Here is a 112,906-nt window from a genome sequence, read left to right as displayed (position 1 = left end):
GGCAAGGAACCGAACCGCTTTCGCCCGTTATCGTTCGCGCCGCCGGCGACATGGAACGATGCCGGCGAAATCGCCTATTCGCCGGCCGAGATGGCGATGCCTTGCCTGATGCCACAGGATGCGGCCCGCTTCGGCGCGACATGGCAATGCGGTGCCGGCACCGTCTGCACGCCGTTGACCACCGCGTCCGGCGTGCGCACCAAGCTGGCGCAATGCCTGTTGCCCAAGGACAGCGAAGACATGTTTTCCGGCCACCCTTGTTTAACGGGATCCATCGCCAGCAACCCGGCACAGCCTTTCAATGACCGGTATACCATCACCGGTCAGTTCGCGGCGTTCGCGCCAGGCATTTCGCGCGTCGCCTACACCTGCCGACCGCCGAAGATCGGTGTGCCGGCGGGTATCGCCTATCGCGGCTGCGACGACCGGGATCGCAGCTTTGCCGCCTTCAAGACGGGCAAGCCGATGCCGAACGAGATTTGCGGGCTGGTTGGCGGCAAGAAATTCGACACCTGCGTGGCGACCAATAATTTCGACCAGTGCCTGGGCGGCGCCGTCAATCGCGGCAATCGTCCTGCCTGCTCGGCCGACCATTTCTGCCGCGAGGATTACATGTGCCAGTCGCTGCCGCCCGACATTCCCGGTATCGGCAAGGTGAAAGGCATCGGCTTCTGCTCGCCGACTTATTTTATCTTCCAGATGCGCATCGACAATCACGCCACGCCATGGTCGGGCGCTGTCCGCGCGACGAGGGGGGCCGGGTTCGGAGCGGCGGAAGCGGAATAGCCTGCGCCGACTGGGCATTAGCCGCTATAGTTTCAGGTGGATAGCTATCGATCGAGATAGTCGGCGATCTTCGATGTCCATTCGCCGTCGAAATGGCGGACATGTTCGGCGACGATCTCATCGCTCAGCAGGCTCGACAAGGCGGAAACCAGAACTGGTTCTATCTCTGGAGCCGAGCTAAATCCAAGAGCAGTCAAACGTTCGGACCAGGGCGGATGATCCGCGCTTTCGTTATCTGGCGCGTCCCAGGCCTTTTGCGCATATTCTTGCAGGATGGGAAGCCTCGACAGGTGACTGGCGGCCGCCAGAACTCTTTCAAGTGGTGGACGAGGCGGTACCATGGTGCCAAGCAGTTCACGTTTAAGCGGAATATACACTTGGTCATCGAAGAATGCACTGGCAGCACCGATCAGCAGCATGGCGCGCGCCGTTTCATATGCATCGCCGGACATCGCTGCATGACGATCTGCGTAAATTTCCGCCCGCCGCGAACAGCGAGCGGATAGCAATCGAGGAACCAGAACCACAGGAGTATTGGGCAAAACAGCGGCATGGCGAAGAGCAGGATGGCAAACCTGCCGAAACGCGCTCCTACATAGAGGACCAGGCGCGACATCAACCCCTCACAGCGGAATGTTGTCGTGCTTCTTCCAGGGGTTTTGCATATCCTTGTTGCGCAGCATCCTGAGCGCGCGGGCGATGCGGCGGCGGGTCGAATGCGGCATGATCACCTCGTCGACATAGCCACGCTCGGCGGCAACGAAGGGGGACAGGAAGCGATCCTCGTAAGCTTTTGTATGTGCCGCGATCTTTTCCGCGTCGCCGATGTCCTTGCGGTAGATGATCTCGACCGCGCCCCTGGCGCCCATCACCGCGATCTGCGCCGTCGGCCAGGCATAGTTCATGTCGCCGCGCAGATGCTTCGAGGCCATCACATCATAGGCGCCGCCATAGGCCTTTCTGGTGATGACGGTGATCTTTGGCACGGTCGCTTCGGCATAGGCGAACAGAAGCTTGGCGCCGTGCTTGATCAACCCACCATATTCCTGCGCGGTGCCGGGCAGGAAGCCCGGCACGTCGACGAAGGTGACGATCGGGATCGAGAAGCAGTCGCAGAATCGCACGAAACGAGCCGCCTTGCGGCTGGCATCCGAATCGAGCACGCCGGCCAGCACCATCGGCTGGTTGGCGACGAAGCCGACGGTGCGGCCCTCGATACGGCCGAAGCCGGTGACGATGTTTTTCGCAAAATTCTGCTGGATCTCGAAGAAGTCACCCTCGTCGGCAACTTTAAGGATCAACTCTTTGATGTCGTAGGGTTTGTTGGCATTGTCGGGGATCAGCCTGTCGAGCGACAGATCGTGTTCGGTGACCGACTGGTAGCATTCGATCTCGGGAATTTCCGCCGTGTTGGAAGCCGGCAGCAGATCGACCAGCCGGCGCATCTGCAGCAGCGCCTCGACGTCATTGTCGTAGGCTCCGTCGGCGATCGAGGACTTCGTCGTGTGGATAGAAGCGCCGCCGAGGCTTTCGGCGGTGACCGTCTCGTTGGTGACGGTCTTCACCACATCCGGCCCGGTGACGAACATGTAGGAGGTTTCGCGAACCATGAAGATGAAGTCAGTCATCGCCGGCGAATAGACATCGCCGCCGGCGCAGGGGCCCATGATCAGTGAAATCTGCGGGATGACGCCAGAGGCCAGTACATTGCGCTGGAAGATCTCGGCATAGCCGCCGAGGGCTGCCACGCCTTCCTGGATGCGGGCGCCGCCGGCGTCGTAGAGGCCGATGATCGGCGCGCGGTTGCGCAGCGCCATCTCCTGCACCTTGACCACCTTTTCGGCATGCGCCTCGGACAGCGAGCCGCCGAACACGGTGAAATCCTTGGCGAAAAGATAGACCGGGCGACCGTTGACGGTGCCCCAGCCGGTAACGACGCCGTCGCCGGCGATCTTGGTTTTCTCCATGCCGAAATCGGTCGAGCGGTGCTCGACATACATGTCGAACTCCTCGAACGAGCCCTCGTCGAGAAAGACGTCTATGCGTTCGCGGGCGGTCAGCTTGCCCTTCTTGTGCTGGGCGTCGATGCGGGCCTGGCCGCCGCCCATGCGGGCGATCTCGCGGCGGCGCTCGAGTTCCTTCAGCACGTCCTTCATGACCGGTCCCCGAAACAGAAAGCTGGATTGTGGTAATCATGCCTGGGGGAGAGCGCAAGCGCCGCTTCCTCATGGCTTTTGTTGCGCTGCAACATCGGACCCCTTGCATTCCGAAGCGAACTGGGCCATATGCGGCCGTATAGGCGCTTGGGCCGGGATAATCCGGCCTTCTCGACGAATGAGACTGGTTGCGTCTGTTTTCCCTCTTCCCGACAGATCGGCAAGGTGGCGAAAAAGCCCCGTGGCATGAAGCCTGCGGGCACGACAGCGCAGCCGTGTGGACGATGACGTCCGCCCGCCTTGTCGTTTCATGACAATTTTCGACGGCAGGTTGCGCCCTGCCGCCATCGATGTTTGCGGCCAGAAGCCGCATGAAAGAAGAATATTTTGACCAATGAGAACATTTTGATCGGTAAGGACACTGGGGAACTGAACGGTTTCGCCGCACTTGGAATTACCGGCGCACTGCTCAAGGCCACCAATGCCGCCGGCTTTACCGATCCGAAGCCGATCCAGGCCCAGGCGATCCCGCCGCAGCTCGAAGGCCGCGACATTTTCGGCATCGCCCAGACCGGCTCGGGCAAGACGGCGGCGTTCGCGCTGCCGATCCTGTCGAAGATCATCGCACTTGGCACCAAGCGCCGGCCGAAGACGGCCCGCGCGCTGATCCTGGCGCCGACACGTGAACTCGCGGTGCAGATCGAGGAGATGATCAAGCTGCTCGCCAAGGGCGCGCATGTATCGACCGCGCTCGTGCTGGGCGGCGTCTCGCGCTTCAGCCAGGTGAAGAAGGTTGCGCCCGGCGTCGACATCCTGATCGCAACGCCCGGTCGGCTGACCGACCTTGTGCGTGAAGGCGACCTGATGCTTGCCGACACCAAATGGCTGGTGCTCGACGAAGGCGACCGCATGCTCGACATGGGCTTCATCAACGACGTGAAGCGCATCGCCAAGGCGACGGCGCCGGACCGTCAGACGGTGCTGTTCTCGGCGACTATGCCGGCCGAGATCGCCGAACTGGCGAAAGGCCTGCTGAAGAACCCGATCCGCGTCGAAGTCGCTCCTCACAGCACCGCGGCAGCCGAGATCGTGCAGGGTGTCGTCTTTGCCCGCACCAAGCAGAAGCGCCAGGTGCTGGCCAACATGCTTGCCGATGAGGCGATGAAGTCCGTCATCATCTTCTCGCGCACCAAGCATGGCGCCGACAGGGTGACCAAGGATCTCGAGCGCGACGGCTTCAAGGCCGCCGTCATCCACGGCAACAAGTCGCAGAATGCCCGTCAGAAGGCACTCAACGATTTCCGTGAGGGTTCGGTGCGCATTCTCGTGGCGACCGACATTGCGGCACGCGGCATCGACGTGCCCGGCATCAGCCATGTGGTGAATTTCGACCTGCCGGACGAGGCGGAGAGCTATGTCCACCGCATCGGCCGCACCGGCCGCAACGGCATGGACGGCATCGCCATCACACTCTGCGACCCGTCTGAAAACAGCAAGCTGCGTCAGGTCGAGCGCATCATCCGCACCAAGCTGCCGATCGTTGCCGACCATCTCGGCAGCCCCGATCCGCAGCGCAATCCCGCCGAGAAGAACGAGCGCAGCTTCGAACCGGCCAATGATCGCAACGACCGCAATGGCCGTCGCGACGGCAGGCGGCCCGGCGGCGCAAACAATGGCTTCGGCAAGAAGCGGTTCGGCGACAAGCCGGCCTTTGCGGGCGAGCGCAAGCCGGAAGGCGCCAAGCCCTTCAAGGGCAATAACAAGCGCCGCTTCGGCGGCAAGCGGCCAGCAGCGCGGGCCGCATAATCTGACCGTGTTGCGGTCGGCCAAGCCTGGCTTGGTCACACACGATTGAAGAGGGCGACCGGAGCGATGCTTCGGTCGCCCTCTTGCTTGGGGGCCTTTGGTTCACTTTACCACCGCCTCGATCCACACGACGATCCGCTGCGCGAGGAAAGCCGTGGTCGATGGCGACAGCGCGTCGCCGGCAATGACGTGGTTGTCCGGGTCGCCGGTATCGTCGGCCGGCATCAATTCATGTGCGGCGCCCCAGCGACCCGCAAGTACGATCGCTCGCCCATCACCGATCCTACTCGACTGGCGGCTTGCGGTCGAAATTCAGCGGCCGCGCATTCCAGCGGGTGACCGTGCTGATCACCCATCGGCAGAACGGCCTCGGCAGCATCCTGAGCAGCTTCAGCGTCCAACTCAGGCGGCGTGGGAAAGTGACTTCGAAGCCGCCGTATTCGATGCCTTGCGCGATGCGGCGCGAGGCCAGATTGACCGGCATCAAGCCCGGCATCGGCAGGAAGTTCTTTTCGGTCAGCCGCGTGTCGACAAAGCCCGGATTAATCACCTGGATGCGGACGTTCATCTTGTCGAAATCGTATTTCAGCGACTCGGCCAGGATATTGACCGCCGCCTTGGTGCCGCCATAGGCGGCGGTGGTGGGCCAGCCGAAATAGGCGGTAACCGAACCGATCAGCACGACATGGCCGCGCGAGCGCACGCGCATGCGTTCGATGACTGGCAGCAGGCCGTTGATGATGCCGAAATAATTGACTTCGAAAGACCGACGGAAATTGCGCGCCACAAGATCCTCGCCCGGCGTTGCGATATAGCTTCCAGCGTTGAACACTGCCAACACGATCGGACCGAGATCTTTCTCGATCGCTGCAACCGTCTTCGCCATGCGTTTTTCGTCGGTCACGTCGCAAGGACAGGCTGCGACACGGCCCGCCATCTGCGCCGTTTCGACGATGAGCGTATCGATCGGATGGTCATCTGGCGCAGTCACCGCGACGACATAGCCCCGAGCGGCAAGATCCTTGGCCAGCGAACGGCCGATACCGCTGCTGCCGCCCGTAATCCAGGCGACGCCATGCTTCGGATTGGCCCGATAGAGTGTCATGTTGCGCCCCGCCGGCTCTTCTTAGCCTGTGCTCTACCGGTGAAGAAATCGAATGAAAAGAGTGCTTTTCGGTACATGGTTGAAATGAATACCGGTCGGGCGCTCCTGGCTGCAGGAATTGCAGTGTGCGAAATGCGACTGGACCAGGCAAATTCTTGCCTTGAAACCGAAGCTTCGGGTTTCTAGGGTTTCGCCGCACCCACAAAGGAATCTCCATGCCCCGTTCTGTGATCGACGTGATCGGCAACACGCCCCTGATCCGCCTCAACAAGGCCTCGGAAGCAACCGGCTGCGAGATCCTGGGCAAGGCCGAATTCATGAATCCCGGGCAGTCGGTAAAGGACCGCGCCGGCCTGTTTATCATCCGCGATGCGGAGCAGCGCGGGCTGCTGCGGCCCGGCGGCGTCATCGTCGAGGGGACGGCCGGAAATACCGGCATCGGATTGACACTGGTTGCCAAGGCGCTCGGCTACCGCACGGTGATCGTCATTCCCGACACCCAGAGCCAGGAGAAGAAGGATACAATCAAACTGCTCGGCGCCGAGCTGATCGAAGTGCCCGCCGTGCCTTACAAGAACCCGAACAACTACGTGAAGCTGTCGGGCCGGCTGGCCGAGCAGATGGCGAAGAGTGAGCCGAACGGCGCGATCTGGGCCAACCAGTTCGACAATGTCGCCAACCGTGACGGCCATATCCGCACCACGGCCGAAGAAATCTGGAACCAGACCGACGGCAAGGTGGATGGTTTCGTGTCGGCGGTCGGTTCCGGCGGCACTCTGGCAGGCGTCGGTTTCGGGCTGAAGGCCAAAAACAACCAGGTCAAGATCGCGCTGGCCGATCCGCTGGGGGCAGCGCTCTATTCCTTCTACACCAGCGGCGAGCTGAAATCCGAGGGCAGTTCGATCACCGAAGGCATCGGGCAGGGGCGGATCACCGCCAACCTCCAAGGCTTTACACCCGATTTTGCCTTCCAGATCCCCGACGAGGACGCGCTGCCGATCGTATTCGACCTGATCCAGGAGGAGGGGCTTTGCGTTGGCGGTTCGACGGGCATCAACATTGCCGGCGCCATTCGCCTGGCGCGCGAGCTAGGCCCCGGCCACACCATCGTGACCATGCTTTGCGACTACGGCACGCGCTACCAGTCGAAGCTGTTCAATCCTGAATTCCTGCGCGAAAAGAAGCTGCCGGTGCCGGGATGGATGGAGCAACAGAGCACGATTTCGGTACCGTTCGAAAGGGTTGCGTGATGGCGCACAAGACCGAAGCGCTGTTTCGTGACGACGCCTATCTGGGGACGGCCGACGCCACCGTCGTCGCAGTCAATGATCGCGGCGGCATCATTCTGGACCGGACGGTGTTTTACGCCACATCGGGCGGGCAGCCGGGCGACACCGGCAGCCTCGAACGCGCCGACGGCACCGGCATAGCGATTGCCGCTACGATCACCGGCGAAACCAAGGACGAGATCATCCATGTGCCGGCGCCGGAGCAGGCAGTTCCAAAGGTGGGCGAGCGCATGAGGCTCGCCATCGACTGGCCGCGGCGGCAGTTGCTGATGCGCATGCATTCTGCCTGCCACCTGCTTACCGTCGTCTGTCCGTTCCCGATCACCGGCGCCGCGGTTTCCGAGGACGACAGCCGTATCGATTTCGACATCCCGGACGCCGGCTTTACCAAGGAAGACGTGACGGCCAGACTGATGGAGCTGGTGCGAGCCGACCACCCGATCTTCACCCGGCTCATTTCCGACGAGGAACTGGCATCCAATCCGGGCTTGGTGAAATCCAAGAATGTGCGGCCCCCGGCCGGCACGGGAAGGATCCGATTGGTCTGCATCGGCGAGAACGCTTCGATCGACAGCCAGCCTTGCGGCGGCACCCATGTAAAGAGCACCAGCGAAATCGGCGAGATCCATATCGGCAAGATCGAGAAGAAGGGCCGCGAGAACCGGCGCTTCCGCATTCGCTTTGGTCCTATGCCGCCAGCCTGATATAGGACTGCGACGGGCGGGACAGGAGAGAAAAGATGGCCGACGACAGTCCTTTCACCATCGATGCCGATTGGTTACAGAAGCGGCTCGGCGAACCCGGCCTGACGATTGTCGACGCGTCCTGGTACCTGCCGGCGCAAAAGCGTGACGCGCGCGCCGAGTACGACGTAGCGCATATTCCAGGCGCCCGCTTCCTCGACCAGGATGCGGTTTCGGACCCCGACGCGGCTCTGCCGCACACGCTGCCGTCGCCGCAGCATTTCGCGCAATATGTCGGCGCGATGGGTATTTCGGCCGATGACACGATTGTTGTCTATGACGGGCCAGGGTTCTTTTCTGCACCGCGCGCCTGGTGGTTGTTTCGCGTCATGGGCGTGTTCCAGGTCTATATACTCGACGGCGGCTTCGATCGTTGGAAAGCCGCCGGACGGCCGGTGACGGCGGAGCCGACGAAGATCGCGCCTTGCGTGTTTTATGCCAACTTCGATGCCGCCCGCGTCGCCAGCCTTGCCGACATGCGCCGGATCGTCGAGACGGGGGAGAGCCAGATCGCCGACGCGCGCTCGCCTGGCCGTTTTGCCGGCACCGAGCCGGAGCCGCGCCCCGGCATCCGCTCCGGCCATATGCCGGGCGCGCACAACGTGCCGTTTTCGGCGCTTTCGGAAAACGGCGAATTGTTGCCGAAGGACAGGCTGCGCAAAGTGATCGAAGGAGCCGGCATCGACCTGTCGAAGCCGGTCGTCACCTCCTGCGGGTCGGGCGTCACCGCGGCAGCCGTCACGCTAGCTTTGGAGACGCTTGGCCATGCCGACAACAGGCTTTATGACGGTTCATGGACCGAATGGGGCGGGCTTTCCGACACGCCTGTCGTGACGGGCAAGGACTGACGGTGATGGAAGACGGATCGCTGGAAGACATCGATGTCACCGTGACGTTTCTCGAAATGCATGTGCCGCCTGCCTATTCGCCGCCGCTGCCGTACAACCGCCAGATCGCGCTGCTCAAGACCAAAGACATTCCCCTGCATTTCTACCGCTATTTGATGGATCGGGTCGGCCGCAAATGGCACTGGGTCAATGTGTTGAGGCTGAGCGACGAGGAGCTTGCGGCGGGCATCCACCGCGAGGACCGCGACATCAGGGTGCTTTATCTGGATGGTGCGCCGGCGGGCTTCTTCGACCTCAAGCCGCATTTGCCGGAGGAAGTGGAACTCGCTTATTTCGGAATGATGGAGCACGCGACCGGGCAAGGCATCGGCCGCTGGTTCCTCGGTGCGGCAATCGCCGCGGCATGGTCGCACGGGCCAAGGCGGATAACCGTGCAGACCTGCACCCTCGATCACCCAGCAGCACTGCCGCTCTATCAAAAACTCGGCTTTACGCCAGTGGCGCAAAAAAAGGAGGTCGTACATCCGATGTCTTTTGCCGAGCGCGCGGCCAGCGTCATGCGGCCCTGATTTTCAGGCCCGTTCATCCGAGCTTCAGCTTGTCTTTGCAACGTCCCAGAGTCTCTGGATCAACACTCAAAGGTGAGCCCGACTTGAATGAGCTTGGCTCTTTCCATATCGCTATCGTCTAAAAACCGATGGGTGATGGAGGATCGCACGATGGCAATACGCGTGGTAATGGCCGGCGCGACCGGCTGGGTCGGCAAAGCGCTGGTTCCGGCGATCGGGGCGCAAGGCGACATGGCGCTGGCCGGGGCTGTATCACGCAGCGGCGCGGGGCAGGATTCCGGTCTGCTGGTTGGTATGCCGGCTAATGGTATTGCCGTTTCGGCCTCGCTGGCCGAGGCGCTGGAGGCGCCGTCGGACGTGCTGGTCGACTTCACCAAGCCGCATGTCGTGAAAGACCATGTGCTGCTCGCCATCGACAACGGGCGGCACACGGTGATCGGCACGTCGGGACTGGGAGCTGCCGACTATGCCGAGATCGACGCCGCGGCGCGCGCCAATGGCGTCGGCGTTGTTGCCGCTGGCAACTTTTCCATCACCGCCACGCTGATGAAGCGGTTTGCACTTATGGCGGCAAAATACGTGCCGGACGTCGAGGTCATCGATTATGCTAGTGCAAAGAAGCCCGACGCGCCCTCCGGAACCGCACGAGAGCTTGCTGAAGCGCTGGCCGACATCCGCAAGGCCTCAACGGCAAAGCCGGTCTCCGAGGTCTCCGGCGTGCCGGCCACACGCGGCGGTGCGGTCGGCGCAGGCGAGGGGGTGCAAGTGCACGCGCTTCGCCTGCCGTCCTACATCCTGTCCTGCGAGGCGCTGTTCGGTCTGCCAGACGAGCGGCTGACCATACGCCACGACGCCGGCTCGTCCGCGGCGCCTTACGTGGCGGGCACGCTGCTCGCCATCAGACGGGTACAGCAGATCAAAGGTCTGGTTCGTGGTCTCGAGGCGCTGATGGATTGATCCATTTCGGCAGGAATCGGGTGGGAAGCTCTGCCTTGCGAGCATAATTTCCGGTCGACGACACCGGAGATTTTGCCATGACGCTAAAATTCAAAGCCTTGCCAACCAATGCTGTCCGGGCACTTCAGCGCGGCGGGCCGGATGCTTATGGCTTGAAGCCAGAGCGGCAACTTTCGGATGGCGACGGCGTGCCTTGCCGTCATTGCTTGAAAAATATTGCTGTGGGAGAAGCCTATCTTGTTTTGGCCTATCGGCCTTTTCCGGAGCTGCAGCCTTATGCCGAAACGGGGCCGATCTTTCTGCATGCGAAAGAATGCGAACGCGCCGCCGAGGGGAAAATGCTTCCCGAAATGCTCGAAAGCAGCGATTACATTGTGCGCGGTTATGGCAAGGACGACCGCATCGTTTACGGCAGCGGCGGCGTCATTCCGACCGACGCAATTGCCGCACGGGCAGAGACGTTGTTCGAACGCGACGACATCGCTTACGTCCACATCCGCTCGGCGCGCAACAATTGCTATCAGTGCCGGATCGACCGCGCGTAACCGGACAGGCTGCACCGGCTTGGGGCTGTCGTACTCCCGTCGCATACAAGCGGTAGAAACACACTGTCGATCGATTTGCCGACCGCGGATGAACCGGCGGGAATTTTCGACAACCGAGGAAGCGGGGCTTTGGCTCCGCTTTTTTGTTGTCCGGTTATTCCGCGCGCCCGACACTTTTCAGTTTTTCGACATAAGAAAAAACCCGTCGGACGAATCCGACGGGCACTGGAGAGGCAGATTCGGACAGCTCAGGCGGCGAGAACGGCCTTCGGCTCGACCAGGTCGTAACCGAGCGCTTCGGCCACTGCGCGATTCGTGATCTTGCCCTTGTGGACGTTCAGCCCGTTGCGCAGATGGTGGTCGTCTACCAGCGCCTTGAGGCCCTTGTCGGCGAGCTGCAGGCCATAATGCAGCGTCGCATTATTGAGCGCGTGGGCCGAGGTGACCGGCACCGCACCCGGCATGTTGGCGACGCAATAGTGGATGACGCCATCGACCTCATAGGTCGGCTCGGCATGGGTGGTGGCGTGCGAGGTCTCGAAGCAGCCGCCCTGGTCGATGGCGACGTCGACCAGCACGGCGCCTTTCTTCATGCCCGACAGCATTTCGCGCGTCACCAGCTTGGGCGCTGCTGCCCCCGGGATCAGCACGGCGCCGACGACGATGTCAGCCGAAAAACATTCTTCCTCCAGCGCCTCGACGGTCGAGTAGCGGGTGTGGACGCGGCCGCCAAAGATGTCGTCGAGCTGACGCAGGCGCGGGATCGAGCGGTCAATGATGGTGACGTCGGCGCCAAGGCCGGCGGCCATCCGTGCAGCATGCAGGCCGACGACGCCGCCGCCGAGCACAGTGACCTTGCCGGGGAGCACGCCGGGCACGCCGCCAAGTAGCACGCCGCGGCCACCATTGGCCTTTTGCAGCGCCGTTGCGCCCGCCTGGATCGACAGGCGGCCGGCGACTTCCGACATCGGTGCTAGCAGCGGCAGACCGCCGCGCTCGTCGGTGACCGTCTCGTAGGCTATCGCGGTCACGCCGGAGGCCAGCAGGCCCTTGGTCTGCTCCGGATCCGGGGCAAGATGCAGATAGGTATAGAGGATCTGGCCGTCGCGGAGCTGAACCCATTCGTTGGGCTGCGGCTCCTTGACCTTCACGATCATGTCAGACTTGGCAAAAACGTCGGCGGCCGTTTTGGCAATCGTGGCGCCGGCGGCGCGATACGCGTTGTCATCGGCGCCGATGCCGGCGCCGGCGCCGGTCTCGATCAGCACTTCATGGCCATGCGCGACATATTCACGGACCGAACCCGGTGTCAGGCCGACGCGGTATTCATGGTTCTTGATTTCCCGGGGGCAACCGACGCGCATCTTTTTCTCCTGATCCGGCCCTTTGGGGCTCGTTCCCTGTCTAGAGATAGTGAACCACGAATCGTTCGGTAAGTGTTTGCGAATGCGCTTGCCAGAGAGGCCACTGTTCGATAATCGTTGCGCAAAACATTAGAATTATCGCAGGAACCCGCAAAAATGCCGCTCGACAGGATTGATATCGCCATTCTCGAGACGCTGCAGAAAGACGGGCGGATACCCAACGCAGCGCTCGCCGAGAAGGTTGGCCTGTCGCAGTCGGCCTGTTCGCGGCGGCTGGACAATCTGGAGAAATCCGGAACCATCCGCGGCTATCACGCACGGCTGTCCAACGCTGCACTTGGGCACCAGATGACGGCGATCGTACATATATCGCTGTCCGGGCAATTCGAGAAGACGTTGTCGGATTTCGAGGCAGCGATAAAGCGCTGCCCGAACGTCCTGTCCTGCCATTTGATGTCGGGCGAATATGACTACATCCTGCGCATCGCGGCAAAGGATCTCGTCGACTACGAACGCATCCACAAGGAGTGGCTGTCGGCAATGCCGCATGTGACGAAGATCAATTCGTCTTTTGCCTTGCGCGAAATCGTCGATCGCACGGCCGTGGGAATGAAGCCTGAACTCGCCTAGGCCCCGAACTCGCCTAGGTGTTGACTGCCTCGGTCACCACACGGTCCATCCGAATGTCGTGCGGCTGCGGGTAGATGGTGACGATGCGCTGCAGTTCGTAGCCGACGCCGATGACCAGCGGTTTGAAGGGCATCGCGGCAAGCGTGCGATCGAAGAAGCCGCCGCCATAACCCAGGCGAAACTGCCCGGGATCGATGCCGACGATCGGCGAAATGACGATGTCGGGCAACACCGGATCACCCTCGGCCGGTATCGGGATATTCCAGACGCCCTTCTCCAGCCGGTCTCCGTGGGTATAGGCGCGAAAGACAAGCGGCCGGTCTTTCTCGACGACGACGGGCAACGCCGTGCGCCCGCCCCGCGCGTTAACGGTTTCCATCCACGGGCGCAGGTCCGGCTCGCCGCGAAACGGCCAGTAGAGGCTGACCATGCGGCCGGCGATGTCGCCGATCACCGCGTCGAGCCCTTCGGCAATGCGCTGCGACATAGCTGCGCGCGTGTCGGCCGAAACGGCAAGGCGGGATACGATCAACCGCTCGCGCTCGGCCTTGCGCCAGCGCCTTACGTCGGTCCAGTCGGATAGCGGCGCTTGGAACTCCGGATCAAGCTCGTGCATAAAACAAGGCGGCGAGGCGTACTGCGCTGAGTCTTCATCTTCATTCCTAGCCATGCTTCACCTGCAATATACTGTTCCGACCAAGTCGTATCCGGGACGTAAGCTATATCCGGGAATGAGTCTGCAGCATGCGTATTCACGACATCAAGAGACGAGTCCCAGGCAGTTGCAGCGCAGGCATTGCTGCACTGCACAAGGATACTTACATCAGCCTTGGCGAGAGGGATGAGTGAGATGAACATAGCCAACCATCACGTCGTCGTCGTAGGCGCCGGTTTCGGCGGCCTCGAATTCACCCGCGCACTTGCCGGCGCGCCGGTGCGCATCACCATGATCGATAGGCGCAATCATCACCTCTTTCAGCCGCTGCTCTACCAGGTGGCGACGACGGCCCTGGCCACCTCCGAAGTGGCTTGGCCGATCCGCCATCTCCTGCGCAGGCGCAAGGACGTGACGACGCTGCTTGCCACTGTGACTGGCATCGACCGCACCGGCAAGCGGGTGCTGCTGCAGGACGGCGGCACGGTCGCTTACGACACGCTGGTGCTGGCCACCGGCGCGCGGCACGCCTATTTCGGCCATGACGAATGGGAGCCATTCGCCCCGGGCCTGAAGACGCTGGAGGACGCCACGACCATTCGACGGCGTATTCTTTTGGCTTTCGAGCAGGCCGAGCGGGAAACCGATCCCGCCCAGCGCCAGGCATTGCTGACGCTGGCGATCGTCGGCGGCGGGCCGACCGGCGTGGAATTGGCCGGCACCATTGCCGAACTGGCGCACGACACGCTGCGCGGCGAGTTCCGCAACATCGACACGCGGCAGACGCGTGTGGTGCTGATTGAGGCCGGCGACCGCGTTCTTGCCAATTTCGCGCCGGAACTCTCTGATTATGCAATGAAGGCGCTCGAACGGCTCGGCGTGACCGTCGAACTCGGCCGCGCGGTTACGCGCTGCGATGCTGAGGGTGTCGTCTTCGGCGACAGGCATTTGCCGGCCAGGACAATTCTGTGGGCGGCGGGCGTAGCCGCTTCGCCAGCCGCCGAATGGCTCGGCGCGGCAGCGGACCGCGCGGGCAGAGTGCTTGTCGAGCCCGACCTCACTGTACCGGGAAACCCGGAGATTTTCGTCATCGGTGACGCAGCGCACGTCCTGCGGCCGGATGGCCGGCTGGTGCCGGGCGTCGCGCCCGCCGCCAAGCAGCAGGGACGGCACGTCGCCACGGCGATCAAGGCAAGGCTTGCCGGTGACGCGACACCGCGTCCTTTCAGCTACAGGCATGACGGCGATTTGGCGACGATAGGCAAGCGCGCCGCCGCGATCGATTTCGGCTGGATCAAGCTCACCGGCCGGCTTGCCTGGTGGCTATGGGGCTTTGCGCATATTTACTTCCTGATCGGCCTTCGTAACCGGCTTGCGGTTTCCCTGAGTTGGCTATGGATATACTTCACCGGTCAGCGCAGCGCGCGGCTGATCACGCAGGGCGACGACGATAAGGGCTGATTGTTCGCTGCCGGACATTCATCGGCGCGTCACCTCCTCTTGATGGAATCGGCTTCTGGACTCGGCTGGATTTCGGCGCGAAGCTTTGCTTCGGGCAGGACTTGTCACGTCGTGGAAGAAAGAGAAAACGAATGTCCCAATTGCGCCACCTCGTCTCACGCCGCGATTTCCTCGCCGGCGTTGCCGCCAGCGGAGCGCTGATCATGCTGCACCCGTTCTCCGCCCGGGCTCAAGCCAATCAGGCGCATCTGAGGATTATGGAGACGACCGACATCCACGTGAATGTGCTGCCTTACGACTACTACGCCGACAAAGCTAACGACACGATGGGGCTGTCGCGAACGGCATCGTTGATTGAAGCTGTGCGCAAGGAAGCCACCAACGCGATGCTGATCGACAATGGCGACCTTCTGCAGGGCAATCCGATGGGCGACTATATTGCCTACGAGAGGGGGATGAAGGACGGCGACCTGCATCCGGTCATGAAGGGCATGAACGTGCTCGGCTATGAATGTTCGACGCTCGGCAACCACGAATTCAACTATGGCCTGTCGTTCATGGACAAGGTGCTGGCCGGCGCCAATTTTCCGTTCGTCTGCGCCAACCTGATCCGCGGCACCGAACTCGCCGCGAACCCGCGCGACGACAAGCTCTATCTCAAGCCCTATGTCATCCTCGACAAGAAGATCAGGGACGGGTCGGGGGCCGAGCAGCCGATCAGGATCGGCATCATCGGCTTCGTGCCGCCGCAGATCATGGTCTGGGACCTGAAAAATCTCGAGGGCAGTGTCAAGACGCGCGACATCGTCGAGGCGGCCAAGGCGTGGGTGCCGCAAATGAAGGAAGAAGGCGCCGACATCGTCATTGCGCTCTCCCATTCCGGCATCTATGTGAAGCAAAGCGACATGATGGAGAATGCCTCCTTCTTCGTTGCCGGTGTCGAAGGTATCGATGCGGTGTTCACCGGCCACCAGCATCTGGTCTTCCCCGGCAAGAAGGACTTTCAGTCACTGGACGCCGTCGATACGGCGAAAGGCACGTTGCAAGGCAAGCCCGCCGTCATGGCCGGCTTCTGGGGCTCGCACATGGGGCTGATCGATCTGTTGCTGGAGCGCGACGGATCGACGTGGAAAATCGTTTCGACGACCTCTGAGGCCAGGCCGATCTTTGAGCGGGTCGACAAGACGAACAAGCCGACCGTCGCGGACGACCACCGCATCGTCGACGCGCTCAAACAGGACCACGAGGCGACGCTTGCCTATGTGCGCCGGCCGGTCGGCAAAACCTCGGCGCCGCTCTATTCCTATTTTGCGCTGGTCGCCGACGATCCATCGGTGCAGATCGTCAGCCAGGCGCAGACCTGGTACTTGAAGGACATCCTGAAGAACACAGAGTGGAAGGATATGCCGCTGTTGTCGGCGGCGGCACCGTTCAAGGCGGGCGGGCGCAACGGCGCCGACTATTACACCGACGTGCCGGTGGGCGATATCGCCATCAAGAACGTCGCCGACCTCTACCTCTATCCAAACACGGTGCGCGCCGTCGAAATCACCGGGGCAGAGGTGAAGGAATGGCTGGAAATGTCGGCCGGCATCTTCAACCGGATCGAACCGGGCAAAGCAAACCAGGCGCTCATCAACACCGACTTCCCGTCTTATAATTTCGACGTGATCGACGGCGTCACCTACCGGATCGACCTGTCGCAGCCACCGAAATATGATTCGAAGGGCGGGCTGGTGAATGCTGGCTCGACCCGCATCATTGACTTGATGTTCGACGGCAAACCAATTGGTCCCAAGCGGAAATTCGTCGTCGCCACCAACAACTACCGAGCCGGCGGCGGCGGCAATTTCCCGGAGATCAATGCCTCGAAGATCATCTACGAAGCGCCCGACACCAACCGCGACGTGATCGTGCGCTATATCGTCAGCGAAGGCACCATCAACCCGTCGGCGGATGCCAACTGGTCGTTTGCGCCACTACCGGGAACCAGCGTCGTGTTCGAGACCGGCGCCAAGGCGAGAGAGTTTATTGCGCAGGTGAAGTCGCTGACGATCGAGCCGGCGGGCGAGGGCGAAGCGGGGTTTTCCAAGTACCGCATCACGCTTTGAGGCAAGGATTTGAGCGTCGGCTCGAAACTGTCTCAGCGTTAAGATACTGTCCCGATACGGCCAATCCGTTTGAGACAGGGGGCCTCTTCAAGCAGGTGGTGCGAAACGCCGCTTGACGGCGGCATGACCAGATCCAGCGCGTCCGTCGAAATCCCACCGGAATAATCGTGTGGCAGTTGGTCGATCGAGGCGGGAAGCGGTCGTCGAAGCCGAGCGGGGTTATCTTTCCAAGGCGCCCTGCAGCGGTAGAGCCATTCTGGCCAGCAAGCATCGCAGCGGACAGACCAAAGGCCGTTAAAATTCGGGGAGGGTCCCAGCAGGGCCGGAATCACTATGGTTGCAAGCATCCATATGCGCTAGTTTTAGCCATGCGTTATGTCATCATCATCACGACCGTCACCTTTTTCCTGATCTGGGACGGCATTTACAACCAAGGCCGCTACCTCGACAGGACCATCAGGGAGGTGACCCGCGTCGTGCACTATGTAACCAGCATGGTGTAGTTTCTCTTCCTCGCCACGGTTCGCCGACGCGACATCCTGCCGATTGACGGCACGCTCCCGCTGACACAAAAGAACGCCGGTCCAACGGTCCAGGAGGCTGGGTTGATCCGGCATATCGTTTTCTTCAGCGCGCGGCGTAAAGCGGACGTCGAGGCAGTGCGTACGGGTCTGCTGGCGCTCGGCGAGATACCCCACTCGCGCCATTTCGAGGTGATGCTCAACACCAAGGTCGACCCGCTCTCGGATGAAATCGATGTGGTCGTCTATGCCGAGTTCGAGGACGAGGCAGCGCTCGCCGCCTACAAGGCGCATCCGCTCTATGCAGAGACCACCAGCCGGGTAAAACCGCTGCGCGAATTGCGTTATTCGGCCGATATCGTGGCAAGTTGACGACCCGCCGTCTCCTACGCGCTGATGTGGTCTTTCCGCTGAGGCGTCGGCCAAGCCCTTGAACGATTTTAAGGAATGAGGCACACCGCGCGGGACATGACCGAGAACACCTCCGCAAGCCCTCATCCGCTCGATCACCTGGTGTTGCCGACCGCGAGCCTCGATGTTGCGCGGGCGCGCTTGACCTTGCTCGGCTTTACCGTTGCGCCGACGGGTATCCATCCCTTCGGAACGGAAAACTGCTGTGTCTTTCTCACCGACGGCACCTATCTCGAGCCGCTCGCGGTCGCTGACCGGCAGGCCGCGGCAACGGCGATCGCGAACCGCAATGTCTTTGTCGTGCGTGATCGCACGTATCGCGAAGAAAACGGCGATGAAGGATTTTCTGCCGTGGCGCTGGGCACCGAAAGCGCCGCCGCGGACCACGCGCGCTACATGGAAGCCGGTCTGTCGGCGGGAGACGCGCTAAGCTTTTCGCGCGCCTTCACCGATGCGACGGGAAAGAGCGACACCGCATCGTTCAAACTGGCCTTCGCGGCTACAGGCAAGGCAACGGACGCTTTTCTCTTCGCCTGCGAGCGGATCAATGCGCCGAACGTCGACCGCACTGCGTTGCAGGCCCACGCTAATGGCGCAACCGGCATTGTCGAAATCGTGGCAGCCAGTGGCGAACCCTTCGAACAACGCAATGTGATTTCGATCGCGGCTGGGATCAAGGCGCAGGGCGGCGGCACTGTCTATGAGCTGCCGAATGCCGTCGTGACCGTTCTGGATCCTGCAGCCTATTCGGCACGCTTCGGCATTCCTGCCGGCGCGCCATCTGAACTCCGCTTTGCTGGGATCGTCTTTTCGGTTAGGCACGGCGACACCGTCGCCAAGCTGCTTGCAGCCAATTCCGTCGAACACCACATGCGCGGCGGTGATATCATCGTGCCGCCGGCGCCAGGGCAGGGCGCAGCCTTCATTTTCCGGGAGATCGCATGAACAATCTCAATCCTCTGATGCCAAATTCTTCCGTTGCGATCGGCAAGGTCATTTTCGGCAACAGCGCGCCCCTGTCGCTGATCGCCGGTCCATGCCAGCTGGAATCGCGGCAGCACGCGTTCGACATGGCCGGTGCACTGAAGGAATTGACGGAACGGCTCGGAATCGGGCTCGTCTACAAGACCAGCTACGACAAGGCCAATCGCACATCGCTTGGCGGCACGCGCGGTGCGGGACTTGAAGCGGCAATGCCGATCTTCGACGACTTGCGCAACAATTTTTCGCTGCCGATCCTGACTGACGTCCACACTGAGGAACAATGCGCGATCGTCGCTCCGCATGCCGATATCCTGCAGATTCCTGCCTTCCTCAGCCGCCAGACCGATTTGCTGATCGCTGCGGCAAGAACCGGCAAGGTGGTGAATGTGAAGAAGGGGCAATTCCTCGCGCCGTGGGACATGAAGAACGTCGTCGCCAAAATCATCGGCTCCGGCAACGCCAATGTCTTGGTCACCGAGCGCGGCGCATCCTTTGGTTACAACACCCTGGTGTCCGACATGCGGGCGCTGCCGATCATGGCCGAGATCGGCGCGCCGGTGATTTTCGATGCCACCCATTCCGTGCAGCAGCCGGGTGGGCAGGGCGGTTCGTCCGGAGGCGACCGGCGCTTTGTCGAGACGCTGGCGCGCGCGGCCGTCGCGGTTGGCGTCGCCGGCGTCTTCATCGAGACGCACCAGGACCCCGACAACGCGCCTTCCGACGGTCCCAACATGGTGCCGCTAAAGGATCTTCCCGCATTGCTTGAACGGCTGATGGCGTTCGATCGCATTGCCAAAAGCGTGGGTTGAACCAGCAGTTGCGCCACAGCAGCGCCGCCAGGAAAACTTTGAAGAATTTCGAACCCGCCTGGAACCTTAGTCCGCGGCCCTCATTGTCAAAATCTAATGTCAACGACGACGAGGAGCACACCATGACGACCCAGACGGGACACACCGAAGCCATCGCCGCTTCGCGGGTTATCGGCACATCGGTCTACAATACGGAAGGCACTCATATCGGCGACATCGAGGATGTCATGCTCGACAAACTGTCGAACGGAATCATGTTTGCCGTGATCGGTTTTGGCGGATTTCTCGGCATCGGCGAGAAATACCACGCCATTCCGTGGGCGAGCCTTGACTATGATGAGAACAAGGGCGGCTATGTCGTGCCGTTCACCAAAGACCAGCTGATGGCCGCTCCTTCCTATTCGATCAACGAGCTGACCGGCGCCGACGGCGAGGCCGCGCGTGACGCCTCATACAACTACTACAAGGTCGAGCCTTACTGGCACTGACCTTACTGGCACTGACTAAGTCTCCTGGAATCAAAAAGGCCCCCGGGAAATCGGGGGCCTTCGATGTGGCGGGATGCTACTGCGCAATCTGCACGGCCGGCAAAGGCGACGATCCCTGCGGGGGTTGCTGATTGTCGCACGACGTCAGGAACGCAGCCGCGATCAGGAACAAACTCACAATACCGCTCAACTGGGACATGGCGAAACTCCTCCTGTTTCGCCCCGCGCGACAACAGCCATAAACCAGAAACCGGCATGCCGCGTATGACAAATGATGACAGCGCTTCGTGCTTCGTGAATCCCGTAGCGCACGGGCAATATTTGCAAGTGCCCCGATTGCGTTTTGCGGCGCTTTGGCTAAGAGGTGCGCGACGCTTCAATCGATCAATCGGGGACATCGCAATGACGGCCATCATCGACATTGTCGGGCGTGAAATCCTGGACAGCCGCGGAAATCCGACCGTCGAGGTCGACGTCGTGCTCGAAGACGGCTCGATGGGTCGCGCCGCGGTGCCGTCCGGCGCCTCGACCGGCGCGCATGAGGCGGTCGAACTGCGCGATGGCGGCCCCCGCTATCTCGGCAAGGGCGTGCTCACGGCGGTCGAGGCGGTGAACGGCGAGCTGTTCGAGGCGATCGGCGGCATGGAGGCAGAGAATCAGATCCATATCGACCAGACCATGATCGAGCTCGATGGTACGCCCAACAAGAGCCGGCTCGGCGCCAATGCCATCCTCGGCGTGTCGCTGGCTGTGGCCAAGGCCGCGGCCGAAGCGGCCGACCTGCCGCTCTATCGTTATGTCGGCGGCACCAAGGCCCATGTGCTGCCGGTGCCTATGATGAACATCATCAATGGCGGCGCGCATGCCGACAACCCGATCGATTTCCAGGAATTCATGATCCTGCCGATCGGCGCGCCGACGCTGCGCGACGGCGTGCGCTGGGGCTCGGAGATCTTTCATACGCTGCGAAAGAAGCTGAAGGACGCCGGCCATAACACCAATGTCGGCGACGAGGGCGGCTTTGCCCCCAACCTGAAGAGCGCGCCGGCCGCGCTCGACTTCATCATGGAATCGATCGAGCAGGCTGGCTTCAAGCCCGGCGAGGAGGTTGCGCTAGGCCTCGACTGCGCGGCGACCGAATTCTTCAAGGATGGCAACTACGTCTATGAAGGCGAGAGGAAAACCCGCGACCCGAAGGCGCAGGCCAAATATCTAGCCAAACTCGCTGCCGACTACCCGATCATCACCATTGAGGACGGCCTGGCCGAGGATGACTGGGACGGTTGGAAAATACTGACTGATCTCATCGGCAAGCAAACGCAGCTGGTTGGCGACGATCTGTTCGTCACCAACACGGCGCGGCTGCGCGACGGCATCCGCATGGGTGTCGCCAATTCGATCCTGGTCAAGGTCAACCAGATCGGCTCGCTTACCGAAACGCTCGACGCCGTCGAGACCGCGCACAAGGCCGGCTATACCGCGGTGATGTCGCACCGCTCGGGCGAGACCGAGGATTCGACCATCGCCGACCTCGCCGTTGCCACCAATTGCGGGCAGATCAAGACGGGCTCGCTGTCGCGCTCGGATCGCATGGCCAAGTACAACCAGCTTATCCGCATTGAGGAGGAGCTCGGCAAGCAGGCGCGATATGCCGGCAAGTCGATCGTGAAAAGCTGATTTCGAGAGAAAATCCGTGGCGACGAGGGCGGGGACATTCCCGCCCTTTTTTGCTTCCAGGCTCTGAATCCAACAGGCTGTAACCGTCCATTAAGCACAATCGGGCGACAAAGGCGGCGTAGAGGATTCGGACCATGTGGACACGCCAGCACAAGCAAAGAAACACCGGCCGGCTGATCATCCCCTCGCTCTGCGTGGTGTTCCTGACTTATTTCGGTTTCCATGCCTATCATGGCGAGTTCGGCATCTATTCCAAGTATCAGCTCGAAGCTGAGACTGCCGAATTGCAGGGCAGGCTCGATGCCGTCAGGGCGCGCCGGATCGATCTCGAGCGCCGCGTTCAGCTGATGCATGAGGGCACGCTGGAGAAGGACATGCTGGACGAGCAGGCGCGCAAGGCGCTTAATCTGTCCCACGCCGACGAGATCACCATCATGCTGCCGGTCGCAAGATAACCTGATCTCAGTTAATCAGCGATATTTGCAATGATTTTAATTGCTTAGATGCATGACAGCCATGCGTTTTCGGCATGGCGAAAGCCTTCCCTGCATGTTAGCCTGCCTCAAATCGGTGGGAGAACTGATCTCCCTCGCTGTCCGCCAAGAGACGCCAACAGGGAGTGATGCATGGCCACCGCCACCAGAAAAGCGCCTGCCAAATCCAAATCAGACGGCAAGATGCCGGGCCTTTCCACCCCGAAGCCTGTTGAATTCACCAAAGACCAGGAGCTTGCCGCCTACCGGCACATGCTGCTCATCCGCCGCTTCGAGGAAAAGGCCGGCCAGCTTTACGGAATGGGCTTCATCGGCGGTTTCTGCCACCTCTACATCGGCCAGGAAGCGGTCGTTACCGGCATGAAGATGGCGCTGATCGACGGCGACCAGATGATCACCGCCTATCGCGACCATGGTCATATGCTGGCCATGGAGTTGTCACCGCGCGGCGTCATGGCCGAACTGACCGGGCGCCGTAGCGGCCTGTCGAGAGGCAAGGGCGGCTCCATGCACATGTTCTCCAAGGAGAAGCATTTTTACGGCGGCCACGGCATCGTCGGCGCGCAAGTGTCGCTCGGCACCGGCATTGCCTTCGCCAACCGCTATCGCGGCAACAACAATGTGACGCTGACCTATTTCGGCGATGGCGCGGCGAACCAGGGCCAGGTCTACGAAAGCTTCAACATGGCCTCGCTGTGGAAGCTTCCGGTGATCTACATCATCGAGAACAACCGCTACGCCATGGGCACCTCGGTCTCGCGCTCGTCGGCCGAGACGGATTTCTCGCACCGCGGCGCGTCCTTCAAGATTCCAGGCATCCAGGTCGACGGCATGGATGTGCGCGCTGTAAAGGCAGCCGGCGACCTCGCCGCCGAATGGTGCCGCGCCGGCAACGGGCCGCTCATTCTCGAAATGCAGACCTATCGTTACCGCGGCCATTCGATGTCGGATCCGGCAAAATACCGCTCCAAGGAAGAAGTGCAGAAAATGCGCTCCGAACGTGACCCGATCGAGCAGGTCAAAGCGCGGCTGCTCGACAAGAAATGGGCAAGCGAGGACGAGCTCAAGGCCATCGACAAGGAAGTCCGCGACGTTGTCGCCGACGCCGCAGAATTTGCCCAGAACGACGCGGAGCCGGATCCGTCCGAGCTCTGGACCGACATCGTACTTTAACGAGAGGGCAAGGACATGCCGATCGAAATTCTCATGCCCGCCCTCTCGCCGACCATGGAAGAGGGTAATGTTTCCAAGTGGTTGAAGAAAGAGGGCGACAAGGTCGCGGCGGGTGACGCCATTGCCGAGATTGAGACCGACAAGGCAACGATGGAAGTCGAAGCCGTGGACGACGGCACGCTTGCCAAGATCGTGGTTCCTGCCGGCACCGAAGGTGTCAAGGTCAACACGCTGATCGCTGTGCTGGCCGTCGATGGCGAAGACATCGACGAGGCAGGCGAAGGTATCGGCGAGGAGGCTGTTGAGGCGCAAGCAGCAGCGCCCGCTGCCGCTCCGGCCCCCGCGGCTGCTGCGGCCAAGAGCGAAGCGGCAGCACCTGTTGCCGCTGCGCCCAGGTTGGAAATTGCCGCCGATCCGGACATCCCGGCCGGCACCGAAATGGTCTCGACCACAGTGCGTGAAGCCTTGCGCGACGCAATGGCGGAGGAAATGCGCCGCGACGGCGACGTCTTCGTCATGGGCGAGGAAGTCGCCGAGTACCAGGGCGCCTACAAGATCACACAGGGCCTGTTGCAGGAATTCGGTCCGAGACGCGTGGTCGACACGCCGATCACCGAGCACGGCTTTGCCGGCGTTGGTGTTGGCGCGGCGATGGCCGGCCTGAAGCCGATCGTCGAATTCATGACCTTCAACTTCGCCATGCAGGCGATCGACCAGATCATCAATTCAGCCGCCAAGACGCTCTACATGTCCGGCGGCCAGATGGGCGCCCCGATCGTCTTTCGCGGCCCGAACGGCGCTGCTGCCCGCGTCGCCGCGCAGCATTCGCAGTGCTATGCCGCCTGGTACAGCCATATTCCTGGATTGAAGGTGGTGATGCCTTATACCGCCGCCGACGCCAAGGGTCTGCTCAAGGCGGCGATCCGCGACCCGAACCCGGTCATCTTCCTCGAGAACGAAATCCTCTACGGCCACTCCTTCGACGTGCCGAAGATGGACGATTTCGTGCTGCCGATCGGCAAGGCGCGCATTCACAAATCCGGCAAGGACGTGACCATCGTCTCGTTCGGCATCGGCATGACCTACGCGCTCAAGGCGGAGGCGGAGTTGCGCGGCATGGGCATCGATGCCGAGATCATCGACTTGCGCACCATCCGCCCGCTCGACTTCGACACCATCGTCGCCTCGGTCAAAAAGACCAATCGCCTCGTGGTGGTCGAGGAAGGCTTTCCGCAGAACTCGGTCGGCGACCATATCGCCAATCAGGTCTCGCAGCGCGCCTTCGATTTCCTCGATGCACCGGTCATTACAATTGCCGGCAAGGACGTGCCGATGCCCTATGCGGCGAACCTCGAAAAGCTGGCGCTGCCCAATGTCGGCGAGGTCGTCGAGGCGGTCAAAGCCGTCACGTATCGCTGAGCAGGGCGGGAGGACAAAATGCCGATCAACATCACCATGCCGGCGCTGTCGCCCACAATGGAAGAGGGCAATCTTTCCAAGTGGCTGGTCAAGGAAGGCGATAAAGTTTCGCCCGGCGACGTGATTGCCGAGATCGAGACCGACAAGGCGACGATGGAAGTCGAAGCCGTCGACGAGGGCACGGTCGCCAAGCTGGTGGTTCCGGCCGGCACAGAAGGCGTCAAGGTCAATGCGCTGATCGCGGTGCTGGCTGCCGAGGGCGAGGATGCTGCTTCTGCCGCCAAAAGCGGTGATGGCGCTGCGCCGGCCAAGGCTGAGGCTCCGAAAGCGGAAGCCCCCAAAGCTGAAACATCAAAGCCCGAAGCGTCGAAGCAGGAGCCTGCCGCACCTGCGCCTAAGGCGGAAGCGGTGCCGGTCGCCAACGGCCACGCAAGCGGTGAGCGCATCTTCGCCTCGCCGCTGGCCCGGCGCATTGCCAGGGAAGCCGGCGTCGATGTCGCGGCGCTGACAGGCTCCGGCCCCCGCGGCCGCGTAGTAAAGGCCGATGTCGATGCCGCAATTTCCAGTGGCGGCGCCAAGGCGGCACCAGCAGCAAAAGCGGCGCCCGCCGGCGCTCCGGCACCTGCGGCCGCAGCACCCAAGGCGATGTCGGACGAGCAGGTGCTCAAACTGTTTGCCGAAGGCTCCTACGAGCTGATCCCGCACGACAATATGCGCAAGACCATTGCGAGGCGGCTGGTCGAAGCCAAGACCACCATCCCGCATTTCTATCTGACGCTCGACTGCGAGCTCGACGCACTTCTGGCCCTGCGCACGCAGATCAATGCGGCCGCGCCGGTGAAGAAGACCGAGAAGGGCGAAACGCCGGCCTACAAGCTGTCGGTCAACGACATGGTCATCAAGGCTCTTGCCATGGCGCTGATGGCGGTTCCGGATGCCAATGCGTCGTGGACAGAAAACGCCATGATCAAACACAAGCACGCCGATGTCGGCGTTGCCGTATCGATCCCCGGCGGCCTGATCACCCCGATCATCCGGCGTGCTGACGAAAAGACGATGTCCGTCATCTCCAACGAGATGAAGGATCTTGCCGGCCGCGCCCGCAGCCGCAAGCTGAAGCCGGAAGAATATCAGGGCGGCACCACGGCGGTGTCCAATCTCGGCATGTTCGGCATCAAGGATTTTTCTGCCGTCATCAACCCGCCGCATGCGACGATCCTTGCGGTCGGCGCCGGCGAGCAACGCGCAGTGGTCAAGAACGGCGAGATCAAGATCGCCACAATCATGTCGGTGACGCTGTCGACCGATCACCGCGCCGTCGACGGTGCGCTCGGCGCCGAGCTGCTCGTCGCCTTCAAGCGTATGATCGAAAATCCAATGGGCATGCTGGTTTAAGAGAAGGGAAACAGGGCGGTGCGGAAATTCTTCACCAGCCTTTTTGCCTTCTTTCTTTCCGGTTTGGCCGGCGGATTGGTGGTGCAGTGGCTCGCCGTCGCCACCAAGGCCGACGTGGAGTACATCCTTGTATTCATGATCTCGGCTCTCGTCACCATCTTCGCGACGCTCGCATTCTTCATCGCACAATTCATGTCGGACCCACGACGGGCAACAAAACTGACCGCGACCATAGGGGTAGCATCTTTTGTGCTCGTTGGAGTTTCCCTGATCGGCTGGACTTTCTCCCAGCCGCCGGGCAAGCGCGAGTGGTCGGGCGATCTTCCTATCGTCGCCGGTCTCGTCCTGCCAGGCATCGCTACGGTGCTGGTCCAGTGGCTTTTCGTGCGCTGGCGATTGGCGCGCTCGCAACCAGGTTTCGGCGGGGCAGGCACATGAAGACGGTCCTCTGCTACGGCGATTCGCTTACCTGGGGCTATGACGCGGCAAACCTCGGCCGGCATCCGCTGGAAGATCGCTGGCCGAGCGTGCTGCAGGCGGCATTGGGCAGCGGCGTCGAGGTCATCGCCGAAGGCCTGAATGGCCGAACCACCGCCTTTGACGATCACTTGGCCGGAGCGGACCGCAATGGCGCAAGGCTGTTGCCAACAATCCTGACGACGCATGCGCCGATCGACTTGATCGTCATCATGCTCGGCGCCAACGATATGAAGCCGTGGATTCACGGTAATCCGGTCGCGGCCAAACAAGGTATGCAACGCCTGATCGATATCGTGCGCGGTCATGATTACCCGTTCGATTGGCCGGCGCCGCAGATCCTGATCGTCGCGCCGCCCGTAGTCAGCCGCACGGAAAACGCCGAGTTCAAGGAAATGTTCGCCGGCGGCGATGACGCGTCAAAGCGGCTGGCGCCGCAATATTCCGCCCTTGCCGACGAGGCCGGCTGCGGCTTCTTCGATGCCGGCACGGTGGCCAAAACCACGCCGCTCGACGGCGTCCACCTGGACGCGGAAAACACGCGGAACGTCGGGCAAGCGCTGGCGCCGCTCGTGCGCCTCATGTTGGAATTGTGAAGGAGAAAGCCGTGGCTGAGAACTACGACGTCATCATCATCGGCTCCGGCCCCGGCGGCTATGTCACTGCAGTGCGTTCGGCCCAGCTTGGCTTCAAGACGGCGATCGTCGAGCGCGAGCACTTGGGCGGCATCTGCCTCAACTGGGGCTGCATTCCGACCAAAGCGCTGCTGCGCTCCGCCGAGATCATGCACTATTCGGATCATCTGAAGGACTACGGCCTGAAGATCGATGGCAAGGTCGGCGTCGACACAGCCGCCGTCGTCGATCGCTCGCGAAAGGTCTCGCTGCGGCTCAACGGCGGCGTCGGCTTCCTGATGAAGAAGAACAAGGTCGACGTCATCTGGGGCGAAGCCAAGCTGACCAAACCTGGCGAGATCGTCGTGTCGAAATCGTCGAAGAAGCCGATGGAGCCGCAGCCGCCGGCGCCCAAGGGCGTCAAGGGCGAGGGCACCTATAGCGCCAAGCACATCATCCTGGCGACCGGCGCCAGGCCGCGCGCGCTGCCCGGCATCGAGCCTGACGGCAAGTTGATCTGGACCTATTTCGAGGCGATGGTGCCGAAAGAGATGCCGAAATCGCTGCTGGTGATGGGCTCGGGCGCCATCGGCATCGAGTTCGCCTCGTTCTACCGCACCATGGGCGCCGAGGTGACGGTGGTCGAACTGCTGCCGGCTGTGATGCCGGTCGAGGACGCCGAGGTCTCGAAATTCGCGCAGAAGCAGTTCGAGAAGCAGGGCATGAAGATCATCTTAGAAGCCAAGGTGACCAAGGTCGAGAAGGGCACTAACTCGGTCACCGCGCATGTCGAGATGAAGGACGGCAAGGTCGAGAAGATCACCGCCGACCGCATGATCTCGGCCGTCGGCGTACAGGGCAACATCGAGAATCTCGGCCTCGAGGCGCTCGGCGTGAAGACCGAACGCGGCTGCGTCGTCGTCGACGGCTACGGCAAGACCAACGTGCCCGGCATCTATGCCATCGGCGATGTCGCCGGACCGCCGATGCTCGCCCACAAGGCCGAGCATGAGGGCGTGGTGTGCGTGGAAAAGATCGCCAATTTCCCCGGCGTGCATGCCATTGACAAGCTGAAGATCCCGGGCTGCACCTATTGCAATCCGCAAGTCGCCTCGGTCGGACTGACGGAAGCCAAAGCGAACGCCGATGGCAAGGACATCCGCGTCGGCCGCTTCCAGTTCGCCGCAAACGGCAAGGCGATTGCGCTCGGCGAGGACCAAGGCTTCGTCAAGACCATTTTCGACAAGAAGACCGGCCAGTTGCTGGGTGCCCACATGGTCGGCGCAGAAGTAACCGAACTGATCCAGGGCTTCGTCGTGGCGATGAATCTGGAGACCACCGAGGAAGAGCTGATGCACACGATCTTCCCGCACCCGACGCTGTCGGAGATGATGAAGGAGAGTGTACTCGACGCCTATGGCCGCGCACTGAATGCATGATAAATTAGTTGGGCGAGTCTCACACGGAAGACACAAAGGAACTCGACGGCAGAGCAATTCGTTTCGCAGGCATCATCCATCATACAAGGAGAGGGCATATGGAAATGAACGGCGTGGGCTGGGTTGCAGCCATCATCATCGGCGGCCTGGCGGGATGGCTCGCCGAGATGGTCATGAAGAGCAATACCGGCATCCTCATGAACATCGTTCTCGGCATTGTCGGCGCAATCGTGTTGAATGCCATCTTGCAGGCCCTGAACATCGGCATCTTCGGCGTCGGCTGGATCGCCTATCTGATCACCGGCTTCATCGGTGCCTGCATTCTGATTGCGGTCGGACGACTGGTACGCCGCTAACCTCTGTCGGCACTTGCTATGCGAAAAAGGCCACCGCGGCATGCGTGATCGCGGCCTTTTTCTTTTCGCCGAAAAGTCCTAGATGACGTGGGTAGAGCGAGCGCTGGACAAGCGCTTGCCAATGAGCCGGGTTTCACATGGTCACCGTCCTCGACACGATTGCCAATGCGCCGCGCCTGCGGCATCCCGAAAAGGCGCACAAGCCGGATCAGGACGTACTGCGCAAGCCTGACTGGATCCGCGTCAAGGCGCCGATGTCGAAAGGCTATGCCGAGACGCGCGAAATCGTGAAGTCTCACAAACTGGTGACGGTTTGCGAAGAGGCGGGCTGCCCCAATATCGGCGAGTGCTGGGAGAAGAAGCACGCCACCTTCATGATCATGGGCGACATCTGCACGCGGGCCTGCGCCTTTTGCAATGTCGCCACCGGCATCCCGACCGCACTCGATCCCGACGAGCCGGCGCGTGTCGCGCATGCGGTCAAGCAAATGGGCTTGAGCCATGTCGTCATCACCTCCGTCGATCGCGACGATCTCGCCGATGGCGGGGCCCAGCATTTTGCCGATGTCATCCGTGCGATCAGGGCAGCAACCCCGTCGACGACAATCGAAATCCTGACGCCCGATTTCCTGCGCAAGGACGGTGCACTGGAGATCGTCGTGGCGGCCAAGCCGGACGTTTTCAACCATAATCTCGAGACCGTTCCGTCGAACTATCTGACTGTTCGGCCGGGTGCGCGCTATTTCCACTCGATCAGGCTCTTGCAGCGGGTCAAGGAACTCGATCCCTCGATCTTCACCAAGTCCGGTATCATGGTCGGCCTTGGCGAGGAGCGGAACGAAATCCTGCAGCTGATGGACGATTTGCGTTCGGCCAATGTCGACTTCATGACCATCGGCCAATATCTGCAGCCGTCGAAGAAGCACCATCCGGTGATCCGCTTCGTCACGCCGGAGGAATTCAAGTCCTTTGAGACGATCGGCAGGACCAAGGGCTTCCTGCTGGTAGCGTCGAGCCCGCTGACGCGCTCGTCGCACCATGCCGGGGACGACTTTGCTAGGTTGCGCGCGGCGCGCGAAGCGTTTCTCAGGAAGTCCGCCTAACACACTGGTTTCATGCCACAATTCGAAGCCCATAGCCGCGTTGCGCATACGCCGGAACAGATGTTCGCTCTGGTTGCCGATATCGAATCCTATCCGCAATTCCTGCCGCTTTGCGAGGCACTTACGGTTCGTTCGCGCAAGGAACGCAACGGACGCACCCTGCTCATCGCGGACATGAGCATCGGCTACAAGGCGATCCGCGAGACTTTCACCACGCAGGTGCTGCTGAAGCCTGACGAGAACGCCATCGACGTCAAATATATCGACGGCCCGTTCAAATATCTCAGCAATGTCTGGCGCTTCGACCCGGCGGACGGCGGCGGTTGCAACGTCTGCTTCTTTATCGACTACGAGTTCAAGAGCCGCATTCTGGGTGCGCTCATGGGAACCATGTTCGACCGCGCCTTCCGCATGTTCTCCGAGGCGTTCGAGAAACGTGCCGAAATCATCTACGGCGCGCCATCGGCAGCCTGATCCGCGGCGAGCGCGCGTAAACCCAGTTCAAGCGCACGTCGGACCGTCTCCCGGCGGATGAAATCACGGCCCTTGTCGGCGAACAGCTGGCATTCGCTGACTACCGGCCGGCCAGCCACGGCAACGCCGAACCAGACCAGGCCGACAGGTTTTTCCGCAGAGCCGCCGTCCGGACCGGCGATGCCAGTCACCGCTAGGGCGAGCCCGGCCGGCGAATGCGCCAAGGCTCCGGCCGCCATCTCCACCGCAGTCTCGCGCGAGACCGCGCCGTGCGCCTCGAGTGTAGCGGCCGAGACGCCGAGCATCTCGGTCTTGGCCTGGTTGGAATAGGTGATGAAGCCGCGATCGACCACCGCGGAAGAGCCGGCGATGTCGGTCAGCGCGGCGATGATCATGCCGCCGGTGCAGCTCTCCGCCGTCGCCAGCATCATGCCGCGCTGCTGGCAGGCCTGAAGCAGGGCATCTGCGAGATCGCTATTGCTCACTCGGGGACATCCCCTGGAAACACAACGCTGGCGGTCGCGATGGCCGCTATGCCTTCCTCACGGCCGATGAAACCGAGCTTCTCATTGGTTGTCGCCTTGATCGAGATGCGATCGAGCGAAATTCGCAGCATTGCCGAAAGCGCTTCGGTCATGGCCTCGCGATGTGGGCCGACGCGCGGCGCCTCGCAGATCAGGGTGATGTCGGCGTTGGCAATGCGCCCGCCGCCCTCGCGCACCAGCTTCACCGCGTGTTCGACGAAGATGCGTGAAGCGGCCCCTTTCCACTGCGGGTCGGAGGGCGGGAAATGCGTGCCGATGTCACCGGCGCCGCAGGTGGCCAGCAGCGCGTCGGTCAAGGCGTGGAGACCGACATCGGCATCCGAATGGCCGGACAATTTCTTGCCGTGCGGAATAGCTACACCGCACAGGGTGACATGGTCGCCGGGCTCGAAGGCATGGACGTCATAGCCATTGCCGGTTCGGATGTCCGGAAAACGTGCCCCCCCGGAAAGCCGCTGATCCGCCATCGCAATATCCCTTGCCCAGGTCAGTTTGACATTGTCCGGCGAGCCGGGAACGATCTTCACCGGAATATGCGCCCATTCGGCGATTGCCGCATCGTCCGTGAAATCCGCTTTGCCCAGATGATGAGCCTTTTCGTGCGCAGCCAGGATCGGCCAGAACGGAAAGCCTTGCGGTGTCTGTGCGGCATGAAGCCCGGCCCTGGACACGGTTTCGCCGATCATGCCTTCGGCCGTTTCGCGCTTGAGCGTATCGGCAACGGGCAAGGCAGGCAGTGCTCCCTGGCGCTCGCCAATGGCGGCGATCGTGCGGTCTATCAGTTCCGCGTCGACAAACGGCCGAGCCGCATCATGGATCAGCACCCGGCCCGGCGCATGGCTTCTTAACGCCAGCAGTCCAAGCCGGACGGACTCCTGCCGTGACGTACCGCCGGTCACTGCGACGACACGGTCGGCGTTCGCACCCGCCGCACGGCGAAAAAGCGCGCCGTCGTCGGCATGGATAGCAACGACGACAGGTCCAATCTTCGGATGCATCAGAAAGGCGCCGAGCGTGCGTGCGATAACGGCGCCGCCGCCAATTTGCTGGTACTGCTTCGGCCCCTTGGCCTGTCCGGCGCGCGCGCCGCGGCCGGCGGCAACGATGACCACCGCGACCTTGTCGTCCGCAGCTTGCTTTTCGCTCACATCTCTCATGCCGAGACGCTTAGCGCATGATCCCGAAAAGTGGTATCGCTTTTGGAAGACCCAGGATTGATGCGGTGCGGCGATCCGTATTTTTCCCAAATGCGCCTTAATATCACGACATTGCGCGTTGCACATTGCCGTCGTTCTGGCTAGAGAATGTGCAGCAACCGAAGGTGCTTGGTTTTTGTGCATGCCTGATGTGACCAAATTGGCTTCGCCGCTGGATGTGGGTGGCGTGAGAATCCACAACCGCGTGTTTCTCGCGCCGATGTCGGGCATCACCGACGAACCGTTCCGGCAGCGCGCCCATGCGCATGGCGCCGGGCTGGTTGTTTCGGAAATGGTGGCGAGCGGGGAGCTTGCAAAGGGCAGGGCTGGCTCGGGCCTGCGCATCCGTCATTCCGGGCTGCCTGTCCACATGGTCCAGCTTGCCGGCCGTGAGGCGGTGCACATGGCCGAGGGCGCGCGAATCGCAGCCGGCGAAGGCGCCGACATCATCGACATCAATATGGGCTGTCCGGCCAAGAAGGTGACGGGCGGCTATGCCGGTTCGGCACTGATGCGAGACCTCGACCACGCGCTGTCGCTGATCGAAGCGGTACTCGGCGCGGTCGACGTGCCGGTCACGGTCAAGATGCGGCTCGGCTGGGACGAAGGCGCGCTCAACGCGCCGATGCTGGCGCGACGCGCTGAGCAGGCCGGGGTGATGATGGTGACGGTGCACGGCCGCACGCGTTGCCAGTTCTATCAGGGCACGGCCGACTGGCGTGCCATTGCACGCGTCAAGCAGGCCGTCTCGATCCCTGTGGTTGCCAATGGCGATGTCGGCTCGCCGGCAGAGGCTGCGTCGATCCTTGACCAGTCCGGCGCCGACGCGGTGATGATCGGCCGTGCGCACTATGGCGCGCCGTGGACCGCCGGCAGCATTGTAGCGGCCGCGCTGGCCGAGCCAGTATCCGGCATGCCGGAAAGCCCGCAAACGCTGTCCGACTACGTCATTGCCCATTACGAAGACATGCTGACGCTCTATGGCGTGGAAAGCGGATTGCGCCAGGCGCGCAAGCATCTCGGCTGGTATCTCGACCGCCACGCCGCCACAAGCGACGACCGGCGCAAGGCCATACTCACGTCTTTCGAGCCTGGGCGCGTCATTTCCTTGCTGCGCGACGTATTTTCAAGCGCTCCCGAAGCGGCGAACCTGCGGAGTGCGGCATGAACGCCACCGTCACACAGAGCACGGATATGGCGGACGCCGCGCATATTGTGCTCAACACCATTCGCCGGCCGGTGATCATGGTCGATCCGCAAGGCTTCATCACCTTCGCCAATGCCGACGCCGAGGATTTTTTCCGTTCGAGCGCCACGATGCTCGCGCGCAATACGCTGCACAAGCTCATTCCTTTCGGCAGTCCGCTGCTGACGCTTGTCGACCAGGTGCGCGAGCGCCGGGCGCCAGTCAACGAATACCGGGTGGACGTGTCGTCGCCGCGGCTCGGCATCGAGAAGGTGGTCGATCTCTACGTCGCGCCTGTGACGGAATTTCCAGGCTCCGTCGTGGTAATGTTCCAGGAACGCTCAATGGCCGATAAGATCGACCGGCAGATGACGCATCGCGGTGCGGCGCGCTCGGTCACCGGCCTTGCCGCGATGCTTGCCCATGAGATCAAGAACCCGCTGTCCGGCATTCGTGGAGCCGCGCAGCTGCTTGAGCTGTCGGCGTCCGACGAGGATCGCGCACTGACCAGGCTGATCACCGACGAGACCGACCGCATTGTCTCGCTGGTCGACCGCATGGAGGTGTTTTCCGACGAGCGGCCGATCGACCGCTACCCTGTCAACATCCATGTCGTGCTCGACCATGTCAAAGCAATCGCCAAGAACGGTTTTGCCAAGAGGATCAAGATATTAGAGGATTATGATCCATCATTGCCTCCGGTCTTTGCCAATCGCGACCAGCTCATCCAAGTGTTCCTCAATCTGGTAAAAAATGCCGCCGAGGCGATCGGCAGCGATCCGCAGGGCGAGATCATGCTGTCGACCGCCTTCCGCCCGGGCATCCGTGTTTCCGTGCCCGGAACGCAGGACCGCGTGTCGCTGCCATTGGAATTCTGCGTGCGTGACAACGGTTCGGGTGTCTCCGAAGATATCCTGCCGATCCTGTTCGATCCTTTCATCACCACCAAGCCGAACGGCTCCGGTCTCGGTCTGGCGCTGGTCGCAAAGATCGTCGGCGAGCATGGCGGCATCATTGAATGCGAATCGACGCCGCGCGGCACCACTTTCCGCATCCTGATGCCGGCGTGGAAAGAAACCCAGTTTGGCACCGACGACGACGGTGAAGGAGACCGCAAATGACCGTTCGCGGCAATATTCTCGTCGCCGACGACGATGCGGCCATCCGCACAGTCCTCAACCAGGCGCTTTCGCGCGTCGGTCACGACGTGCGCGTCACCTCCAATGCCTCGACGCTGTGGCGCTGGGTGGCGGCGGGCGAGGGCGATCTGGTCATCACCGACGTTGTCATGCCCGACGAGAACGCCTTCGACATGCTGCCGCGCATCAAGAAGGCGCGACCGGAACTGCCGGTCATCGTCATGAGTGCGCAGAACACGTTCATGACCGCGATCCGGGCCTCCGAAACCGGAGCCTATGAATATCTGCCGAAACCGTTCGACCTGACGGAGTTGCTCAACATCGTCAACCGCGCGCTTTCCGAACCGCGGCGGCCCAAGATCGATACGCGTGCCGACGAGCCGCCTGAAACGATGCCGCTGGTCGGCCGCTCGGCAGCCATGCAGGACATCTACCGCATGCTGGCGCGCATGATGCAGACCGACCTGACGGTGATGATCTCGGGCGAATCGGGTACCGGCAAGGAACTGGTGGCGCGCGCGCTGCATGAATATGGCCGTCGTCGTGGTGGCCCCTTCGTCGCCATCAACATGGCGGCGATCCCACGCGACCTGATCGAATCGGAACTATTCGGGCACGAGAAGGGCGCCTTTACCGGCGCACAGAACCGCTCCACTGGCCGTTTCGAGCAGGCCGAAGGCGGCACGCTCTTCCTCGACGAGATCGGCGACATGCCGATGGAAGCGCAGACGCGGCTGCTGCGTGTGCTGCAGCAGGGCGAATACACCACGGTCGGCGGCCGCACGCCGATCAAGACCGACGTGCGCATCGTCGCTGCCACCAACAAGGACCTGCGCACGCTGATCAATCAGGGGCTTTTCCGCGAGGACCTGTTCTACCGCTTGAACGTTGTGCCGCTCAGGCTGCCGGCGCTGCGCGAGCGGTCGGAGGACATTCCGGACCTCGTCCGCCACTTCTTCAAGCTCGGCGCCAGTGAAGGCTTGCAGACCAAGCGCATTTCCACCGGCGGCATCGAGCTGATGAAGCGCTACCCATGGCCCGGCAACGTGCGCGAACTTGAAAACCTCATCCGCAGGCTGGCCGCACTGTATTCGCAGGACGAGATTTCCGCCGAGATCATCGAGGCGGAGTTGAAGACCGGCGAAAGGCCTGTCGTTCCAGGTGGCGGCAACCTCATTCCCGATGACCTTTCCATCGGCCAGGCGGTGGAGCATTTCCTGCAACGCTATTTTGCCTCGTTTGCCGGCGACTTGCCCCCGGCCGGGCTCTATCAGCGAATCCTCTCCGAGGTCGAATACCCGCTGGTCCTCGCCTCGATGACCGCGACGCGCGGTAACCAGATCAAGGCTGCGGAATTGCTGGGGCTCAACCGCAACACGCTGCGCAAAAAGATTCGCGAACTCGGCGTCAACGTCTACAAATCGTCCAGGCAGGTCTAGACGAATCCCTTTACGAGCGCTTTCCAGGGGATCGATTGCCGAAAGATTTCCGTCTCGGCCACACTTGTTGCATAATCGCCACAATGCGTTGCATACATCCGACGCAATTACTGGCTCTAGACGGCGACATGGCCCTGCACGCACCGACACTGAGCAAATCGCTTTTCAGCAATACGGGCGCGCGAGACGGTCGCCGGCTGCTCGCGCTGCCGGGCGTGATCGCCGTTGCCGGTGCGCTGGTGACGGCGGCGATCTCCTTCGCCATTCTGGTCGGCGCGACGCCGATCACGCCCGACGCGAGGACGACGCTGGCGCTGATTGCGCTTAATGCGGCGTTCGTCCTGTTTCTGATCTTGCTGGTCGGCCGCGAGGTGCATCGCATTCTGATGGCACGACGGCATGGCAAGGCTGCGTCGCGCCTGCATGTGCGCATAGTGGCGATGTTTGCGCTAGTCGCCGCCATCCCCGCGATCATGGTGGCGATCATCGCGTCGATCACGCTCGACATCGGCCTCGACCGCTGGTTCGAGATCCGCACCAAGACGATCGTCAATTCGTCGTTGTCGATCGCCGACGCCTATGTTCAGGAAAACGCGCGAAATCTTCAGGGCACGACGTTGTCGATGGCCTACGACCTCGACGCTTCCCGCACGCTCTACGGCCTCGATCGTACCGGTTTTCTCGACCTCATGAACAAGGAGGCGGTGGGACGCTCGCTGGCGCACGCAGCACTCATCAAGCCCGATGGTTCCTTCGTCATGAGCGCCAAGACCGACGCGGACTTTGCCATGCCGGAGCCGCCTGAGGGCGCCGTGGCAAGCGCTGCCGACGGCAAGCCGGTGCTGATAGAACCGCGCACCCGCAACATCATGGGTGCCATCGTCAAGCTGCGCGAGATCGACGGCCTCTATCTCTACACCATCCGCCTCGTCGATCCCGAGGTGATCAAGGCGCGGCAGATCGTCAAATCCAACACCGCCGAATATCGCGGTCTCGAAGACAATCGCCGCACCTCGCAAGTGGCTTTCGCGCTTCCCTATCTGTCGCTGACGCTGATCATCATCCTGTCCGCCATCTGGACCGGCATTGCGGTGGCCGACCGCCTGGTGCGGCCGATTCGTCAGCTCATCGGCGCGGCCGATGAGGTCGCTACCGGCAATCTCGACGTAGCCGTGCCTGTCCGCCCCTCCGACGGTGACGTCGCCTCGCTCGGCGACACCTTCAACAAGATGCTGATGGAGCTGAAATCGCAGCGCAACGAGATCCTGTCGGCCAAGGATTTGATCGACGAGCGGCGGCGCTTTTCGGAGGCGGTGCTTGCCGGCGTCACCGCCGGGGTCATCGGGGTCGATCCATATGGCATCGTCACCATCGTCAACCGTTCGGCCGAAACGATGCTGGCCATATCCGCCACGGCAGCGCTTGGGCAGAACCTTTCCGCCGTGCTGCCGCATGTCGGCCGCGTCTTCGAGATCGGCCGCAAATCGGGCAAGCCGGTCTATCGCGAACAGGTCACCTTCTATCGTGCCGGCACCGAACGGACCTTCAACGTGCAGATCACGATTGAAGCCGGCGACGACGGTTCGGAGGATAAATCCTACGTCGTGACAGTCGACGACATTACCGATCTGGTCCAGGCACAGCGTTCCTCTGCATGGGCCGACGTGGCGCGGCGCATCGCCCACGAGATCAAGAACCCGTTGACGCCGATCCAGCTTTCGGCCGAGCGCATCAAGCGCCGTTATGGCAAGGTCATCACCGAGGACCGTGAGGTTTTCGATCAATGCACCGACACCATCATCCGGCAAGTGGAGGACATCGGCCGCATGGTCGACGAGTTCTCGGCGTTCGCCCGCATGCCGAAACCGGAAATGAAGGCCATCGATCTGCGCGATTCGTTGCGCGAGGCCTCGTTCCTGGTCGAAGTGAGCCGCGCCGACATCACCTTCGAGCGCGTCTTCGGCAATGAGCCACTCAAAGGCACGTTCGACAGCCGGCTGATGGCGCAGGCGTTCGGCAACGTCATCAAGAATGCTGCCGAAGCCATCGACGGACTTGATGCAGAGGATCGTCCGCACGGCATAATCCGGATTCAAGCCGGGCGTCAGAATGGCGCGATTCGAATCGACGTCATCGACAACGGCAGGGGCTTGCCGCGCGAAAACCGGCAGCGCTTGCTCGAGCCTTACATGACGACACGCGAGAAAGGCACCGGGCTTGGCCTCGCTATCGTCAAGAAGATCGTGGAGGACCATGGCGGGCGACTCGAATTGCACGATGCACCAGCGGACTTCCACGATGGGCGGGGTGCAATGATCAGCATCATCCTGCCGGTTGCCGCCACCGTTCCGATACGCGGCGAGGGCAAGACGGAACACGAAAAAGAAACTGAAAAGGTCGGAAATGGCGTCTGATATTCTCATCGTCGATGACGAGGAAGACATCCGCGAACTCGTCGCCGGTATCCTGAGCGACGAAGGTCACGAAACACGCACGGCGTTTGATGCCGACAGCGCGCTGGCGGCGGTCGCCGACCGGGCACCCAGGCTGGTCTTCCTCGACATCTGGCTGCAGGGCTCGCGGCTCGATGGCCTGGCCTTGCTGGACGAGATCAAGACGATGCACCCGAACCTGCCGGTGGTGATGATCTCGGGCCATGGCAATATCGAAACGGCAGTCTCGGCCATTCGCCGCGGCGCCTATGATTTCATCGAAAAGCCATTCAAGGCCGACAGGCTGATCCTCATTGCCGAACGGGCGCTCGAAACCTCCAAATTGAGACGCGAGGTTTCGGATCTCAAGCTGCGCAGCGGCGAGACTTTCGACCTCATCGGCATGTCATCGGCAATGAGCCAATTGCGCCAGACCATCGAGCGCGTCGCGCCGACCAACAGCCGCGTCATGATTATCGGCCCCTCCGGCTCGGGCAAGGAACTGGCGGCGCGCGCCATCCACGCACTGTCGGCGCGCAAGAGTGCACCGTTTGTGACGCTGAGCGCCGCCAACATCACCCCAGAGCGTATGGAGATCGAGCTGTTCGGCACCGAATCGAACGGCGTCGAACGCAAGGTCGGCGCGCTGGAGGAAGCCCATCGCGGCATTCTCTACATCGATGAAGTGGCCGACATGCCGCGCGAGACGCAAAACAAGATCCTGCGCGTGTTGGTCGAACAGCAGTTCGAGCGGGTAGGGGGCACCAAGCGGGTCAAGGTCGACGTGCGCATCGTCTCGTCGACCTCGCAGAACCTGGAAGCCATGATCGCCGACGGCCGTTTCCGTGAGGACCTTTATCATCGCCTGGCCGTGGTTCCGGTCATGGTGCCGGGACTGGCCGAGCGTCGCGAGGACATTCCTTATCTGGTCGACAATTTCATGAAGCAGATCGCTCGCCAGGCCGGCATAAAGCCGCGCCGCATCGGCGACGACGCGCTGGCGGTGCTGCAGGCGCATAACTGGCCGGGCAACGTTCGCCAGTTGCGCAACAATGTCGAGCGGCTGATGATCCTGGCGCGCGGCGACGATGTCGATGCGCCGATCACCGCCGATCTCCTGCCTGCCGAGATCGGCGACGTCATGCCGCGCACTCCAAACAAATCCGATCAGCACATAATGGCGCTGCCGCTGCGGGAAGCGCGCGAACAATTCGAGAAGGACTATCTGATCGCCCAGATCAACCGTTTTGGCGGCAATATCTCGAAGACGGCGGAGTTTATCGGCATGGAACGCTCTGCATTGCACCGCAAGCTGAAGTCGCTGGGCGTCTGACAGCCAAACCAGTCGTGGCCCACCCAATTATCGGTTACGGCGGTCTTGGAATCGCATAAGAAAGCTGGACTTCTTTCAGGGATTAGCCATGCCGCGCATTGCGTATGTGAACGGGCGCTACGTCGCTCACGCCGAAGCTTCCGTGCATATCGAGGACCGTGGCTATCAATTCGCCGACGGCGTCTACGAGGTCTGCGAGGTGGCACGAGGCTTCATCGTCGACATGCCGCGCCATCTCGCCCGATTGAACCGCTCACTTGCCGAACTCTCGATCGATTGGCCGATCACGCGCGGCGTGCTGCCGCTCGTCATGCGCGAGGTGGTGCGCCGCAACCATGTCGTCGACGGCCTGGTCTATGTCCAGGTGACACGCGGCGTCGCCAGCCGCGAGTTTTTCTTCCCGCCGGCGGACACGAAGCCGTCGCTGGTGGTGACTGCCAAAAAAGCCGATCCTGCAGCTGCCGCGAAGCGGGCCGAGAGCGGGATCCGGGTTATCACGGTGCCGGAGAACCGGTGGGATCGGGTCGATATCAAGTCGGTCGGCCTGCTGCCGAACGTGCTGGCCAAGCAGAAAGCCAAGGAAGCCGGCGCTCAGGAGGCCTGGTTCGTCGATGTCGACGGCACCGTCAAGGAAGGTGGATCGTCGAACGCCTGGATCATCACCGGGGATGGCGTGCTGGTGACGCGGCCGGCCGAGCACGGCATCCTGCGCGGCATCACCCGTACGACGCTGTTCGACGTGGCCGCCAAGCTCGGCCTGAAGATCGAGGAGCGCGGTTTTTCGGTGGCCGAAGCCAAGGCCGCGCGCGAGGTTTTCATCAGCTCCGCGACCACGATTGCCATGCCGGTGGTGGCGATCGATGGCGCTCCCGTCGCCAACGGCCACCCGGGCTCGATAACAGTTTCATTACGGCAGGCCTTTTTTGACGTTGCGGAAAAAAGTCCAGCCTGATAACCGCACAGATGGAATGAACATCAATATATCTCGTTCTGCTTGTCGTTACTGACGGCAAGATGGTGTTTGCGTGCTTGACATGTGCCGGCTAATTTGGCGCATTGGCCTGCAAACCGAAGGGGATCGGCGAAAGACAAGAACAATGGCGGAACGATCGCAAAATCTTCAGGACCTGTTCCTGAATTCAGTTCGCAAGAGCAAAAATCCACTCACCATCTTTCTCATCAACGGCGTGAAGCTGACCGGCGTGGTCACTTCGTTCGACAATTTCTGCGTTCTGCTGCGTCGCGACGGCCATTCCCAGCTTGTCTACAAGCACGCTATTTCCACGATCATGCCGAGCCAGCCGGTTCAGATGTTCGATGGTGAGGAAAGCCAGGGCGCCTGATTGGCACGTGAGAAAGACGCGGACCGCAGCGTTCGCGGAAAACCAGCACATCAGACCGGGACAGAGGCCAACGGCCCGACCCGGGCGGTGGTTATCGTGCCGGTGCTTACCCGGCAGCCTCGTGGCGACGACGACACCAACCGCCCCCGCCTGAGCCGTTCCGCCGAGGCTCGTCGCGACGAGGCCGTCGGCCTCGCCAGCGCAATCGACCTCGACCTGGTCCACACGGCGGTGGTGACCGTCAACGATCCACGCCCGGCGACCTTGCTCGGCAGCGGCAAGGTGGCGGAGTTCGCTGAGATCGTCAAAGAGGGCCACGCGGAAGTGGTCATTGTCGATCATCCGCTGACCCCGGTACAGCAGCGCAACCTCGAAAAAGAGTTGAACGCCAAGGTGCTCGACCGCACCGGGCTGATCCTGGAGATTTTCGGCGAGCGCGCCCGCACCAAGGAAGGCACGCTGCAGGTCGATCTTGCCCATCTCAACTACCAGAAAGGCCGCCTTGTGCGGAGCTGGACCCACCTCGAGCGCCAGCGTGGCGGCGCCGGCTTTCTCGGCGGCCCTGGCGAGACCCAGATCGAGTCGGATCGGCGTGTGCTGCAGGACAAGATCACCAAGCTGAAGCACGAGCTCGAAACTGTGCGCCGCACCCGCGACCTGCACCGCGCCAAGCGCAAGAAGGTGCCATTTCCGGTGGTGGCGATCGTCGGCTACACCAATGCCGGCAAGTCGACTCTGTTCAACCGGATGACCGGAGCAGGGGTGCTGGCCGAAGACATGCTGTTTGCCACGCTCGACCCGACGCTGCGCCGCGTGCGCCTGCCGCACGGCACGCCGATCATCCTTTCCGATACGGTCGGCTTCATTTCCGACCTGCCAACGCATCTGGTCGCGGCCTTCAGGGCGACGCTGGAGGAAGTGGTCGAGGCAGACCTCGTCATTCATCTGCGCGACATCTCCGATCCCGATACGGCCGCGCAGGCCGAAGATGTCGAGCGCATCCTTGCCGATCTCGGCGTCGATGCCCGCGATAGCAAGCGCGTCATCGAAGTATGGAACAAGATCGACCGGCTCGACGAGGGCAACCGGGCGCGGCTGCTTGCCGATGGTGCTGACGGCAAGAAGGCACCGCCGATCGCCATATCGGCGGTAACCGGCGAGGGCATCGATGCGCTGAAGACGATCATCGAGACGATGATGTCGGGCGAACTGGAGACGTTCACCGTCACACTTAAGCCCGACCAACTCGGCGTCGTCGACTGGCTTTACCGCAACGGCGACATCGTCTCGCGCGACGACAATGAGGATGGCAGCGTGACCGTCGCGCTCAAGGCTACACACAGCGCTCGGCAGGAGATCGAAAGCCGATTGCGCCGTCAAAACAACGGGTAGAGGCGTTTACTTCGCGCTTTTTGCCTGCTGCCAGAGCGCTTCCATCTCGTCCAGCGTCGCCTCTTCGAGGCTGTTTCCCGACGCTTGCAGCGTCCGCTCGACATAGTGGAAGCGCGATCGGAATTTTTCGTTGGTGCCACTGAGTGCCGCTTCGGAATCAATTTTGAGGTGCCGGCCGAGATTGACGACCGCAAACAGCATGTCGCCGAACTCGTCCTTGATCGGCGCAGTGTCGCCTTTGGCCAGCGCCTCGCGTAGTTCGCCGATCTCCTCCTCGATTTTGTCGAGGATCGGCGCCGCCTCGCTCCAGTCGAAGCCGACGCGGGCGGCCTTTTCCTGCAGCTTGAGCGCCCGGGGCAGCGCGGGCAGGGCGACCGGCACACTGTCGAGAAAGCCCTTGCCATGGTCTTCCGGGTCGAGCCCACGGGCGAGGCGCGCACTGCGCTTCTCCGCCTTTTCCTCTGCCTTGATCTTTTCCCACATGCCCTTGGCCATGCCGGCGCTGCGCGCCTTGTTGTCGCCGAAGACATGGGGGTGGCGGCGGATCATTTTTGTGGTGATGGCCTGGACCACATCGCCGAATGAAAATTCGCCGGCCTCCTCGGCCATTTGCGCGTGGTAGACCACTTGCAGCAGGAGATCGCCGAGTTCATCCCGCAGATCGTCGAGGTCGCCGCGCGCAATGGCGTCCGCCACTTCGTAGGCTTCCTCGATCGTGTATGGCGCGATTGTCGAAAAGTCCTGCTCGATATCCCACGGGCAACCGGTTTCCGGCGCCCGCAGCGCTGCCATGATCTCGATCAGCCGGGAAATGTCTTTCGAGGGTTTCATCTGGGAAACGCTATCCTGTACATGGCTGTGCGGCCAACGGCTTCAGCCGGTGAGGGCGCCTTGTCCACAGATGGGCGGCCAGACCATGATCCGAAAGTGGAAGCCGGTTTCCGGAAAAGATCCTAACTAGCAAAAAGTATCAGTCGAGCACGGAGACTATCGCCTTGGCGAGCGCATCCATGCCGTCTTCGGGCAGGCCGGCAACGTTGATGCGGCTGTCGCCGACCATGTAGATGGCATGCTCGGCGCGCAGCCGCTCGACTTGCGCTTCCGACAGGCCAAGCCGGGAAAACATGCCGCGATGGCTGGCGACGAAATCGAAACGGTCGGAGTTGGACTGCCGCCGCAGCGCCTCGGCGAACTGGACGCGCAGCCGCAGCATGCGCAGCCGCATCTCTTCAAGCTCTGCTTCCCAGTCGGCACGCAATGCGGGGTCTTCAAGCACGATGCGCACCGCCGCCGCGCCGTGGTCCGGCGGCATCGAATACATGGCGCGCGCCGCCGACAGCATCTGGCCCATCGCCAAATCCGCCTGCGCGCCACCTTTCGCCATGATCAGCGCTGCACCGACTCGGTCGCGATAGACGGCAAAGTTCTTCGAGCAGCTCGAGGCAACGACCATTTCCGGAACTTTTGCCGCCAGAAGGCGCAAGCCGGCGGCATCCGCATCAAGTCCCTCGCCAAAGCCCTGATAGGCGATGTCGACAAAGGGCAGCAGGCCGCGCTCAACGACAAGATCGGCAATGGCAGCCCATTGCGAGATGTCTAGATTGGCGCCTGTCGGGTTATGGCAACAGCCATGCAACAATACGACGTCGCCAGGATTCGCGGTTCTCAATGCATTCAGCATGTCGTCGAAGCGAACCGCACCAGAAGCAGCGTCGAAATAGGGATATTCGCGTGTCTGCAGGCCAGCGGCGCGCATCACCGGCATGTGGTTCGGCCATGTCGGATCCGATAGCCAGACCATCGCGTCGGTGCGGGTCCTTTTCAGCAGCTCTGCTACCAGCCGCAGCGCGCCGGAGCCGCCTGGCGCCTGCGCCGCACGAATGCGCGTCATGTCGGCGGCTGGGCCGAACACCAACCTGGCCATCGCCGCGTTGAAGGCAGTATCGCCGGCAAGGCCGAGATAGGTCTTGGTATCCTGGCCCTGCAGCAGCCGCTTTTCGGCTTCGCGCACCGCGCGCATCACCGGCGTCTTGCCGTCGCGATCCCTATAAACGCCGACCCCAAGATCGACCTTGTCGGGACGCGGGTCGGCGCGATAGAGACCGATCAAGGCCAGGATCTTGTCGGCAGGCGCGGGCTGGAGATTTTCGAACATCGATAAGGTTCCGTTGGCGGCGGAGTGATACGCAAACCGGCCGTACTTTGCCAGCAGTTTCATATGCGCCAACTCGGCGCCGGTTTGCCTCGAGGGCGGCCAATACTATCTGGCGGGCGAGAGCGGGCCCGATATCTCCCAGGACGAGAACGCGGCGAGCCGTAAGAAAATTTCGGGGAGAGCGGGATTAACATCCCGACCTGCTCCGTAAACAGGACATGAAACGGCCGATGCCACGCTTCGATATTCTGGGACAGCTCGGTTCGCTGCGCCGCTATGCACGCTCGCTGACGCGCGACAGCGCCGATGCAGAGGATCTGCTGCATGATGCGCTGGTGCGTGCCTATGAGCGACGCGGCAGCTTCCGCTCCGGCGGAAATCTTCGCGTATGGCTGCTGTCGATCGTCCATAATGCATTCATCGACGGTCTGCGGTCCCGCAAATCCGAAGCAATGCGCATCGAACAGGCCGGCTATCTCGCCGAGGCGAATGTCCAGGCTCCGCAGGAACATTCGGTCCGTCTGGCGCAGGTGCGCGAAGCGTTTTTCGAATTGCCGGAGGAGCAGCGTTCGGCGTTGCATCTCGTCGCCATCGAGGGGCTTAGCTACAGCCAGGCCGCTGAGGTGAGTGGCGTGCCGCTTGGCACGCTGATGTCGCGCATCGGCAGGGCGCGTGCGGCCCTGCGCGAGATGGAGGACGCGGTGCCGGCACGCGCGAAAGGCCATCTGAAGATCGTCGGAGGTGGATCATGAACCAACTGCGCGATCCCGTAACCGGCGCCGATCTCGACGCCTATGTCGACGATCAGCTGGACGTGGCTCGTCGCATCGAGGTCGAGGCGTTCCTTTCGGCCCGCCCGGACGCGGCCGCGCGGGTGATGTCCGACTTACGGATGCGTGACGAATTGCGCGTGGCGCTTGCCGGATCGAAAGGCATGGCGCGGCCCGCGACGGCCGATGCTGCACGACGGCTGGAGCGGGGATTGGCGCGCGGCCGCGTCCTTGGTGCTTTGCAGCGAGTTGCGGCAGTCGCTGTCTTCGTCGCTGCCGGCTGGCTTGCGAACGGGCTCATCGGACCGATATCGGTGACGGAAGTCGTCGCTTCGACCCATCCGCCGGCCTATGTGGAGGACGCGGTCCGGGCGCACCGCACGACGCTCGTGCGCGAGGCGATGTCGTCGCAACCCGAAGCACCCGGCTACAATGCCGACGAAATCCGCGCCGCGACGGCGATCGTGATGCCATCGCTGCCAGCGGACTGGACGGTCCGTGACGTGCAGATCTATCCATCGCAATTCGGACCGAGCGTCGAGATGGCTGTCGAGACGAAAGAGATGGGGCTGGTCTCGTTGTTCGCGATCAGGCCCGGAACATTCGACGTCGTCAAGCCGACCGTCGTTCCCTCGGGCGAAGTTTCCTCGGCTTATTTCCAGATCGGCGAGGTCGCCTACGCGGTCGTCGGACGCAGCGATGTCGGCGGTCTCGATCGCACGGCCGAAGCCCTCGCCAAAACGCTTTACTGATCGACCTGCAAGAAGGAGAACCACATGAACAATCTCGGATATATCGGGGCCGGAGCCCGAGCCGGAGCCGTCTACGATGAAGGCCTGCGCCGGCACATGCTGCGCGTCTATAACTATATGGGCCTTGGCCTCGTCGTTACGGGCGTGATCGCGTTCGTGGTGGCTTCCACGCCCGCTCTTTACGTGCCGATCTTCTCCACACCGCTGAAATGGGTGGTGATGCTGGCCCCGCTGGCCTTTGTGCTCTTGTTCTCGTTTCGGATGCAGGCGATGTCGGCAGGCGGCGCCCAGGCGATGTTCTGGGCATTCTGCGCGGTCATGGGCCTGTCGCTGGCTTCCGTGTTCCTGGTCTTTACCGGCACCAGCATCGCACGCACCTTCTTCATCGCCGCCACCATGTTCGGCGCGACCAGCCTTTACGGGTACACGACCAAACGCGACCTGACGCAGTTTTCGTCGTTCCTGATCATGGGCCTGATCGGCGTGGTGATCGCCAGCATCGTCAATATCTTCCTGGGCTCGACCGCGCTCCAATTCGCGATCTCTGTGATCGGCATCGCCGTCTTCATCGGCCTCACCGCCTGGGATACCCAGACGATCAAGGAGCAGTATGCGGAAAACTTCGGCGCGGAATCACAGCAGAAACTCGCTGTCTTCGGGGCATTCTCGCTCTATCTGAACTTCATCAACATCTTCCAACTGCTGTTGAACTTCACCGGCGAGCGCGAATAGCCGGCGTTGAACCAAGACCGGAGTTGGACATCCTGGACAGAAACGATCAGCAAGCGATCGGACAGCTCTTCGAGAAGTTGGCAAGCGCCGAGCGCCAGGCGCCGCCGCGCGATGCCGAAGCAGAGCGCTTCATCCAGGACCAGATCACCCAGCAGCCTGGGGCGCCATATTACATGGCCCAGACGATCGTGGTGCAGGAGCAGGCCCTGAACGCAGCTCAGGCGCGCATAGAAGAACTGGAGGAGCAGGCGCGGCAGCCGGCCGGCGGTGGACCGCTCAGCGGCTTCTTCGGCCGCAGCGGCGGCAGGCGCTCAGGCTCGGTTCCGCGGGTAGGGCGCACCGCCTCCGTTGCAACTGAAGGGCCGCAGGACACGCCACAACGGGCAGGCGGCGGTTTTCTTGCCGACGCCGCGCAGACCGCGATGGGCGTGGCGGGCGGCGTGCTGCTCGGCAACGCGATCGCCGGCGTGCTTGGCGGCAGCGAAGCGAAGGCAGCTGAACAGCCGACGCCGCAGCCGGACGAAGCCGATCAGGCAGGCGATTCCAGCTCCGATAATGGCGGTGACTTCGGTGATATGGAGTTCTGACGAGCGACCCAGCCTGTGCCTGTGCTGGCGCTGGTGACGATTGCGGGTCAGCATCGGCGAGGTGGCGAGGGCAACATCCGGGAAGCGAGCCCTCGCCGGCGGCTAATAGCCCAGGCGCTTCAGTTCAGCCTTGACCGCCGCGATCGTCCGCCGGCGGCTAATAGCCCAGGCGCTTCAGTTCAGCCTTGACCGCCGCGATCGTCTTGAAGCGGAAGTGCTTCGTTGCGCCGTCGCGCCAATGGCAGTCGCATGTGGTATCGAACTTCCGGCTCGCTTTCAATTGAGTCAGCGCCTTCTGGCCTGGCTTGGGGCCATCGAAGATGCGAACTTCGTAGAGCGTCCCTTCGACATCGTAGTGCATCTGAGCCCAGGAAAGTATCACGATCAGTTCCTTTGCCGGGTCGTGGTCGGCGTTGGCGAGGCCGAGCGCTATGTCCGGTGTGTCGCCCTCTTGTTCACCGATCGTGACCTGGATTGCGCGATATCTGTTGTCAGCTAGCCGTTGTAGCGCGACGAGTGGGCGTTCCGGATATTCCTCAGTAGTCTGGTAATCGACGAAGAGTGTCTGGAGGCCGTTCCAGCTCACGGCTGTGGTGTGCGGATCAGCATTGTCGGCGAACCCAACAACACGTTTGGCGAAAGCCAGGTCGTCCTCGCCTGGCGCACGATCAAAGTCCTGCGCTCGCGCGCCAGTGAGCGCGCAGGCGAGGGTGAGGGCAAGACTTGCAAGCAGTGGGAGTGTGTTCATGATTCGCAACCCTAGCATGCCCGTTGCCCCACAGCGCTGTCGCGAATGTCTAAGAGTGACCGCCCGATCTCGCCGCCAACGGATGCTATAGGCGTAGTCGCATAAGATAGATTATGGAACTAGCTTGGCCGATTGGATGTGACGTGAAGATAGCACCTCGCGAGATCCAACTCGGGAACCCAGGCCGTAAAAACTTAGTCTTTCACGCTGATTCGTAAGGGATTTCGATCGTCATGCCGTCATAAGCAGGCTCGACGTTGGCCGGCGTCTCGGCCATTACCGTAGCGTAGTCGAGTGGCACATGCATATGCGTCAGCACCGCGTTCTTCGGCGCCAGTCTTTCGATCCAGCCAAGCGCCTGGCCAAGCGACAGATGGCTCGGATGGACGGTGTATTGCAGCGCGTCGATGACCAGCATGTCCAGCCCGCGCAAACGCTTGGCGGTCGCCTCCGGAAAGTCGCTGACGTCAGGGCAATAGGCCAGCCCGCCGATGCGGAAACCCAGCGAGGTGATGTCGCCATGGAGCTGCAGCAGCGGTTCGAGGGTGAGGGCGCCGCCCTCGCCTGCGATCACCACCGGCCTGTGGTGGTCGATGATATGGGCGTTGACGATCGGCGGATACGAACTGCCTTTCGGTGTTTCGAAACAGTAGCGGAACGCCTCGCGTAGGCGCAGCATGGTAGCCTGATCCGCATGGATGTCGATCCGGTGGCGCTGCTCGAGCACGAAGCCGCGCAAATCGTCGATGCCGTGGATATGGTCGGCATGCGGATGTGTATAGACCACCGCATCGATGCGCTTGACCGATGCCAGCAGCATCTGCTCGCGGAAATCCGGGCCGGTGTCGATGACGACCGTGGTCCGGGCGCCACTCGCCGCGATCCGCTCGACGAGCGCTGCGGTGCGCGTGCGCCGGTTCCGGGGGTTCGCGGGATCACAATTGCCCCAGTCGCCGGTGATGCGTGGCGTGCCCGGCGATGAGCCGCAGCCGAGGACGGTAAGACGTAACCGGTCGCTCATGCGTCAGGCGCCCGGCGCGCTCGGGCGCGGCATTTTCCTGAACAGCCGGAAGAAATTATCCGTGGTGATATTAGCGATCTCGGCCTCGCTGAAGCCGATCGTCTCGGCCAGCACCTTGGCTGTATGCGCGACATAGGCAGGCTCATTACGCTTGCCGCGAAACGGGATCGGCGCAAGGTATGGCGCGTCGGTTTCGACCAGCAGACGGTCGCGCGGCACATCGGCGGCGACGGCGCGCAGCTCGGCGGAGTTCTTGAAGGTCAGGATGCCGGAAAACGAGACGTAGCCGCCGAGCGCCACGCCGATCTCGGCCAGCCGGCGCCCCGACGAAAAACAGTGCAGGATGAAGGGGAAGGCGCCCTTCCCCGTTTCTTCTTCGAGGATATCAGCCATGTCGTCGTCGGCGTCGCGCGAATGGATGACCAGCGGCAGACCGGACACGCGCGCCGCGGCGATGTGGGTGCGAAAGCCCTGCGCCTGTGCGTCGCGCGGCGCATGATCGTAGAAATAGTCGAGTCCGGCCTCGCCAATCGCCACCACTTTGCGATGAGCAGAGAGCCGCACCAGATCATCGACAGTGACATCAAGCTCTTCGGCCGCATTATGCGGATGGGTGCCGACCGAGCAATAGACCTCATCGAAAGTCTCTGCAATCTCAAGCACTTGGTTAAATCGCTTCACCCTCGTCGAGATCGTCACCATTCGGCCGATGCCGGCCGCTAGGGCGCGGGCGACAATGGCTGTCCGCTCTTCGGCGAAATCCGGAAAGTCGAGGTGGCAGTGACTGTCGACCAGCATCAGGCGTTCGCGTCCTGCTTTTCGTAACGCGGAAAGACCGCCTCCGGCGCGGGCAATGCCGTGCCGGGCACCAGCGCATAGTCGGCGTGGACATGCGCAAAGTCACGGTTGTCTGCCGGCACCGCCAGCAGGTCGAGCAGCTTAGCAGCCGACCCCGGAACAAAGGGCTGGCAGAGCAGCGTCACGCGCCGGACGACTTCGATCGTCGTCCACAGAACTGTCTTCATACGCTCTGGATCGCTTTTGCTTAGCGCCCAGGGTTGCTGAGAGGCGAAATAGCGGTCAGCTTCGGCCACCACTCCGAAGATCGCCGCCAGCGCCAAATGGATGCCCTGATCCGCCATCGCCTTTCGCGCGACGGCGAGTGCCCCCACCGCTTGGTCGAGGATGGCGCTGTCGGCTTCGGTCAGTTCGCCGCGCTTTGGCACCGCGCCGCTGCAGTTCTTGGCGACCATCTTCAGCGAGCGCTGCGCCAGGTTGCCGAGGCCATTGGCAAGGTCGGCATTGGTGCGGTTGACGATCGCATCATGGCTGTAGCTGCCGTCCTGGCCGAACGGCACTTCGCGCAGCAAGAAATAGCGCACCTGGTCGAGGCCGTAGTGCTCGATCATCGCGAACGGGTCGATGACGTTGCCGACCGACTTCGACATTTTCTCGCCGCGGTTGAACAAAAAACCATGCGCGAACACGCGCTTCGGCAATTCGATGCCAGCCGACATCAGGAAAGCCGGCCAGTAGACCGCGTGGAAGCGGACGATGTCCTTGCCGATGACGTGCGCGTTTGCCGGCCAGAACGACCATCTCTCATTGGCCGGATCCGGATAGCCGGCGGCGGTGATGTAGTTGGTCAAGGCGTCGACCCAGACATACATCACATGCTTCTCGTCGCCCGGCACCGGGATGCCCCAGTCGAACGTGGTGCGCGAGATCGATAGGTCCTTCAGGCCGGACCTGACGAAGCTCATCACCTCATTGCGCCTCTCGGCAGGACCGACGAAATCGGGCTGGTTTTCGTAAAGTGCAAGGAGCCTGTCCTGATAAGCCGACAGCCGGAAGAAGTAGCTCTCTTCCTCGACCCATTCGACCGGCGTCCCCTGCGGCCCATAGCGGACATTGTCGGCACGCACCTCGGTCTCTTCTTCGCCGTAATAGGCTTCGTCACGCACCGAGTACCAGCCGGCATAGCCGCCCTTATAGACGTCGCCATTGGCGGCCATCGCCTTCCAGATCGCCTGCGAGGCCTTGTAGTGCCGCTTTTCCGTGGTGCGGATGAAATCGTCGTTGGAGGCATCGAGCGCGACGGCCATGCGCTCGAAATCGGCCGAGTTGCGGTCTGCCAGCTCGCGCGCTGAAATACCTTCTCTCTTCGCCGTCTGCAGCATCTTTATGCCGTGCTCGTCGGTGCCGGTGAGAAAGAGCACGTCCTTACCGTCGAGCCGCTGGAAGCGGGCCAGCGCGTCGGTGGCAATCAACTCGTAGGCATGGCCGATATGCGGTTTGCCGTTCGGATAGGAAATAGCCGTCGTGACGTAGTATTTTTCGCGTGCCATGGATGAGCCGTCATGAATGTCTGAATGAAAGATGTCGCGGTGAGATATCGCATCGAAACGGCAATTGCCATCCGACGCCAATGTGGTGGCTTCGAAGTTCCTGCGATTGATTGGGATCAATACTCAGGGGCTTCAAAGCCACGCCAGCGGCCGTCACATTCGCATTGCAGAATTCAGGCGGTCGATCATGGTCAGGGCGTGCTGCTTTTTGTCGAGATTGTAGGTCTCGGTTTCAGATATAGCGTTCAAAGCCTCGTGCCAAGTATCCGACAGCGTTTTGGCCCGCGCGAGATCGCCGGCGAGCGCGGCCTGGCTGGCGCCGGCCGACAGCAGATCAAGCGCGCGGCGATTGAATATCTCGAACGGGATCGCCTGGTCGCGGCCGGCGACCGCCTCGGCAAGACGGTAGGCGCCTCCGACATCTATCTTCTTGGACATCACCAGGGCGTCGAGGGTGGCGGCGATTTCGAGCCCTCCATACTGCGTCAACAGGATCGCATTGCGCGCGCTGCCCCCTGCCCGCTCCGCCAGCGCCGCGCGCGCGCCAGGATCCTCCGGTGGCGGCGGCTCGATGCCTTCCAGAACCGTCATCAAGCTCTCGGCATCGAGCGGCGCCAACCGCACCATCTGGCAGCGCGACCGGATCGTCGGCAGCAGACTGCCCGGCGCATGGACGATGAGGATGAACAAGGTGCGCGCGGGTGGCTCTTCAAGATTCTTCAGCAAGGCATTGGCAGCATTGGTGTTCATGTCGTCGGCGGGATCGACGATAACCACCCGGTAGCTGCCGTCGTGCGAGGTCAGCGACAGAAAACGGCTGACCTTGCGGATTTCGTCGACCGTGACCACTGTCTTGAAGCTCTTGGTCTTGTCGTTCGCCGGGCGTGTAAGATGCAGCACCGAAGGATGCGCGCCGGTGGCGATCTGTCGAAACAGCGACGAAGCCGGATCTGGAACGGCAAGGCTTTCCGGCGCCTGCTCGAAGGCCGGGTGCTTCAACAGATGATGCGCCAGGTGAAAGGCCAGCGTCGCCTTGCCGATGCCAACCGGTCCGGCAAAGATCAGTGCGTGCGGCAGCTTTCCCGAGCGGTAAGCGGTGGCGAGCATGTTGGCCGCCTGCAGGTGACCGACAAGACGCGGCGTCTCGGATGGCTCGGGCACCCCGTCCAGCGTATCGTGCTGTTCGGGCGCGATGCGTTCGAAAATCATGCTGGCGCCGCCTGCCTTCTTTGCGCCGGCATCATCCTCTCGAGAGCCGCGAAGACCGCGGCGGTAACGACATCCTCCACCGCATCTAGGTCGGCTGAGGCATCGACGACAACGCAGCGTTCGGGTTCAGCTGAGGCGATCGCGAGAAACGCCTCGCGCCGGCGTTGGTGGATGGCCAATGTTTCTTTCTCGAAGCGGTCCGGTCCGTCACTGCTGCCCCGCCGGGCGGTAGCGCGCCTCAGGCCCTCGGCGGGGTCGATGTCGAAGATCAGTGTCATGTCCGGCACCATGCCGTTGATGGCGACCTTCTCCAATGCGTCCATGAATGCCGGATCGAGGCCGCCGGTGACGCCCTGGTAGACGCGCGAGGAATCCATGAAACGATCGCAAAGCACGACCGAACCGCGCTCGACTGCCGGCCGGATGACCTGTTCGACATGGTCGGAACGCGCAGCGGCGAAAAGCAGCGCTTCCATCTTGGGGCCGAACGGCTCGGCTGCGCCTGAAAGCAGGACATGCCTGACCGCCTCCGCGCCCGGCGAGCCANTCCATCTTGGGGCCGAACGGCTCGGCTGCGCCTGAAAGCAGGACATGCCTGACCGCCTCCGCGCCCGGCGAGCCACCCGGCTCACGTGTCACCAGCACATCGTATTTCTTGGCGCGCATCTTCTTTGCCAGCCGCTCGATCTGCGTCGACTTGCCTGCTCCTTCGCCGCCTTCAAAAGTGATGAAAAATCCGCGCGCCAAAGCCTTTGTCCATACTTCGGGGACCGTATAGTCCCGGCGGGAAAAAAGGTCCACCGCGACGGTGCTAACGCAGCCAGCCGACGGCCAGTTCCTTGGCGGCATCGAGCGCGCGCTGCGGCAGCGAACCGACACCGATCGACTCGGCGGCAAACAGCGGCGTCTCCTGGCTCAGCGTATCGCCGATCCAGACGCGCAGCGTACCCACCGGCTGCCCCTCCTCCACCGGCGCTGCCACCGGTCCGTCATAGACGATCCTGGCGGTGAGCTTGTCGCGGTTGGTGATCGGCAGGAAGATCTGCACCGGTCCTTTTGCCTTTAATGCGACACCGGACTTGGCGCCGCCAAAGACCTGGGCTTCGCCAACCACTTCGTCCTTGGCGAATACTTCAGTCTTCTCGAAGGAGCGAACGCCCCAGTCGAGCAGCTTTCGCGCTTCCTCAGCACGCTCACGGTCGTTTGCCAGGCCGCTCATCGCCGCGATCACCCTTGTGCCGTTGTGGCTGACCGAGCCGACAATGCCGAACCCGGATTGCTCGCTGGCACCGACCGCGAGCCCGTCGGCGCCTATCTCCATGGCCAGTAGCGGATTGCGGTTCCTCTGGGAAATCTTGTTCCAGGTAAAATCCTTCTGGCCGTAATACCGGTAGAGATCCGGGTAGTTGCGCCAGATATGCAGCGCCAGAAGCGCGAGTTCGCGAACGCTCGTTTGCTGCCCATCGGCCGGCAGACCGGTGGAATTGACGAAAGTCGATTTCTGCAAGCCGATCTGGCGGGCACGCCCGGTCATCTGCGCTGCGAAGTTTGCTTCGGACCCGGCCATCCCTTCAGCGATGACGATACAGCCGTCATTGGCCGCCTGCACGGTCACGCCCTGGATCAGGTCTTCCAGCCGGATCGTCGACTTGAGCTTGGCGAACATGGTCGATGTCCCCGAAGGAGCGCCGCCTTTGCGCCAGGCGTTCTCGCTCACCACGAAGGTGTCATCGAGCGTCATGCGCCCTGATTTGATGGCGTCGAAAACCACTTCCATCGTCATCAGCTTGGCCAGCGAGGCCGGCGGGATCAACCTGTCGGCGTCCTTGGAAAACAGCACGGTTCCGGTTTCGGCATCGATCATGAAGGCCTGCGCGGCCTTGGTCTCGAAAAGCTGTGCTGAGGCCGGCGCAAGCGAGAGCAGCAGCAGGCCGAGCGCCATAAGCCCGGTGAAAGGGTGAAAAGATTTCATCAGGTTCGACCAGTGAGCCGGCGCTTTTGCAAGTTGGCAGAAGCTATCAGGCTTTTGCCTGGCGGATCAATCGCGCGCGAAAAAACCAGGCAGCCCCGAGCTCAGTTGCGTACAGCAAGCGCATCCGGCGCACCATGCGACCACGCTGCCTGCAGCATCTCGTCCAGGCTGCCACGACCGTCGGCAAAGAGGTTGACCGAGTACCAGTCCTTGCCTTCAAGTTCCGAGCGCTGGATCTCGGTCTTGCCGAAGCTGGAAAGCTGGGCCGCCACACGCTCCGCTTCGGCGGCATTCTCGAACGAACCCGCCGCGACATAGTCCGTGGGCGACCCGGTTGGAGGAGCTTGCCGCTTCCACGATTGAAGAATTTCGGCGGGCGACATGCCGGCGCCATCCAGCTCGGCAAACGCGTTGGAGGCGCGTTGCACGCGCTCGTCCGCGTAAGACAGCGACGCCACGGTGAACGGCGATTGCGCCGGCAGGTTGATCTCCGGGCGCTCCGGCACGATCGGGCCGAAATCGGGCAGTACAATGTCTCCCAAAGCAGATGCTTGCACTGCCATGACAGGCCCTGCATCGGATCCCTGCCCGGAATTCGTCAGCTGACCGGGGAACGGCACGGCAGCAGCGCTCACCGGCAGGCTTGGCGACGGCCCATTCATCGCGACCATGACACCGCTGGGCAGGCCGTCCGACGGATCCAGCGCCCTGTTGCCTGGACGATACGAAGCCATAAGATACTGCCCGTCATTGCCTTCGAGCGGCGCACGGCCGACATACTCGACCTTCACCTCGGCCGTACCGATGTTGGCATAATCGAGCATTTCAGCAGCGCGCTTCGACACATCGATGATGCGTCCATCATGATAGGGTCCGCGGTCGTTGACGCGCACGATCACCGAGCTGCCGGTCTTCATGTTGGTGACCCGCGCATAGCTCGGCAGCGGCATGGTCGGATGCGCCGCCGTCAGATCTGCCATGTCGTAGACTTCGCCGTTGGCGGTCAACCGGCCGTGGAAGGCCTCACCGTACCAGGATGCGAGGCCAACCTTGGCGTAACGTTTGTCTTCCTTCGGATAATACCACTTGCCGCGCACCTGATAGGGCTTGCCGAGCTGGTCGCGTCCGCGAGACGTCTTGAACATGACGCGCGGGCTGGCTTTCACGCCGTATTCGGCTTCAGAAAAATATTCCTTGGAGCGAGGTTTCTTGTTGACCATCGCCTTTTGCTGCGGCCCGGCACATGCTGCAAGAAAGGCTGCCGACAAGGCAAACAGCGCGAAAGCGGAAGCGCGACGAAGACGCGGGCGCGCCGTGGTCTGCATATTTTGATTGTCCCCTATAGCATCGACGAAGGCACCGCAGCATGAACGTCAGCGATGCCAAAGCACCCACTCCAGAAACGCCGGCGACGCCCTACCCCAATCCTTTTTGTGCGCAGGAATTGTTTATCACCGTATTAACCGATTGTGGTCGGAACCGGGCGAGATTGTGGCACGGACCGCCTCGCTGATCGGCATGAAAATCATCGCTTATCGATCAGAAACGCCGTTCGTGGCGCACTTTGCCCCTGGCTTGGCGTGTCTGCGAGCGCAGATTCAGGGACCGAATATCACAAGTTCGGTGAACGTCAGATCTCCAGGTGCGGGTGGTCTGGGACCTTTGAAGTATTTCAGCCCCTTGTTGGGGCGGTACCATCCCACCAAGCCTGGAATCGGCTCCTTGGCGTCGACAAAGCAAACCAGGATTCCGCTTCGCAAGAGAAAGCGCCCCATCGCACCGGCGCAGCGGCTCAAATCCGCAAGCGAGCGGCAATAGATGACCTGATGGCACTGGATAACACCGTGCAACATTCGGCGCGGCATCAATACCAGGGGGAACGCTGCTCCATCGCAGATGCAGATCAACGACAGGCAGCCCAGCGCGGCGTGTTCCGAGAGTATGTATCTCTCACTCTCGGGCAGCATCGCCAATTCCGGAAGATCGGGACGCACTTCGACCACGCGACATGACCGCTGCGTCAAACTTAAAGCCGGCAAGAAGGTAAATTGTCCGCTGGAGAAGAGCCGAAAGCCTAGCGCCCGGTTGGCTTTCAATGTCGCTTGTGCCGGCGAAATGTTCGTGTAGGTCACGTCCTTCCGCTTGAGAACCGCCGCAACCAACATGGCGCCATAGGGACGGAAATCTGCATCGACTGACCAGCTTGAAAGATTGCAGCGGATTTCCTCGCCCTCTGGCCCCTGGTAGCGAGCATAAAGGGTGAGCACAACGCCGACGATCCGACCGGCATGCTCCAAAACAAAGCCATATCGTGGGAACTCGGCAACCGCAGGACGCTGCGACAAACGGGTCAGAGCGTGTATCCAGTAACTCCGGTTACGCGCCGGAAAGCCCCTGCACAGGCAATCAACCACTCCCTCCCAGTCGGTTTCGCGGATTGGTCTACAGCGAAGACCGGGCGGGAGAGCGCCAAGTACGGCCAAAATCAACTCCAGAATACGATTTACTTACATGTGCCTAATGCGCTCCATATATCAGCGCTCAACGATTAATAGTCCGTGCGGGTTTTAAAAACGATTTTCCACACTCAGCACAAACACAGCTCGCCATGACGCTGCTCACCGTCCTGGATCGCGCCGAAAGGTGCGGCCGCCACGGTTGACTTGGCGTTGAATGCGGCTTTACAGGAATGGAGCGCGAACCGGTCGGGGAACGTCCTGGTGCCAATCCGGTACCGACAGCTCGAACCCGCTCCTCTCGCGATATCCTAAGTGATTGAAAAATCACCTTGGAGGGATGGCCGAGCGGTTTAAGGCACCGGTCTTGAAAACCGGCGTGGGTGCAAGCCCACCGTGGGTTCGAATCCCACTCCCTCCGCCATATCCGGCCAATTTCTTCAATCCTGCAGGCATGACGTCGAGTTTTCCGCTCGTCGGATTCTCGACTGCCTGGGTTTAACAGACCGGTCCGCTTCGGGGAGAACCGCCGCTCTGCCCCATGCAGCGCACCACCTCTCGCGTCGCTGAAATGCGACAGGTGCTGATCGTGGCAACGATACCAAAGTACCGGTGATACTATTGCGTAATCAACAACCTGCCACAAAGCGAAGACTGTCACCCGCCGCGCAGCCGCGCTCGTCGGGTTGATTTCTCCGCCCGAATATGATGCTTCTCCCGCCTATGAATAAACTATTTTCTGCGGTCCTCGCATGGACGATAGTGGCTTGGCCGGCCAGCGCGATGGACAGCGCATTGCGCGCCGGCCTGCTGAAACTCGATCCGCAAACCCGGCTGGAGCAGCGATGCGACGCCGAAATTCTCGACCGGATTACCCGCGACGACCACAAATACAAGGCCGATCGTGTCGTCGCCTACGCTTTTGCGACGCCCGAAATGGGCGCCGATGCGATCAAGAGCCCGGGTGCTGCGTTTCGCAGCAAGGGACAATGGTACCGGCTGAAATTCAAATGCGAGACAGCGCCGGACCATATGGAAGTCCTGCAGCTCCGCTACCGGATCGGTGATGAAATTCCGGAAAGCGACTGGCCCAAATACAACCTCTATAACTAGGCATTCGCGACCTGTGGCCGCATTTTGCCGGTGTTTCGGGCCGATCGTCGCAAACTCTGTATATTGCCGGCCTTGTTCCAACCAGTCCCTTGACGCGCGGGAACCATACACGTTAGGCCCTCCAGGCATTCGACGCGAACGGTCGGCCAACCAGCAAGGGACTTCCAGTCGTGGAAATTTTCACTGCCGCGGGCTTCTCTGCCCTGCTCCAGGTCATCGCCATCGACCTCGTGCTTGCAGGCGATAACGCCATCGTCATCGGCTTGGCCGCGGCGGGCTTGCCGGTCGAGCAGCGCAAGAGAGCGATTCTCATCGGCGTGGTGGCGGCGACGGTGCTGCGTATCGGTTTTGCTGCGATCACCGTCACCCTGTTACAGATTGTCGGCCTGCTGCTGGCCGGCGGCATCTTGCTGCTGTGGGTGTGCTGGAAGATGTATCGCGAGCTGCGCACGTCGTATGCCGACGAGGTGGAGGCGACCGAAGCGCTGTCCAATTCCGATATCAACAGCGATGATATGGTGGCCGGCAAGGCGCGCAAGAAGACCTTGGGTCAGGCGGCATTGCAGATCGTCATCGCCGACGTGTCGATGTCGCTCGACAACGTACTGGCGGTCGCCGGCGCGGCGCGCGATCACTTCCAGGTGCTGGTGATAGGCCTCGTCCTGTCGATCGCGCTGATGGGCCTTGCCGCGAGCTTCATCGCCAAGCTGCTGCACCGCCATCGCTGGATCGCCTATATTGGCCTTTTGATCATCTTCTATGTCGCACTCGATATGATCTACCGGGGCGCGGTGGAAGTCTTGCCGCATGTCAGCAGTGCGGTGAGCTGACACGCCGACTCGAATTCTCATCGGTCGGCCTTTCAGCTTCGGCGAGCCTTCGGCGACGCTGGCGGTTGCGTTTCGCCGCAGCCGCTGCCCATACCAATGCCGCGACAAGTGTGATACTGCGCCGCCAATCCTGAAAATCCGGAAAAGCTTAGATGTCCGCCCCTCGCGTCAGTTTCGTCAGCCTTGGATGCCCGAAAGCCCTTGTGGATTCGGAGCGCATTATCACCCGCCTGCGCGCCGAAGGCTACGAGATCGCCCGCAAGCACGACGGCGCCGACCTGGTCGTCGTCAACACCTGTGGCTTCCTCGATTCGGCTCGCGATGAATCGCTCAACGCCATCGGCTCCGCACTTTCGGAGAATGGCAAAGTTATCGTCACCGGCTGCCTCGGCGCCGAGCCGGACGTCATCCGTGAAAGACATCCGAACGTCCTCGCCATCACCGGACCACAAGCTTATGAAAGCGTGATGGCGGCGGTGCATGAGGCTGCCCCCCCGAGCCATGATCCCCACATCGACCTTTTGCCGCCGCAAGGGGTCAAGCTCACGCCGCGCCACTATGCGTATCTCAAGATTTCGGAAGGCTGCAACAACCGCTGCACCTTCTGCATCATCCCGGCGCTGCGTGGCGACCTCGTATCGCGGCCGGCGGCCGACGTGTTGCGCGAAGCCGAGAAGCTGGCCAAGGCCGGGGTCAAGGAGATCCTCGTCATCTCGCAGGATACCAGCGCCTACGGCATCGATATCAAATACCAGACCAGCATGTTCGGCGATCGCGAAGTGCGGGCGAAATTCCTCGATCTATCGGAAGAACTGGGCAAGCTCGGTGTCTGGGTGCGCATGCACTATGTCTATCCCTACCCGCATGTCGCAGACGTCATCCCACTGATGGCCGAAGGCAAGATCGTTCCCTATCTCGACATTCCGTTCCAGCACGCCTCGCCGCAGGTGCTGAAGAACATGCGCCGGCCCGCTCATGGCGAAAAGACGCTCGAGCGTATTCGCGGCTGGCGCGACATCTGCCCGGACCTTGCCATCCGCTCCACCTTCATCGTCGGCTTCCCCGGCGAGACGGATGACGATTTCGAGATGCTGCTCGACTGGCTGGACGAGGCCAAGATCGACCGCGCCGGCTGTTTCAAATACGAGCCGGTCAGAGGCGCCCGCTCCAACGAGCTCGGCCTCGAGCAAGTGCCGCAGGAGATCAAGGAAGCCCGCTGGCACCGCTTCATGCAGCGCCAGCAGAAGATTTCGGCAACGCAGCTAACCAAGAAAATTGGCAAGCGCCTGCCGGTCCTGATCGACGAGGCGCATGGCAATTCGGCCAAGGGCCGGACCAAATACGACGCGCCCGAAATCGACGGTTCGGTCCATATCCAGTCGCGGCGGCCACTGCGCGCCGGCGACATCGTCACGGTCAAGATCGAGCGCGCCGACGCTTACGACCTTTACGGCTCAGCAGTCTGATATTCCGTCCAAAATGAAAAGGGCGCCGCGTGGCGCGCCCTTTCGTTCGATATGTTTCCGACCACCTACTGCGGCAGCTTGTCGTCGACGCCCTTCACGTAGAAATTCATGCCGAGCAACGTGGCGTCGTCGGCGACCTCGCCCTCCTTCAGCCAAGGTGTGCCGTCCTGCTTGGCGATCGGCCCGGTGAAGGGGTTCCAGCCGTCGGCGATCTTCTTGGTGGTGGCTTCGGCCATCGCCTTGACGTCGTCGGGCATGTTGGTGAACGGCGCCAGCTTGACGGCGCCGTCCTTAATGCCGAGCCAGACATTGTCGGGCTTCCAGGTGCCGTCGAGCGCCGCCTGGACGCGGCTGATGTAGTAGGGACCCCACTCGTCCGTCAGCGAGGTCAGCTGCGCGTGCGGCGCGAACTTGATCATGTCGGAGGACTGCCCGAAGCCGTGCAGCTTGCGCTCCTCCGCCACCTGCAAGGCAGCAGTCGAGTCGGTGTGCTGGACGATGATATCGGCGCCCTGGTCGAACAATGCCTTGGCAGCATCGGCCTCCTTGCCCGGATCGAACCAGGAGTTCACCCACACGATCTTCGCCTTGAAGTTCGGGTTGATCGACTGTGCGCCGAGCATAAAGGAATTTATGCCCATCACCACTTCCGGGATCGGGAAGGAAACGATGTAGCCGGCGACGCCCGACTTCGATTGCTTGGCGGCGATCTGGCCAAGCACGTAGCGGCCTTCGTAGAAACGCGCATTGTAGATGCCGAGATTTTCGGCCGTCTTGTAGCCGGTGGCGTGCTCGAACATCACCTTGGGGAATTTCTTGGCGATCTTCACTTCCGGGTCCATGAATCCGAAGGACGTGCCGAAAATGATCTTGCATCCCTCGCGCGCCAGGCGCTCGAAGGCGCGGTCGGCATCGGGGCCTTCGGAGACGTTTTCGAGATAGGCGGTCTCGACCTTGTCGCCGAGTGCCTTTTCCACCTCGAGACGGCCTTGGTCGTGCTGGTAGGAGTAGCCGAAATCGCCGATCGGGCCGGTGTAGACCCAGCACGCCTTCAGCTTGTCCGCCGCCTCGGCTGAGGCCGCCAGCGACAATGCGGCCGTCGTCGCCATCAGGGCAATAAGCAGTTTTTTCATTGTGTTACCTCTCTGAGTTAAGCCTTGGAGCTTCCGTCTTTTTGCTGTCAACGATCCGGAACGAATGGCTGGCCCAAGGAGGCCGGCGTGTTCATCATCGTCAAACGCTTGTTGCGCGAGATTAGAACGAGAACCACGACGGTTGCCAGATAGGGCAGCGAAGAAAGCAGTTGCGAGGGAAACGATTTTAAGAACGCAATTAACTTGTAGAGCAACCAGGGCGCGTCGACGAAGTCCTGCAGATTTATGGCTTGGACGTGAAGCTGGCCAACCCAGATCGCGCCGAAAATATAGGCGCCGGCCAGCACCCGCCATGGCCGCCAGGAGGCGAAGACGACCAGAGCCAGCGCGATCCAGCCGCGGCCGGCGGTCATGTTCTCCACCCATTGCGGTGTGTAGACCAGCGATAGGTGACCGCCGGCGAGGCCGGCACAAGCGCCGCCGAAAATCACTGAGAGATAGCGGTAGCGGATGACGTGGATGCCAAGCGCATGGGCGGAGGCATGGCTGTCGCCGATCGAGCGCAGCGTGAGCCCGGTGCGGGTCTTGAACAGGAACCACATGACGGCGGCGGTCAGCGCGATCGAGATGTAGAAGATTGGATCCTGGCCGAACAGCAGCCTGCCAACGACCGGGATTGCGGTCAGGCCGGGAATATCGAGGTTTGGCAGCCTTTCGCCGGGCTGGCCGACAAAATTCGTTCCCATCATGCCGGAAAGGCCGAGGCCGAGCAGTGTCAGCGACAGGCCGGTGGCCACCTGATTGGTGGCCAGCGACAGCGTCATGACGGCGAACAGCAGTGAGAACACTGCCCCCATGGTGACTGCCGCCAACAGCCCTATCCAAGGCGAGCCGGTGAGATAGCCGGCGCCGAAACCGCCGACGGCACCCATGATCATCATTCCTTCGACGCCGAGATTGAGCACACCCGAACGTTCGACCACCAGTTCGCCGATCGCCGCGATCAGCAGCGGCGTCGCCGCCGTCGCGATGGTCAAGAGGATGTTGACGGTGATGTCCATCAGCGGGCTTCCTCCAGCTTCGGCCCCGCCTCGAGCTTCGGCGCGGAAAAGCCGGTCAGGCGAATGCGGTAATGGATGAGCGTGTCGCAGCCGAGCACGAAGAACAAAAGCATGCCCTGGAACACGCGCGCCACCTTGTCGGAGATGCCGAGCGCGCTTTGCACTGCCTCGCCGCCCAGATAGGTCAGCGCCAGTACAAGGCCTGCGGCGACGATGCCGAGCGGATTGAGCCGGCCGAGAAATGCCACGATGATAGCGGTAAAACCGTAGCCGGGCGAGATCACCGGCTGCAATTGTCCGATGGCTCCCGAGACCTCCGAAATCCCTGCAAGTCCGGCCAGTGCGCCCGACAGCAGGAAGGCAAAGAAGACCATGCGGTTAAGGCCAAACCCGGCGAAGCGCCCTGCCCTCGGACTTGAGCCGAGCACGCGGACCTCGAAGCCTTTCAGCATACGGCTCATCAGGATCCAGATCAGTATCGCCGCGATCAGCGCGAAGACAAATCCCCAGTTTGCCCGGCCGGATTCCGGGAGGAGTTCCGGCAGTATGGCCGAGTCGTTGAACTGGATGGTCTGCGGGAAACCGTGGCCCTGCGGATCGCGCCACGGCCCGCGTACGAGCCAATCGAGGAAGAGCTGGGCGACATAGACCAGCATCAGGCTGGTCAGGATCTCGTTGGTGTTGAAGCGCGTCTTCAGCAGTGCCGGGATTGCAGCATAGGCGGCCCCACCGACCATGCCGAGCAGAAGCGTCAGCGGCAGCACCAATAGGCCTTCGAACTGCGGAAACAGCACGGGGATGATCGAGCCGACAATGCCGCCCAGGATGAACTGGCCTTCGGCGCCGATGTTCCAGATGTTGGCCTTGTAGCAGACCGACAGTCCGACCGCGATCAGGATCAGGGGGGCGGCCTTGATCGCCAGCTCATGCAGCTGCCAGACCTGGCTGATCGGTTCGATGAAGTAGATGCGGAACGCAGTCAACGGGTTGACGCCGAGCAGCGCGAACATGATGGCACCGGCAATGATCGTCAAAACGAAAGCGATGAAAGGCGAGAGTGCCGAAAACAGCATCGAGCGCTGCGGGCGTTTTACAAGTTCGAGGCGCATCAGGCCGTCTCCAGCGTATGTTCGGCATGACCGGGTTCGGCGCCGCCCATCAGCAGCCCGATTTTCTCGAATGTCGCTTCAGCTATCGGCAGCGGCTTCGACAGTTCGCCATTGTGCATGACCGTGATCGCATCGGAAATCTCGAACAGCTCGTCGAGGTCTTGGCTGATCACCAGCACCGCCGAGCCGCTGCGCGCCAGTTCGATCAGTGCCTGGCGGATGTGGGCCGCCGCACCCGCGTCGACCCCCCAGGTCGGCTGATTGACCACCAAGACGCTAGGCCGGCGGTCGAGTTCGCGGCCAACGATGAATTTCTGCAGATTGCCGCCCGAAAGAGCCGCAGCCTCCGGATCCGGCGCGCTCTTGCGCACGTCCATTGCCTTTATGATGCGCTGGGCAGCGGTATGGATCGCATCGCCCTTGACCATTCCACCGGCGCCGACAAACATCTTGCCATCGGTGGCGTGGCGCGACAGAAGCAGGTTCTCCGAAAGCTTCATGCGCGGTGCTGCGCCATGGCCGAGCCGCTCTTCCGGGACGAAGGCAGCGCCCATCAGACGCCTGCCGGTGATGGTGAGGCCGCCGGCATCCTTGCCGCGGATGCGGACCGAGCCGGCATCCTGCTGCAGCACCTCGCCGGAAACGGATTCGAAGAATTCGCCCTGGCCGTTGCCGGCCACACCGGCAATGCCGATCACCTCGCCGGCGCGGACCTCGAGATTGATGTTCCTGAGCGGGATCGAGAACGGGGTCGCCGGCTTGCGGGTGAGTTCGCGGATTTGAAGCAGCACCGGCGCGGTCTCGATACCCTCGGCCGGCGCCCGCACCACGGCCAGCACCTCGTTGCCGACCATCATCCGCGCCAACGAAGACGCGGTTTCCTGGCGCGGATTGCAATGGCCGACCACCTTGCCGTGACGCAGCACGGTGGCGCGGTCGCAGATCCGTTTGACCTCTTCCAGCCGGTGCGAAATGTAGAGGATGGACTTTCCTTCCGAACGCAGCCGTTCGAGCGTCTCGAACAACTTATCGGCCTCCTGCGGCGTCAGCACCGAAGTTGGTTCGTCGAGGATGATGAGTTGCGGCGTCTGCAGCAGGCAGCGGATGATTTCGATACGCTGACGCTCGCCGACCGACAGATCACCGACCAGCGATAGCGGATCGAGAGGCAGGCCGTAACTGTAGGAGAGCGCCCTCGCCTTGGCCGCGATCGTGCTGATCGGCGAGCCGTCATCCAGCGACAGCGCGATGTTCTCCGCCGCCGTCAGCGCTTCGAACAGGGAAAAATGCTGGAAAACCATGCCGATGCCAAGCTTTTTTGCGGTGCCGGGGCTGGTGATCCTGACCGCCTGGCCATTCCAGAAAATCTCGCCGGAATTCGGTTCCAGCGATCCAAACAGCATTTTCACCAAGGTCGACTTGCCGGCGCCGTTCTCGCCAAGCAACGCATGGATCTCGCCCTTGGCGATGTTGAGATCGACATGGTCGCACGCCGTCAACGTGCCGAATATCTTTGTGAGGCCGCGAACCTCAAGCAAGTTTGCGCCGTCCTGATCTGCACTCACGGTGCCTCCATCTGGTTTGCCAGACATGTTCTGTGTTCCCGCAAGCATCGTATGCGCGGGCTGCTCTCTACGGTAAGCGCCTCACGACTTGAAAGAGCTTCAAGAATTTCAGCGGAAACTCAAGCGGTAAAGAGCAGTTCGCAAGAACGGCGGCGTCGGCGGCCCGAAACGGCGGGCGCCTAAGGGATAAGTATTGTTGTCCCGGTGGTCCTGCGCCCTTCGAGATCGGAATGCGCCTTGCCGGCCTCGCTGAGCGCGTAACGCTGGTTTATCTTGATCTTGACGGCGCCGCTGAGCACCACGTCGAACAAGGCGGCGGCGGAAACCTCGAGGTCTTCGCGCCTGGCATTATAGACGAACAGCGTCGGCCGCGTTGCGAACAGCGAGCCCTTCTGCGCCAGCAACGAGATGCTGAAGGGCGGGATCGGCCCAGACGATTGACCGAAGCTGACGAAAGTGCCGAGCGTCCGCAGGCAATCGAGCGAGGCTGGAAATGTGTCGTTGCCGACTGAATCGTAGACAACGTCGCATTTCTTGCCACCGGTGATAGCGGCAACGCCGGCCACGAAATCCTGTTCGCGATAGTTGATCACGTGGTCGAAGCCATGCGCCTTGGCGAGCTCGATCTTGTCGGTGGAACTCGCCGTGCCGATCACTGTCGCGCCGAGATGCTTGGCCCATTGGCCGAGGATCAGCCCGACACCGCCGGCCGCCGCATGAAACAGGATCGTGTCTCCGGCTTTCACCTTGAATGTACGGCGCAACAGATATTCGGCGGTCATGCCCTTTAGCATCATGGCTGCGGCCTGTTCGTCACTGATGCCGTCCGGCACCTTCACCACGCGGTCGGCGGCGATCACACGCTGCCCGGCATAGGCGCCGGTCGTCACAGCGTAGGCGATGCGATCGCCGGGTTTGAGCCAGTCGACATCCGAGCCGACATCCAAGACCACGCCGGCCGCCTCGCCGCCAGGGATCAGCGGAAATCCGCCCTGCGGCGGATAAAGGCCAGAGCGATAATAGACGTCGATGAAATTGAGACCGATCGCGGTATGCTTGACCAGGATCTGTCCCGAGCCCGGCTGCCCGGGATCGGCATCCTCATAGGTCAGGACCTCCGGGCCGCCATGGGCATGGATGCGGATCGCTTTGGACATTTTCTAGCTCTCTTGGGATCAGGCTTTCTTATCCGGCTTGGCGCCGAGATTTGGGAAGAACTGCATGATAGCGCCGATGCAGGCGAGGTAAAGCCCGGTGAACGTAATCCCGAACTTGATGAAATCGCTGACCTGCTCGCCCAGCACGCCGATCTGGTCGTAGAAGGAGGCAAGTGCGGCCTGCGCCAGCGCCAGCGCGCCGAAAGCGCACCAAAGCAGCGTCATGCCGAGATTGATTGGCCGCAGCCGCTTCACCCGCACCGGATGGACGAAATTGATCGGCACGAAGGTGAGAATGCCGGCCACCACGACCACGGCGAAAGAAACCCATTGTCCGGGCTCGATGACGAACAGCGTGAACACCACCATGTTCCAGACGACCGGAAAGCCCTTGAAGAAATTCTCCTTCGTCTTCATGCCGGTATCGGCATAGTAGATTGCGCTCGACACCACGATGATCGCCGCCGACAGGAACGACAGGCGCTCGCCCATGAAACCGCGCTGATAGAGCGCGAAGGCCGGAATCAACACGTAGGTCACGTAATCGATGATGTTGTCGAGCAGTTCGCCCGACCAAGTCGGCAGGATTTCCTTGACATCGAGCTTCCTGGCGATCGGCCCGTCGATGCCGTCGACGAAAAGCGCCAGCCCCAGCCACCAGAACATCGCCGTCCAGCGCTGCTCGCTTGCTGCCACTAGCGACAGAAACGCCAGAAATGAGCCCGACGCGGTCAAGAGATGGACCGAGAACGCCCGCGCCTGAGGCCATGTGACTTTCTTCTTCGGCCGCGGAATCCGGTCGGCGATTTTCCGGGCCGTCGTCTTCTTGCTCACGGGCCCCGCCAGTCCAGCTTGCAGATTTCGGCCGAACGGCCAGCAAAGTTCCAGTTGCGGCCAAAGGCCCGCATTTTGCTCTTGTCGGATTTGGCGACGATGATTTCCGGCGCAATCCAGTATTCCGAATTGCTGATGACCGTATCCTTGTCGCGATCCTTGCCGGTGATTGGCGTCACCGCACCATCGATGATCTTCGGTATCTGAAAGATGCGTGTTTTCTTACGCGTCTTGTACGTGATCGGCACCTGCTCGGCGCCGAGGAACTGTCCGACCAGGATGGAGAGCAGCGATGTGGTTCCACCGGCTTTGCCGGTGAATATCTTCGTCAGTCCCTTCACAGCGTAAACCGAGGCGCGCTTGTCGATGAACAGGCCCGCCGTCCAGTTGCCGCGGCTCATATAACCGGGGATTTCCATGACCAGCCCAAGATTGAGACCGGACAGGTCGACCTCGCCGAAATGGCCGGCATCGATCCGGAACCCCGCCCAGGTTTGGCAATAGCCTTCCGTAGGCGGATGATTGCCGAGCGACAGAACGCAAGGGCAAAAAACCGTGCAATTGCAGGAAAGGATGAGCTCTCCCTTCATTGCCCAGTTTTGATCTGTCATCGAATTCTCCCCCTCATGCCGAGACTACTAGTAGCGCGGCTGCCCAGACAAGAAGTATCGCACCGCCCAACCGCGTCGGCAGATTGCCTGCCGTCTGTTTTTCGACCAGGCTGAACAAGCCGATCAGTGCCATCCAGAACACGTTCATCACACCGACGGCAAACATTACCAGCATCAGCGCCCAGCAGCATCCAAGGCACCACAGGCCCTGCTCCATACCGAGCCGGAAAATGCGAATGGGCCTGGCGCTCCAGTTGGCGAACAGGACCGAGAACGGATTTCTGCACTTCTCCAGACAGGCTTCCTTCAGCCAGCTGAACTGATAGAGACCAGCGATCGACAGCGCGGCTGCTCCGGCAATTCCAAGCAGCGGATCGAGCATCTGCCCGGATGACACGAATGCATGGACTGCGAGCGTCAGGGCAGCGAATATTGCCGAGGCGGCAAGCCAGACGCTCAAATATCCAGCGACAAGGATCAGCGGATGGGCAACGGGTTCCCCCTTGATCCTGGCGGTATCTGCGATCTCGCAATAGGTGCGGATCATCGGCGCCGCGGAGGGCAGCATGGTCGCGATGGCCATCAACAGCCACATCGCGGTGAGTGCCCCGCCTTGCGCGCCTACGCTTGCGCGAAGCGGCGCCGGCGCAAGGCAAAGGGCGAAGAAACGCGCAAGGAAATCCGGCAGCGGCAGTTGCGGCAGGTTCCCCAGCATCGTGTCGCCGGGTGCATCGGTGCCCGGGAGCCGGCTTACGGCACCACGAACTGCCATTTCGCCGAGAAGGAGCCAGGCAAGGGCGATGCCCATGCCGGCAACGACGCTCACCGTCAGTCGAGGGCTGCGCGCAACGCTCGCCATCGCGCGGCCGGTGCCGTCGAGGTGGCTGAAATCGTCTTGTTGGCCGGTCATGGCAACCGAATGGGCCGAATCGCCGCGTTGATCAAGCCGCATCACCTGACGTATATGGACCAGCAGGTCGGACGGGCCTCACCTCGCAATCCGGAAGCCGAATTTGAACCATCGGGAAACAGCACGGATACTGGTCGCCGGCAGCGGCCCTGCGGGGCTGATCGCGGCGCTTGGCTTTGCCGAGGCGGGCTTTCCCGTGACGCTCGTCGGACCCGATGCAGCCGGCCCCGACGGCCGGACGACAGCCTTGATGAACCCTGCCCTGAAGATGTTCGAACGGCTAGGGATCTTCGACGGGATCAGGCCGCACGCAGCGCCGCTCAAGGTGATGCGTATCGTTGACGCAACCAACCGGCTGATCCGCAGCCCGACAGTGACCTTTCGCGCCAGCGAGATCAACGAAGAGCAATTCGGGCTGAACTTGCCCAACAGCGTTCTCAACCGCACGCTAGCCGAGGCTGTCGCGCATTCGGGCATCGAATGGCGAAAGTCGATGGTGGAGGCATGGCGCCTCGATGCCGACCATGCCCATGCCGTTCTCGCCGACGGCAGCGAGGTTGAGGCATCGTTGGCAGTTGCCGCCGATGGCCGTCAGTCGCCGGCCCGCGAGGCAGCCGGCATCCGGACCTCGATCCGATCCTATCCGCAGGCGGCGTTGGTGCTCAATTTCCGTCACCGCAGCGACCATGCCTTCACCTCGACCGAATTCCACACCGAGACCGGTCCGTTCACACAGGTTCCCCTGCCCGGCAACCGGTCCAGCCTTGTCTGGGTGCTCGAACCCGATATCGCCAAGGACCTTGCAGCACTCGACGACGCCGAGCTTTCGACGCGGGTCGAACAGCGAATGCAATCGATGTTGGGCCGCGTGTCGGTTGAGCCCGGCCGGCAGATCTACCCACTTTCAGCGGTGAGCCCGTGGCGGTTTGCGCATCGCCGCGTGGCACTTGTCGGTGAAGCCGCCCACGTGTTTCCTCCAATCGGCGCGCAAGGCCTCAATCTCGGCATCAGGGACATCGACGACCTGATTGGTGCCGCAAGCAGAAACCGCTCGGACCCGGGCGCCGCCAAGGCGCTTGCAGCCTATGATTTCAAGCGGCGGCCGGACATTCTGGCGCGCAGCAGCGCGGTCAACCTGCTCAACATGTCGTTGCTTTCCGACATGCTGCCGGCTCAGATGGTGCGCAGCGCTGGCCTTGGCGCGCTTGAGGGGTTTGCGCCGTTACGGGCGTTTTTCATGCGCGAGGGTCTTCGACCCGGCAGCGGTTTTGCGGCGTTTTTTGGCGGATTGCGAAAACCGGCTGAGCGATAGCGATCTTGGCCACCGCCCTTGATCCGCATCTCGCGATGCTCAACCCGGCAACAAGGGGATCGGGATTGAATTGACGCGGCGTCTGCGCCAAATAATGACGATGTCGACCTTAAGGTCTGGGCCAATCTTTGCCGGACCGGTGCGTAAGAATCTAAAGTCCTGGAGCGTTCCTTGCGTGTTCCAGGATGCGTGGCGTTCAAGAAGTTCAAGTGGTGAGTGCGATGAAGACAGCCAAATTCTCGATCGGACAGGTGGTTCGGCACCGGCTGTTTCCGTTCCGCGGCGTCATTTTCGACGTCGATCCGCAATTCGCCAATACTGACGAATGGTACGAGGCGATCCCCGCTGACGTGCGGCCGCGCAAGGACCAGCCTTTCTATCATCTGCTCGCCGAGAATTCCGAAACGGAATACATCGCCTATGTGTCCGAGCAGAATTTACTCGAGGACCGGTCGGGCGAACCGGTCCGGCATCCGCAGATTGGTGAAATGTTCGACAAGAAGCCGGACGGGCGCTACGAGCCGAAGCACCAATTGAGACATTGACTTAGTCGGAATCTGGCTGGACTGGGACAGGCTTGAGACATGGCCGGACCCGACAAACAGCCGGTCCAAACGAAAAAAGCGGGGCATGAACCCCGCTTTTTTATTCGTCCGAAACCCCTCGATCAGTTGGCGGCCTTCGCCTTTTCCTGCTCTTCCTTGAGCTTCTTGGCAAAGTCCTGATTGTTCTTGGCGACGAACTCCTGGAGCTTCTTCTGTCGGTCCTCGATGTCCGACTGCTGCAGCGGCGGGCCGTCGAAGGCGCCGCTGAAGCCGGTCAGCGCGATCTTGATCGGGTTCGGCTGGTTCTGGAAATTGACCGAGGTCAGCGTCAGGTTCGAACCTTTCTTGAAGGACGCGACGAGCTGATCGGTCAGCGGCACTTCCGCCACGCAGCGATCCGGAAAACAGATCACATAGTCGAGCTTCTGCGCCTTGCCGCCGTCGATCTGGAGGCCGATGCCGGGAGGAACGAGACGGCCGGTCGGAACCGTCACCTGGAACACCTTGCGGTTCACCTTGCCCTTCAATTCGATCAGGCTGACGCCGGTGATGAGCTGGCCGTTGCCGGCGGTGGTGATGTTCTGGACATTGCAGATGTCGACGTCTTCCTGCTTGGTGCAGGCCTTGAACCAGCCTTGCGGAATCTGCTGTTGCTGCTGCGCGGAAGCAGCGGGAATCCCGGCGCCCAGAATGCCGACCACGCCAGCGGCCATGACCGACAGGCGGTACGCGTTGCTGTTCAGGCTCGTCATGTCGTGCATTCCTCTCAAATGATCCCGGAACCGGCTTTTTTCATGCCGTGTGGTCCAGCTACCTGTTGCCGAAATGAGGCAACAGAATGACTTCGGACGGCGTGTTACACTGCAAGCGGTGCCGAATCCAGCCCGGGTCTCGCGAATCTTGGCCGAGGGATAGGCTCAAGGGGTTGGCCGGTGCACGACCGGCTCATGTATGCTGCGCATCGAATCGGGAAGGAGACGGTCATGGGCCGCGTTGTCGTTTGGCTGATCGCCGCAATCTTGTTTGTCGGCCTTTCCCTGCAGCCGGCCCTGTCGGAACCGGTGCACGCGCTTGCCATGCAGGGCGAGCCGGCGCTGCCGGCCGACTATGATCATTTCAACTACGTCAATCCCGACGCGCCGAAAGGCGGCAGCATTACCTATTGCGTCGTCGGCAGCTTCGACAATCTCAATCCGTTCATCCTGAGAAGCCTGCGCACCACCGCGCGCGGCATGATGGATCAAGCCTTTGGCAATCTTGTCTTCGAGCCGTTGATGCAGCGCAACTACGACGAGGCCTTCAGTCTCTACGGCCTGCTCGCCGATACCGCCGACATGGATCCCGAGCGCAAGAGCATCGAATTCCACCTCGATCCCAACGCCAAATGGTCGGACGGCGAGCCGGTGACGCCGGAAGACGTGTTGTTTACCTATGACGTCTTCACCGAGAAGGGCCGCCCACCTTACAGCCAGCGAATGAAAGCGATTGCCAAGCTCGAAAAGACCGGCGACCGCAGTGTGCGCTTCACCTTCAACGACAAGGCCGACCGCGAATTTCCTTTGATCATTGCGCTGACGCCGATCATCCCGAAACACGCCTTCAACAAGGACACCTTCGACAGGACGACGCTAAAGCCGGTGATCGGCAGCGGGCCTTACACGGTGGCGCAAGTCGTGCCCGGTCAGCGCATCGTGTTCAAGCGCAATCCGGACTATTGGGGCAAGGACGTGCCGTCCAAGCGCGGCTTCGACAATTACGACCAGATCACCATCGAATATTTCCTCAACGCCAACGCCAAGCAGGAAGCGTTCAAGAAAGGCATCTGCGCCATCGACGACGACAGCGACCCGGTCAAACGCGAGCGCGATCTCGATTTTCCGGCCTTCCACAGGGGCGAGGTCATCGCCGAAACTTTCGATACCGGCATTCCGCCGGTGGTCAACGGTTTCCTGTTCAACACGCGGCTGCCGAAATTTTCCAATCCGGTCGTGCGGCGCGCGCTCGGCATGCTCTACGATTTCGAATGGGCCAACAAGAATCTGTTCGGCGGCAAATACACGCGCACGATGAGCTTTTGGCAGAATTCCGAACTGTCCGCGCTCGGCCACCCGGCCAGCGAAAAGGAAAAGGCCCTGCTGGCCCCCTACCCCGGCCGCGTGCCCGCAGATGTCATGGACGGCACCTACAGGCCGCCCGTTACCGACGGCTCCGGCCAGGACCGCAAGGTGCTGAAGGCGGCATTCGAGCTGCTGAAGGGCGCGGGCTATACGGTGCAGGACGGCGCGATGCTCGATCCCGAGGGAAAGCCGTTCGGTTTCGAGATCCTGACCGCCTCGCAGGACGAAGAGCGACTTGCCGCTATCTATCAGCGCACCCTTGAGAAGCTCGGCATCGATGTCGGCATCCGCAGCCTCGACGGTGATCAGATCCAGTCGCGCAAGCAGCGTTTCGATTTCGAGGTGCTGGTCGGCTCGACCGGTTTCAACAACTCGCTGTCGCCCGGTATCGAGCAAACCGGGCGCTGGGGATCCGCTGCCGCCAAGGCCGAAGGATCGTTCAACCTCGCCGGCGTCGCCGATCCGGCGGTGGATGCGGCGATCGAGGCGATGCTGAGAGCTCGTTCGAAGGAGGACTCCGTCGCCGCCGTCCGCGTTCTCGACCGGCTGCTGATCTCCGGCAACTACATGGTGCCGACGCAGCACAACAACCAGCAATGGCTCGCTTATTGGAACTATCTGGAACATCCGCAAAAGACGCCCATATACGGTTATCAGTTGCCGACCTGGTGGCGCAAACCGAAGTGACCTCTTCACAACAGGAGATCAAGATGAACGACGAGAACTCGATTACCGTCGATGTGGTCTCCGACGTCGTGTGCCCCTGGTGCTTTATCGGCCAGAAACGGCTCGACAAGGCGATTGCCGCCGTCGATATCGACGTTCACATACACTGGCGGCCCTTCCAACTCGACCCGACAATCCCGCCCGAAGGCAAGAACCGCCGCGACTATATGGTGGCGAAATTCGGCAGCGAGCAACGCATCCGCGAAATCCATGCCCGGATCGAGCCGCTGGGCGAGGCTGAAGGGATTTCCTTCGCCTTCGACGCTATCAAGGTCGCGCCCAATACGCTGGATGCGCACCGTCTCATTCGCTGGGCCGGGACGGCCGGCGAGGCCATTCAGAACCGGGTGGTGCGTCGGCTGTTCCAGCTGAATTTCGAGGAAGGCGCCAATCTCGGCGATCATGCCGTGCTGATCGAAGCCGCGCGCGAAGCCGGCATGGATGCCTCCGTGGTCGAAACGCTTCTGCCGACCGACGCCGATGTCGAGGCGGTGCGCACCGAAATCGCCACCGCTTCGCGCATGGGCATATCGGGTGTGCCGTGCTTTCTGCTTGAAGGCAAATATGCGGTGATGGGCGCCCAGGACGCCGATACGCTCGCCGATGCACTCCGCCAGGTCGCCGCGGCCAAGGCACGCGGCGAACTGGAAACAGCGAACTGAGTCGGGCTACTTCACCGTCACCTTGGCCTTGCTGATGAAAAAGCCATGGCCATGCTTGCCGGTGCAGGTCAATCCCTTGGTGGATGACTGGCAGGAAAACGGGCCCTTACTCCAGCTGGCGCCGTACGCCAGCCTGGTGACGCCGCCGCAGCAGCCTTGCTCGCCCGGATTCTTGATCAGCGTCGCCGGACCTTTCGGGCCGAGGATGACGGTGACGTAGCTGGGCTCGACGCGCGAACAGCTCAGTTCCGGTCCGCCATCCTGTGGCTCGTAGGTGCTGGTGCCGCCGTTCGGCGTGTAGATGCAGCCAATATTGCCGGACGGCGTGTTGAACTCGATCTGTCCCTCGGCGTTTGCGGGAACGGTCTGGCTGCCGGCATATGTTTGCGGCAGCCAGAAAAATGTTGCGAGCGTCGCGACAAAAAATGTCCGTGCAAGCATGGCGAACTTCCCCCCGGTTCAAACCTGGATGCGTCCGGCAGGTTCAATCCGAAGCGCGTGTTTGTCAAACGCGGTTTGTGCGCGCTCTTAAAAAGGCACGGGCTAATTGATATTGATCTTCATCCTGGACTGTGTCGGCAAAGTCATTGCTTGGCCGACTACGGGTCCTGACAAGGCGGCTTCAACCACGAATCATACGGTCACGTTCTGGCCGCCGACGAGGCCGGACTGGCCGTGAAGGCGAGTCAGGCTGTGAAGATCGACCGCTGGACGGCGCTTCTATGTTCACAAAGCTGTGTGAAGACCTTCCCCAGGGGAAGGTCTCTACTTGCTCCGGCGCAGGCAAGTAACTATTTGAAATTGCGTTGGTATTCCGCCTCTCGAAGCATGACGACATAGCGCCGTGATCATTCATTCTGTTGCTCCACTGCAACGGCCGGCGAGCTAAGCCACCTGCGACTGGTGAAAAGCTAATGGAAAATGATCAATTGGTGTTACTGTCCGTAACAAAAGAAAAATCGTTTGGGCGGGATAGTGATTCGGGTCGATAGACCAACGCGACATTCAATATCGGAAAAATGGCTCCGCGGTGCCGCAAGGCAGTCGCCCCTGACGCCCGTATCGTCGATGCGCAGCTTCTGGGGACTGATGCGGGCCTACTGGTTCTCGGACAAGTGGGTCGAAGCCTGGACGCTCACCTTGGTAATAGGCTTGCTGACAGGGCTCTCTAGCAAAGCCGACGTCTGGTTTACCGTGGCGGCGGCTGAACTATATACCTCAATCGCTTTTTTTCACGACGCCGCGAATACCACGCCGCTCAAAACGTTGCTGACCAATGCCGGCCTGCTCGTGCTGCTGGTCGTGCTCAAGGACATGGGCATTACCAGTACATGCAAGTTTGTATCGGCGACATTGCATCGCAAATGGCGCGGCTGGCTAGATAGCCGCTTCAATGCGGCGCTACTCGACCCCAACCATTCACACTACCACGCCCAGCATGGCTCGTCCGGCACGGCAGCGCCCGACAACATCGACCAGCGCGTGCAGGAATCGATCAAGGACATGACAGGCGGCGCTATTGGGCTTGCCATGGGCGTATTCAGTGTCTTTACCTCGCTCTACTTTGTCGGTGGAGCTTTGTTGGCAAATTCTGTGGAGGTAAAAGGACTCGAGTTCCTCGGCAGCTACGGGAGTGTCGTGCTTGCTCTGCTGGCGGTCGCTCTCTACGTGCCGTTCAACACCTGGATCGCAGTCAAAATCGGCGGAATGCTGGAGTGGCTCAACATCAGGATGCAGAAGGCTGAAGGCAGCTATCGGGGCGAACTGATCACGTTATTGCGCCGCAGCTTTCATGTGGCGGCCTCGCAAGGCGAAGTCGTGCAGAAGACGATACATAGCCGGCTCTATCTCGACATCGATAGGACTTGGTCGAAGTTCAACATCGTCAACACCATCTATTCGGGATTCGAATCGGTCTATAACTTTGTCGGTGCCAAAATTGTCGCCTTCGGGCCTGGCCTTGTGCCGTTCATCCATAACGGCCTCGACCTCAAGGGTTACATAACAGGTTCCGAACAGGTCAACGCGCTGATCAGCAAATGTTCGTGGTTCATCCATGTCATGCCAAGTCTTGCCACGTTGCGCGCCAACAGCTTGCGCGTCATTGAATTGGCGCAGGCGATCGAAAACGTCCAGCACCCGCAGGAATTTTATCAGCAGACCGGCCGCTCCGATTTTCGCTACGACCGCCAAAACCCGGTTTTCGGCCTGACCATCCAGAAGCTCGAACTGGCGCATCAGGGCGAGGACGCAACGCCCTTCCTGAGTGCTGCAAATTTGCGCTTCCGGCGTGGCGAGTGGACTTTCCTCAAGGGCGAATCCGGTTGCGGCAAGACCTCGCTGGTCAAGGCGATCAACGGCCTGTGGCCTTATGGCCGCGGCACCATCGTCTTCCCGGAAGGGGTCAAGAGTTTCTACGCCGCCCAGGAGGTGAAGCTGCAGCAGGTCTCGCTGAAGCAACTGGTCTGCCTGCCCGGTTCCGAGCATGACTATGCCGATGTGCAGGTCGCATCCGCCCTGCACAAGGCCGGCCTCGGCGATTTCATCGAGCATTTGGCCGATGAGAGCCGTGAAGGAAAGATATGGGATCAGGTTCTCTCGGGTGGGCAGAAACAGAAGCTAGTTGTCGCCCGCATCGTGCTGCAGCAGCCGGGATTGCTGTTCCTCGATGAAGCCACCGGCGCGCTCGATCCCGAAGGACGGATCGCCTTCCATCAGGCGATCAAGGACAATTGCCCTGATGCAACTGTGATCTCGATCATGCATGAGGCGACGCCGCCGAGATCGCTCGCGGGCACCGAATTCTACCACAGCGTGGTTGCGATCGCCGACGGCGTCGCCACCAAGAAGCCGCTGGTTCCGAGCTTGCCGGTAGAGCTCACCACCATCCTCACGCAGCCGACGCGGCCGGCCGAGGACAAATGGCTGCGCTTTCCCCGCCGGCTGAAGCAGAGATAGCCGCGGGCACCACTGCCGGCATCCAGCCAGCCTGCCACGTCGCCCGATCACAGTCTCGCGATCCAGTCGGTTTGCCGCCGCTTTAACCCGCTCTCGCGTTTGACTCGGCAAGGCGCGCTCCTATGTTGCGCCGGCTTGCAGAATCTCAACTCAAACCCGCGAGCAGAAAGGTCACCGCGCCATGCCTGGCGACAGTCACAGTCGAACGAAACCGCCGTCCGCTTGACGTGACCCGACAGGCTCACGTCCTGCCGGACGGCAAGGAGTGAGCCATGAACGAGTTTTCCCCTGTCGCGGGCGGCGATGCCAACGCCATCGCTCGCGTACTTGCCAACGAACACGTCGCCGACATCGTCGAGGCCTTGAACCAGGAGCCCCGCGAGACGGCATCGGAGCTGCTTTGCGAAGTGCCGTTCGGGCGGCTGGTCGAGATCTTCGACCAGCCTGAACTCGACGGCGCATCCGAACTGGTCGAGGCGCTGCCCCGCATCAAGGCAGGCAGACTGCTTGCCGCCATGTCGGTCGATCGCGCCGCCGACATACTGCGCGATCTGAACGAGCCGGCTCGTTCCGAACTGCTCGGTGGCCTGGCGCCACCGCTGCGCGCGACGCTGCTTGCCATTCTCGGCTATCCCGAAGGCAGCGCCGCCTCGCTCATGACGACCGAATATGTCAGCGTGCCGCCGGACTGGAGCGTGGCCCGCACGCTGGATTACATCCGCAAGGTGGAGCGGACGCGCGAAACCGTCTACGCGATCTACATCGTCGATCCGCAAACGCATGTCCTGTTGCGCTCGACCAGCCTGCGTCGACTGATCGCTGGCGAGCCGGATCAGCTGATCATAGCAATAGCGCCGGATCGTGCGCCTATCACCGTTTCACCGCTGACCCATAGTGAAAAGGTTGCTCAGTTGATCTCGAAATATGATCTGCTCGCCGTTCCGGTCGTGGACAACGGCAAACTGCTCGGCATCGTTACCATCGACGATATTATCGACACGATGATCGAGGAAACGACGGAGGATGTGCATCGTTTCGGCGGCATGGAGGCTCTCGACGAGCCCTATATGAAGATGGGCTTTCTGGCGATGATCCAGAAACGCGCCGGCTGGCTGTGCGCGCTGTTTATCAGCGAGATGCTGACCGCCAACGCGATGCAGAGTTACGAGGGCGAGCTGGAAAAGGCGATCGTGCTGACGCTATTTATTCCATTGATCATGAGCTCCGGCGGCAATTCCGGCTCGCAGGCGACCTCGCTCGTCATCCGGGCGCTGGCGCTGCGCGAGATCGGCCTTGGCGACTGGTGGCGGGTGGCATTGCGCGAGCTGCCCACCGGCTTGGTGCTTGGCTCGATTCTTGGCGTGGTCGGCGTCTGCCGCATCGCGCTCTGGCAGTATCTCGGCTTCTACGACTACGGCCCGCACTGGCCGCTGATCGCAATTACGATCGGCGCCACGCTGGTTGGCATCGTCACCTTCGGCTCGCTGTCTGGATCGATGCTGCCGTTCGCCCTGAAGCGCATGGGCTTCGACCCGGCCAGCGCCTCGGCCCCGTTCGTCGCCACGCTGGTCGACGTCACCGGGCTGGTGATCTATTTTTCTGTGGCGCTGGTGATCCTGCGCGGAACGTTGCTGTAAGAAAACTCATGCACTTCCATCGCGGCAATTTCGTTGCCGCGATGGGTTGTCGTCGAGTCAGACGCGCTCACCATCTCTCACCCGGTAAGTCGGCTTGTACATGGTGACGAGTTCTTCCGCGGCGGTCGGATGCACCGCCATGGTGCGATCGAAATCATCCTTGGTCAGGCCGGCCTTCAGCGGTATGCCGAGAAGCTGCGCCATTTCGCCGGCATCCGGCCCGAGGATGTGGGCGCCGAGGACCCTTTTCGAGGCGCCGTCGACGACCAGCTTCATCAGCATCTTTTCGTCGCGGCCGGAAAGTGTGTGCCGCATCGGCCGGAAGGTGGCGCGGTAGATTTCAACATCCGAAAAGCGCTTTGCCGCCTCATCCTCCGACAGGCCGACCGTACCGATCTCGGGCTGCGAAAAGACGGCGGTAGCGATCGTGTCATGGTCGGGCGCCGTCGGCTTGTCCTTGAAGGCAGTCTCGACGAAGCAAATCGCCTCGTGGATTGCCACCGGCGTCAATTGCACGCGATGGGTGACGTCACCGATTGCCCAGATGTTGTCGATGTTGGTGCGGGAGTATTCGTCGACGTGGATTGCCCCGGTTTTGGTCATCTCGATGCCGACGCCTTCCAAGCTCATGTTCTCGGTATTGGGAATGCGGCCGATGGCGAGCATGACCTGGTCGACCGTCAGCACCGTGCCGCCGGTGACAAGCGCGTCGAGCCGGCCGTCAGGCCGCTTCCTGACCCACTCGGACACGGCGTGGCAGAGGATTTTTATCCCTTTCTTTTCCATCGTGTCGTGCAGCATGCGTCTGAGGTCCATGTCGAAACGGCTGAGGATCTCCTTGCCGCGGTAGACCAGCGTCGTGTCGACGCCGAGGCCGTGAAAGATGTTGGCGAATTCGACGGCGATATAGCCGCCGCCCTCGATCATGATTGCCTTCGGCAGTTCCTTGAGGTCGAAGGCCTCGTTGGAAAAGATGCAGTGCTCATGGCCGGGCAATGCCGGATGCGGCGCCGGTCGCCCGCCGGTAGCGATCAGGATCTGGTCGGCGGTAACAGTGCGATCCTCACCGAGAAGATGCACCACATGCCGATCGACCAGGGTGGCGCGCGAATGAAAGACCTCGCCGCCGGCGCCCTGCACATTGTTCTGGTAGATGGCCTCCAGCCGGCTGATTTCGCGGTCCTTGTTGGCGACCAGCGTCTGCCAGTCGAAACGCGCCTCAGGCACCGTCCAGCCATAACCGGCGGCATCGGCGAAATGCTCGGGGAATTGCGAGGCGTAGACATAGAGCTTCTTCGGCACGCAGCCACGGATCACGCATGTGCCGCCATAGCGGTATTCCTCGGCAATGCCGACACGCTTGCCGAGTGCTGCCGCGACGCGCGCCGCCCTCACCCCGCCGGAGCCGCCGCCGATGACGAAAAGATCGTAGTCGTAACCGGCCATGGCTGAACTCCTTGCCCCTCAAAACCCCGAGACAGGTAGGCTGCCGACTATCAAAAGAAAAGCCCGGACTTGCCGGGCTTTTGGTCCAGTGGCGGTCAGGCGGCTCGGAAGTCCGCAATCAATTCGGTGTAGCGTCCGCGGGAGCTGCGCCATCGGCCGGAGCGGTACCGTCGGCAGGTGCAGCCGGCGCCTTGGCATTCGCGGCCGCGCCCAGGGTCTCGCCGACCTGCTGGGCGAGATCGCGAGCCAGGCCGTTCTGCCAGATCTCGGCAGCCTTCACCAGTTCGCGCGTCACGATCGGGCCGTTGTCGAGCAGCTTCTTGCCGGAATCGGAATTGTAGAAGGCGGCGATTTCATTGAGTTCCTTTTCCGAGAACACCTTTGCATAGGCGAGCGCCGCTTCCTTTTCCAGGTCGGCGCGGCGCGATGCCAAGGTCATCGCCTTCTCGTTGATCGTCTTGGCGATCAGTTCCTGCATGTCCGGGTTCTTCTGGATCAGCTGCTGCTCCAGTGCCGCGGCCGCTTGCGGCAGGATGCTGTCGAACGTATCCGTCGCATGGATCGCCGCGACGGCGGCACGCGCCGCCTTCAAATGCGCATCGGTGACGTCCTGCGAAAACGCAGGCGACGAAAACGCGAAAACGGCCGAGGCCGCCAGAATGGCAAAAAAGCGGCCAACCCGGTTATGCAACATCATGATCGGTAAAACTCCCTGATTTTCGGGCGGCATGGACGGTTTGGATGCCGTCGCCGCCGGCTATGATGGCCGTTGATGCCAGCCCGATGAAAAGACCATGCTCGACCACGCCCGGAATGGCGTGGAGAGCATTCGAAAGCGCTCTTGTATCCGGAATGCGGCCAAAAGATGCATCGAGGATAAAATGGCCGCCGTCTGTAACAAATGGCTGGCTCCCCGTCATCCTCAATGTAACAGGGCCGGAAAGGCCAAGGTTTGCAGCCGCCGCGCCGACCGCAATTTCGGTGGCGCGCAGGCCAAACCGGTTGACTTCGATGGGCAGCGGAAAACGGCCGATCATCTCGACCATCTTGGAGCTGTCGGCGATGACGATCATGCGGGCGGAGGCCGCCGCGACGATCTTTTCGCGCAGCAGCGCACCGCCGCCGCCCTTGACCAACGTCAGCGCCGGATCGATCTCGTCGGCGCCGTCGATGGTGAGGTCGAGCTCGGGGGTTTGCTCGAGGGTGGACAGCGGCACACCAAGCTCGGTGCAAAGGACGGCGGTGCGCTCCGAGGTCGGCACGCCGATGACAGTCAGGCCGGTGGCGACCTTGTCGGCGAGCAGCCGCACGAACTCGTCCGCCGTCGTGCCGGTGCCGATGCCGAGCCGCATGCCATCCGTGACATGGGCAAGCGCTGCCCGCGCGGCCTCAACCTTCAATTGCCTCGCATCCATGCCGGGTCCCGAGATTTGTTTCGGCGCTCGTAGCATTTTTGCCGGGCTGGTCAAAGGACCTTGCCCGCGGTGGATAAGCCGTCTTGCCTGAACGGGCCGCAGCGGTTATCGCCTGCCGGCAATCAAATCGTCACAGGACAGGCCATGACCCGACCGATCATCGTGTTCGACCTCGACGGGACGCTGATCGACACGGCGCCGGACCTGCTCGACAGTCTCAACCACAGCCTTGCCGCCAGCCAGCTCGCGGCCGTCGACGAGGCCGGCTTCAAGCGCTTCGTCGGCCATGGCGGCCGGGTGATGATCGAGCGCGCTCACGCAGCGCAGCACAGGTCGCTGGCAGTGGAGGAGCACGACCGCCTGCTCAAGCTGTTTCTGGACCATTACACTGTTAACATCCCCGGCAAATCGCGCCCCTACCCCGGCGTCCCCGAGGCGATCGCACGGTTCGAGGCAGCCGGTTACCTGCTGGCCATCTGCACCAATAAATACGAGGCCAATTCGGTGGCGCTGATCGAGGCGCTCGGTATGACCAGGCATTTCGCGGCGATCTGCGGTCAGGATAGTTTTCCGTTCCGCAAGCCCGACCCGCGCCATCTCACGCAGACCATCGCGCGCGCCGGCGGCGATCCGCACCGTGCACTGATGGTCGGTGATTCGCAGACCGACATCGACACGGCGAAAGCCGCCGGGATTCCGGTGGTGGCAGTCGATTTCGGCTACACCGATCGTCATGTGCGGGAGTTCGAACCGTCGGCGGTGATCTCGCATTTCGATTCGTTGACGCTCGATCTGATACAAAGACTGATGGCCGCGGCAGAGGGCTGAAGCCGGCCATAGTCCAGACCGCCAGATGACGGCCGACAAGTGGTTGACTTAGCAGGCCGGCCTCCCTTATATCGCGGCGCGCTTGGCCTTCGGGCAACGAGCGGGCGATTAGCTCAGCGGGAGAGCACACCCTTCACACGGGTGGGGTCGCAGGTTCAATCCCTGCATCGCCCACCATCTGCTTTCCTGAATCAATTCCAAGTCAGAGCGGCTAGTGGTCAAAATCTGACGCTTGGTGCCGAAGCAGTAGGCCCGCTCTGGGTAAACCTGCCTTTCGCTCCGGCTGCTGAAGCGGCTTTTATCGCGCCTACTGCAAGCATATTGCCCATTCGGCAAACTCGCGCGTCGAGGCCGTTTTCAGCGGCGCGAAGCAATCCCCGCCGCCTCGGAGCGGCTGGAGCGCCCGTCGCGGTCATCAAGCGGTCGCTCGCTACGCTCCCGCTACGGACTCGATGTCACCCATTGTGAGGCCGCAGCCCGATCACGGTCCGCGCTAAACCCAACCCGAACCAAAGTGTCCACACGGACATCACCAGTGATGCCACGACCCAGACGAAGCTGCCCAGGGTGACTCCGAGCCACATGCCCAGGGGCCAACCGAGGAAGGCTCCAATTCCGGCCACGACTGCGATGTACGATGCCCAGACCGGCGTGGCTCGGTGAGTGGTCTGCGCCTCGTTGCCAGCGATCACGGCAACGGCCAACGCCAAAAACATGAAGCCGTTAGCCTTTCCTTCGGAAAATGCCCACCAGGCCTCGAAAGTTGCCGTGTCCCCGGCGGCAGCAGCGGCGGAGACCACTGTGGCCTCGGCCACCGCGGTCGTCATGGTCCAGAGCGCGCCGACAGTCAGCACACCCCAGGCAGACAACGTCCACCACGCCTCGGTGAGGCGCGATCTGGCCGCCAGCACGATCAGACCTGTCAGGACGAACAGTGATAGCGCTACCGCGGAAACCCAATGGATGATCGCCCATCGGACAGGGTCGTCGGTGATGACTCCCATCTGGCGACCCATGTCGGGATCGATCGGACCATGGCCGACCAGCGCGCCTGCCAGCAGGATAGAGGCGATCGCAAGCCAAACTCCTGCTACGCGCGTTCCTTCATCTGTGTTTGCCATAGAGACCTCGCGCAGTAATGGTCCCATGTCCCATCTAGCGCCAGATTTCAAACGGTTGCAAGATGGCCAATGATCGGAACGGGTCAACTGACGCCGTAGCATTGCCACGTCTGTACGACCGGAAAGGGTCGGAACAGATAATCCGCATCGGGCACCAAGCGTCAGATTTTTACCACTAGCAGCTGCAGGTCGCCCCCTCGCCGCCAAAATTCTTTTGGGCGAAATTCGAAGCGCTGCTGTAGCTTGTATAGCTCTGGAACTGGCAAACGTTGGAGCCGGCCCGCACCTCATCTGCTCGATATCCCAGAACGAAACCTCGATGCGGTCGTCGGCGCAATAGACCGTATAGCGTTCAGGTTCGAGCGCTGCGGCTTTCTGCACAGGCATCGAAACGGCCAGGATGGAAAGTATGGAAAGTACAAATATGATGGCATGACGCATTTGCATGTAAAACCCCGAATGACCACCGGCATTATTACGGCCGCGATGTTGAGGCGACGCATCATGATTTTAAGCAGTCGCCGTGTTCTTTCGGCAGCCATAAATCAGGTACGGCCGGCGCCTCCTTGTAGCGCAACGCCCGGCGATCCCGGAACAAACCTGCATGGAAACGAGTTTCTGCTGATCGAGATGTGAGGGAAAGCCATGTCCAGACTTGTTTTGGCGGCCGCCGTGCTGCTTGTCGGCGGATCGGCCTTTGCCGCGGACGAAAATCCGGTGCCGCCGCAGAATGCCAAGAAGCTGTCGGAAATCATCGCCAAGGTCGAGCAGCGCGACGACTTCCGCTACATCAAGGAAATCGATTGGGACAGCGATGGCTACACCGTCATTTATTACACGAGCGACAAGGCGAAAGTCGAAATCACCTACGATCCGGTGACAGCCGCGCCGAAATGAAGCTGGGCGCCAACGGTCCAGATTCTAAAAAATGGCGCGCCTCGAAGGCCCCCGGCCTTCGGCAGACGCTTGCGTAGATATGACTTTGATGGCTGACTGAGTGCTATCATTGCGCGCGGGGGTGGGCATGGCGACGGTAAAGCACGTATTGAAACGCTTTCTGATGATGCTCGCGGGTTATTTCATAGCGGTACTGGTTGGGCTGATCGCGGTGGCGGCGATCTATGGCGGGCTGAGTTCGCTGCCAAATGCGCCGAATTATTTCGACGTCATGGGTGTCACCCCCGTTGCGGTGCTGCTGTTGCCGCCGCTAGGCATGTTCATCTATTTTCTGACGATCGTGCTGACCGGCTTGCAGACGCTGATCTTCGCACTGATTGCCGAGTTTTTCTCGCTGCGCAATTTTTGGCTGCACATGGTCTTCGGCGGGGCGGCCGCGGTTGGCGGCTTCGCCTTGATCTGGCCCAGTGTACCGGATGACACGAACCCGGAGCGCTGGGCCGATATCGGCATCATTGCCGCCGCAGGCGTTGTCGCGGGCTTGGTCTATTGGCTCATCGCCGGACGCGATGCCGGTTTCCGGCGTCCACTGTTTCAGCGCTAGAACCGCATTCGTCAGCTTGCCGGCGAACGCACCGCTTCCGTGCTGTCGAGCGCCTGCTGCAGCCTTGTATCGCGGCCGTAGACGTCATTGAAATATTCTACCTTGCCGGACAGGTCCGGCCATGCGGTGAAATAGGCGACATAGACCGGGATCTTGCGTGTCACGTCCTCGGTCGAATGTCCGTGTTTCAGTTTGTCCTCGATGTAGTCGACCGAGGTGCCGAGCACGGCAGCGGCCATGCCGCGCGGATCCTGCAAGCGAACGCAGCCATGGCTGAGCGCACGCATGTCGCGCTGGAAAAACGACTTCTGCGGCGTATCGTGCATGTAGATTGCATGCTTGTTGGGGAACAGTATCTTCAGCTCGCCCAGCGCGTTGGCCTCGCTCGGCAGCTGGCGCACGCCGTAGGGTATCTTTGCGCCGTAGGCGCCCCAATTGACCGAGGACGAGGGAATGCGCTTGCCGCGGGCATTGACCACCTCGTAGCCGGCGCGGTCGAGATAGCCAGGATCCCGGCGCAGCCGCGGCAGCATCTCGTTGATCAGGATCGACTGCGGCACGCCCCAATAAGGATGGAAGTCGACCTGCTCTATCTGGTCATAGAAGAAAGCAGTCTGGTTGGTGGGCCTGCCAACCACGGCGCGGGTCTTCAGCTTCTCCTCGCCATCATCGATATAGCTCGCGGTGAAAGCCGGCTGATTGATGAAGACGCGCGGGCTGCCAAGGTCGGAAGGCAACCAGCGCAACTCTTCGAGCGCAACCCGAACCTTCTGAATTTTGTCAGCCTTGGACGTTCCGGCCAACGATGCAACGGTACGCGGGCCGATGACGCCGTCGCCTTTCATGCCGGCCCGTTTCTGCACCGCCTTGATCACCGGCACCAGCTCCGGATCGTAGACCTCGCTGGTAGCGAGCCTCGCCAGGACCTCGCCATAGGCGCCGCCCATCTCGTCATCGAGATTGCGCGCGATCTTTGTCAAAAGCTTCGGCAGCTCGGGGCTGGTCTGCCCCGGCTTCAACAGCAGATTGGGATCGATGGTGATTTCGTCTTCGGCGCTGGCCTGGAGCGCTTCCAGTTCGACGCGCAGCGCCTGATACTCGGAATTCTGTGGATGCCGCGACTCGAGATAAATGCGCACTTGCTGGGTATGGGCCAGCGCCTTCAGCACCCCTTCCATGTCGAGCGGCTTCGGCGGAAAATCGTAGTAGCCGGTCATGCGGTTGGGATCGACGCGGCCGCTTTGTGCGTCACGGGCGTAGCGCAGGACACGCGCCGACAGCGCCATCTCGAAGCGGACCAGCTCTTTCAGGCGTTCATCGACATTGCCCGCCGATGTGCCTGCTGCCGGAACTTCGACGGTGTAGTCGGCGGGCGTCAGGCCGTAGCTCGCGGCCTCGCCCAGCACCCGCACGGCATCCTGGGCACGGCTGCTGGGACTGGTTCCCGTCACCCAGATGAAATCCGGATTGGCCGAGTAATAGGCGATCAGCGCCTTGGCGATGTCCTTCTCGGCGTAGAGATCATAGCCGTCGAGGCCGGCAATGGCTTCGCGGAATGCAGCCCCGGTGGCCGCCGGCTCGAAAGCAGCGTCCTGAGGCGTTGCTGGTTCAGGCGCTGCCGACAGTGCCGAAAAATCGACGCGCACCAGCGGATCGCTCTTGTAGGTATAATAGGACGGGCCGCTGATTTGCGCACCACCACCGCCCCCACCACCGGAAGCGGCCGGCGCCTTGGGCTTCGGCTTGTATTTTGACGGTGGCGGCGGAAAGTTACCTTTCGGCGGTGCGTGTTTGACGCCGCCGCCGAAAAGCATGTCGAAGAACCCTTGCGCTTCAGCCTTCGGCGCCCCGAAGGCCAGCATTGCCGCGGCCACCGCAAACGGCAGCACGGTTGCTTTGTTTCCAAGGAGTTTCATGGATCACCCGCTCCGGTTGAACCGGATCCCGTTCCGCACCGCTTTCACGGTCTCGCCCACCCCATGGCGGATGTAAGGCGTGACTACACTGATTCATACTGATTTCGTTAAGCTTTCATAAATTTCGGAACGTCTGTTGCAGAACGGTTTCACAACGTCGTGACGGGGGAGCGAATCCGCCGTCGCTCCCGACCAATGGTAGTGCCCGTGAGCCAAACCTCAAGCGTTGGCGCCGCCGTCGATGGTCAATGCCGCGCCTGTCACGAAGCGCCCTTCGGGGCCGGCAAGCCACGCAACCATGCCGGCGATCTCGTCGGCCGTGCCGAAGCGAGGCATCGCCATCTTCTGGCGCTGATGCTCGGCGTGCGGGCCGCCTGCCGGATTCATGTCGGTATCGGTCGACCCCGGATGGACGACATTGGCGGTGATGCCGCGCGGACCGAGATCGCGTGCAAAGGCCTTGGTCAGGCCAACCAAGGCAGCCTTGCTGGCCGAATAGGCGCTCAGGCCGGCGTCCGTGGCACGCTCGGCCAGATTGCTGCCGATCGAGATGATCCGGCCACCCTCGCCCATATGCGCTGCTGCCGCCTTGGCGGCGACGAACGGGGCTCTGAGGTTGACCTCCATTGTCTCATCGAAATCGGCAAGCGACAGGACATCGATCGGCGCAGCGCGCCAGATGCCGGCGCTATTGACCAGGATGTCGAGCCGTCCGAAGGCTTTTGCTGCCTCATCGACTGCCGCCTCGATCGCACCAGCATCGCGATTGTCGGCCTTGATGGCAAAGGTCCGGCCGCCGGCCGCCTCGATTTCCCTGACCACCGCACGCGCCCCTTCCTCGCCATTCACATAGGTGATCGCCACGCCTGCGCCGTCGGCCGCGAGCCTTCTTGCGATCGCCGCACCAATGCCGCGGCTGCCGCCGGTGACGAGGGCGGCCTTGCCGTTCAAGCTTCTGGATGACATCTGCTTCTCCATTTTGTAGTGATTGATACATAAATATCTGCCAGCCTTGCTGAACCACGTCAACTGAATTATGTATCGATCAATACAGAAAGGATGCCATGCCGGAACGAGGCCGCCCCCGCACCTTCGATCGAGCCGCCGCCTTGCGGCGCGCAATGGAAGTGTTTTGGGCCAAGGGTTATGAGGGCGCGTCGATAAGCGACCTGACCGCTGCAATGGGCATCAACTCACCCAGCCTCTATGCCGCCTTCGGCAGCAAGGAAGCGCTGTTTCTCGAGGCAACCGAGCTTTACACGCGGGTCGAGGGAACCGAGATCTGGTCCGCGCTGGACAAGGCGCCGACCGCGCGCCAGGCGGTCGAGCGGTTCCTGCGGCAGACGGCCAGGGCCTATTCACAGACCGGTCGCCCGCAAGGCTGCCTTATCGCGCTCGGCGCTTTGCACCAGGATTCAAGCCGCGGCGCCATCTGCGATGATCTGCGCCGTCGCCGCGCCGAAAACCGCGAAGCCTTGCTGAGACGCCTCGAGAGTGGCGTGGCCGAGGGAGAGTTGCCGGCCGATTTCGACTGCGGTACGGCCGCGACCTTCTACGCGACCGTGCAGCACGGCATGTCGATCCAGGCGCGCGACGGCGCGTCGCGCTCGGCTCTTCTGGCGACGGTGGCCGGGGCGATGGCAGCTTGGATAGCGATGGCCAGCACCGGGGCGGCGTGACGGTCGAAACCGGCTGACAAGAACGATATTCAGGTCACTGCAGAGACGGCTCCAGTCTGCCGGCAACGAAGCCAACGGCACGCTCCGCCACACCCCTGTCGGCGAGAATGCGGCGGTGGCCGAGCCCGTCGGCCCAGTAAAGCCGCACATGGTCGCCGGCGCGCGCGTAGAGCCTTGCATGCTCGGCGGACACTTCGCGGTCGTTCGGCGCGTGGATCACCAGCGTCGGCAGCGGCGTGCTTGCGAGCTGGCGGTCACCGGTGAACTCGTGCAACGGCCGGCCGGCGATGCGCTCGACCCGGTCGGCCATGGCGGCCTGCGAGCGCGAGCCGACATTCAGCATGCGGCTGAAATCAGCGAAGATCGCCGGCAGCGAGCTCGGCGCGGCGATAAGCACCAGCCGCCCGGCCGCCAATCGCGGGATGTTCCTGATCGAACCGGCGACGGCGTTGGCGGCAACGGCACCACCAAAGGAATGGCCGACAATGGCCGCGAACGGGCCGAACCATTCGCCGGCAACCCGTGCCGCATCGACCGCACTGACCAGGGTAAGCCGGCGGCCCTGCGACTGGCCGTGGCCCGGCAGATCGAGCGAGACCACCTTGTAGCCGGCATCGCGATAGGCTTCGATCAGCGCGCGCATGTATTCGGTGCGCGAACGCCAACCATGGATGACGAGCACGGTGCCGGCAGTCGCCCTGCCCGGCTCGGGCCGGAATTCATGCACCATGACGCAGCCGGTTCTGGTCTTTAGCCGGTGATGGCGTGCCTGGGTCATGAAATCGGCGGCGCGATCAATTGCGCTGCGCTCGCCTTTGCTCAAGCTCTTCTCGTGCGGCGTGCGGCAGAACAGCTCGAATGCAGCACGCCCGGTGAGTCGCGGTGCCACATGCTCAGCCACGCCGAACGTGCCGCGGATGACCTTCAGTCCAAATGATGCCATAGTGGCGATCCATTCATTGGTTCAAGCATGAACATAATAGTTCAAACATGAACATTAAGCAAGACCTGCCCTGGGACAACCCGCGTTTTCGCAACTGGGTCGCGGTGGCGCGCGCCTGCCATGTGGTGGAACGCACCCTGGCGGTGAAGCTTGCGCCGCTCGACCTGAAGCCGGCGCAGCTCGACGTGCTGATGAACCTCTACCGTCATCCCGGCATGTCGCAGCACGACCTTGCTCGTCGGCTGCTGGTCGGCCGCTCCAACATCACTATGCTTTTGCCTCAGCTGGAGGCCCGTGGCCTGCTGCGCCGCGAGGGCGACGAGAAGGACAAGCGCGTGCTGAGGCTGACGTTGACAGAGGCCGGCGAGGCACTGCTGATGCAGGCGCTGAAGGTCCATATGGCGCTGATCGAGAAGGCGATGAGCCAGTCGACGCCGGAACAATGTGACATGATCGGCGAACAGATGCGTAGGATTGCCGAGGTTTTGAAGACCGCCTGACAGCCCAGTGCTCCACCACCAAATGCTTCACCACATCGATTTTTTCGCGCGCTCGGGCCATTCCTTGTCGTAGACCTCGCCGTCAATGTTCTTGCGGCTGGTGATTTCCAGGATTTGGCCGGGAGTCGGCAGCGATCTCGGGTCGACATGCCTTGCCGGATTCCACAGTTCCGATCGGTGGATGGCGCGGGCGCACTGGAAATAAACCGCATCGATCTCGATGATCGTCACCGAGCGCGCCGGCTTGCCCTCGACGGCGAACGAGGCGCAGAGCCCGGTATCGGTGGTGATGTGGGCGCGGCCATTGACGCGCAGCGTCGTGCCGGAACCCGGCACCAGGAACAGGAGCGCGACGCGCGGATCGCGAAGGATGTTCCTTAGCGAATCGGCACGGTTGTTGCCGCGCCGGTCCGGCATCATCAGCGTTTTCGGATCATGGATGCGGACGAACCCGGCGAGATCGCCGCGCGGCGAGCAGTCCAGCCCTTCTGGCCCGCAGGTTGCGAGCGCGGCAAACGGCGAAGCCTCGATGATAGCTGCGTATTCGCGAATCAGCTGGTCGAGTTCCTTGACCACCGACGCCTCGCCGGGCAGGCCATAGAGCGCTTCAAGCTGTTCGATGCTGGTGATCATGGACATGTTTTCGTCTCCAAAGCTTTGCCGGCGCTACTCCAGATGGATGACGTTTTCACGACAAGTGCCCGTTTGCCGGTCATCAGGAAACGGGTGTCGAGGCAACGCAAACAAGGGCAAACCGCTTTACCTGCATGATCGTGCCAATGGATACGGAGGTCAAAAATGGATAAACCGCTCGACCGGCGACGCACCGCCATGGAACTTATTGAAAACATGTTCAATGTTGAAATGCGTTTCCTGCAATCAGGGTCGGAGAGCCTTGATGTGCTTGCCGGCGCATTTCATGCCGAGATTGTCGTGCATGAGCCGCGCTCCCTGCCCTATGCCGGTGACTGGAACGGCCTCGACGGCGTTGGCGCCCTTTTCCGCAAAATGCGGGAAATCTGGAGCGACGTGGCGGTGGAGGACCTTCAGGTCGCCCAAAACGATGACACGGTGTTCATGAGCTGCTCGCTTTCGCTGACATCGCGGGCCAATGGTGCAACCATCAAACAGCCGTTTGCCGAAGTCTTGCGCTTCAAGGATGATCGGCTGATCGAAGGTACGCCGTTTTATCACGACACCAGCGAGATACTGGCAATCCTGCGTTGACCTGAGAGTCCTGCGGGATCCATTCAACGGTCGCGGCTCAGCCCCTTCTCTTCCAGTTCGGCGAGATAGGCGGCCCAGCGTGCATCCTTCTCATGACCCAGCGTATGCAGGTAATTCCAGGTGAAGATGCCGGTATCATGGAAATCGTCGAAGGTGATGCGCACGGCATAATTGCCGACCGGCTCGATCTTCAGAATCGTTACATTGCGCTTGCCGGGAACGGTGACGCGCTGTTCGGGCGAATGGCCCTGCACCTCGGCCGATGGCGAGGCGACGCGCAGCAGCTCGGCCGACAATTCGAACGGCTGATGGCCCGGAAAGGTGACGGAAAGCAGCTTGCGGTCCTTCGAGACCCTGAGTTCTTTTGGCGCTGTCATGCTGATGGATCCTGCGGAATACCACCCTTCCCTACGCCGCTTCGCGTCGAGGGAACAGGCCGTTTCAGAACTTCCGACATGATCTGTCGGCGTCGGAATGTTACCGATGATCGCGAGCTTCTATCTTGAATGCCAAGTTGGCTCGTATCACATAGCCATATATAACGAAGCCGTTCACGCCCACGGGAAGCGCACAAGCATGGATATGATCGATCCTTTCGGTCGCACGATCACCTACCTGCGCGTGTCGGTCACCGACCGCTGCGATTTCCGCTGCACCTATTGCATGGCCGAGGACATGACGTTCCTGCCGAAGAAGGACCTGCTGTCGCTGGAAGAGCTCGACCGGCTCTGCACGGTCTTCATCGAAAAGGGTGTGCGCAAGCTCCGCCTCACCGGCGGTGAGCCGCTTGTGCGCAAGAACATCATGCACCTGGTACGCCAGCTTTCGCGGCATCTCGAGAGTGGTGCACTGGAAGAGCTGACGCTGACCACCAACGGATCGCAGCTTTCCCGCTTTGCCACCGAGCTCGCCGACTGCGGCGTCAAGCGCATTAACGTCTCGCTCGATACCCTCGATGCCGACAAATTCCGCCAGATCACCCGCTGGGGCAATCTGGACAAGGTCATGGACGGCATCGACGCCGCGCAGGCGGCCGGGCTGAAGGTAAAGCTCAACGCCGTGGCGTTGAAGGACTTCAATGACGCCGAATTGCCGGAAATGCTGCGCTGGGCGCATGGCCGCGGCATGGATCTGACGGTCATCGAAACCATGCCGATGGGCGAGATCGACGCCGACCGCACCGACCAGTATTTGCCGCTGTCGCTGCTGCGCGCGGCTCTCGAACGCCAGTTCACGCTAAGCGACATTCCCTACAAGACCGGTGGCCCGGCCCGCTATGTCCAAGTCGCCGAGACCGGCGGACGGCTGGGCTTCATCACGCCGATGACGCATAATTTCTGCGAAAGCTGCAACCGGGTCCGGCTGACCTGCACCGGCACCCTTTACATGTGCCTCGGCCAGGAAGATGCCGCCGACCTGCGCGCGCCGCTGCGTGCGTCGGAAGGCAACGAGCTGGTCGCCGATGCCATCGACGAAGCAATCGGCCGCAAGCCCAAAGGCCACGACTTCATCATCGATCGCCGCACCAACCGTCCGTCGGTGTCGCGGCATATGAGCGTCACCGGCGGCTGATTTTTCGCCGATTTCGTGCAAGAATAATCGCCTTGGTATCGGCGCGAGGCAAAGCGTGCAGCGGTTTTTTGCAGTCCTGACGTTTTTCGGAGTGATGGCGGGGACCACGGCAGTTGCCGCGCCATTTACCTACACGAACGAGCGCTTCGGTACCATCTGCACCTTTCCGGATGAAATCTTCACTCTTCGCCAGCCTGAGCCGGACAATGGCGATGGACAACAATGGCTCACTGCCGATGGCGCCAGCCTGATCTGTTCGGGTATCCTCAACATCGATGATGACACCCCGACAGCCTTCGTCTCCGCCGAGAGGGCCAGCAAGGAACCTGGCTACAGGATCACCTACAGCAAGACCGGCAAGGACTGGGCGGTGCTGTCGGGCATCAAAGGCGGGAACATCTTCTATGAACGCCGCCTGTTCGGAAAAGACGGTGTCATCCGCACGGTCTGGATCGACTACCCGCCAGCCCTGAAATCGAAATACGACCCGCTCGTCGATGCGATCGCCGGCAGCCTCAGGGGACCGTGAGCATCCGGCGACGTCAGAACTTATTGGCAGCCTATTGTTTTTGCTAGCGAGTCACGGTTGTTGGCGCGTGTAGTCATATCGTACGGCAAGCCATTTTTTGCCGCTGCCATTGGCCTGGAGGAAATGTTGCTCGGCCACTTCGTGATTGTCGCCGTCCCTGGAAATGACGAAATCGGAGGCCGTGAACCGCCCTTCGACCTCCGGGCCGAAGCCGACGAAACCAAGCGGCTGGAACAGCAGTGAAATCTTGCCGTCCTCCTCGCCACCAAAACTCCAGGCGGGCATGATCCCTGCCGGGAAACGGGTGTCCATGGAGACATACTTCCAGCGGCCCTCCACCCGGTCATAGCTCAAATAGGCTATCCGCTGGAAGTCCGGCATTTTCGACCCGGGCGCCGGGCGCATCACCTCCTGCATGAAGGGACCGATCATCGTGCGCTCGGCCACCAGCCCCGTCATCACGATCGGCTGGGCGCCGGGCGTTGGCCAGATCGTGTTGACGACGGACCATTTCCCGACGCGGCGAGCGAGCTCATCCGCTTCGTGACCCGGCGTGGACATCCGTTCGACTGCCGACGCCGAAGCGCCGTTCTCGGCGAACGCAGGCGCTATCGCCATGAGGATAACCGCCAGGGCAGAGGAGAACCGGAAAGCCGACGAAACATGCCGCCTGCTGCCTGTGCCAAGCCAGTCCGCATTGCCTCGTGCATTCATCATGGACCATCTCCCCAACACGATCAGAAGCTTACAATGACCAATTTGGTGAATCTTGCCGAGCAAATTTGATCTCGTCGAAAAATTCTCCTCGAGCCGCAGTGTGACAAATTTGCCCTCCGAACCCATCCTTTAGAACGGCACCTTTTTTGGGGTCACACCCAGAAAAGGTCTTGTCCGCAAACGGTCACCGGATTTACCGCAAGCCCATTCGGGCCTAGCCTCTGCTCTGGAGCGGTTCTTCGCCCAGTGGGGGAATACGATATGCGCAAACTCATTCTTTCTCTTGCATTGCTCAGCCTCGCGGCCCTGCCCGCGGCGGCTCAGTCGATCGGCGGCACCTATGCCGTGGCCGGCACCAATTTCGATGGGTCGTCCTATGGTGGCGACGCGACGATCACGCTGACCAGCGAGACGACCTGCACGATCCATTGGGAGACAGGCGGCTCGTCCTCGGACGGTATCTGCATGCGCAACGACGATGCCTTCTCCGCCGGCTATGTCATGGGCAAGGCGGTCGGTCTAGTCGTCTACAAGGTGCAGGAAGACGGCTCGCTGCATGGCCTGTGGACGATTGCCGGCAAGGAAGGCAACGGCACCGAGGTACTGACGCCCAAATAAGCCCTGCCGCTCTTGCGCGGCAGATGTCACGGGCCACAGAAAGGCTGTGGCCCAGCCCTTTGACGTTGCTGTCTTGTGGGTGCCTGCTAGACGCTCGCTGCAGGACTCACCCGGTAATCGCCTTGCCTCTTTCGCCAAACCTCCGCGGCGCGTTGTTCATGATGGTGGCCATGGCTGGTTTCACTCTCAACGATGCGATCACCAAATTCTCATCGGAATCGATGAACATGGCGCAGGTCATGCTGATCCGCGGCGCCTTCGCTTCGCTGTTCGTTGGCCTGCTTGCGTGGCAACGGGGCGCGCTTGCCCGGCCAGGTTCGATGCTGCAGCCGACCGTTGCGCTGCGCGTCGCCGGCGAGGCCGGCGCCACCGTGTCGTTCCTGGTTGCTCTGGCACATCTTCCGATCGCCAATGTCTCCGCCGTACTGCAGGCGCTGCCGCTGGCGGTGACGATGGGCGCCGCGCTTGTGTTCAACGAGGGCGTCGGCTGGCGGCGCTGGCTGGCCATTGCCGCCGGTTTTGCCGGCGTGCTGATCATCGTGCGGCCCGGCTTCGAAGGGTTCAGCGTCTTTTCTCTGCTGGCGCTGGCCAGCGTCGCATGCTGCGCGGTGCGCGATCTCGCTACCAAGCGGATCCCGCAGGCAATTCCAACATTGCTGGTGTCGACCGCCACCGCACTTGCCATGACAGTTCTGGGCGCGGCACTGCTTTCGCCGATGGGCGGCTGGACACCGATGACAGGACAAAGCACGGCGTTCCTGGCGCTGGCGGCGGTGCTCGTGCTCATCGGCTATCACTTCATCATCACGGCGATGCGGGTGGGCGATATCTCCTTCATCGCGCCGTTTCGCTACACCGCCCTGCTCTGGTCGATCTTGCTTGGCTTCACGATCTTCGGCGATGTCCCCGATCTGCCGATGATCCTCGGTGCCACGATCATCATCGCGTCAGGCCTCTATGCACTCTACCGCGAACGGATCGTCGGACGGCGAAAAACAGCCGCCGAAAGCACTGGACCGGACATGGCGCTGGACGGCATATAGAGTGACTGTCGACGACTGTCTGATTTGAAAACTGGATTTTGGGTCTAGGCAGCAAACGATGGGCCGACATATCGCAGGGATCATTCTGGCCGGCGGCCGATCTAGCCGGATGGGTGGCGGCGACAAGACGCTGCTTGCGCTTGGCGACGGTACCCTGCTCGACCGTGTCGTTTCGCGCCTTGGCCCGCAGGTCGGACCGCTCGCGCTAAACGCCAATGGCGATCCGACACGGTTTGCCGCGACGGGGCTTCCGGTGCTTGCCGACACTGTCAAAGGTTATGCCGGGCCGCTTGCCGGGATCCTGACCGGCCTCGAATGGGCTTCCGACACGACCTGCCAGGCGCTGGTCACGGCTGCCGGCGATACGCCTTTCCTGCCCAGGGATATGGTCGAGCGGCTGCTCGCGGCAGCCGACGAACGCCCCGGCTCGATTGCGGTCGCCTGTTCCGGCGGCAAACGGCATCCGACCTTTGCACTCTGGCCGCTAGGGTTAGATCAGGTCTTGCGACAATTTCTCGTCGAGGAAGACAACCGGCGCGTTGCGGCGTTCATCGACCGGCACGGTTTTGTCGAGGTGGAATTTCCCATCCTGAAATCCGGCGGGGCCGAGATCGATCCGTTCTTCAACATCAACACTCCCGACGACCTTGCCCAGGCCGTGCATCTGTTGCAGAGCATCGAGCCATGAAAAGACGTATTTTCGGCATCACCGGCTGGAAGAACTCCGGCAAGACGACATTGACCGAAAAGCTGGTAGCCGAACTCGTCCGGCGCGGCTGGAAAGTGTCGACGGTAAAACACGCCCATCATGATTTCGACATCGACAAACCCGGAGCGGACAGCTTTCGTCACCGGCAGGCGGGAGCGATGGAGGTCGCGGTCGTGTCGGGCAGGCGCTGGGCGCTGATGCACGAATTGCGCGGCGAGGACGAGCCGACGCTAGACGCGATCCTGTCACGGCTGGCACCGTGCGACATCGTGTTGGTCGAGGGTTACAAGCGCGAAGCGCACAAGAAAATCGAGACGAGACGGCTCGAGGCCAAGGACCGGACACCGCTCTCGGCAGGCGATCCACACATTGTCGCCATCGCCTCCGACTTCCCCATTGTCGGCGAAGACCTGCCGGCCTTCGATCTCGACGACACGAATTCGATAGCTGACTTCATCGAGCGCGCCACAAGCCTGTCGCGCTGAAAATGCGGCAGAAGACAGTTTCCGCCCACTTGCTTTCCAATTTAGGCGTCTGACCCAGCATCATCGCTTTCTGAACATGACCTTCCCTCAAGCGACGGTTTTGCAGTTGCTTTTTCTTGGGAAAGAATGGGAATATCGCATCAGCGGGCGGTCAAAAGCACCGCCCACAGAGCCGTTCGGGAACGACGGCCGGGACCAACAGAGAGGACCATTATGCGTATTGCACTGCGTATCGCGCTTGCCGCTTCGGCTGCGCTGCTGACGCTTGGCGTTGCCCAGGCCCAGGAAAAGACCTTGAGGATCGGCACCGAGGGAGCCTATCCCCCATTCAACAATCTGACAGCCGACGGCCAGCTCGTAGGCTTCGATATCGACATTGCCAAGGCGCTCTGCGACGAGATGAAGGTGAAGTGCACCTTTGTCGCGCAGGACTGGGACGGCATCATTCCCGCCCTTCAGGCAGGCAAGTTCGACGCCATCGTCGCGTCGATGTCGATCACGCCGGAACGCGCCGAGAAGGTCGACTTCACCCACAAATATTACAATACGCCGCCGGCGATTGCCGCGCCCAAGGACACCGACATCAAGGGTGTCACCAAGGAAGATTTGGCCGGCAAGACGATCGGCGTGCAGGCGTCCACCACGCATTTCAACTATTCGACCAAGACTTATACCGACAGCACCGTCAAGCCGTACCCGACCGCACAGGAATACCAGCTCGATCTGGCCAATGGCCGGCTCGATGCCGCCAATGACGACATCGTCGTGCTGCAGCAATGGCTGGATTCGCCGGACGGCGCCTGCTGCAAGCTGGTCGGCACAATCAAGCCGGTCATCGAAATCCACGGTCCGGGCGCCGGCATTGCCGTGCGCAAGGGCGAGACCGATCTGGTCAACCAGTTCAATGCGGCGATCGACGCCATCCGAGCAAACGGACAGTACAAGGAAATCAACGACAAATACTTCAAATATGATGTTTATGGCGGCGAGTCCTGATCGACCGACATACGAGGACTTGAACGGCGGGAGATTCCCGCCGTTCTTATAAGGATGCCGCGCACGAGGGGTGACGCGGCACGGGTCTCAAAGAGCCTTAAGGAGAACAGGCAGGCGGATGCAGAGCGCACTGACGCTTCTCAGTTGGGGACCCGAAGGCTGGCTCGACGACATCGCCGCGGGTGTGTTTGTCACAGTATGTCTTGCGCTGGCCACTCTGCCCTTCGGGCTGACGCTCGGCTTTTTCGTGGCGCTGGCCAAACAGTCGGAAGAGCCGTCGCTGAGACTGGCCGGGAACATCTACACCACGATTTTTCGCGGAATACCCGAGCTGCTCACGCTGTTTCTGATCTTCTTCGGCATCCCATTGATCCTGCAGTACATTGTCCGGCTGGTGAGCCCCGGAACGTCCGCCGACGTCAACAGCTTCGTCGCCGGCATGATCGCGCTCTGCTTCATTTTTTCCTCTTATTCCAGCGAGGTGTTTTTATCCGCCTTCCGCGCCATTCCAAAAGGGCAATATGAGGGAGGCTATTCGGTTGGCCTGTCCAGCGGCCAGACGATGCGGCTGATCGTGCTGCCGCAGTTGATCCGCATCGCGTTGCCCGGACTTGCCAATCTCTGGCTTATCCTGCTCAAGGACACCGCGCTCGTCTCGGCCGTCGGCCTCAACGAGATCCTCCGGCAGAGCGGGGTTGCCGCTCGCGTCACCAAGCACGCGTTCCTGTTTTACGGTTTTGCCGGCCTCATCTATCTCCTGCTGGCGATCGTCTCCTCCTTCGGCATCAACGCGATCGAACGAGCGGTCGGCGGCAGCGAGGTCAAGAGATGAGCCTTGCCACCGACACGCTGAAAGTCGACCGGCCGCCGCCGCCCGCACGCGGCTGGTCGCGCCAACGCATCCTCGGCCATGTCCTGGTCGGCCTGTGGATCGCTCTCGGCATTGGCATGGTCGTCTACCTGGTCGCTGCGTGGAACCCGGAGTTCTTCCAGAAATATGCACCCGGCTACATATCCGGCCTCGGCATCACCCTGTTGCTGGTTGCCATCTCGATTGTGCTTGGCGCGATCCTGTCCGTGCCGATCGCCTATGCACGCATGTCGAAGAACCCGATCCTTTCGGGGTTCGCCTATGCCTATGTCTATTTCTTTCGCGGCACGCCGCTGTTGGCGCAGACCTTCCTGGTCTACTATGGGGTCGGCTCCTTCCGGCCGGAGCTCGAGATGGTCGGACTGTGGGGCTTCTTCCGCGAAGCGTTCAACTGCGCGATCTTCGCCTTTTCGCTGAATACGGCGGCGTACCAGGCCGAGATTTTGCGTGGCGCGATCGAGAGCGTGCCGAGGGGCCAGTGGGAAGGTGCCGCCTCGCTCGGCCTGCACAAACTGCAGACGATGTGGAAGATCATCCTGCCGCAGGCGCTGATCGTCGCGTTGCGCCCGTATGGCAACGAGATCATCCTGATGATCAAGGGCTCGGCAATCGTCGCCATCATCACGGTCTACGATTTGATGGGCATCACCCGGCTCACCTATGCGCGCACCTTCGACTTTCAGTCGTATATCTGGGCGGCGATCATCTATCTGATCATCGTGGAAACATTGCGCCACGGCGTCGAGTGGATCGAACGGCGCATCACCATCCATCTACACCGCTGACTCCCATCGCCTTGCCTGATCCGGTAAGAAGACCGCAAAGCAGGCTTCTAAGGGATTCGAAAACATGGCTTCGGTGGCATTTCTTGGTCTTGGCGTCATGGGCTATCCGATGGCCGGACATCTCAAGAACAAGGGCGGTCACGACGTCACCGTCTACAACCGCACCAGGGCGAAGGCCGAGCAGTGGGTTGCCCAGCATGGCGGCAGCTTCGCCGCGACACCAGCAGAGGCGGCCGCGGGCAAGGACTTCGTCTTTTCCTGCGTCGGCAATGACGACGATCTGCGCTCGGTGACGACCGGTGCCGAAGGCGCCTTCAATTCCATGAAGAAAGGCGCCATCTTCATCGACAACACCACGGCATCTGCGGAGGTCGCGCGCGAACTGGCGCAGCAGGCGCAAGCGCTCGGGTTTTTGTTCCTCGACGCCCCGGTCTCCGGCGGTCAGGCAGGCGCCGAGAACGGCATGCTGACCGTGATGGTCGGCGGCGAGCCCGACGCCTTCGACAGGGCCAAGCCAGTCATAGATGCTTATGCCCGCATGGTCGGATTGATGGGACCGGCCGGGGCTGGCCAACTCACCAAGATGATCAACCAGATCTGCATCGCCGGCCTCGTTCAGGGCCTGGCGGAGGGTATCCATTTCGGCAAGAAGGCTGGGCTCGACATCGACAAGGTAATCGAGGTGATTTCCAAGGGTGCGGCCGGTTCCTGGCAGATGGAGAACCGCCACAAGACGATGAATGCCGGCAAATATGATTTCGGCTTCGCCGTCGACTGGATGCGCAAGGATCTTGGCATCTGCCTCGCCGAGGCCGACCGCAACGGCGCCAAACTGCCGGTGACGGCACTTGTCGACCAGTTCTACAAGGACGTGCAGGCGATGGGCGGCAAGCGCTGGGACACGTCCTCGCTGCTGGCGCGGCTGGAGAAATAGGATTTCACCGTGGCCGAGCTTTCGCCTCAATCCAGCGCCGATGAAATCGTCGCTCATCTGCGCTTGATCGCCTCGGAGGAAAATCGACTTGGCATGCTGCGCTACGGCATCAAGATCGAACGTGCGCTCGGTATCTCGCATGGCGTGCAGCGGCAGATTGCCAAGAAAATCAAGCGCAACCATGAGCGTGCCTTTGAGCTTTGGCAGACAGGCATCGTGGAGGCGCAGTTCATCGCTTCCGTGACAGCCGATCCGGAGCGGTTCTCCGCCGCGGATGCAAGACGATGGGCGGCGACTTTCGACTCGTGGGATATCGTCGACGGGGTCTCCGATCTCTTTGTCGATACGGATTGCTGGAAGGAATTGATCGCCGAATTCGCGGTCGACGAACGGGAATTCGTTCGACGCACGGCTTTTGCGATGATGGCCTGGTCGGTAGTCCACCGGAAGAAGGAACCCGAGACGACCTTCCTCGAATTCCTGTCGATCATCGAGGCGCATGCGACCGACGGCCGCAATTTTGTGAAGAAGGCCGTGAACTGGGCGCTTCGTTCGATCGGCAAGCGATCGATGAATTTGCACGGCCCTGCCCTTGCCCTGGCGCAAAAATTGGCGGCCTCGACAGACAGGACTGCTCGCTGGATCGGCAAGGATGCCCTGAAGGAACTTTCCGATGCCAAGACGCTCGAGCGGCTCGCCGCCAGAAAAGCTTGACCTGAGCGAAGTGCGCTTCACGGAGGTGACGCAATCGACGCGCGCCGATTTCGAAAACCTGTTCGAGCAACCCGGCGGGCCGAAATACTGCTGGTGTATGGCTTGGCGCAATCTCGACCGCCGCGAGCATGTCGAGAACGACGAGAAGAAACGCGCGATGATGACGCTGATCGACGCCGGCACGCCGGTCGGCATTGTCGCCCAGATCGATGGCCGGACCGTCGGCTGGTGCTCGATTGCGCCGCGCGAGACCTACCGCAAGCTGTCACGGCAGCAGGACGATAGCGAGATGGGCATCTGGTCGATCGTCTGCTTCTATGTACCGAGAGCGCTGCGCGGCGGCGGGCTGGCAAGCGCATTGCTCGACGCGGCCATCGATCACGCCTTTGCCAAAGGCGCCAAGACGATCGAAGCCTATCCCGTCGACCAGGCTTCGCCGAGCTACAGCTTCATGGGTTTTCGCGACATGTTCGTCGCCCGCGGCTTTCGCGAGATCGGCATGACCGGCTCGCGCCGGCATGTGATGCGGCTTGAACGTTGACCTTGGCGACAGCGGCAGCTTTACTTGCTGGCATAGGCCGCTGATCAAGGCTCAACAATGGAGCAGCAATGAGCAACCGTCTCAAATCAGGAGCGATCCTGGCGGCCGCGGTGTTCGTGTCCATTGTGGCAGACAGCGCTTGCGCCGGGACGATGCATATTTTCTGGAAGGATCTGCGCCCGGCGACCCAGGCAGCCGCCGAAAGCGTCGGACTGCCAATGATCGCGGCCAAAATGCCGGATCATGGCGAGACGCTCTCACTCAACTTGCAGGACAAGACCGTGCAACTCGCAGGCTATGCGCTGCCAGTCGACCGCGATGGTGATCTCGTCTACCAATTCCTGCTGGTGCCGTGGACGGGAGCCTGCAGCCACATGCCGACGCCGCCGCCCAACCAGATCGTCCTCGTCACGCCTGCACACCCTTACAGGATGTCCGAGGCCTACCAGCCGGTTTCGGTGACCGGCGCATTACGGCCGGGCATGGAGAAGAGCCAGCTTTTCATCCTTGACGGCGTCAGCGTCATCCAGTCGGGCTACACCGTGCGCAAGGCCGAGGTGGTCAATGTCGACACCGTGCCGGACACGATCACACTGCCGGTCAACTCGCCCTGGAGTTTCCTCAACAAAAAGAAGAACTAAGCGGGGCTAACTCAAGGAATAGACGGAACTGGAATAAGCATGGAGTTCGTGCAATCCGTTCCATCTATGGATACCATCGCGCGGCACCCCTCCCAAAGCCATATCACAAACGTGCCATGAGTATGCTGGCTGTCTATCCTACCTGGCGCCGTGAAAAATATCGATATTTCAGCCGCCGATTCTCCTGGGATGTCAAATTCTTCCGCCCACGGCTCGACTATCAAACGAACACTGTCGGTGCCCTCGTTGCGAAAACCGAATATTAGAGTTTGCTCCGTCAACTGTCATCTCTGCAGCAGGCTGGGCGGGTGCTGGAGCCGGTTGCGCCCGACCTCACAAATCAATCGGGCTTCAGGCGGCGTTCGCGCCGGACTCCTTGTCGAGCATCATGTAATCCAGCGGCATTTCGGTCGTGTATTTGATCTGCTCCATGGCGAAGGAAGACGACACGTCGCGGATCTCGATCTTGGCGATCAGCCGCTTGTAGAAGGCGTCGTAGGCGGCGATATCGGGCACCACGACGCGCAAGAGATAGTCGACGTCGCCGCTCATGCGATAGAATTCGACCACTTCCGGGAATTCCTGGATGACCTCCGAAAAGCGCCGCAGCCATTCATGGCTGTGCGAATTGGTGCGGATCGAGACGAACACCGTGACCCGCACATTGACCTTTTCATGATCGAGGATGGCGACGCGCCGCTTGATGACGCCCTCTTCCTCGAGCTTCTGGATGCGCCGCCAGCACGGCGTCGTCGACAGGCCGACCTTCTTGGCGACGTCGGCGACTGCAAGCGTCGCATCCTCCTGCAGGAGGCGGAGAATTTTTCTATCAAGGCGGTCCATTGGGTGCTCCCCTGATGCAAGTCGTCCAAGTGCGCAGCGGCCTTGGCACAACGACATGCATAAAAACAAGAATTTAACGCGCGTCCCCTCATGCGCGGCGCGCTTCGAGGAATGGATTACCATAATCCCTCTTGCTCGAGCCTATTACAAGAAAGAAATTCTGCCGCATAGTGCGAAAGCGAGTGATTTCTTGCTGAATGCCTAGCCGAGGCGATAGCGGATTTCCGATCTCAGAAAGGGCAGCAAATCCATTTCAAACCATGGATTGCGCTGCAGCCAACCGGTGTTGCGCCAGGACGGGTGCGGCAGCGGCAGGACTTTCGGGTCGGTTGCCGCCGCCCAGATGGCACGCCAATCCATGACCGTTTCCGTCAGCGAGGGACGGCGCGCCGCGCCCATATGCCAGCTTTGCGCGTAGATGCCGATCGTCAGCACCATATCGACTTGCGGCATCAGTGCCATCAGCGATACGCGCCACGCCGGCGCACATTCGCGGCGCGGCGGCAGGTCGGCGCCCCTGGCGTCCTGACCGGGAAAGCAAAAGCCCATCGGCACGATGGCAAACTTGTCCGTGTCATAGAATTCCTCGCTGCCGACGCCCAGCCAGCTTCGCAGCCGGTCGCCGGAGGCGTCGGTGAACGGCATGCCTGAGACGTGGACCTTGGTACCCGGCGCCTGGCTGGCGATCAGGATGCGGGCGCTCGACGATGGCCTGAGCACCGGACGCGGCTGGTGCGGCAACGGCCTGCCGGCCGGCTTATCAACGCAGATGCGGCAGGCGCGTACCCGCGCCGTCAAGGCTTCCAACTCTTCGCTCATTCGGAATTCATTGTCAGGCGGCGGCACTCGGACGGCTCGAGATTGCCTGATGCCAGCGCAGCACGTTGGTGCACTCTTCAGGTACCTTGATGCGAGCCGGCTTCATGAAGTCGATGGCGACCAGCCCGGTGATGTCGGCGATCGAATAGGCATCGCCGGCGACGAATTCCCTGCTGGCGAGCTCAGCATCGAGGAATTTCAGGAAATCGATCGCCTTCGGCTTGTTAGCCTCGCCCCATTCGGGGATTTGCGGGATCTCCCATTCCCTCATCGCGGGGTGGATATGCCGGAACGCCGCGGCGACGCAGCCGAACAGATTGAACTCCACACGCCTTTGCCACATCTCGACGATTGCCTTGCCGAGTGCGCCACGCCCGAACAAAGCCGGCTCGGGGTGCAGTTCCTCGAAGTAGCGACAGATTGCGACGGACTCGGTGATGATGGTGCCATCATCGAGTTCGAGCACTGGCAGACGCTTCAGCGGGTTGCGCGAGCTGACCGGCTGCTCTTTGTGCTCCAGCGCGCCCATGTCTACGGGCACCAACGGAACCTGAAGTCCCTTTTCGGCCAGAAAAATCCGAACCCGACGTGGATTGGGCGCGCGCCCGCCGTCGAACAGCTTCATCTCCATCCTCCTCGTCCGTCCCGACGAACTATAGGCACAACTCACCAGAAGCGAAAAATTTCACGCAAGGCATCGCCGATCGACGCCAAGGTGCCGTGCTTTCTTTCGACCAGCTCGTGGCCGTGGCTCTCGCGCCAGTTCTTCGGCTCGTCGAAAGTTCCGCCCCAGATGCCGGCTTTGCCCGCGCGCGCAGCAGCTTCCTCGGTCTCGAAATCGCCAAAGGCGACCGCCCAGCCGGCCTCGACCTGTGCGCGGTTGAGATCCTTGCCGCCGGCCTTGCAGTCGCCGAGCAGCCTGCCGTAGCGGTCGCGCTGCCAGCCGCTGCAGGAGACCGCTTTGCCGGCTATCAACCGCACCAGGGACTGCCGCGCGAGCTTGCCGCAGGGATAGTCGGCACCGTTCTTGCGGCAGATCTGCGAATATTCCGGCGCGTCGATGCCACGCATGCGGATACGCTCGCCGCCGAGCGTGATGCTATCGCCGTCATTGACAATGGCCACGCCCTCCGTCTTGCGCGTCTCCACCCGGTCGAGGCGCGCCGCCAGGAGGATCGCCAGGCCGAGCACGATGAGTGTCACCCCATAGTCCATTAGTCGGCGCCACAGGCTTCGCGGACGTGGCGCATAGTATCGCTGGCGCGGCCATCGCGACCACGAACGGCTCATATGGCAAACCGTTGGTTAATCATTCGAACGTAGCTTAACGATTTGAAATTGCTGCCCGCGTAAATTGAAGACTTCATGCCCCTGCAACGCTCGACCACGGCGGACAAGTTTATTGTGGACCGCAGAAAACGCCATCGCAACAGCGATGTCGCGCGCGCGGTGCGCAAGACGCGCGACCGTCTTTCGCAGCAAGCCGGAAATCCCGACTTCGACCGCGAGCTGTTGAAGCTCCACGCGCTTTCGATGACCGGCGGCGTGATCGTCATTCCGCTGCTCGTTCTGGCAACGGCCGCGGCAGGCTTGCTCGCGGGCATCGGCAAGGAGATCGGCGTCTGGGCGCTGTTCACATTCATCTGCTATACCATCGTTGCATTCATGGCCAGACGCGTCACTCAAGCGTCCGAGCTCAACCCGCTGGAAACGCATAGGGATTTCCTGATCGGCCATTTTCTGTGCGGGCTTGGCTGGGCCTGGTTCGCATGGCTCGGCTGCGAAACTTGCCAAATGGATCAGTTCCAGGTCGCCAAGGCGGTGGTGCTGCTGCTCGCCATGTCGGCAACCGCGATCCTGGCCTCGTCCCTGCGCGGTGCGCTGTTGGCGACCTTCGCCCTCCCGGTCGCCATCTATGCTTATGCCAGTGCGAAATTATGGATGCCGGTCGAAGTGATCATGGCAGGCTTGCTGATCGCCTCGTTGCCTTTCTTCGCCTATGTGGCGCGCCAGCTCAACCGTTCCTCGCTGATGCTGCTGTCGTTCCGCTCCGAAAAGGATGCGCTGATCGCCGAACTGGAGACGGCGAAATCGATGTCGGACGAGGCACGGCGGCGGGCGGAAGACGCCAATCTGGCGAAATCGCGTTTCCTGGCCTCGATGAGCCACGAACTGCGTACACCGCTCAACGCCATTCTCGGCTTTTCCGAAGTGATGGCCAACGAGGTGCTCGGCCCGATGAGCAACCCGACCTATCGCGACTATGCCCGTGACGTGCACGACTCCGGACAGCATCTGCTCGACCTGATCAACGAAATTCTCGATTTGTCGCGCATCGAAGCGGGCCGCTACCAGCTCAACGAGGAGCCGATGATGCTGCTCTCCGTCGTCGAGGATTGCTGCCACATGATGGAGCTGAAGGCGCGCAACAAGGACATCCGCATCGTCCAGGATTTCGAAAACGCCTTGCCGCGCTTGTTCGCCGACGAACGCGCGGTGCGGCAGATTGCGCTCAACCTGTTGTCCAATGCCATCAAGTTCACCGCCACCGGCGGCGAAATCCGCGTGCGCGTCGGCTGGACGGCGGGCGGCGGGCAATATCTCTCCGTCAAGGACAATGGGCCGGGCATACCGGAAGACGAGATTCCGATCGTGCTTTCGGCCTTCGGCCAGGGCTCGATCGCCATCAAGAGCGCCGAACAGGGCACCGGGCTTGGCCTGCCGATCGTGCAAGGCCTGCTGGCCATGCATGGCGGCGAATTCCAGCTCCATTCCAGGCTGCGCGAAGGCACCGAGGCGATCGCCATCTTCCCGCTGAGCCGGGTGATGGAGGAACTGCCGGCGCTGCCGACCAAGGCGGTTGCCTCGCGCCGGCGCTGAATGCTTAACCGCGGACCGCGGCTGCCATGCCGGAGCTGGTCAGCGCGGCCGCCTTGACCAGGCCGGCGGCAAGCGCCGCCCCTACCCCCTCGCCTTGACTGACGCCCAGATCGAGCAGCGGGCGAAGGCCGAGGCGCTCGGCGGCCTTGGCATGACCAGACTCTGGCGACAGGCTTGCGAGGAGACAGTGATCGAGCGCGGCGGGGTTGGCGGTATGTAGGACACCAGCGGCCGCAGTCACCGCAAACCCATCGAGCAGCACCGGGATCTTCTGCATCCGCGCCGCCAGAATGGCGCCGCAGATCGCGGCGAATTCCCGCCCGCCGACCCGGCGCAGCGCTTCCAGCGGGTCCTTGAGGCTCGCGCCGTGAAACGCGACCGCGGCATCGACCACCTCCGCCTTGCGCCTCTGCATCGCCGCGTCCGCCCCTGATCCAGGGCCGACCCAGTCGGCGCTGGTGCCGCCGAACAGTGCCGTGCAAAGGGCCGCGGCGACAGTCGAATTGCCGACGCCGAGGTCGCCAAGGCAAAGCAGGTCGGTACCGCCGGCAATCGCTTCCATGCCGAAGGCCATGGTAGCGGCACAACCGCGCTCGTCCAGTGCCGCATCCTCCGTAATGTCGGCTGTCGGAATGTGCAGGGCCAGATCGAACACCTTCAAGCCGAGATCGTTGGCGATGCAGATCTGGTTGATCGCTGCACCGCCGGCGGCGCAGAGCTCGACTGCATTTGCCGTGGCGGCGGCGGGGCGCGGCGAAATGCCGTGACGGGTGACGCCATGATTGCCGGCAAAGATCGCCACCAATGGCCGCGTCACCGCCGGCGGCGCGCGGCCGCTCCACCCGGCAAGCCAGGCGGCGATGTCCTCGATGCGGCCAAGCGAGCCTTTGGGCTTGTCTGCCTTGGCAAACAACTGGCGCACGCGGGCCTTGGCCGCCATATCTCCCGGCGGCAGGCTCACCAGGAGGTCGCGAAAATCGTCGAAAGGCAGCGCGCTGGTCATGTCGATGGCGATCGTCCGTGTGGATTGGTGAGCGGCATAGCCGCCTTGGCCAGCCGGCACAACCTCAAGCCGGCACAACCTCCAGGCCTGGTACAACTTGGCGGTATTGACGCGAAAGCATTCGTTGGCGGCGCTTCCCGGAGGGCTTGCATTGACTTTGTCGTTGCACCATGTGGAGGCTAGCCAAGGAAATCCTTATGACGGCCATTGAATCCCCGTGCATCCTGGTCTGCTCGATCGACATGAAAACCGGCTTCTGTTTCGGTTGCGGGCGCACGCGCGAGGAAATCGCCGCCTGGATCGACATGACCCCGCAAACCCGCCGCAGCGTCATGGCCGAGCTGCCGGCAAGGCTGGAAACGGTCGAGCGACGCCCCCGCCGGGAAACCCGTCGCAGCCGCATGGCACGCGAACGCGACGCCCTCTCGTGAACCGGCCGCAGAGATGAACCGACTGTTGTGGATTCTGATCGTCGCGATCGGGGCGGGTGTGCTCCTGCTCATGCTCAACGATTCCGCCGGCAGTACGTTCGGCATCGAGAATTACGATTTCAGCCAGTTGATCTGGCTTGGCGCCTTAGCGGCACTCGTCGGCGCCGGCCTGGTCAGATCGGGCAGGCCGTTGGGCACCATGGCCCGCAGCCTCGGCGCCTGGGGTGCCATCGTGCTGGCGCTGATCGCCGGCTATCAGTACCGCTATGAGTTGCAGGATTTCGCCAGCCGCGTCACCGCCGGCCTTGTTCCCGGCAGTCCGCTGGCGCTGGGCGTGGAAGAAGGCCATGCCACCGTCACCCTGGACAAGGCCGGCAGCGGCCATTTCGAAGCGCGCGTCACGATCAACGGCACGCCGATCCTGACGGTTGTCGATACCGGCGCGACCAGCACCGTTCTGACCGCCGAGGACGCGCTGGCGGTCGGGTTCAATTCGGCGGCTCTCCGCTTCACCATACCGATCTCTACCGCCAACGGCATGACACGCGCGGCGGCGGTGCGAACCGACGAACTGTCGATCGGCGGCATCGTGCGCAAGGACATGCCCATCATGATCGCCGCACCAGGCACGCTCGGCCAGAGCCTTCTCGGTATGAATTTCATCGGCTCGCTATCGGGTTTCGACGTACGCGGCGATCGCATGATTTTGCGGGATTAAGTTTTTCCTCAGGCCGCCTCTGCGGTCCGGCCGAAATCGACCTCTGCGAAAGCCGTCTTGATCACCTCCGGTCCGGCACCGGGCTTTGTCGCCTCGGTGGACAGGATCTGCCGATAGCGGCGTGCACCGGGCAGGCCGTGAAACAGCCCGACCATGTGCCGGGTGACATGCCCGAGCCGTCCGCCCTGCTCGATATGGCGTGACGCGTAATCCGCCATGGCATCGATCAGTGCGGCAAAATCGAACGACTCAGCTGTGCTGCCGTAAAACGCGGCATCGATGCCGGTCAGTATCCCTGGCGTGTGATAGGCGGCGCGGCCGAGCATGGCGCCATCGACATGGTCGAGATGCGTCAGCGCCTCTGCGAGAGATTGAATGCCACCGTTGATGCCGATGAATTTGTTTTGTTTTCTGGCTTTCAGCCGATAGACGCGGTCATAGTCGAGCGGTGGGATGTCACGATTTTCCTTTGGGCTCAGTCCTTCCAGCCAGGCCTTGCGGGCGTGCACCCACAGCGCGTCGGCGCCGGCCGCGAAAACACCATCGGCCAACGCATCGAGTGCCGGTTCCGGATCCTGCTCATCGACGCCGATGCGGCACTTGACGGTAACCGGTATTTTCACCGCCGCCTTCATTGCCGCGACGCAATCCGCGACGAGCACGGGCGTCTTCATCAGGCAGGCGCCGAAAGTGCCCGACTGGACGCGGTCGGACGGGCAGCCGATATTGAGGTTGATTTCATCATAGCCGAAGGTTTCGCCGATGCGCGCCGCCTCGGCCAGCTTTCCCGGATCGGCGCCGCCGAGTTGCAGCGCAACCGGATGTTCGCTGTCGTCGAAGCCGAGCAGCCGCTCGCGTGCGCCGTGGATGACCGCATCGGCCACCACCATCTCGGTGTAGAGCAGCGCCTCGCGCGTCAGCTGGCGATGGAAGAACCGGCAGTGCCGGTCCGTCCAATCCATCATCGGCGCCACGGCAACTTTGTGGCGTAACATATTCATTTTACTATTTTTTCTGTCTCAGTCCGTCCGATACTCCGTTCGAATGACAGAGCAATTTGGCAAGAGATGCACACCTAACTGACCCGATATACGATTTTGCCGCCGCAACTGAAAGCAAATTGGCATGTCACACATGTCACTGTACGCACCAGTTAGATGCCTGCCGTGGAACGATGGACCGCCGGCGGCATACCAGTCAGCCAAGGCGAAGCGTGTTGCGGGCGATCTGCCACGCGGATTCGACATGCCGCCGCGCCGCCTCCTCCGCCTCGTCCGGCTTGCGCGACCGGATTGCATCCATGATTTCGGTCATTTCGGCGATCGCCGGCTCGCGGCGGTTCTCCGACGCGATCGTCATTGAGCGGAGCTGGTTGATGCGGACATTCAGCCCCGTCACGATTTCCCAGGCAATGCGCTTGTCCGCCGCCTCGAACAGCGTTTCGTAGAACTTGGTCGTTGCCCGCATCACCTCGACAGGCGCACCGGACGCCCACGCCTCAAGCAGGTTCGTCAAGGCGGCATCGAGCGAGGCGATCTGCGCGTCCGTGGCTGTCAGGGCGCAAGCCCGCGCCGCGATGCCCTCGAGCAGCGCCCGCAATTCATAGATTTCGTCGGTGCGGCCGAGATCCGGTTTGGCCACGGCGGGTCCGTGGCCCGGTATCATCTGCACCAGGCCTTCCGCCTCCAGCTGCCGCAGCACCTCGCGCACGACGGAACGGCTTACCCCGAGCTGATCGCATAGCGGCCGCTCGACCAGCCTTTCACCAGGCTGGAAATGGAAGCCCATGATCGCCTCACGCATGCGCTCCAGCGCCAGCGTCCTCAGCGTCTTGGCAGAGCGGTCGATCCGCAGCGTATCGCCTGACATTTTCTCTCCCTACCCCGATCCGGCCACAAAACAGATTCCATAGCCGATTGACAAGGCTTCTGGTGCTCCATAGTATGGTATACCATAAGATGATGTAAAGATTTCGGCGTTGCACAGCGCCGTGGCGACCGAGGACTTTCATGAAACCAGCCATTCGAAAGATCGTCACGTACATCGAGAACACGTTAATCGAGGGCGGCAAGGAAGCCCCAAAACCGCTGCGTCTGATCGGTGTCGCGGCTGTGCTGACAAATCCCTGGGCCGGCCGCGGTTTCACCGACGACCTGTCGCCGGAGATCCGCGCTATTGCTCCCGTCCTCGGTGAACTGCTGACCCGCGAAATCATCGCCGTCGCCGGTTCCGGCGAGGCGATAGAGGGTTATGGCAAGGCCGCGGTCTGCGGCACGGCGGGCGAGATCGAGCATGCATCGGCGCTGATCCATACGCTGCATTTCGGCAACCATTACCGTCGCGCGGTCGGCGCCAAGACCTATCTCGCCTTCACCAATCTGCGCGGAGGGCCGAACACCCCGATCATGATCCCGCTGATGGACAAGAACGACGAAGGCCGCCGCTCCCACTATCTGACCGTACATTTCCAAATCGGCGACGCGCCAGCGCCCGATGAGCTGGTAGTGGCGCTTGGCGCTTCGATTGGTGGCCGCCCGCACCATCGTATCGGCGACCGCTATCAGGACCTCAAGGAGGTCGGAGACCTGCATGGCTGACGTCGCTGCCACCGCATGGGTCCGGGACACGGCTCCGGACGGCACCGGCTTCATCCGCGCCGGCTCCGGCGCGCCGGTTCTGCTCATTCACGGTGTCGGCATGAACGCCGCGATCTGGCACGATCAGATCGCGGCGATGAAAGACCATCATGACCTGATCGCCATCGACATGCTCGGCCACGGCGTTTCACCGCTGCCGCCGGAAGAAGCCAGCCTGTCGGATTTCGCCGATCAGGCGGTTCGCCTGCTCGACCATCTTGGCGTGGCGTCGGTGTCGATCGTCGGCCATTCGATGGGCGCGCTGGTCGCACTGGAAATCGCCCTTCGCGCCCCTTTGCGCGTTCGCGCCATCGTGTGCCTCAACGCGGTGTTCCGCCGCCCCGCGGCCTTGACGCAGGCCGTGCGCGAGCGGGCGGCCGCGCTCGGCACCCATGGCAACCGTTCCGCCATTGCGGCTACGCTTGCCCGCTGGTTCGGCGACCCGCTGCCGGCGAACCTTATCGGGGCGGCCTCTACCGCGCGCGCCGCCCTTGAAAGGGTCGACCCCGAAGGCTACGCGCGCA

The 112,906-nt window shown here is 61.7% G+C and carries 116 protein-coding genes, 2 tRNA genes and 4 pseudogenes (2 of these 122 cut by a window edge); 74 read left to right on the top strand and 48 right to left on the bottom strand.

Annotated features, from left to right (window positions below; translation table 11 throughout):
* A protein-coding gene (locus tag X773_RS46070) for a hypothetical protein (RefSeq protein ID WP_023675112.1) crosses the window boundary here: on the top strand, positions 1-786 show its 3' portion. The gene continues 1,221 nt to the left of window position 1, outside the view; only the last 786 of its 2,007 coding nucleotides appear in the window; its start codon lies off the left edge, out of view; it ends in the stop codon at positions 784-786.
* Between the two features lie 44 nt (positions 787-830).
* On the opposite strand, the gene X773_RS46065 is transcribed toward X773_RS46070, so the two are convergent.
* The 3 genes from X773_RS46065 to X773_RS46060 are packed head-to-tail and all read right to left on the bottom strand — an operon-like array spanning position 831 to position 2,942.
* A complete protein-coding gene (locus X773_RS46065; RefSeq protein ID WP_156937295.1) occupies positions 831-1,205 on the bottom strand; it encodes a hypothetical protein in 375 nt (124 codons plus the stop codon).
* On the bottom strand, positions 1,196-1,402 hold the full coding sequence (locus X773_RS76245) for a hypothetical protein (protein WP_156937294.1): 207 nt from the start codon (positions 1,400-1,402) through the stop codon (positions 1,196-1,198). Before X773_RS76245 ends, X773_RS46065 begins: the two co-directional genes overlap by 10 nt.
* A 7-nt stretch (positions 1,403-1,409) precedes the next feature.
* Positions 1,410-2,942: an acyl-CoA carboxylase subunit beta gene (locus X773_RS46060; protein ID WP_023675110.1), complete on the bottom strand. Its 1,533-nt coding sequence runs from the start codon at positions 2,940-2,942 to the stop codon at positions 1,410-1,412.
* A 387-nt stretch (positions 2,943-3,329) separates the two neighbouring features.
* Here X773_RS46060 and X773_RS46055 point away from each other — a divergent pair, with 387 nt between their 5' ends.
* Entirely contained in the window at positions 3,330-4,748 is a 1,419-nt protein-coding gene (locus tag X773_RS46055; protein ID WP_023675109.1) for a DEAD/DEAH box helicase, read from the top strand.
* Positions 4,749-4,850: 102 nt separating this feature from the next.
* Here the strand turns inward: X773_RS46055 and X773_RS76240 are convergent.
* A pseudogene (locus X773_RS76240) lies at positions 4,851-5,006 on the bottom strand (alpha/beta hydrolase); the annotation flags it as partial.
* 25 nt (positions 5,007-5,031) lie between these two features.
* Entirely contained in the window at positions 5,032-5,853 is an 822-nt protein-coding gene (locus tag X773_RS46050) for an SDR family oxidoreductase (protein ID WP_023675107.1), read from the bottom strand.
* Between the two features lie 215 nt (positions 5,854-6,068).
* On the opposite strand from X773_RS46050, the gene X773_RS46045 reads away from it, so the two are divergent.
* From X773_RS46045 to X773_RS46020, 6 genes are all read left to right on the top strand, one after another.
* Entirely contained in the window at positions 6,069-7,103 is a 1,035-nt protein-coding gene (locus tag X773_RS46045) for a cysteine synthase A (RefSeq protein ID WP_023675106.1), read from the top strand.
* Positions 7,103-7,846, top strand: a complete 744-nt coding sequence (locus X773_RS46040; RefSeq protein ID WP_023675105.1) for an alanyl-tRNA editing protein — start codon at positions 7,103-7,105, stop codon at positions 7,844-7,846. The genes X773_RS46045 and X773_RS46040 overlap by 1 nt, the downstream gene beginning before the upstream one ends.
* Positions 7,847-7,881: 35 nt before the next feature.
* Positions 7,882-8,733 carry a 3-mercaptopyruvate sulfurtransferase gene (sseA, locus tag X773_RS46035; protein ID WP_023675104.1) on the top strand — a complete coding sequence of 284 codons (852 nt, stop codon included), beginning with the start codon at positions 7,882-7,884 and terminating at the stop codon, positions 8,731-8,733.
* Between the two features lie 5 nt (positions 8,734-8,738).
* On the top strand, positions 8,739-9,302 hold the full coding sequence (locus tag X773_RS46030) for a GNAT family N-acetyltransferase (RefSeq protein ID WP_023675103.1): 564 nt from the start codon (positions 8,739-8,741) through the stop codon (positions 9,300-9,302).
* A 150-nt stretch (positions 9,303-9,452) separates the two neighbouring features.
* A complete protein-coding gene (gene dapB, locus X773_RS46025; RefSeq protein ID WP_023675102.1) occupies positions 9,453-10,259 on the top strand; it encodes a 4-hydroxy-tetrahydrodipicolinate reductase in 807 nt (268 codons plus the stop codon).
* Positions 10,260-10,336: 77 nt separating this feature from the next.
* Positions 10,337-10,804: a DUF1203 domain-containing protein gene (locus X773_RS46020; RefSeq protein WP_023675101.1), complete on the top strand. Its 468-nt coding sequence runs from the start codon at positions 10,337-10,339 to the stop codon at positions 10,802-10,804.
* A gap of 248 nt (positions 10,805-11,052) precedes the next feature.
* Here X773_RS46020 and ald read toward each other — a convergent pair whose 3' ends face one another.
* Positions 11,053-12,168: an alanine dehydrogenase gene (gene ald, locus X773_RS46015; protein WP_023675100.1), complete on the bottom strand. Its 1,116-nt coding sequence runs from the start codon at positions 12,166-12,168 to the stop codon at positions 11,053-11,055.
* Between the two features lie 156 nt (positions 12,169-12,324).
* Between ald and X773_RS46010 the strand changes: the two genes are divergently transcribed.
* Positions 12,325-12,798, top strand: a complete 474-nt coding sequence (locus tag X773_RS46010) for an Lrp/AsnC family transcriptional regulator (RefSeq protein ID WP_023675099.1) — start codon at positions 12,325-12,327, stop codon at positions 12,796-12,798.
* A 13-nt stretch (positions 12,799-12,811) separates the two neighbouring features.
* On the opposite strand, the gene X773_RS46005 is transcribed toward X773_RS46010, so the two are convergent.
* Positions 12,812-13,468 carry a 5-formyltetrahydrofolate cyclo-ligase gene (locus X773_RS46005; RefSeq protein WP_023675098.1) on the bottom strand — a complete coding sequence of 219 codons (657 nt, stop codon included), beginning with the start codon at positions 13,466-13,468 and terminating at the stop codon, positions 12,812-12,814.
* A 180-nt stretch (positions 13,469-13,648) separates the two neighbouring features.
* Here X773_RS46005 and X773_RS46000 point away from each other — a divergent pair, with 180 nt between their 5' ends.
* The 7 genes from X773_RS46000 to X773_RS45975 all read left to right on the top strand — a co-directional run bounded on the left by X773_RS46000 (position 13,649) and on the right by X773_RS45975 (position 20,238).
* Positions 13,649-14,914 (top strand): NAD(P)/FAD-dependent oxidoreductase, encoded by a 1,266-nt coding sequence (locus X773_RS46000; RefSeq protein ID WP_023675097.1) that lies wholly within the window; start codon positions 13,649-13,651, stop codon positions 14,912-14,914.
* A gap of 131 nt (positions 14,915-15,045) precedes the next feature.
* Complete coding sequence (locus X773_RS45995) at positions 15,046-17,025, top strand: bifunctional 2',3'-cyclic-nucleotide 2'-phosphodiesterase/3'-nucleotidase (protein WP_023675096.1); 1,980 nt, start codon at positions 15,046-15,048, stop codon at positions 17,023-17,025.
* 368 nt (positions 17,026-17,393) lie between these two features.
* Positions 17,394-17,528, top strand: a complete 135-nt coding sequence (locus tag X773_RS78950) for a hypothetical protein (protein WP_023675095.1) — start codon at positions 17,394-17,396, stop codon at positions 17,526-17,528.
* A gap of 102 nt (positions 17,529-17,630) precedes the next feature.
* On the top strand, positions 17,631-17,918 hold the full coding sequence (locus X773_RS45990) for a Dabb family protein (RefSeq protein WP_023675094.1): 288 nt from the start codon (positions 17,631-17,633) through the stop codon (positions 17,916-17,918).
* 96 nt (positions 17,919-18,014) lie between these two features.
* Positions 18,015-18,902, top strand: a complete 888-nt coding sequence (locus X773_RS45985) for a VOC family protein (protein WP_023675093.1) — start codon at positions 18,015-18,017, stop codon at positions 18,900-18,902.
* Complete coding sequence (kdsA, locus tag X773_RS45980) at positions 18,899-19,750, top strand: 3-deoxy-8-phosphooctulonate synthase (protein WP_031211318.1); 852 nt, start codon at positions 18,899-18,901, stop codon at positions 19,748-19,750. The genes X773_RS45985 and kdsA overlap by 4 nt, the downstream gene beginning before the upstream one ends.
* Positions 19,751-19,872: 122 nt before the next feature.
* Positions 19,873-20,238, top strand: a complete 366-nt coding sequence (locus X773_RS45975; protein ID WP_023675091.1) for a PRC-barrel domain-containing protein — start codon at positions 19,873-19,875, stop codon at positions 20,236-20,238.
* A 76-nt stretch (positions 20,239-20,314) separates the two neighbouring features.
* Here X773_RS45975 and X773_RS78945 read toward each other — a convergent pair whose 3' ends face one another.
* Complete coding sequence (locus X773_RS78945) at positions 20,315-20,437, bottom strand: hypothetical protein (RefSeq protein WP_023675090.1); 123 nt, start codon at positions 20,435-20,437, stop codon at positions 20,315-20,317.
* A gap of 203 nt (positions 20,438-20,640) precedes the next feature.
* Here X773_RS78945 and eno point away from each other — a divergent pair, with 203 nt between their 5' ends.
* The 11 genes from eno (at position 20,641) to X773_RS45920 (ending at position 30,859) form a co-directional block, all read left to right on the top strand.
* Positions 20,641-21,915: a phosphopyruvate hydratase gene (gene eno / locus X773_RS45970; protein WP_023675089.1), complete on the top strand. Its 1,275-nt coding sequence runs from the start codon at positions 20,641-20,643 to the stop codon at positions 21,913-21,915.
* Between the two features lie 134 nt (positions 21,916-22,049).
* Positions 22,050-22,370 carry a septum formation initiator family protein gene (locus tag X773_RS45965; RefSeq protein WP_023675088.1) on the top strand — a complete coding sequence of 107 codons (321 nt, stop codon included), beginning with the start codon at positions 22,050-22,052 and terminating at the stop codon, positions 22,368-22,370.
* A gap of 222 nt (positions 22,371-22,592) precedes the next feature.
* Positions 22,593-23,582, top strand: a complete 990-nt coding sequence (pdhA, locus tag X773_RS45960; protein ID WP_245274631.1) for a pyruvate dehydrogenase (acetyl-transferring) E1 component subunit alpha — start codon at positions 22,593-22,595, stop codon at positions 23,580-23,582.
* A 15-nt stretch (positions 23,583-23,597) separates the two neighbouring features.
* Entirely contained in the window at positions 23,598-25,001 is a 1,404-nt protein-coding gene (locus X773_RS45955) for a pyruvate dehydrogenase complex E1 component subunit beta (protein ID WP_023675086.1), read from the top strand.
* Positions 25,002-25,019: 18 nt separating this feature from the next.
* Positions 25,020-26,396, top strand: coding sequence for a pyruvate dehydrogenase complex dihydrolipoamide acetyltransferase (locus X773_RS45950; protein WP_023675085.1), 1,377 nt, complete (start codon positions 25,020-25,022; stop codon positions 26,394-26,396).
* Positions 26,397-26,414: 18 nt separating this feature from the next.
* Positions 26,415-26,834, top strand: coding sequence for a hypothetical protein (locus tag X773_RS45945; protein ID WP_023675084.1), 420 nt, complete (start codon positions 26,415-26,417; stop codon positions 26,832-26,834).
* Positions 26,831-27,469, top strand: a complete 639-nt coding sequence (locus tag X773_RS45940) for an SGNH/GDSL hydrolase family protein (RefSeq protein WP_023675083.1) — start codon at positions 26,831-26,833, stop codon at positions 27,467-27,469. Before X773_RS45945 ends, X773_RS45940 begins: the two co-directional genes overlap by 4 nt.
* Positions 27,470-27,480: 11 nt before the next feature.
* Positions 27,481-28,926: a dihydrolipoyl dehydrogenase gene (gene lpdA, locus X773_RS45935; RefSeq protein WP_023675082.1), complete on the top strand. Its 1,446-nt coding sequence runs from the start codon at positions 27,481-27,483 to the stop codon at positions 28,924-28,926.
* Between the two features lie 98 nt (positions 28,927-29,024).
* Positions 29,025-29,282 carry a GlsB/YeaQ/YmgE family stress response membrane protein gene (locus X773_RS45930; protein WP_023675081.1) on the top strand — a complete coding sequence of 86 codons (258 nt, stop codon included), beginning with the start codon at positions 29,025-29,027 and terminating at the stop codon, positions 29,280-29,282.
* Positions 29,283-29,419: 137 nt separating this feature from the next.
* The gene (gene lipA / locus X773_RS45925; RefSeq protein ID WP_023675080.1) at positions 29,420-30,385 is read left to right on the top strand and encodes a lipoyl synthase; all 966 of its coding nucleotides are present in this window, start codon (positions 29,420-29,422) and stop codon (positions 30,383-30,385) included.
* Positions 30,386-30,397: 12 nt separating this feature from the next.
* Positions 30,398-30,859 carry a type II toxin-antitoxin system RatA family toxin gene (locus X773_RS45920; protein ID WP_023675079.1) on the top strand — a complete coding sequence of 154 codons (462 nt, stop codon included), beginning with the start codon at positions 30,398-30,400 and terminating at the stop codon, positions 30,857-30,859.
* On the opposite strand, the gene X773_RS45915 is transcribed toward X773_RS45920, so the two are convergent.
* Both X773_RS45915 and X773_RS45910 read right to left on the bottom strand, forming a co-directional pair.
* The gene (locus X773_RS45915) at positions 30,835-31,344 is read right to left on the bottom strand and encodes a CinA family protein (RefSeq protein WP_023675078.1); all 510 of its coding nucleotides are present in this window, start codon (positions 31,342-31,344) and stop codon (positions 30,835-30,837) included. The two genes, X773_RS45920 and X773_RS45915, sit on opposite strands and share 25 nt — an antisense overlap.
* On the bottom strand, positions 31,341-32,561 hold the full coding sequence (locus X773_RS45910; RefSeq protein ID WP_023675077.1) for a bifunctional 2-C-methyl-D-erythritol 4-phosphate cytidylyltransferase/2-C-methyl-D-erythritol 2,4-cyclodiphosphate synthase: 1,221 nt from the start codon (positions 32,559-32,561) through the stop codon (positions 31,341-31,343). The genes X773_RS45915 and X773_RS45910 overlap by 4 nt, the downstream gene beginning before the upstream one ends.
* Before the next feature lie 181 nt (positions 32,562-32,742).
* Here X773_RS45910 and dusB point away from each other — a divergent pair, with 181 nt between their 5' ends.
* The 8 genes from dusB (at position 32,743) to hflX (ending at position 42,864) form a co-directional block, all read left to right on the top strand.
* Positions 32,743-33,768, top strand: coding sequence for a tRNA dihydrouridine synthase DusB (gene dusB / locus X773_RS45905; RefSeq protein ID WP_023675076.1), 1,026 nt, complete (start codon positions 32,743-32,745; stop codon positions 33,766-33,768).
* The gene (locus tag X773_RS45900; RefSeq protein WP_023675075.1) at positions 33,765-34,907 is read left to right on the top strand and encodes a nitrogen regulation protein NR(II); all 1,143 of its coding nucleotides are present in this window, start codon (positions 33,765-33,767) and stop codon (positions 34,905-34,907) included. Before dusB ends, X773_RS45900 begins: the two co-directional genes overlap by 4 nt.
* Complete coding sequence (gene ntrC / locus X773_RS45895) at positions 34,904-36,364, top strand: nitrogen regulation protein NR(I) (protein WP_023675074.1); 1,461 nt, start codon at positions 34,904-34,906, stop codon at positions 36,362-36,364. Before X773_RS45900 ends, ntrC begins: the two co-directional genes overlap by 4 nt.
* Before the next feature lie 128 nt (positions 36,365-36,492).
* Entirely contained in the window at positions 36,493-38,778 is a 2,286-nt protein-coding gene (locus X773_RS45890) for a PAS domain-containing sensor histidine kinase (RefSeq protein WP_023675073.1), read from the top strand.
* On the top strand, positions 38,768-40,129 hold the full coding sequence (locus X773_RS45885) for a sigma-54 dependent transcriptional regulator (RefSeq protein ID WP_023675072.1): 1,362 nt from the start codon (positions 38,768-38,770) through the stop codon (positions 40,127-40,129). Before X773_RS45890 ends, X773_RS45885 begins: the two co-directional genes overlap by 11 nt.
* A gap of 88 nt (positions 40,130-40,217) precedes the next feature.
* Positions 40,218-41,081, top strand: a complete 864-nt coding sequence (locus X773_RS45880; protein ID WP_023675071.1) for a D-amino-acid transaminase — start codon at positions 40,218-40,220, stop codon at positions 41,079-41,081.
* Between the two features lie 145 nt (positions 41,082-41,226).
* A complete protein-coding gene (gene hfq / locus X773_RS45875; protein WP_006202172.1) occupies positions 41,227-41,472 on the top strand; it encodes an RNA chaperone Hfq in 246 nt (81 codons plus the stop codon).
* Entirely contained in the window at positions 41,473-42,864 is a 1,392-nt protein-coding gene (gene hflX, locus X773_RS45870; RefSeq protein ID WP_023675070.1) for a GTPase HflX, read from the top strand. It abuts the gene before it with no gap.
* A gap of 6 nt (positions 42,865-42,870) precedes the next feature.
* On the opposite strand, the gene mazG is transcribed toward hflX, so the two are convergent.
* On the bottom strand, positions 42,871-43,695 hold the full coding sequence (mazG, locus tag X773_RS45865) for a nucleoside triphosphate pyrophosphohydrolase (RefSeq protein ID WP_023675069.1): 825 nt from the start codon (positions 43,693-43,695) through the stop codon (positions 42,871-42,873).
* Between the two features lie 139 nt (positions 43,696-43,834).
* Positions 43,835-45,019: an amino acid aminotransferase gene (locus tag X773_RS45860; RefSeq protein WP_023675068.1), complete on the bottom strand. Its 1,185-nt coding sequence runs from the start codon at positions 45,017-45,019 to the stop codon at positions 43,835-43,837.
* Positions 45,020-45,249: 230 nt separating this feature from the next.
* On the opposite strand from X773_RS45860, the gene X773_RS45855 reads away from it, so the two are divergent.
* The 4 genes from X773_RS45855 to X773_RS45840 are packed head-to-tail and all read left to right on the top strand — an operon-like array spanning position 45,250 to position 47,860.
* Positions 45,250-45,771, top strand: coding sequence for a sigma-70 family RNA polymerase sigma factor (locus X773_RS45855; RefSeq protein WP_198023532.1), 522 nt, complete (start codon positions 45,250-45,252; stop codon positions 45,769-45,771).
* Positions 45,768-46,541, top strand: coding sequence for an anti-sigma factor (locus X773_RS45850; RefSeq protein WP_023675066.1), 774 nt, complete (start codon positions 45,768-45,770; stop codon positions 46,539-46,541). The genes X773_RS45855 and X773_RS45850 overlap by 4 nt, the downstream gene beginning before the upstream one ends.
* A 24-nt stretch (positions 46,542-46,565) precedes the next feature.
* Complete coding sequence (locus X773_RS45845) at positions 46,566-47,273, top strand: Bax inhibitor-1/YccA family protein (protein ID WP_023675065.1); 708 nt, start codon at positions 46,566-46,568, stop codon at positions 47,271-47,273.
* A 23-nt stretch (positions 47,274-47,296) separates the two neighbouring features.
* Positions 47,297-47,860, top strand: coding sequence for a DUF2076 domain-containing protein (locus tag X773_RS45840; RefSeq protein ID WP_245274627.1), 564 nt, complete (start codon positions 47,297-47,299; stop codon positions 47,858-47,860).
* Between the two features lie 157 nt (positions 47,861-48,017).
* On the opposite strand, the gene X773_RS45835 is transcribed toward X773_RS45840, so the two are convergent.
* From X773_RS45835 to X773_RS45795, 9 genes and pseudogenes are all read right to left on the bottom strand, one after another.
* Positions 48,018-48,608: a hypothetical protein gene (locus X773_RS45835; protein ID WP_023675063.1), complete on the bottom strand. Its 591-nt coding sequence runs from the start codon at positions 48,606-48,608 to the stop codon at positions 48,018-48,020.
* A gap of 202 nt (positions 48,609-48,810) precedes the next feature.
* Positions 48,811-49,629 (bottom strand): MBL fold metallo-hydrolase, encoded by an 819-nt coding sequence (locus X773_RS45830; RefSeq protein ID WP_023675062.1) that lies wholly within the window; start codon positions 49,627-49,629, stop codon positions 48,811-48,813.
* Between the two features lie 3 nt (positions 49,630-49,632).
* Entirely contained in the window at positions 49,633-50,427 is a 795-nt protein-coding gene (locus X773_RS45825; RefSeq protein WP_023675061.1) for a TatD family hydrolase, read from the bottom strand.
* Positions 50,427-51,977, bottom strand: a complete 1,551-nt coding sequence (gene metG, locus X773_RS45820) for a methionine--tRNA ligase (RefSeq protein WP_023675060.1) — start codon at positions 51,975-51,977, stop codon at positions 50,427-50,429. The genes X773_RS45825 and metG overlap by 1 nt, the downstream gene beginning before the upstream one ends.
* Before the next feature lie 153 nt (positions 51,978-52,130).
* Positions 52,131-53,186, bottom strand: coding sequence for a DNA polymerase III subunit delta' (locus X773_RS45815; protein ID WP_023675059.1), 1,056 nt, complete (start codon positions 53,184-53,186; stop codon positions 52,131-52,133).
* A pseudogene (gene tmk / locus X773_RS45810) lies at positions 53,183-53,933 on the bottom strand (dTMP kinase). Before tmk ends, X773_RS45815 begins: the two are co-directional and overlap by 4 nt.
* A gap of 64 nt (positions 53,934-53,997) precedes the next feature.
* Complete coding sequence (locus tag X773_RS45805; RefSeq protein WP_036238131.1) at positions 53,998-55,128, bottom strand: D-alanyl-D-alanine carboxypeptidase family protein; 1,131 nt, start codon at positions 55,126-55,128, stop codon at positions 53,998-54,000.
* A 131-nt stretch (positions 55,129-55,259) separates the two neighbouring features.
* Positions 55,260-56,483, bottom strand: coding sequence for a septal ring lytic transglycosylase RlpA family protein (locus tag X773_RS45800; RefSeq protein WP_023675057.1), 1,224 nt, complete (start codon positions 56,481-56,483; stop codon positions 55,260-55,262).
* 273 nt (positions 56,484-56,756) lie between these two features.
* Entirely contained in the window at positions 56,757-57,641 is an 885-nt protein-coding gene (locus X773_RS45795) for a hypothetical protein (protein ID WP_031211314.1), read from the bottom strand.
* A 307-nt stretch (positions 57,642-57,948) separates the two neighbouring features.
* Between X773_RS45795 and X773_RS45790 the strand changes: the two genes are divergently transcribed.
* The 4 genes from X773_RS45790 (at position 57,949) to rimO (ending at position 61,023) form a co-directional block, all read left to right on the top strand.
* Positions 57,949-58,038: transfer RNA gene (locus tag X773_RS45790), tRNA-Ser, on the top strand.
* Positions 58,039-58,319: 281 nt separating this feature from the next.
* Positions 58,320-58,727 carry a DUF930 domain-containing protein gene (locus X773_RS45785; protein WP_036238130.1) on the top strand — a complete coding sequence of 136 codons (408 nt, stop codon included), beginning with the start codon at positions 58,320-58,322 and terminating at the stop codon, positions 58,725-58,727.
* A 170-nt stretch (positions 58,728-58,897) separates the two neighbouring features.
* Entirely contained in the window at positions 58,898-59,557 is a 660-nt protein-coding gene (locus X773_RS45780) for a TerC family protein (RefSeq protein ID WP_023675054.1), read from the top strand.
* A gap of 152 nt (positions 59,558-59,709) precedes the next feature.
* Complete coding sequence (gene rimO, locus X773_RS45775) at positions 59,710-61,023, top strand: 30S ribosomal protein S12 methylthiotransferase RimO (protein WP_023675053.1); 1,314 nt, start codon at positions 59,710-59,712, stop codon at positions 61,021-61,023.
* A gap of 65 nt (positions 61,024-61,088) precedes the next feature.
* Here the strand turns inward: rimO and X773_RS45770 are convergent, their stop codons facing one another.
* The 8 genes from X773_RS45770 to X773_RS45735 all read right to left on the bottom strand — a co-directional run bounded on the left by X773_RS45770 (position 61,089) and on the right by X773_RS45735 (position 69,364).
* Positions 61,089-62,156 (bottom strand): BMP family ABC transporter substrate-binding protein, encoded by a 1,068-nt coding sequence (locus X773_RS45770; protein WP_023675052.1) that lies wholly within the window; start codon positions 62,154-62,156, stop codon positions 61,089-61,091.
* Positions 62,157-62,203: 47 nt separating this feature from the next.
* Complete coding sequence (locus tag X773_RS45765) at positions 62,204-63,178, bottom strand: ABC transporter permease (RefSeq protein ID WP_031211313.1); 975 nt, start codon at positions 63,176-63,178, stop codon at positions 62,204-62,206.
* Positions 63,178-64,290: an ABC transporter permease gene (locus X773_RS45760; RefSeq protein WP_031211311.1), complete on the bottom strand. Its 1,113-nt coding sequence runs from the start codon at positions 64,288-64,290 to the stop codon at positions 63,178-63,180. Before X773_RS45760 ends, X773_RS45765 begins: the two co-directional genes overlap by 1 nt.
* The gene (locus X773_RS45755) at positions 64,287-65,852 is read right to left on the bottom strand and encodes an ABC transporter ATP-binding protein (protein ID WP_023675049.1); all 1,566 of its coding nucleotides are present in this window, start codon (positions 65,850-65,852) and stop codon (positions 64,287-64,289) included. Before X773_RS45755 ends, X773_RS45760 begins: the two co-directional genes overlap by 4 nt.
* Positions 65,853-66,031: 179 nt before the next feature.
* On the bottom strand, positions 66,032-67,009 hold the full coding sequence (locus X773_RS45750; RefSeq protein WP_023675048.1) for a quinone oxidoreductase: 978 nt from the start codon (positions 67,007-67,009) through the stop codon (positions 66,032-66,034).
* Between the two features lie 18 nt (positions 67,010-67,027).
* Entirely contained in the window at positions 67,028-67,843 is an 816-nt protein-coding gene (gene pcsA / locus X773_RS45745; RefSeq protein WP_023675047.1) for a phosphatidylcholine synthase, read from the bottom strand.
* A complete protein-coding gene (locus X773_RS45740) occupies positions 67,840-68,454 on the bottom strand; it encodes a DUF1326 domain-containing protein (protein WP_023675046.1) in 615 nt (204 codons plus the stop codon). Before X773_RS45740 ends, pcsA begins: the two co-directional genes overlap by 4 nt.
* 13 nt (positions 68,455-68,467) lie before the next feature.
* Entirely contained in the window at positions 68,468-69,364 is an 897-nt protein-coding gene (locus tag X773_RS45735) for a DUF2182 domain-containing protein (RefSeq protein ID WP_036238161.1), read from the bottom strand.
* A gap of 103 nt (positions 69,365-69,467) precedes the next feature.
* Between X773_RS45735 and X773_RS45730 the strand changes: the two genes are divergently transcribed.
* The gene (locus X773_RS45730; RefSeq protein ID WP_023675044.1) at positions 69,468-70,676 is read left to right on the top strand and encodes a UbiH/UbiF family hydroxylase; all 1,209 of its coding nucleotides are present in this window, start codon (positions 69,468-69,470) and stop codon (positions 70,674-70,676) included.
* Positions 70,677-70,897: 221 nt separating this feature from the next.
* On the top strand, positions 70,898-71,221 hold the full coding sequence (gene hspQ, locus X773_RS45725) for a heat shock protein HspQ (RefSeq protein ID WP_023675043.1): 324 nt from the start codon (positions 70,898-70,900) through the stop codon (positions 71,219-71,221).
* A gap of 122 nt (positions 71,222-71,343) precedes the next feature.
* On the opposite strand, the gene X773_RS45720 is transcribed toward hspQ, so the two are convergent.
* Entirely contained in the window at positions 71,344-71,973 is a 630-nt protein-coding gene (locus X773_RS45720; protein WP_023675042.1) for an invasion associated locus B family protein, read from the bottom strand.
* 231 nt (positions 71,974-72,204) lie between these two features.
* Between X773_RS45720 and X773_RS45715 the strand changes: the two genes are divergently transcribed.
* On the top strand, positions 72,205-74,025 hold the full coding sequence (locus tag X773_RS45715) for an extracellular solute-binding protein (protein WP_023675041.1): 1,821 nt from the start codon (positions 72,205-72,207) through the stop codon (positions 74,023-74,025).
* A 23-nt stretch (positions 74,026-74,048) separates the two neighbouring features.
* Complete coding sequence (locus tag X773_RS45710) at positions 74,049-74,726, top strand: DsbA family protein (RefSeq protein WP_023675040.1); 678 nt, start codon at positions 74,049-74,051, stop codon at positions 74,724-74,726.
* A gap of 6 nt (positions 74,727-74,732) precedes the next feature.
* Here X773_RS45710 and X773_RS45705 read toward each other — a convergent pair whose 3' ends face one another.
* The gene (locus X773_RS45705; protein WP_023675039.1) at positions 74,733-75,167 is read right to left on the bottom strand and encodes a hypothetical protein; all 435 of its coding nucleotides are present in this window, start codon (positions 75,165-75,167) and stop codon (positions 74,733-74,735) included.
* A 627-nt stretch (positions 75,168-75,794) separates the two neighbouring features.
* On the opposite strand from X773_RS45705, the gene X773_RS45700 reads away from it, so the two are divergent.
* On the top strand, positions 75,795-77,684 hold the full coding sequence (locus X773_RS45700) for an ABC transporter ATP-binding protein/permease (protein WP_023675038.1): 1,890 nt from the start codon (positions 75,795-75,797) through the stop codon (positions 77,682-77,684).
* A 272-nt stretch (positions 77,685-77,956) separates the two neighbouring features.
* Positions 77,957-79,321 carry a magnesium transporter gene (gene mgtE / locus X773_RS45695; protein ID WP_023675037.1) on the top strand — a complete coding sequence of 455 codons (1,365 nt, stop codon included), beginning with the start codon at positions 77,957-77,959 and terminating at the stop codon, positions 79,319-79,321.
* A 57-nt stretch (positions 79,322-79,378) separates the two neighbouring features.
* Here the strand turns inward: mgtE and gor are convergent, their stop codons facing one another.
* From gor to rpiA, 3 genes are all read right to left on the bottom strand, one after another.
* Positions 79,379-80,767: a glutathione-disulfide reductase gene (gene gor / locus X773_RS45690; RefSeq protein ID WP_023675036.1), complete on the bottom strand. Its 1,389-nt coding sequence runs from the start codon at positions 80,765-80,767 to the stop codon at positions 79,379-79,381.
* 118 nt (positions 80,768-80,885) lie between these two features.
* Positions 80,886-81,464 (bottom strand): DUF2059 domain-containing protein, encoded by a 579-nt coding sequence (locus X773_RS45685; RefSeq protein ID WP_023675035.1) that lies wholly within the window; start codon positions 81,462-81,464, stop codon positions 80,886-80,888.
* Positions 81,451-82,182 (bottom strand): ribose-5-phosphate isomerase RpiA, encoded by a 732-nt coding sequence (rpiA, locus tag X773_RS45680; protein WP_023675034.1) that lies wholly within the window; start codon positions 82,180-82,182, stop codon positions 81,451-81,453. The genes X773_RS45685 and rpiA overlap by 14 nt, the downstream gene beginning before the upstream one ends.
* A 144-nt stretch (positions 82,183-82,326) precedes the next feature.
* Between rpiA and X773_RS45675 the strand changes: the two genes are divergently transcribed.
* Together X773_RS45675 and X773_RS45670 are read left to right on the top strand one after the other, a co-directional pair.
* Positions 82,327-83,010 (top strand): phosphoglycolate phosphatase, encoded by a 684-nt coding sequence (locus X773_RS45675; protein WP_023675033.1) that lies wholly within the window; start codon positions 82,327-82,329, stop codon positions 83,008-83,010.
* Between the two features lie 102 nt (positions 83,011-83,112).
* Positions 83,113-83,187, top strand: a tRNA-Val gene (locus X773_RS45670).
* A gap of 278 nt (positions 83,188-83,465) precedes the next feature.
* On the opposite strand, the gene X773_RS77845 is transcribed toward X773_RS45670, so the two are convergent.
* A complete protein-coding gene (locus X773_RS77845) occupies positions 83,466-84,131 on the bottom strand; it encodes a hypothetical protein (protein WP_210164204.1) in 666 nt (221 codons plus the stop codon).
* A 645-nt stretch (positions 84,132-84,776) separates the two neighbouring features.
* Here X773_RS77845 and X773_RS45660 point away from each other — a divergent pair.
* Together X773_RS45660 and X773_RS45655 are read left to right on the top strand one after the other, a co-directional pair.
* Entirely contained in the window at positions 84,777-85,028 is a 252-nt protein-coding gene (locus tag X773_RS45660; protein WP_023675031.1) for a PepSY domain-containing protein, read from the top strand.
* A gap of 127 nt (positions 85,029-85,155) precedes the next feature.
* Complete coding sequence (locus tag X773_RS45655) at positions 85,156-85,632, top strand: hypothetical protein (RefSeq protein WP_023675030.1); 477 nt, start codon at positions 85,156-85,158, stop codon at positions 85,630-85,632.
* Between the two features lie 11 nt (positions 85,633-85,643).
* On the opposite strand, the gene X773_RS45650 is transcribed toward X773_RS45655, so the two are convergent.
* A complete protein-coding gene (locus X773_RS45650; RefSeq protein ID WP_023675029.1) occupies positions 85,644-87,548 on the bottom strand; it encodes a murein L,D-transpeptidase in 1,905 nt (634 codons plus the stop codon).
* 219 nt (positions 87,549-87,767) lie between these two features.
* On the bottom strand, positions 87,768-88,514 hold the full coding sequence (locus X773_RS45645) for a 3-oxoacyl-ACP reductase family protein (RefSeq protein WP_023675028.1): 747 nt from the start codon (positions 88,512-88,514) through the stop codon (positions 87,768-87,770).
* A gap of 98 nt (positions 88,515-88,612) precedes the next feature.
* Here X773_RS45645 and X773_RS45640 point away from each other — a divergent pair, with 98 nt between their 5' ends.
* Positions 88,613-89,227 carry a TetR/AcrR family transcriptional regulator gene (locus X773_RS45640; protein ID WP_023675027.1) on the top strand — a complete coding sequence of 205 codons (615 nt, stop codon included), beginning with the start codon at positions 88,613-88,615 and terminating at the stop codon, positions 89,225-89,227.
* Positions 89,228-89,261: 34 nt separating this feature from the next.
* On the opposite strand, the gene X773_RS45635 is transcribed toward X773_RS45640, so the two are convergent.
* Positions 89,262-90,170 (bottom strand): alpha/beta hydrolase, encoded by a 909-nt coding sequence (locus X773_RS45635; RefSeq protein ID WP_023675026.1) that lies wholly within the window; start codon positions 90,168-90,170, stop codon positions 89,262-89,264.
* Positions 90,171-90,217: 47 nt separating this feature from the next.
* On the opposite strand from X773_RS45635, the gene X773_RS45630 reads away from it, so the two are divergent.
* A complete protein-coding gene (locus X773_RS45630; protein WP_023675025.1) occupies positions 90,218-90,670 on the top strand; it encodes a MarR family transcriptional regulator in 453 nt (150 codons plus the stop codon).
* A gap of 27 nt (positions 90,671-90,697) precedes the next feature.
* On the opposite strand, the gene X773_RS45625 is transcribed toward X773_RS45630, so the two are convergent.
* Positions 90,698-91,309: a pyridoxamine 5'-phosphate oxidase family protein gene (locus X773_RS45625; protein WP_023675024.1), complete on the bottom strand. Its 612-nt coding sequence runs from the start codon at positions 91,307-91,309 to the stop codon at positions 90,698-90,700.
* A gap of 159 nt (positions 91,310-91,468) precedes the next feature.
* Between X773_RS45625 and X773_RS45620 the strand changes: the two genes are divergently transcribed.
* On the top strand, positions 91,469-91,897 hold the full coding sequence (locus X773_RS45620; RefSeq protein ID WP_023675023.1) for a nuclear transport factor 2 family protein: 429 nt from the start codon (positions 91,469-91,471) through the stop codon (positions 91,895-91,897).
* 23 nt (positions 91,898-91,920) lie between these two features.
* On the opposite strand, the gene X773_RS45615 is transcribed toward X773_RS45620, so the two are convergent.
* Complete coding sequence (locus X773_RS45615; RefSeq protein WP_031211307.1) at positions 91,921-92,280, bottom strand: DUF971 domain-containing protein; 360 nt, start codon at positions 92,278-92,280, stop codon at positions 91,921-91,923.
* Between the two features lie 193 nt (positions 92,281-92,473).
* Between X773_RS45615 and moaA the strand changes: the two genes are divergently transcribed.
* Together moaA and X773_RS45605 are read left to right on the top strand one after the other, a co-directional pair.
* Positions 92,474-93,469, top strand: a complete 996-nt coding sequence (gene moaA, locus X773_RS45610) for a GTP 3',8-cyclase MoaA (RefSeq protein WP_031211306.1) — start codon at positions 92,474-92,476, stop codon at positions 93,467-93,469.
* A gap of 55 nt (positions 93,470-93,524) precedes the next feature.
* Complete coding sequence (locus tag X773_RS45605; RefSeq protein WP_023675020.1) at positions 93,525-93,998, top strand: hypothetical protein; 474 nt, start codon at positions 93,525-93,527, stop codon at positions 93,996-93,998.
* A gap of 51 nt (positions 93,999-94,049) precedes the next feature.
* Here X773_RS45605 and X773_RS45600 read toward each other — a convergent pair whose 3' ends face one another.
* Positions 94,050-94,778 (bottom strand): DUF1579 family protein, encoded by a 729-nt coding sequence (locus tag X773_RS45600; protein ID WP_198023531.1) that lies wholly within the window; start codon positions 94,776-94,778, stop codon positions 94,050-94,052.
* A 198-nt stretch (positions 94,779-94,976) separates the two neighbouring features.
* Between X773_RS45600 and X773_RS45595 the strand changes: the two genes are divergently transcribed.
* From X773_RS45595 to X773_RS45545, 11 genes and pseudogenes are all read left to right on the top strand, one after another.
* Positions 94,977-95,333, top strand: a complete 357-nt coding sequence (locus X773_RS45595) for a hypothetical protein (RefSeq protein ID WP_023675018.1) — start codon at positions 94,977-94,979, stop codon at positions 95,331-95,333.
* Positions 95,334-95,455: 122 nt separating this feature from the next.
* Complete coding sequence (locus X773_RS45590; RefSeq protein WP_023675017.1) at positions 95,456-96,376, top strand: DMT family transporter; 921 nt, start codon at positions 95,456-95,458, stop codon at positions 96,374-96,376.
* A 58-nt stretch (positions 96,377-96,434) separates the two neighbouring features.
* Positions 96,435-97,064, top strand: a complete 630-nt coding sequence (gene mobA, locus X773_RS45585; protein ID WP_023675016.1) for a molybdenum cofactor guanylyltransferase MobA — start codon at positions 96,435-96,437, stop codon at positions 97,062-97,064.
* Positions 97,061-97,570, top strand: a complete 510-nt coding sequence (gene mobB, locus X773_RS45580; protein ID WP_023675015.1) for a molybdopterin-guanine dinucleotide biosynthesis protein B — start codon at positions 97,061-97,063, stop codon at positions 97,568-97,570. The genes mobA and mobB overlap by 4 nt, the downstream gene beginning before the upstream one ends.
* Before the next feature lie 213 nt (positions 97,571-97,783).
* Positions 97,784-98,566 carry an ABC transporter substrate-binding protein gene (locus X773_RS45575; protein ID WP_023675014.1) on the top strand — a complete coding sequence of 261 codons (783 nt, stop codon included), beginning with the start codon at positions 97,784-97,786 and terminating at the stop codon, positions 98,564-98,566.
* A 118-nt stretch (positions 98,567-98,684) separates the two neighbouring features.
* Positions 98,685-99,398, top strand: a complete 714-nt coding sequence (locus tag X773_RS45570; RefSeq protein ID WP_023675013.1) for an ABC transporter permease — start codon at positions 98,685-98,687, stop codon at positions 99,396-99,398.
* The gene (locus X773_RS45565) at positions 99,395-100,222 is read left to right on the top strand and encodes an ABC transporter permease (RefSeq protein WP_023675012.1); all 828 of its coding nucleotides are present in this window, start codon (positions 99,395-99,397) and stop codon (positions 100,220-100,222) included. Before X773_RS45570 ends, X773_RS45565 begins: the two co-directional genes overlap by 4 nt.
* Positions 100,223-100,280: 58 nt before the next feature.
* Positions 100,281-101,156 (top strand): annotated as a pseudogene (locus X773_RS45560) (NAD(P)-dependent oxidoreductase); the annotation flags it as partial.
* Between the two features lie 9 nt (positions 101,157-101,165).
* The gene (locus X773_RS45555; protein WP_023675010.1) at positions 101,166-101,870 is read left to right on the top strand and encodes a DNA alkylation repair protein; all 705 of its coding nucleotides are present in this window, start codon (positions 101,166-101,168) and stop codon (positions 101,868-101,870) included.
* Positions 101,830-102,411, top strand: coding sequence for a GNAT family N-acetyltransferase (locus X773_RS45550; protein ID WP_023675009.1), 582 nt, complete (start codon positions 101,830-101,832; stop codon positions 102,409-102,411). Before X773_RS45555 ends, X773_RS45550 begins: the two co-directional genes overlap by 41 nt.
* 68 nt (positions 102,412-102,479) lie before the next feature.
* Complete coding sequence (locus tag X773_RS45545; RefSeq protein WP_023675008.1) at positions 102,480-103,052, top strand: DUF3299 domain-containing protein; 573 nt, start codon at positions 102,480-102,482, stop codon at positions 103,050-103,052.
* 351 nt (positions 103,053-103,403) lie between these two features.
* On the opposite strand, the gene X773_RS45540 is transcribed toward X773_RS45545, so the two are convergent.
* The 4 genes and pseudogenes from X773_RS45540 to X773_RS45525 form a co-directional block, all read right to left on the bottom strand.
* On the bottom strand, positions 103,404-103,895 hold the full coding sequence (locus X773_RS45540; RefSeq protein WP_023675006.1) for an Lrp/AsnC family transcriptional regulator: 492 nt from the start codon (positions 103,893-103,895) through the stop codon (positions 103,404-103,406).
* Between the two features lie 201 nt (positions 103,896-104,096).
* Positions 104,097-104,788, bottom strand: a pseudogene (locus X773_RS45535) (uracil-DNA glycosylase family protein).
* Entirely contained in the window at positions 104,728-105,339 is a 612-nt protein-coding gene (locus tag X773_RS45530) for a glutathione S-transferase (protein ID WP_023675004.1), read from the bottom strand. Before X773_RS45530 ends, X773_RS45535 begins: the two are co-directional and overlap by 61 nt.
* A 41-nt stretch (positions 105,340-105,380) precedes the next feature.
* Positions 105,381-106,004, bottom strand: a complete 624-nt coding sequence (locus X773_RS45525; protein WP_023675003.1) for a thermonuclease family protein — start codon at positions 106,002-106,004, stop codon at positions 105,381-105,383.
* A gap of 75 nt (positions 106,005-106,079) precedes the next feature.
* On the opposite strand from X773_RS45525, the gene X773_RS45520 reads away from it, so the two are divergent.
* Positions 106,080-107,594, top strand: a complete 1,515-nt coding sequence (locus X773_RS45520; RefSeq protein ID WP_023675002.1) for a HAMP domain-containing sensor histidine kinase — start codon at positions 106,080-106,082, stop codon at positions 107,592-107,594.
* Between the two features lie 4 nt (positions 107,595-107,598).
* Here X773_RS45520 and X773_RS45515 read toward each other — a convergent pair whose 3' ends face one another.
* Entirely contained in the window at positions 107,599-108,597 is a 999-nt protein-coding gene (locus X773_RS45515) for a nicotinate-nucleotide--dimethylbenzimidazole phosphoribosyltransferase (protein ID WP_023675001.1), read from the bottom strand.
* A 197-nt stretch (positions 108,598-108,794) separates the two neighbouring features.
* On the opposite strand from X773_RS45515, the gene X773_RS45510 reads away from it, so the two are divergent.
* The gene (locus tag X773_RS45510) at positions 108,795-109,028 is read left to right on the top strand and encodes a DUF1289 domain-containing protein (RefSeq protein ID WP_031193575.1); all 234 of its coding nucleotides are present in this window, start codon (positions 108,795-108,797) and stop codon (positions 109,026-109,028) included.
* A 13-nt stretch (positions 109,029-109,041) separates the two neighbouring features.
* The gene (locus X773_RS45505; RefSeq protein ID WP_023674999.1) at positions 109,042-109,746 is read left to right on the top strand and encodes a TIGR02281 family clan AA aspartic protease; all 705 of its coding nucleotides are present in this window, start codon (positions 109,042-109,044) and stop codon (positions 109,744-109,746) included.
* Positions 109,747-109,754: 8 nt separating this feature from the next.
* On the opposite strand, the gene dusA is transcribed toward X773_RS45505, so the two are convergent.
* Complete coding sequence (dusA, locus tag X773_RS45500) at positions 109,755-110,747, bottom strand: tRNA dihydrouridine(20/20a) synthase DusA (RefSeq protein WP_348625917.1); 993 nt, start codon at positions 110,745-110,747, stop codon at positions 109,755-109,757.
* Positions 110,748-110,943: 196 nt separating this feature from the next.
* Complete coding sequence (locus X773_RS45495; RefSeq protein ID WP_023674997.1) at positions 110,944-111,615, bottom strand: GntR family transcriptional regulator; 672 nt, start codon at positions 111,613-111,615, stop codon at positions 110,944-110,946.
* A 140-nt stretch (positions 111,616-111,755) separates the two neighbouring features.
* Here X773_RS45495 and X773_RS45490 point away from each other — a divergent pair, with 140 nt between their 5' ends.
* Positions 111,756-112,343 carry an amino acid synthesis family protein gene (locus X773_RS45490; protein WP_023674996.1) on the top strand — a complete coding sequence of 196 codons (588 nt, stop codon included), beginning with the start codon at positions 111,756-111,758 and terminating at the stop codon, positions 112,341-112,343.
* Positions 112,336-112,906: the beginning of an alpha/beta fold hydrolase gene (locus X773_RS45485; protein WP_023674995.1), read on the top strand. The gene runs 1,229 nt beyond the window's last position; only the first 571 of its 1,800 coding nucleotides appear in the window; its start codon is at positions 112,336-112,338; the stop codon falls past the right edge of the window. The genes X773_RS45490 and X773_RS45485 overlap by 8 nt, the downstream gene beginning before the upstream one ends.

The sequence above is a fragment of the Mesorhizobium sp. LSJC280B00 genome (assembly GCF_000502835.1).
In the GTDB taxonomy this organism is placed as follows: domain Bacteria; phylum Pseudomonadota; class Alphaproteobacteria; order Rhizobiales; family Rhizobiaceae; genus Mesorhizobium.
Note: the sequence above shows the minus strand (reverse complement) of the source record. Positions and strands in the feature narration are given on the sequence as shown.

Bases quoted from the DNA above. Each gene is read 5' to 3' on its own strand.
- X773_RS45815 (WP_023675059.1), bottom strand. From the start codon at position 53,186: ATGATTTTCGAACGCATCGCGCCCGAACAGCACGATACGCTGGACGGG.
- X773_RS45510 (WP_031193575.1), top strand. From the start codon at position 108,795: ATGACGGCCATTGAATCCCCGTGCATCCTGGTCTGCTCGATCGACATG.
- X773_RS46010 (WP_023675099.1), top strand. From the start codon at position 12,325: ATGCCGCTCGACAGGATTGATATCGCCATTCTCGAGACGCTGCAGAAA.
- dusB (WP_023675076.1), top strand. From the start codon at position 32,743: ATGCCTGATGTGACCAAATTGGCTTCGCCGCTGGATGTGGGTGGCGTG.
- X773_RS46050 (WP_023675107.1), bottom strand. From the start codon at position 5,853: ATGACACTCTATCGGGCCAATCCGAAGCATGGCGTCGCCTGGATTACG.
- X773_RS45530 (WP_023675004.1), bottom strand. From the start codon at position 105,339: ATGAAGCTGTTCGACGGCGGGCGCGCGCCCAATCCACGTCGGGTTCGG.
- moaA (WP_031211306.1), top strand. From the start codon at position 92,474: ATGGATATGATCGATCCTTTCGGTCGCACGATCACCTACCTGCGCGTG.
- X773_RS77845 (WP_210164204.1), bottom strand. From the start codon at position 84,131: ATGGCAAACACAGATGAAGGAACGCGCGTAGCAGGAGTTTGGCTTGCG.
- X773_RS46005 (WP_023675098.1), bottom strand. From the start codon at position 13,468: ATGGCTAGGAATGAAGATGAAGACTCAGCGCAGTACGCCTCGCCGCCT.
- mobA (WP_023675016.1), top strand. From the start codon at position 96,435: ATGGGCCGACATATCGCAGGGATCATTCTGGCCGGCGGCCGATCTAGC.
- hspQ (WP_023675043.1), top strand. From the start codon at position 70,898: ATGAAGACAGCCAAATTCTCGATCGGACAGGTGGTTCGGCACCGGCTG.
- X773_RS45520 (WP_023675002.1), top strand. From the start codon at position 106,080: ATGCCCCTGCAACGCTCGACCACGGCGGACAAGTTTATTGTGGACCGC.
- X773_RS46065 (WP_156937295.1), bottom strand. From the start codon at position 1,205: ATGCTGCTGATCGGTGCTGCCAGTGCATTCTTCGATGACCAAGTGTAT.
- X773_RS45950 (WP_023675085.1), top strand. From the start codon at position 25,020: ATGCCGATCAACATCACCATGCCGGCGCTGTCGCCCACAATGGAAGAG.
- X773_RS45495 (WP_023674997.1), bottom strand. From the start codon at position 111,615: ATGTCAGGCGATACGCTGCGGATCGACCGCTCTGCCAAGACGCTGAGG.
- sseA (WP_023675104.1), top strand. From the start codon at position 7,882: ATGGCCGACGACAGTCCTTTCACCATCGATGCCGATTGGTTACAGAAG.
- X773_RS45860 (WP_023675068.1), bottom strand. From the start codon at position 45,019: ATGTTCGAAAATCTCCAGCCCGCGCCTGCCGACAAGATCCTGGCCTTG.
- X773_RS78945 (WP_023675090.1), bottom strand. From the start codon at position 20,437: ATGTCCCAGTTGAGCGGTATTGTGAGTTTGTTCCTGATCGCGGCTGCG.
- ald (WP_023675100.1), bottom strand. From the start codon at position 12,168: ATGCGCGTCGGTTGCCCCCGGGAAATCAAGAACCATGAATACCGCGTC.
- X773_RS45785 (WP_036238130.1), top strand. From the start codon at position 58,320: ATGATGCTTCTCCCGCCTATGAATAAACTATTTTCTGCGGTCCTCGCA.
- X773_RS46045 (WP_023675106.1), top strand. From the start codon at position 6,069: ATGCCCCGTTCTGTGATCGACGTGATCGGCAACACGCCCCTGATCCGC.
- ntrC (WP_023675074.1), top strand. From the start codon at position 34,904: ATGACCGTTCGCGGCAATATTCTCGTCGCCGACGACGATGCGGCCATC.
- mgtE (WP_023675037.1), top strand. From the start codon at position 77,957: ATGAACGAGTTTTCCCCTGTCGCGGGCGGCGATGCCAACGCCATCGCT.
- X773_RS45575 (WP_023675014.1), top strand. From the start codon at position 97,784: ATGCGTATTGCACTGCGTATCGCGCTTGCCGCTTCGGCTGCGCTGCTG.
- rimO (WP_023675053.1), top strand. From the start codon at position 59,710: ATGTCCGCCCCTCGCGTCAGTTTCGTCAGCCTTGGATGCCCGAAAGCC.
- metG (WP_023675060.1), bottom strand. From the start codon at position 51,977: ATGGCACGCGAAAAATACTACGTCACGACGGCTATTTCCTATCCGAAC.
- X773_RS45625 (WP_023675024.1), bottom strand. From the start codon at position 91,309: ATGTCCATGATCACCAGCATCGAACAGCTTGAAGCGCTCTATGGCCTG.
- X773_RS45770 (WP_023675052.1), bottom strand. From the start codon at position 62,156: ATGAAAAAACTGCTTATTGCCCTGATGGCGACGACGGCCGCATTGTCG.
- mazG (WP_023675069.1), bottom strand. From the start codon at position 43,695: ATGAAACCCTCGAAAGACATTTCCCGGCTGATCGAGATCATGGCAGCG.
- X773_RS46020 (WP_023675101.1), top strand. From the start codon at position 10,337: ATGACGCTAAAATTCAAAGCCTTGCCAACCAATGCTGTCCGGGCACTT.
- X773_RS45720 (WP_023675042.1), bottom strand. From the start codon at position 71,973: ATGACGAGCCTGAACAGCAACGCGTACCGCCTGTCGGTCATGGCCGCT.
- X773_RS45660 (WP_023675031.1), top strand. From the start codon at position 84,777: ATGTCCAGACTTGTTTTGGCGGCCGCCGTGCTGCTTGTCGGCGGATCG.
- X773_RS45765 (WP_031211313.1), bottom strand. From the start codon at position 63,178: ATGGACATCACCGTCAACATCCTCTTGACCATCGCGACGGCGGCGACG.
- X773_RS45700 (WP_023675038.1), top strand. From the start codon at position 75,795: ATGCGCAGCTTCTGGGGACTGATGCGGGCCTACTGGTTCTCGGACAAG.
- pdhA (WP_245274631.1), top strand. From the start codon at position 22,593: ATGCCGGGCCTTTCCACCCCGAAGCCTGTTGAATTCACCAAAGACCAG.
- X773_RS45550 (WP_023675009.1), top strand. From the start codon at position 101,830: ATGCCAAGACGCTCGAGCGGCTCGCCGCCAGAAAAGCTTGACCTGAGC.
- X773_RS45570 (WP_023675013.1), top strand. From the start codon at position 98,685: ATGCAGAGCGCACTGACGCTTCTCAGTTGGGGACCCGAAGGCTGGCTC.
- kdsA (WP_031211318.1), top strand. From the start codon at position 18,899: ATGAACAATCTCAATCCTCTGATGCCAAATTCTTCCGTTGCGATCGGC.
- dapB (WP_023675102.1), top strand. From the start codon at position 9,453: ATGGCAATACGCGTGGTAATGGCCGGCGCGACCGGCTGGGTCGGCAAA.
- X773_RS45490 (WP_023674996.1), top strand. From the start codon at position 111,756: ATGAAACCAGCCATTCGAAAGATCGTCACGTACATCGAGAACACGTTA.
- X773_RS45880 (WP_023675071.1), top strand. From the start codon at position 40,218: ATGCCGCGCATTGCGTATGTGAACGGGCGCTACGTCGCTCACGCCGAA.
- X773_RS45650 (WP_023675029.1), bottom strand. From the start codon at position 87,548: ATGAAACTCCTTGGAAACAAAGCAACCGTGCTGCCGTTTGCGGTGGCC.
- X773_RS45845 (WP_023675065.1), top strand. From the start codon at position 46,566: ATGAACAATCTCGGATATATCGGGGCCGGAGCCCGAGCCGGAGCCGTC.
- X773_RS45825 (WP_023675061.1), bottom strand. From the start codon at position 50,427: ATGCTGGTCGACAGTCACTGCCACCTCGACTTTCCGGATTTCGCCGAA.
- X773_RS78950 (WP_023675095.1), top strand. From the start codon at position 17,394: ATGCGTTATGTCATCATCATCACGACCGTCACCTTTTTCCTGATCTGG.
- X773_RS45830 (WP_023675062.1), bottom strand. From the start codon at position 49,629: ATGAGCGACCGGTTACGTCTTACCGTCCTCGGCTGCGGCTCATCGCCG.
- eno (WP_023675089.1), top strand. From the start codon at position 20,641: ATGACGGCCATCATCGACATTGTCGGGCGTGAAATCCTGGACAGCCGC.
- X773_RS46040 (WP_023675105.1), top strand. From the start codon at position 7,103: ATGGCGCACAAGACCGAAGCGCTGTTTCGTGACGACGCCTATCTGGGG.
- X773_RS45705 (WP_023675039.1), bottom strand. From the start codon at position 75,167: ATGCTTGCACGGACATTTTTTGTCGCGACGCTCGCAACATTTTTCTGG.
- X773_RS45630 (WP_023675025.1), top strand. From the start codon at position 90,218: ATGAACATTAAGCAAGACCTGCCCTGGGACAACCCGCGTTTTCGCAAC.
- X773_RS45900 (WP_023675075.1), top strand. From the start codon at position 33,765: ATGAACGCCACCGTCACACAGAGCACGGATATGGCGGACGCCGCGCAT.
- X773_RS45620 (WP_023675023.1), top strand. From the start codon at position 91,469: ATGGATAAACCGCTCGACCGGCGACGCACCGCCATGGAACTTATTGAA.
- X773_RS45975 (WP_023675091.1), top strand. From the start codon at position 19,873: ATGACGACCCAGACGGGACACACCGAAGCCATCGCCGCTTCGCGGGTT.
- lipA (WP_023675080.1), top strand. From the start codon at position 29,420: ATGGTCACCGTCCTCGACACGATTGCCAATGCGCCGCGCCTGCGGCAT.
- X773_RS46030 (WP_023675103.1), top strand. From the start codon at position 8,739: ATGGAAGACGGATCGCTGGAAGACATCGATGTCACCGTGACGTTTCTC.
- X773_RS45750 (WP_023675048.1), bottom strand. From the start codon at position 67,009: ATGTCCAAAGCGATCCGCATCCATGCCCATGGCGGCCCGGAGGTCCTG.
- X773_RS45655 (WP_023675030.1), top strand. From the start codon at position 85,156: ATGGCGACGGTAAAGCACGTATTGAAACGCTTTCTGATGATGCTCGCG.
- X773_RS45805 (WP_036238131.1), bottom strand. From the start codon at position 55,128: ATGGCGCTCGGCCTGCTGCTGCTCTCGCTTGCGCCGGCCTCAGCACAG.
- X773_RS46060 (WP_023675110.1), bottom strand. From the start codon at position 2,942: ATGAAGGACGTGCTGAAGGAACTCGAGCGCCGCCGCGAGATCGCCCGC.
- X773_RS45595 (WP_023675018.1), top strand. From the start codon at position 94,977: ATGCGCAAACTCATTCTTTCTCTTGCATTGCTCAGCCTCGCGGCCCTG.
- X773_RS45885 (WP_023675072.1), top strand. From the start codon at position 38,768: ATGGCGTCTGATATTCTCATCGTCGATGACGAGGAAGACATCCGCGAA.
- X773_RS45515 (WP_023675001.1), bottom strand. From the start codon at position 108,597: ATGACCAGCGCGCTGCCTTTCGACGATTTTCGCGACCTCCTGGTGAGC.
- mobB (WP_023675015.1), top strand. From the start codon at position 97,061: ATGAAAAGACGTATTTTCGGCATCACCGGCTGGAAGAACTCCGGCAAG.
- rpiA (WP_023675034.1), bottom strand. From the start codon at position 82,182: ATGGATGCGAGGCAATTGAAGGTTGAGGCCGCGCGGGCAGCGCTTGCC.
- X773_RS45985 (WP_023675093.1), top strand. From the start codon at position 18,015: ATGACCGAGAACACCTCCGCAAGCCCTCATCCGCTCGATCACCTGGTG.
- X773_RS45965 (WP_023675088.1), top strand. From the start codon at position 22,050: ATGTGGACACGCCAGCACAAGCAAAGAAACACCGGCCGGCTGATCATC.
- X773_RS45850 (WP_023675066.1), top strand. From the start codon at position 45,768: ATGAACCAACTGCGCGATCCCGTAACCGGCGCCGATCTCGACGCCTAT.
- X773_RS45685 (WP_023675035.1), bottom strand. From the start codon at position 81,464: ATGATGTTGCATAACCGGGTTGGCCGCTTTTTTGCCATTCTGGCGGCC.
- X773_RS45740 (WP_023675046.1), bottom strand. From the start codon at position 68,454: ATGACAGATCAAAACTGGGCAATGAAGGGAGAGCTCATCCTTTCCTGC.
- dusA (WP_348625917.1), bottom strand. From the start codon at position 110,747: ATGAATATGTTACGCCACAAAGTTGCCGTGGCGCCGATGATGGATTGG.
- X773_RS45715 (WP_023675041.1), top strand. From the start codon at position 72,205: ATGGGCCGCGTTGTCGTTTGGCTGATCGCCGCAATCTTGTTTGTCGGC.
- X773_RS45645 (WP_023675028.1), bottom strand. From the start codon at position 88,514: ATGTCATCCAGAAGCTTGAACGGCAAGGCCGCCCTCGTCACCGGCGGC.
- X773_RS45635 (WP_023675026.1), bottom strand. From the start codon at position 90,170: ATGGCATCATTTGGACTGAAGGTCATCCGCGGCACGTTCGGCGTGGCT.
- X773_RS45890 (WP_023675073.1), top strand. From the start codon at position 36,493: ATGGCCCTGCACGCACCGACACTGAGCAAATCGCTTTTCAGCAATACG.
- X773_RS76245 (WP_156937294.1), bottom strand. From the start codon at position 1,402: ATGTCGCGCCTGGTCCTCTATGTAGGAGCGCGTTTCGGCAGGTTTGCC.
- X773_RS46000 (WP_023675097.1), top strand. From the start codon at position 13,649: ATGAACATAGCCAACCATCACGTCGTCGTCGTAGGCGCCGGTTTCGGC.
- X773_RS45710 (WP_023675040.1), top strand. From the start codon at position 74,049: ATGAACGACGAGAACTCGATTACCGTCGATGTGGTCTCCGACGTCGTG.
- X773_RS45735 (WP_036238161.1), bottom strand. From the start codon at position 69,364: ATGACCGGCCAACAAGACGATTTCAGCCACCTCGACGGCACCGGCCGC.
- X773_RS45940 (WP_023675083.1), top strand. From the start codon at position 26,831: ATGAAGACGGTCCTCTGCTACGGCGATTCGCTTACCTGGGGCTATGAC.
- X773_RS45995 (WP_023675096.1), top strand. From the start codon at position 15,046: ATGTCCCAATTGCGCCACCTCGTCTCACGCCGCGATTTCCTCGCCGGC.
- X773_RS45640 (WP_023675027.1), top strand. From the start codon at position 88,613: ATGCCGGAACGAGGCCGCCCCCGCACCTTCGATCGAGCCGCCGCCTTG.
- hfq (WP_006202172.1), top strand. From the start codon at position 41,227: ATGGCGGAACGATCGCAAAATCTTCAGGACCTGTTCCTGAATTCAGTT.
- X773_RS45540 (WP_023675006.1), bottom strand. From the start codon at position 103,895: ATGGACCGCCTTGATAGAAAAATTCTCCGCCTCCTGCAGGAGGATGCG.
- X773_RS45930 (WP_023675081.1), top strand. From the start codon at position 29,025: ATGGAAATGAACGGCGTGGGCTGGGTTGCAGCCATCATCATCGGCGGC.
- X773_RS45855 (WP_198023532.1), top strand. From the start codon at position 45,250: ATGCCACGCTTCGATATTCTGGGACAGCTCGGTTCGCTGCGCCGCTAT.
- gor (WP_023675036.1), bottom strand. From the start codon at position 80,767: ATGGCCGGTTACGACTACGATCTTTTCGTCATCGGCGGCGGCTCCGGC.
- X773_RS45565 (WP_023675012.1), top strand. From the start codon at position 99,395: ATGAGCCTTGCCACCGACACGCTGAAAGTCGACCGGCCGCCGCCGCCC.
- X773_RS45675 (WP_023675033.1), top strand. From the start codon at position 82,327: ATGACCCGACCGATCATCGTGTTCGACCTCGACGGGACGCTGATCGAC.
- X773_RS45955 (WP_023675086.1), top strand. From the start codon at position 23,598: ATGCCGATCGAAATTCTCATGCCCGCCCTCTCGCCGACCATGGAAGAG.
- X773_RS45545 (WP_023675008.1), top strand. From the start codon at position 102,480: ATGAGCAACCGTCTCAAATCAGGAGCGATCCTGGCGGCCGCGGTGTTC.
- X773_RS45835 (WP_023675063.1), bottom strand. From the start codon at position 48,608: ATGAACACACTCCCACTGCTTGCAAGTCTTGCCCTCACCCTCGCCTGC.
- X773_RS45525 (WP_023675003.1), bottom strand. From the start codon at position 106,004: ATGAGCCGTTCGTGGTCGCGATGGCCGCGCCAGCGATACTATGCGCCA.
- X773_RS45910 (WP_023675077.1), bottom strand. From the start codon at position 32,561: ATGAGAGATGTGAGCGAAAAGCAAGCTGCGGACGACAAGGTCGCGGTG.
- X773_RS45920 (WP_023675079.1), top strand. From the start codon at position 30,398: ATGCCACAATTCGAAGCCCATAGCCGCGTTGCGCATACGCCGGAACAG.
- X773_RS45800 (WP_023675057.1), bottom strand. From the start codon at position 56,483: ATGCAGACCACGGCGCGCCCGCGTCTTCGTCGCGCTTCCGCTTTCGCG.
- X773_RS45505 (WP_023674999.1), top strand. From the start codon at position 109,042: ATGAACCGACTGTTGTGGATTCTGATCGTCGCGATCGGGGCGGGTGTG.